Source organism: Dyella sp. CR10 (assembly GCF_055814425.1).
Window position 1 is genome coordinate 1,981,759 of record NZ_CP185986.1, and the last position, 115,343, is coordinate 2,097,101.

Annotated in this window: 98 protein-coding genes (2 of these 98 only partly in view); 38 read left to right on the forward strand and 60 right to left on the reverse strand. The window is 61.8% G+C overall.

Annotated elements, in window-relative coordinates:
• The 3 genes in view from ACNR9O_RS08855 to ACNR9O_RS08865 are tightly spaced (at most 39 nt apart) and all read right to left on the reverse strand, a layout consistent with a single transcriptional unit that may run on beyond the window.
• Positions 1–45 carry the 5' portion of a hypothetical protein gene (locus tag ACNR9O_RS08855; protein WP_473681425.1) on the reverse strand. 951 nt of this gene lie to the left of the window's left edge, so 45 of the gene's 996 nt are visible here — the first part of the coding sequence; it begins with the start codon at positions 43–45; the stop codon falls past the left edge of the window.
• Positions 46–84: 39 nt separating this feature from the next.
• Entirely contained in the window at positions 85–1,662 is a 1,578-nt protein-coding gene (locus ACNR9O_RS08860; RefSeq protein WP_473681423.1) for a hypothetical protein, read from the reverse strand.
• A 12-nt stretch (positions 1,663–1,674) separates the two neighbouring features.
• Positions 1,675–2,187 (reverse strand): phage tail protein, encoded by a 513-nt coding sequence (locus ACNR9O_RS08865; RefSeq protein WP_473681422.1) that lies wholly within the window; start codon positions 2,185–2,187, stop codon positions 1,675–1,677.
• Between the two features lie 573 nt (positions 2,188–2,760).
• Between ACNR9O_RS08865 and ACNR9O_RS08870 the strand changes: the two genes are divergently transcribed.
• Both ACNR9O_RS08870 and ACNR9O_RS08875 read left to right on the forward strand, forming a co-directional pair.
• Positions 2,761–2,883 (forward strand): hypothetical protein, encoded by a 123-nt coding sequence (locus tag ACNR9O_RS08870; RefSeq protein WP_473681420.1) that lies wholly within the window; start codon positions 2,761–2,763, stop codon positions 2,881–2,883.
• Between the two features lie 61 nt (positions 2,884–2,944).
• Entirely contained in the window at positions 2,945–3,229 is a 285-nt protein-coding gene (locus tag ACNR9O_RS08875) for a hypothetical protein (protein ID WP_473681418.1), read from the forward strand.
• A gap of 377 nt (positions 3,230–3,606) precedes the next feature.
• On the opposite strand, the gene ACNR9O_RS08880 is transcribed toward ACNR9O_RS08875, so the two are convergent.
• The 4 genes from ACNR9O_RS08880 to ACNR9O_RS08895 all read right to left on the reverse strand — a co-directional run bounded on the left by ACNR9O_RS08880 (position 3,607) and on the right by ACNR9O_RS08895 (position 11,443).
• Positions 3,607–6,777 (reverse strand): efflux RND transporter permease subunit, encoded by a 3,171-nt coding sequence (locus tag ACNR9O_RS08880; protein WP_473681416.1) that lies wholly within the window; start codon positions 6,775–6,777, stop codon positions 3,607–3,609.
• Positions 6,774–8,072, reverse strand: a complete 1,299-nt coding sequence (locus ACNR9O_RS08885) for an efflux RND transporter periplasmic adaptor subunit (protein ID WP_473681415.1) — start codon at positions 8,070–8,072, stop codon at positions 6,774–6,776. Before ACNR9O_RS08885 ends, ACNR9O_RS08880 begins: the two co-directional genes overlap by 4 nt.
• The gene (locus ACNR9O_RS08890; RefSeq protein ID WP_473681414.1) at positions 8,069–9,361 is read right to left on the reverse strand and encodes a TolC family protein; all 1,293 of its coding nucleotides are present in this window, start codon (positions 9,359–9,361) and stop codon (positions 8,069–8,071) included. Before ACNR9O_RS08890 ends, ACNR9O_RS08885 begins: the two co-directional genes overlap by 4 nt.
• Positions 9,362–9,985: 624 nt before the next feature.
• Positions 9,986–11,443, reverse strand: coding sequence for a catalase (locus ACNR9O_RS08895; RefSeq protein WP_473681413.1), 1,458 nt, complete (start codon positions 11,441–11,443; stop codon positions 9,986–9,988).
• Positions 11,444–11,623: 180 nt separating this feature from the next.
• On the opposite strand from ACNR9O_RS08895, the gene ACNR9O_RS08900 reads away from it, so the two are divergent.
• Both ACNR9O_RS08900 and ACNR9O_RS08905 read left to right on the forward strand, forming a co-directional pair.
• Entirely contained in the window at positions 11,624–12,205 is a 582-nt protein-coding gene (locus tag ACNR9O_RS08900; protein ID WP_473681412.1) for a TetR/AcrR family transcriptional regulator, read from the forward strand.
• A gap of 84 nt (positions 12,206–12,289) precedes the next feature.
• Positions 12,290–13,030 (forward strand): SDR family NAD(P)-dependent oxidoreductase, encoded by a 741-nt coding sequence (locus tag ACNR9O_RS08905; RefSeq protein ID WP_473681411.1) that lies wholly within the window; start codon positions 12,290–12,292, stop codon positions 13,028–13,030.
• A 269-nt stretch (positions 13,031–13,299) separates the two neighbouring features.
• Here ACNR9O_RS08905 and ACNR9O_RS08910 read toward each other — a convergent pair whose 3' ends face one another.
• Positions 13,300–16,311 carry a sensor histidine kinase gene (locus ACNR9O_RS08910; RefSeq protein WP_473688389.1) on the reverse strand — a complete coding sequence of 1,004 codons (3,012 nt, stop codon included), beginning with the start codon at positions 16,309–16,311 and terminating at the stop codon, positions 13,300–13,302.
• A 204-nt stretch (positions 16,312–16,515) separates the two neighbouring features.
• Here ACNR9O_RS08910 and ACNR9O_RS08915 point away from each other — a divergent pair, with 204 nt between their 5' ends.
• Both ACNR9O_RS08915 and ACNR9O_RS08920 read left to right on the forward strand, forming a co-directional pair.
• On the forward strand, positions 16,516–17,178 hold the full coding sequence (locus ACNR9O_RS08915) for a response regulator (RefSeq protein WP_473681410.1): 663 nt from the start codon (positions 16,516–16,518) through the stop codon (positions 17,176–17,178).
• A gap of 93 nt (positions 17,179–17,271) precedes the next feature.
• A complete protein-coding gene (locus tag ACNR9O_RS08920) occupies positions 17,272–20,169 on the forward strand; it encodes an ATP-binding protein (protein WP_473681409.1) in 2,898 nt (965 codons plus the stop codon).
• Between the two features lie 25 nt (positions 20,170–20,194).
• Here the strand turns inward: ACNR9O_RS08920 and ACNR9O_RS08925 are convergent, their stop codons facing one another.
• From ACNR9O_RS08925 to ACNR9O_RS09000, 16 genes are all read right to left on the reverse strand, one after another.
• Entirely contained in the window at positions 20,195–20,872 is a 678-nt protein-coding gene (locus ACNR9O_RS08925; protein WP_473681408.1) for a class I SAM-dependent methyltransferase, read from the reverse strand.
• Between the two features lie 41 nt (positions 20,873–20,913).
• Positions 20,914–21,423 carry a cytochrome P460 family protein gene (locus ACNR9O_RS08930; RefSeq protein WP_473681407.1) on the reverse strand — a complete coding sequence of 170 codons (510 nt, stop codon included), beginning with the start codon at positions 21,421–21,423 and terminating at the stop codon, positions 20,914–20,916.
• A gap of 16 nt (positions 21,424–21,439) precedes the next feature.
• Positions 21,440–22,495 (reverse strand): alpha/beta fold hydrolase, encoded by a 1,056-nt coding sequence (locus tag ACNR9O_RS08935; protein ID WP_473681406.1) that lies wholly within the window; start codon positions 22,493–22,495, stop codon positions 21,440–21,442.
• 40 nt (positions 22,496–22,535) lie between these two features.
• Positions 22,536–23,282, reverse strand: coding sequence for an SDR family oxidoreductase (locus ACNR9O_RS08940; RefSeq protein WP_473681405.1), 747 nt, complete (start codon positions 23,280–23,282; stop codon positions 22,536–22,538).
• Positions 23,283–23,487: 205 nt separating this feature from the next.
• Positions 23,488–24,231: an HvfC/BufC family peptide modification chaperone gene (locus ACNR9O_RS08945; RefSeq protein WP_473681404.1), complete on the reverse strand. Its 744-nt coding sequence runs from the start codon at positions 24,229–24,231 to the stop codon at positions 23,488–23,490.
• Positions 24,228–25,073 (reverse strand): MNIO family bufferin maturase, encoded by an 846-nt coding sequence (gene bufB / locus ACNR9O_RS08950; protein WP_473681403.1) that lies wholly within the window; start codon positions 25,071–25,073, stop codon positions 24,228–24,230. The genes ACNR9O_RS08945 and bufB overlap by 4 nt, the downstream gene beginning before the upstream one ends.
• 57 nt (positions 25,074–25,130) lie before the next feature.
• Positions 25,131–25,397 carry a BufA2 family periplasmic bufferin-type metallophore gene (bufA2, locus tag ACNR9O_RS08955; RefSeq protein WP_473681401.1) on the reverse strand — a complete coding sequence of 89 codons (267 nt, stop codon included), beginning with the start codon at positions 25,395–25,397 and terminating at the stop codon, positions 25,131–25,133.
• 41 nt (positions 25,398–25,438) lie between these two features.
• Positions 25,439–26,197 (reverse strand): alpha/beta fold hydrolase, encoded by a 759-nt coding sequence (locus tag ACNR9O_RS08960; RefSeq protein WP_473681399.1) that lies wholly within the window; start codon positions 26,195–26,197, stop codon positions 25,439–25,441.
• 42 nt (positions 26,198–26,239) lie between these two features.
• Positions 26,240–26,710, reverse strand: a complete 471-nt coding sequence (locus ACNR9O_RS08965) for a DoxX family protein (RefSeq protein ID WP_473681397.1) — start codon at positions 26,708–26,710, stop codon at positions 26,240–26,242.
• Positions 26,707–26,979 carry a BufA1 family periplasmic bufferin-type metallophore gene (locus tag ACNR9O_RS08970; protein ID WP_473681395.1) on the reverse strand — a complete coding sequence of 91 codons (273 nt, stop codon included), beginning with the start codon at positions 26,977–26,979 and terminating at the stop codon, positions 26,707–26,709. Before ACNR9O_RS08970 ends, ACNR9O_RS08965 begins: the two co-directional genes overlap by 4 nt.
• Positions 26,980–27,200: 221 nt before the next feature.
• Positions 27,201–27,701 carry a RidA family protein gene (locus tag ACNR9O_RS08975; RefSeq protein ID WP_473700767.1) on the reverse strand — a complete coding sequence of 167 codons (501 nt, stop codon included), beginning with the start codon at positions 27,699–27,701 and terminating at the stop codon, positions 27,201–27,203.
• Between the two features lie 90 nt (positions 27,702–27,791).
• Positions 27,792–28,568 (reverse strand): alpha/beta fold hydrolase, encoded by a 777-nt coding sequence (locus tag ACNR9O_RS08980; protein WP_473681392.1) that lies wholly within the window; start codon positions 28,566–28,568, stop codon positions 27,792–27,794.
• A 481-nt stretch (positions 28,569–29,049) separates the two neighbouring features.
• A complete protein-coding gene (locus ACNR9O_RS08985; RefSeq protein WP_473681390.1) occupies positions 29,050–30,897 on the reverse strand; it encodes a P-loop NTPase fold protein in 1,848 nt (615 codons plus the stop codon).
• Positions 30,898–31,019: 122 nt separating this feature from the next.
• Positions 31,020–32,321, reverse strand: a complete 1,302-nt coding sequence (locus tag ACNR9O_RS08990; protein ID WP_473681388.1) for a hypothetical protein — start codon at positions 32,319–32,321, stop codon at positions 31,020–31,022.
• A gap of 2 nt (positions 32,322–32,323) precedes the next feature.
• Positions 32,324–33,313 (reverse strand): hypothetical protein, encoded by a 990-nt coding sequence (locus tag ACNR9O_RS08995; RefSeq protein ID WP_473681386.1) that lies wholly within the window; start codon positions 33,311–33,313, stop codon positions 32,324–32,326.
• 179 nt (positions 33,314–33,492) lie between these two features.
• A complete protein-coding gene (locus ACNR9O_RS09000; RefSeq protein WP_473681384.1) occupies positions 33,493–34,572 on the reverse strand; it encodes a site-specific integrase in 1,080 nt (359 codons plus the stop codon).
• 104 nt (positions 34,573–34,676) lie between these two features.
• Between ACNR9O_RS09000 and ACNR9O_RS09005 the strand changes: the two genes are divergently transcribed.
• The gene (locus ACNR9O_RS09005; RefSeq protein ID WP_473681382.1) at positions 34,677–35,609 is read left to right on the forward strand and encodes a DNA-binding protein; all 933 of its coding nucleotides are present in this window, start codon (positions 34,677–34,679) and stop codon (positions 35,607–35,609) included.
• 350 nt (positions 35,610–35,959) lie between these two features.
• On the opposite strand, the gene ACNR9O_RS09010 is transcribed toward ACNR9O_RS09005, so the two are convergent.
• Complete coding sequence (locus tag ACNR9O_RS09010) at positions 35,960–36,706, reverse strand: hypothetical protein (RefSeq protein WP_473681380.1); 747 nt, start codon at positions 36,704–36,706, stop codon at positions 35,960–35,962.
• 313 nt (positions 36,707–37,019) lie between these two features.
• Here ACNR9O_RS09010 and ACNR9O_RS09015 point away from each other — a divergent pair, with 313 nt between their 5' ends.
• Complete coding sequence (locus tag ACNR9O_RS09015) at positions 37,020–38,117, forward strand: tyrosine-type recombinase/integrase (protein WP_473681378.1); 1,098 nt, start codon at positions 37,020–37,022, stop codon at positions 38,115–38,117.
• A gap of 48 nt (positions 38,118–38,165) precedes the next feature.
• Here the strand turns inward: ACNR9O_RS09015 and ACNR9O_RS09020 are convergent, their stop codons facing one another.
• From ACNR9O_RS09020 to ACNR9O_RS09050, 7 genes are all read right to left on the reverse strand, one after another.
• A complete protein-coding gene (locus ACNR9O_RS09020; protein WP_473681376.1) occupies positions 38,166–38,744 on the reverse strand; it encodes a DUF4760 domain-containing protein in 579 nt (192 codons plus the stop codon).
• Positions 38,745–39,120: 376 nt separating this feature from the next.
• Positions 39,121–42,246, reverse strand: coding sequence for an SIR2 family protein (locus ACNR9O_RS09025; RefSeq protein WP_473681374.1), 3,126 nt, complete (start codon positions 42,244–42,246; stop codon positions 39,121–39,123).
• 81 nt (positions 42,247–42,327) lie between these two features.
• Complete coding sequence (locus tag ACNR9O_RS09030) at positions 42,328–43,179, reverse strand: HNH endonuclease (RefSeq protein WP_473681372.1); 852 nt, start codon at positions 43,177–43,179, stop codon at positions 42,328–42,330.
• 5 nt (positions 43,180–43,184) lie between these two features.
• On the reverse strand, positions 43,185–44,756 hold the full coding sequence (locus tag ACNR9O_RS09035) for an AAA family ATPase (RefSeq protein ID WP_473681370.1): 1,572 nt from the start codon (positions 44,754–44,756) through the stop codon (positions 43,185–43,187).
• Between the two features lie 272 nt (positions 44,757–45,028).
• On the reverse strand, positions 45,029–45,688 hold the full coding sequence (locus ACNR9O_RS09040) for a hypothetical protein (protein ID WP_473681368.1): 660 nt from the start codon (positions 45,686–45,688) through the stop codon (positions 45,029–45,031).
• Between the two features lie 69 nt (positions 45,689–45,757).
• Positions 45,758–45,898, reverse strand: a complete 141-nt coding sequence (locus ACNR9O_RS09045) for a hypothetical protein (protein WP_165488576.1) — start codon at positions 45,896–45,898, stop codon at positions 45,758–45,760.
• A 456-nt stretch (positions 45,899–46,354) separates the two neighbouring features.
• Entirely contained in the window at positions 46,355–47,224 is an 870-nt protein-coding gene (locus tag ACNR9O_RS09050) for a DNA-binding protein (protein ID WP_473681365.1), read from the reverse strand.
• Between the two features lie 88 nt (positions 47,225–47,312).
• On the opposite strand from ACNR9O_RS09050, the gene ACNR9O_RS09055 reads away from it, so the two are divergent.
• From ACNR9O_RS09055 to ACNR9O_RS09080, 6 genes are all read left to right on the forward strand, one after another.
• Entirely contained in the window at positions 47,313–48,425 is a 1,113-nt protein-coding gene (locus ACNR9O_RS09055) for a tyrosine-type recombinase/integrase (protein WP_473681363.1), read from the forward strand.
• Positions 48,426–48,879: 454 nt separating this feature from the next.
• Positions 48,880–50,511: a hypothetical protein gene (locus ACNR9O_RS09060; RefSeq protein WP_473681361.1), complete on the forward strand. Its 1,632-nt coding sequence runs from the start codon at positions 48,880–48,882 to the stop codon at positions 50,509–50,511.
• 231 nt (positions 50,512–50,742) lie between these two features.
• Positions 50,743–50,937 carry a hypothetical protein gene (locus ACNR9O_RS09065; protein WP_473681359.1) on the forward strand — a complete coding sequence of 65 codons (195 nt, stop codon included), beginning with the start codon at positions 50,743–50,745 and terminating at the stop codon, positions 50,935–50,937.
• Positions 50,934–51,179, forward strand: coding sequence for a hypothetical protein (locus ACNR9O_RS09070; protein WP_473681357.1), 246 nt, complete (start codon positions 50,934–50,936; stop codon positions 51,177–51,179). The genes ACNR9O_RS09065 and ACNR9O_RS09070 overlap by 4 nt, the downstream gene beginning before the upstream one ends.
• Positions 51,180–51,246: 67 nt before the next feature.
• Positions 51,247–51,738: a fumarylacetoacetate hydrolase family protein gene (locus ACNR9O_RS09075; RefSeq protein WP_473681355.1), complete on the forward strand. Its 492-nt coding sequence runs from the start codon at positions 51,247–51,249 to the stop codon at positions 51,736–51,738.
• An 86-nt stretch (positions 51,739–51,824) separates the two neighbouring features.
• Complete coding sequence (locus tag ACNR9O_RS09080) at positions 51,825–52,706, forward strand: pirin family protein (RefSeq protein WP_473681353.1); 882 nt, start codon at positions 51,825–51,827, stop codon at positions 52,704–52,706.
• A gap of 435 nt (positions 52,707–53,141) precedes the next feature.
• On the opposite strand, the gene ACNR9O_RS09085 is transcribed toward ACNR9O_RS09080, so the two are convergent.
• From ACNR9O_RS09085 to ACNR9O_RS09105, 5 genes are all read right to left on the reverse strand, one after another.
• Positions 53,142–53,534, reverse strand: coding sequence for a hypothetical protein (locus tag ACNR9O_RS09085; protein WP_473681351.1), 393 nt, complete (start codon positions 53,532–53,534; stop codon positions 53,142–53,144).
• Between the two features lie 156 nt (positions 53,535–53,690).
• Positions 53,691–54,278, reverse strand: coding sequence for a carbapenem self-resistance protein CarG family protein (locus ACNR9O_RS09090; protein ID WP_473681349.1), 588 nt, complete (start codon positions 54,276–54,278; stop codon positions 53,691–53,693).
• Between the two features lie 968 nt (positions 54,279–55,246).
• Positions 55,247–55,597 (reverse strand): hypothetical protein, encoded by a 351-nt coding sequence (locus tag ACNR9O_RS09095; protein ID WP_473681347.1) that lies wholly within the window; start codon positions 55,595–55,597, stop codon positions 55,247–55,249.
• Positions 55,598–55,877: 280 nt separating this feature from the next.
• A complete protein-coding gene (locus tag ACNR9O_RS09100) occupies positions 55,878–56,270 on the reverse strand; it encodes a DUF1398 domain-containing protein (RefSeq protein WP_473681344.1) in 393 nt (130 codons plus the stop codon).
• Positions 56,271–56,540: 270 nt separating this feature from the next.
• Positions 56,541–57,491, reverse strand: coding sequence for a patatin-like phospholipase family protein (locus ACNR9O_RS09105; RefSeq protein ID WP_473681342.1), 951 nt, complete (start codon positions 57,489–57,491; stop codon positions 56,541–56,543).
• A 714-nt stretch (positions 57,492–58,205) separates the two neighbouring features.
• Between ACNR9O_RS09105 and ACNR9O_RS09110 the strand changes: the two genes are divergently transcribed.
• The gene (locus tag ACNR9O_RS09110) at positions 58,206–58,439 is read left to right on the forward strand and encodes a hypothetical protein (RefSeq protein ID WP_473681340.1); all 234 of its coding nucleotides are present in this window, start codon (positions 58,206–58,208) and stop codon (positions 58,437–58,439) included.
• A 220-nt stretch (positions 58,440–58,659) separates the two neighbouring features.
• On the opposite strand, the gene ACNR9O_RS09115 is transcribed toward ACNR9O_RS09110, so the two are convergent.
• The 6 genes from ACNR9O_RS09115 to ACNR9O_RS09140 all read right to left on the reverse strand — a co-directional run bounded on the left by ACNR9O_RS09115 (position 58,660) and on the right by ACNR9O_RS09140 (position 66,096).
• Positions 58,660–60,174: a catalase gene (locus tag ACNR9O_RS09115; protein ID WP_473681338.1), complete on the reverse strand. Its 1,515-nt coding sequence runs from the start codon at positions 60,172–60,174 to the stop codon at positions 58,660–58,662.
• A 209-nt stretch (positions 60,175–60,383) separates the two neighbouring features.
• Positions 60,384–61,250: an alpha/beta fold hydrolase gene (locus tag ACNR9O_RS09120; RefSeq protein WP_473681336.1), complete on the reverse strand. Its 867-nt coding sequence runs from the start codon at positions 61,248–61,250 to the stop codon at positions 60,384–60,386.
• Between the two features lie 24 nt (positions 61,251–61,274).
• Positions 61,275–62,180, reverse strand: coding sequence for an alpha/beta hydrolase (locus ACNR9O_RS09125; protein WP_473681334.1), 906 nt, complete (start codon positions 62,178–62,180; stop codon positions 61,275–61,277).
• Positions 62,181–62,683: 503 nt separating this feature from the next.
• Positions 62,684–63,598: an MBL fold metallo-hydrolase gene (locus ACNR9O_RS09130; protein WP_473681332.1), complete on the reverse strand. Its 915-nt coding sequence runs from the start codon at positions 63,596–63,598 to the stop codon at positions 62,684–62,686.
• A gap of 382 nt (positions 63,599–63,980) precedes the next feature.
• Entirely contained in the window at positions 63,981–65,054 is a 1,074-nt protein-coding gene (locus ACNR9O_RS09135; protein ID WP_473681330.1) for an MBL fold metallo-hydrolase, read from the reverse strand.
• Between the two features lie 139 nt (positions 65,055–65,193).
• On the reverse strand, positions 65,194–66,096 hold the full coding sequence (locus ACNR9O_RS09140; protein ID WP_473681329.1) for a hypothetical protein: 903 nt from the start codon (positions 66,094–66,096) through the stop codon (positions 65,194–65,196).
• Between ACNR9O_RS09140 and ACNR9O_RS09145 the strand changes: the two genes are divergently transcribed.
• Together ACNR9O_RS09145 and ACNR9O_RS09150 are read left to right on the forward strand one after the other, a co-directional pair.
• On the forward strand, positions 66,095–67,168 hold the full coding sequence (locus ACNR9O_RS09145; RefSeq protein WP_473681327.1) for a sensor histidine kinase: 1,074 nt from the start codon (positions 66,095–66,097) through the stop codon (positions 67,166–67,168). The genes ACNR9O_RS09140 and ACNR9O_RS09145 overlap by 2 nt on opposite strands.
• A 204-nt stretch (positions 67,169–67,372) precedes the next feature.
• Positions 67,373–68,275 carry an RNA polymerase sigma-70 factor gene (locus ACNR9O_RS09150; protein WP_473681324.1) on the forward strand — a complete coding sequence of 301 codons (903 nt, stop codon included), beginning with the start codon at positions 67,373–67,375 and terminating at the stop codon, positions 68,273–68,275.
• A gap of 179 nt (positions 68,276–68,454) precedes the next feature.
• On the opposite strand, the gene ACNR9O_RS09155 is transcribed toward ACNR9O_RS09150, so the two are convergent.
• The 3 genes from ACNR9O_RS09155 to ACNR9O_RS09165 form a co-directional block, all read right to left on the reverse strand.
• Positions 68,455–68,886 carry a cupin domain-containing protein gene (locus ACNR9O_RS09155; RefSeq protein WP_473681322.1) on the reverse strand — a complete coding sequence of 144 codons (432 nt, stop codon included), beginning with the start codon at positions 68,884–68,886 and terminating at the stop codon, positions 68,455–68,457.
• A 31-nt stretch (positions 68,887–68,917) separates the two neighbouring features.
• A complete protein-coding gene (locus ACNR9O_RS09160; protein WP_473681320.1) occupies positions 68,918–69,397 on the reverse strand; it encodes a carboxymuconolactone decarboxylase family protein in 480 nt (159 codons plus the stop codon).
• 277 nt (positions 69,398–69,674) lie between these two features.
• Complete coding sequence (locus ACNR9O_RS09165; RefSeq protein ID WP_473681318.1) at positions 69,675–70,439, reverse strand: SDR family oxidoreductase; 765 nt, start codon at positions 70,437–70,439, stop codon at positions 69,675–69,677.
• 316 nt (positions 70,440–70,755) lie between these two features.
• Between ACNR9O_RS09165 and ACNR9O_RS09170 the strand changes: the two genes are divergently transcribed.
• The 5 genes from ACNR9O_RS09170 to ACNR9O_RS09190 all read left to right on the forward strand — a co-directional run bounded on the left by ACNR9O_RS09170 (position 70,756) and on the right by ACNR9O_RS09190 (position 75,342).
• On the forward strand, positions 70,756–71,343 hold the full coding sequence (locus ACNR9O_RS09170) for a TMEM175 family protein (protein ID WP_473681315.1): 588 nt from the start codon (positions 70,756–70,758) through the stop codon (positions 71,341–71,343).
• A gap of 148 nt (positions 71,344–71,491) precedes the next feature.
• Complete coding sequence (locus tag ACNR9O_RS09175) at positions 71,492–72,547, forward strand: LysR family transcriptional regulator (RefSeq protein ID WP_473681312.1); 1,056 nt, start codon at positions 71,492–71,494, stop codon at positions 72,545–72,547.
• 111 nt (positions 72,548–72,658) lie between these two features.
• Positions 72,659–73,420, forward strand: coding sequence for an SDR family oxidoreductase (locus ACNR9O_RS09180; protein WP_473681310.1), 762 nt, complete (start codon positions 72,659–72,661; stop codon positions 73,418–73,420).
• Between the two features lie 85 nt (positions 73,421–73,505).
• Positions 73,506–74,834: a cytochrome b gene (locus ACNR9O_RS09185; protein ID WP_473681308.1), complete on the forward strand. Its 1,329-nt coding sequence runs from the start codon at positions 73,506–73,508 to the stop codon at positions 74,832–74,834.
• Positions 74,835–74,850: 16 nt separating this feature from the next.
• The gene (locus ACNR9O_RS09190; protein ID WP_473681306.1) at positions 74,851–75,342 is read left to right on the forward strand and encodes an Ohr family peroxiredoxin; all 492 of its coding nucleotides are present in this window, start codon (positions 74,851–74,853) and stop codon (positions 75,340–75,342) included.
• A gap of 99 nt (positions 75,343–75,441) precedes the next feature.
• Here ACNR9O_RS09190 and ACNR9O_RS09195 read toward each other — a convergent pair whose 3' ends face one another.
• From ACNR9O_RS09195 to ACNR9O_RS09205, 3 genes are all read right to left on the reverse strand, one after another.
• Positions 75,442–76,191, reverse strand: coding sequence for an SDR family oxidoreductase (locus tag ACNR9O_RS09195; protein ID WP_473681304.1), 750 nt, complete (start codon positions 76,189–76,191; stop codon positions 75,442–75,444).
• Positions 76,192–76,382: 191 nt separating this feature from the next.
• On the reverse strand, positions 76,383–77,420 hold the full coding sequence (locus ACNR9O_RS09200) for a LysR family transcriptional regulator (RefSeq protein ID WP_473681303.1): 1,038 nt from the start codon (positions 77,418–77,420) through the stop codon (positions 76,383–76,385).
• A gap of 194 nt (positions 77,421–77,614) precedes the next feature.
• Positions 77,615–80,476: a winged helix-turn-helix domain-containing protein gene (locus ACNR9O_RS09205; protein ID WP_473681301.1), complete on the reverse strand. Its 2,862-nt coding sequence runs from the start codon at positions 80,474–80,476 to the stop codon at positions 77,615–77,617.
• 509 nt (positions 80,477–80,985) lie between these two features.
• Here ACNR9O_RS09205 and ACNR9O_RS09210 point away from each other — a divergent pair.
• From ACNR9O_RS09210 to ACNR9O_RS09230, 5 genes are all read left to right on the forward strand, one after another.
• The gene (locus ACNR9O_RS09210; protein WP_473681299.1) at positions 80,986–81,810 is read left to right on the forward strand and encodes an alpha/beta fold hydrolase; all 825 of its coding nucleotides are present in this window, start codon (positions 80,986–80,988) and stop codon (positions 81,808–81,810) included.
• A gap of 159 nt (positions 81,811–81,969) precedes the next feature.
• Positions 81,970–82,299, forward strand: coding sequence for a hypothetical protein (locus ACNR9O_RS09215; RefSeq protein ID WP_473681297.1), 330 nt, complete (start codon positions 81,970–81,972; stop codon positions 82,297–82,299).
• A gap of 310 nt (positions 82,300–82,609) precedes the next feature.
• Positions 82,610–83,623 (forward strand): acyltransferase family protein, encoded by a 1,014-nt coding sequence (locus ACNR9O_RS09220; protein ID WP_473681296.1) that lies wholly within the window; start codon positions 82,610–82,612, stop codon positions 83,621–83,623.
• Positions 83,624–83,670: 47 nt separating this feature from the next.
• Positions 83,671–85,227 (forward strand): tannase/feruloyl esterase family alpha/beta hydrolase, encoded by a 1,557-nt coding sequence (locus ACNR9O_RS09225; RefSeq protein ID WP_473681294.1) that lies wholly within the window; start codon positions 83,671–83,673, stop codon positions 85,225–85,227.
• Between the two features lie 275 nt (positions 85,228–85,502).
• Positions 85,503–86,507, forward strand: coding sequence for an MBL fold metallo-hydrolase (locus ACNR9O_RS09230; RefSeq protein ID WP_473681292.1), 1,005 nt, complete (start codon positions 85,503–85,505; stop codon positions 86,505–86,507).
• A 149-nt stretch (positions 86,508–86,656) separates the two neighbouring features.
• Here ACNR9O_RS09230 and ACNR9O_RS09235 read toward each other — a convergent pair whose 3' ends face one another.
• Entirely contained in the window at positions 86,657–87,136 is a 480-nt protein-coding gene (locus ACNR9O_RS09235; RefSeq protein WP_473681290.1) for a carboxymuconolactone decarboxylase family protein, read from the reverse strand.
• A 267-nt stretch (positions 87,137–87,403) separates the two neighbouring features.
• Here ACNR9O_RS09235 and ACNR9O_RS09240 point away from each other — a divergent pair, with 267 nt between their 5' ends.
• Positions 87,404–88,987 (forward strand): MFS transporter, encoded by a 1,584-nt coding sequence (locus ACNR9O_RS09240; RefSeq protein ID WP_473681288.1) that lies wholly within the window; start codon positions 87,404–87,406, stop codon positions 88,985–88,987.
• Between the two features lie 189 nt (positions 88,988–89,176).
• Here the strand turns inward: ACNR9O_RS09240 and ACNR9O_RS09245 are convergent, their stop codons facing one another.
• Together ACNR9O_RS09245 and ACNR9O_RS09250 are read right to left on the reverse strand one after the other, a co-directional pair.
• A complete protein-coding gene (locus ACNR9O_RS09245; protein WP_473681285.1) occupies positions 89,177–89,989 on the reverse strand; it encodes an SseB family protein in 813 nt (270 codons plus the stop codon).
• Entirely contained in the window at positions 89,986–90,342 is a 357-nt protein-coding gene (locus tag ACNR9O_RS09250) for a hypothetical protein (protein ID WP_473681282.1), read from the reverse strand. The genes ACNR9O_RS09245 and ACNR9O_RS09250 overlap by 4 nt, the downstream gene beginning before the upstream one ends.
• A gap of 123 nt (positions 90,343–90,465) precedes the next feature.
• Between ACNR9O_RS09250 and ACNR9O_RS09255 the strand changes: the two genes are divergently transcribed.
• Positions 90,466–90,783: a helix-turn-helix domain-containing protein gene (locus ACNR9O_RS09255; RefSeq protein ID WP_473681280.1), complete on the forward strand. Its 318-nt coding sequence runs from the start codon at positions 90,466–90,468 to the stop codon at positions 90,781–90,783.
• Positions 90,784–91,420: 637 nt separating this feature from the next.
• On the opposite strand, the gene ACNR9O_RS09260 is transcribed toward ACNR9O_RS09255, so the two are convergent.
• Complete coding sequence (locus ACNR9O_RS09260) at positions 91,421–92,296, reverse strand: hypothetical protein (RefSeq protein ID WP_473681278.1); 876 nt, start codon at positions 92,294–92,296, stop codon at positions 91,421–91,423.
• A 153-nt stretch (positions 92,297–92,449) separates the two neighbouring features.
• Here ACNR9O_RS09260 and ACNR9O_RS09265 point away from each other — a divergent pair, with 153 nt between their 5' ends.
• From ACNR9O_RS09265 to ACNR9O_RS09290, 6 genes are all read left to right on the forward strand, one after another.
• Complete coding sequence (locus tag ACNR9O_RS09265; RefSeq protein WP_473681276.1) at positions 92,450–92,701, forward strand: hypothetical protein; 252 nt, start codon at positions 92,450–92,452, stop codon at positions 92,699–92,701.
• Positions 92,702–93,258: 557 nt separating this feature from the next.
• Positions 93,259–93,819, forward strand: coding sequence for a hypothetical protein (locus tag ACNR9O_RS09270; RefSeq protein ID WP_473681274.1), 561 nt, complete (start codon positions 93,259–93,261; stop codon positions 93,817–93,819).
• The gene (locus ACNR9O_RS09275; protein WP_473681272.1) at positions 93,812–95,671 is read left to right on the forward strand and encodes a hypothetical protein; all 1,860 of its coding nucleotides are present in this window, start codon (positions 93,812–93,814) and stop codon (positions 95,669–95,671) included. The genes ACNR9O_RS09270 and ACNR9O_RS09275 overlap by 8 nt, the downstream gene beginning before the upstream one ends.
• Positions 95,672–95,673: 2 nt before the next feature.
• Positions 95,674–96,666: an AAA family ATPase gene (locus ACNR9O_RS09280; protein ID WP_473681270.1), complete on the forward strand. Its 993-nt coding sequence runs from the start codon at positions 95,674–95,676 to the stop codon at positions 96,664–96,666.
• Positions 96,666–98,000, forward strand: a complete 1,335-nt coding sequence (locus ACNR9O_RS09285) for a hypothetical protein (protein WP_473681268.1) — start codon at positions 96,666–96,668, stop codon at positions 97,998–98,000. Before ACNR9O_RS09280 ends, ACNR9O_RS09285 begins: the two co-directional genes overlap by 1 nt.
• Before the next feature lie 1,164 nt (positions 98,001–99,164).
• On the forward strand, positions 99,165–101,621 hold the full coding sequence (locus ACNR9O_RS09290) for an aminotransferase class V-fold PLP-dependent enzyme (RefSeq protein ID WP_473681266.1): 2,457 nt from the start codon (positions 99,165–99,167) through the stop codon (positions 101,619–101,621).
• 185 nt (positions 101,622–101,806) lie between these two features.
• Here the strand turns inward: ACNR9O_RS09290 and pcaD are convergent, their stop codons facing one another.
• Positions 101,807–102,655 carry a 3-oxoadipate enol-lactonase gene (pcaD, locus tag ACNR9O_RS09295; RefSeq protein WP_473681264.1) on the reverse strand — a complete coding sequence of 283 codons (849 nt, stop codon included), beginning with the start codon at positions 102,653–102,655 and terminating at the stop codon, positions 101,807–101,809.
• 24 nt (positions 102,656–102,679) lie between these two features.
• Between pcaD and ACNR9O_RS09300 the strand changes: the two genes are divergently transcribed.
• Positions 102,680–103,681, forward strand: a complete 1,002-nt coding sequence (locus ACNR9O_RS09300; RefSeq protein ID WP_473681262.1) for a LysR family transcriptional regulator — start codon at positions 102,680–102,682, stop codon at positions 103,679–103,681.
• A 37-nt stretch (positions 103,682–103,718) separates the two neighbouring features.
• Here ACNR9O_RS09300 and ACNR9O_RS09305 read toward each other — a convergent pair whose 3' ends face one another.
• Both ACNR9O_RS09305 and ACNR9O_RS09310 read right to left on the reverse strand, forming a co-directional pair.
• Positions 103,719–104,741 carry an alpha/beta fold hydrolase gene (locus tag ACNR9O_RS09305; RefSeq protein ID WP_473681260.1) on the reverse strand — a complete coding sequence of 341 codons (1,023 nt, stop codon included), beginning with the start codon at positions 104,739–104,741 and terminating at the stop codon, positions 103,719–103,721.
• A gap of 130 nt (positions 104,742–104,871) precedes the next feature.
• Positions 104,872–105,822 (reverse strand): GlxA family transcriptional regulator, encoded by a 951-nt coding sequence (locus ACNR9O_RS09310; RefSeq protein ID WP_473681258.1) that lies wholly within the window; start codon positions 105,820–105,822, stop codon positions 104,872–104,874.
• Between the two features lie 410 nt (positions 105,823–106,232).
• Between ACNR9O_RS09310 and ACNR9O_RS09315 the strand changes: the two genes are divergently transcribed.
• Positions 106,233–106,643, forward strand: coding sequence for a nuclear transport factor 2 family protein (locus ACNR9O_RS09315; RefSeq protein WP_473681256.1), 411 nt, complete (start codon positions 106,233–106,235; stop codon positions 106,641–106,643).
• Between the two features lie 436 nt (positions 106,644–107,079).
• Positions 107,080–108,993, forward strand: a complete 1,914-nt coding sequence (locus tag ACNR9O_RS09320) for a glycoside hydrolase family 76 protein (protein WP_473681254.1) — start codon at positions 107,080–107,082, stop codon at positions 108,991–108,993.
• A 59-nt stretch (positions 108,994–109,052) separates the two neighbouring features.
• On the opposite strand, the gene ACNR9O_RS09325 is transcribed toward ACNR9O_RS09320, so the two are convergent.
• From ACNR9O_RS09325 to ACNR9O_RS09340, 4 genes are all read right to left on the reverse strand, one after another.
• A complete protein-coding gene (locus ACNR9O_RS09325) occupies positions 109,053–111,080 on the reverse strand; it encodes a beta-L-arabinofuranosidase domain-containing protein (RefSeq protein ID WP_473681252.1) in 2,028 nt (675 codons plus the stop codon).
• 182 nt (positions 111,081–111,262) lie between these two features.
• Positions 111,263–113,605, reverse strand: coding sequence for a beta-L-arabinofuranosidase domain-containing protein (locus ACNR9O_RS09330; RefSeq protein ID WP_473700768.1), 2,343 nt, complete (start codon positions 113,603–113,605; stop codon positions 111,263–111,265).
• A gap of 125 nt (positions 113,606–113,730) precedes the next feature.
• Entirely contained in the window at positions 113,731–115,308 is a 1,578-nt protein-coding gene (locus ACNR9O_RS09335) for a family 43 glycosylhydrolase (RefSeq protein WP_473681248.1), read from the reverse strand.
• Positions 115,309–115,312: 4 nt separating this feature from the next.
• Positions 115,313–115,343, reverse strand: the final stretch of a protein-coding gene (locus ACNR9O_RS09340) for an Ig-like domain-containing protein (protein ID WP_473700769.1). Its footprint extends 4,217 nt past the window's final position; the window shows 31 of its 4,248 coding nt (coding positions 4,218–4,248); the start codon falls outside the window, past its right edge; its stop codon occupies positions 115,313–115,315.

Consider the following 115,343-nt stretch of genomic DNA (forward strand, 5'->3'; position numbering starts at 1 on the left):
AGACTTCGCGCTCCGAGGATCCTGACGGACGGAGAGCACGGCCACTCGCCCACCAGGTAGATGCAAGCCGCGTGAGCCTGGCACTTAGCCAATCCCGATTGCCCGGAGCGCATACCCACACACATTTTCCGGTGGCACGGACCCACTCGCGACATCACGCTCGACCTCTACGACGATTGTATTCAGCCCAAGGGACAGATAGTTGAAATATCCTTCGGTCGTGTAGCTTCTCTGAAGCAGCAGGACGGTAGTGATGTTGTCGGATCCGTCCCCGGCGTCGAGCGCGTCCACGACGCGTGTGATCTTGCCGAGCCCGTTGATGGTGATGCCAAGGCGGCAACCGCGCCTCGTTGTCTTCCAGTGCTTGATATAGAGAGCGAGCGGCCCATCCAGGTCAACAACCTTGAACTTGATCTCGAAACGCGCCCCTGTCTGACCGATGTCCGCCAGCATGGTGTCGTTGTTCGACGATGGCCGCGTGAAACCTTCCCCTGCGATATAGAGATTGTTTCCAGACGAGACAATACGGAAGGGCTCCCCAAGGCCACCGCCGGAAATGAACTCTTGTGGCGAGAAACCCACGGAAGCCGCGGGCGGGATGCCTCGTCCCAAGATGGGGTCAAGAGCGAGGATAGGGAGATTCAGTTCGCGTGAGGTGTGCTCGAAAATTCCCGGTTTCGTGCTAAGCGTGGCAATCAACGCACCCGTGCCGTCCTGGAAATAATGGCTTGCCGTGAAGTAGCGCAGTCCATGCCGGATGGTGATTACCTCATCAACAGAGCTCTTTTCATTCGCACGCACTAGCCAATCGGCGTTCGCGCAAAAATTGACGCCATAAAGCGAAAGTTGACTGGGTGGAACGAGATGATTGCCGTTCTTGGGGTCTTCTAGCCACATTCGTTCCTTCACGAAGGCCGGCAGGTTAACGTGGTTGCTGTCAATCGGTTTGTTAGGGTTCGGCTTGCGGTTATTCCAGGACGTGTCGAAGTAATCGAGCACGTTCCACGGAAATTCCTGACCCCACAACCACTTCGCACCAAGGCCATCCGGGGCGACTTGTCCGTAGACCGCCCAATCCTTCACGCTCATCGACATCGAGAGCGAGGATTGAGCATCCACGCTACGGGTAGTTCCTTGCGAAACATCATCACTTCGGGCATAGGTTGTTGAGCCGCCGCCACCGCCCGAGATGGAAGGCGTAAACAGCCACCCAAACATGCCTGCACCGACAGACACCTCCCAGGAATTGGTCTCGGACGTCGACGAGCCGGAACTGCGCTGAATGTTGCTGCCATCGGACGTTCCGGAAGAGGACGAGCGACTGGTGTTGATCTCGGAGTTGATCGTCTTCGGGGAGTAATCGACAAGGTAGGTGGTCACACCTCCGGCGCCGTCAGCGCCAGGCACCACCGACAGCGTGTTCGAGAACGCGGCGGGATAGTCGTAGAAGCCCTCCACCTTGCCGGGGGCGAACTCATACGGATTCGACAACAGCACGCGCATCCGCACGGACAGCGCGTATGCCCGATGTGCCTCGAGTCCGCGCAAGTCGGGGCGGGCGCGAACCTCGTACTCGGCGAGCAGCGTTCCTACGGCAACGTTGTTGACCTTGATAGGCAGGGATTCGGCGACCGAGTGCAGATCAGAGAGATTGACGAGCATGCGTGCAAGCCCTCACTCGGCCTTGATGATGAAATACAGATACGCGTTGATCGGTCGCGTCTCCTTGCCTCCCGCTTTCCCAGTCGCGTCTTCCCCGGGCCACCAATGCCTGCCTTCGTAGAGGCCACCGCCCTCGCGTTTGGCTGGATGTTGGTAGGTATGCACATGCTCGCGAAATTCATCGCTCTGGACTGAGCCAACGACCCCGCCGACCGTGCGATCGGATCGCATATCCTTGCGCTCCATGCTGTCGGGATCGCGGGCGGCGCCAGAGTCAACCCCGCGCACGAATCGCCCGCGCAAATCAGGCACGTAAAAGTCGCGATCAGGCGAACGTGGTTCTCCGAAGTGCGTTAGAACGACACTAGCGAGTTCTGGGTACTTCGCCTTGGGGTAACTCTTGCCGTCGCACAGCAACCACCCTCTTGGGAGCGCCCCGTCCAACCCGCCCCACATGACAATGGAGCCAATGGGAAGAAACGCGCCATGTCCGTCCTTGTCGGCCGCCAAAGATTTTTCGCTCATCATCTCGATCCTCACGAAAAAGCCGCCGCGAAACGGCTGGGTATAAACGCCAATGTCAGCGGGTCTCGTGCCGACCCAAGCTCGTGACAAGGCTGCAGCCCCCATTGCGACGACTCAAGCCAAACCAGTGAAGCGGCGCGCACGCGTCCTTGAGCCATGCGTGAGCTGAAGCAATGTCAATGAGGTCGCACCGTGTTGCATCTCGCAGAATTGGACAGTCCGCCGTGCTACCCAAAAATCGGGACTTCCCGTCGAGCAAAGAGGCTGGACAATGAGCCCACTGCGTGCGCAGTACGCGATCTGGGGGAGATGGTCATGGCACAGGGCGTGTTGACTAAGGGCGGCCCCGTGGAGTCCTCTTGGTGTTCCGGCGCTGAGCACGGCGAACGTTTGAGGTTGGCGATTCAACACCGCGGCATGGGAAAGCTGAGCGTGGTCGCGTGCGCCGTCGGGGTAACTGAGAGCGCGGTGTCTCGGTGGCGAAACGGAGGGGCGATGTCGCTTGGTAACGTCGCCATTGTCTGCCAACGGTTAGATATATCCGCAGACTGGCTCGTTCTTGGGCGAGGGCACATGGACATGCACCTGAGCGATCGCACGGTCGGGTTTCCCCAGATCGCGCAGAACCTGGCCAAGCTTTCACCGCATGCAAGGCTGGAACTGAATCACTTTCTCGCCGCCCTGGTGAATTCCTGAGAGGTTGCGTGCGCGACCGGCTGGCAACAGCCGCAGGTCAGGGCCAGGAATTCCATGTTTGGTGGACGCGCAATACGCCATCGTCCTCGGCGCGATGGCGATGGTCAACGGCATCAAAGAGGACATTCCTTACTGGCAAGCGATAGTTGCCCCGGTGTTCCACGGATGCTTCGTCATCGTCACACAGGAGTATTCCCTCTCGACGAACAGGGCATGGCGATACTCCCTCATGGTTTGGCGAGTTGCCATATCTCGTATTGAAAGCCTGGGGATGCTTGCTTTCGACCCAAGGCGGCCGCTGGCCAAGCTGGGGACGATCGGTGGTGGCTATTGGGACGGCGATTAGGACCAGTTATCGCGGGTAAGTTGAGTAGCGCGCCCTGACCGCCTCTCGTGCCAGCATCTTCCTTGAAGGAGTGCACCAAACGAGCGGCTTCACCAGTCGCTGGAGAGCCTGTGCGTATGCGGGGTCGCAGCTGGACCGTGGACCGCGCTGTGCCTGCTGCAGCGCTTCCGTCAGTGCAAAGTCCACCTGGGTCCCACCTGGCTGTCCACCCGGGCGGATGTCATTGCCAACGTCGCCGTGATCGCGGCAGGCGTTCTCGTACTGCTGACGCATCACGCCGCTCTCGTCTTGGCGATTGGGACCGCCATCGCGCTCTCGCCATCGCACGTTTCACCGTTCGTCGGGTTACGCCGACCGAAGTAACGATCCGCCGATTTTCAATGAAATGCATCTCCTGGGGTGTGGGAAGATGTGGTGGTCTGGCAGAGGCGGTGCCGAGTCATCAGCAGGAAGGCCGCGGGAATCACCAGCATCGACAACAAGGGGGCGGTCAGCATGCCGCCCACCATGGGCGCCGCGATGCGCTGCATGACTTCGGAGCCTGCGCCGTGGCCCCACAGAATCGGTAAGAGGCCGGCGAGGATGACCGCGACGGTCATCGCCTTGGGCCGCACCCGCTGCACGGCACCTTCGCGAATCGCATCCTCCAGCTCAGGAAGGCCTGCGCGGGGGTCCAGCGCGAGGTGATGCTCCCAGGCGTGACGCAAGTACAGCAGCATCACCACGCCGAACTCGGCAGCGACGCCCGCCAGCGCGATAAAGCCGATCATCGTCGCCACGGAGACCGCGTGGCCCAGCAGCCAGATCAACCATAGCCCGCCAACGAGTGCCAGCGGCACGCTGGCCATGATCAAGGCCGCTTCACTGGCACGACGAAACACGGCGTAGATGAGCGCGAAGATAATGACCAGCGCGATCGGTACGACGAGCTTGAGGCGCTCCATGGCACTGGCCAGATACTCGAACTGCCCCGACCAGGCCACCGTTATGCCGGGGGGCGACTTTATCTGTCGAGCCACCGCACGCTGCAGATCGTCCACGACCGCGCCGAGGTCACGGCCAGCGGTATCGACGTAGACGTACGTGGCTAACTGCCCGTTCTCGCTCTTCAGCATCGGCGGCCCCATGTCGAGCGTGATGTCTGCGACCTGTGCAAGCGTCAGCTGCGCCCCGCTGGCCGCGATGATGGGCAACTGCCGCAGGGCCGCGACGGAGTCACGCTCGATGTGTGGATAGCGCACCACGATGGGATAGCGCTCTCGTCCCTGCACGGTCTGGCCGATCGGATCGCCGCCTACCACAGTCGCGATCAGCGTCTGCACTTGCTGCTGGCTCAAGCCATAGCGGGCCGCATCATCGGGACGAACATGCACATCGACGTAACGACCGCCCTGAGCCCGCTCGGCTATGGCTGAGCTCACGCCAGGCACTTTCTTGGCTACGCTTTCGATCTGGTCGGCCACCGTTTGCAGGGTGGAGGGATCGGGCCCGAGCACCTTGATGCCGATCGGGCTCTTGATACCGGTCGCCAGCATGTCAATGCGATTGCGGATCGGCGGCACGAACAGATTCGTCAATCCCGGTACATGCACTGCCTTGTCCAGTTCGACCTTGAGCTTGTCCATGGTCATACCCGGCCGCCATTGATCCTTCGGCTTGAAGGTGATGGTGGTCTCGAACATCTCCAGCGGCGCCGGATCGGTGGCGGTCTCCGCACGCCCGGCCTTGCCGAACACGTGCTCGACCTCGGGCACGGTCTTGATCATGCGATCGGTAAGCTGCACCAGTTGTGCCGCCTTGCCGGCCGACAGACTCGGTAGCGCCGTGGGCATGTATAGCAGCGTGCCTTCGTCCATCGGCGGCATGAACTCGCTGCCCAGCCGACTGAAAGGCACGGCAGCACTAAGAAACAGAACGCCCGCAAGGACTAGCGTGGCCTTTGGGTAACGCAGCACCGCTTCCAGGATGGGCCGGTACAGTGCGATCAGGGCTCGGTTGAGCGGGTTGTCGCGCTCCGCCCGGATCCGTCCTCGTACCAGGTAGCCCATCAATACCGGCACGAGAGTGACGGCGAGACCCGCCGCGGCAGCCATCGCGTAGGTCTTGGTGAAGGCAAGCGGCTTGAACAACTTGCCTTCCTGGCCTTCCAGTGCGAAGACCGGGACAAACGACAGGGCAATGATCAGCAGGCTCACGAACAGCGCCGGACCCACCTCGGCAGCCGACTCCGCGACCAACGTCCAGCGCGCCGCACCCTGAGGTTCCTGTCCATCGTGCGCATCGCGCCAATGCTCCAGATGCTTGTGGGTGTTTTCGATCATCACCACCGCAGCATCGACCATCGCGCCGATGGCAATGGCGATACCGCCGAGTGACATCAAATTGGCTGACACGCCCTGTACATGCATCACGATGAAGGCAGTCAGCACCCCGAGCGGCAGCGTGATCACGGCCACCAGCGCCGAGCGCAAGTGACCGAGGAATAGCGCACAGATCAGCGCGACGACGATGAACTCCTCCAACAGCTTGCCCCACAGGTTCTCCACGGCCGCGTCGATCAGTTGCGACCGATCGTAGGTCGGCACAATCTCCACCCCGGCTGGCAAGCTGTGCTTCAGTTCTGCCAACTTGGCCTTGACGGCAGCAATCGCGGCCCTGGCGTTCTTGCCCGTGCGCAGCACGACGACACCGCCGGCGACTTCACCTTGGCCGTCCAGCTCGGTGATGCCGCGCCGGAAACTGGGGCCCCGCCGCACCGAGGCGACGTCGCGCAGCAGTACCGGTATACCGCCGGTGTTGGCCGTGATCGGTACGCGCTCGAAGTCCTCGCGGCTGCGCAGATAGCCCTCGCTGCGCACCATGAGTTCGGCTTCGCTTTGCTCGATCACCGAGCCGCCATTGGCACCGTTGGCCGCCCGGATCGCCTCGACCAACTGCGCCACGGTGAGATTACGCGCAGCCAACTGCTGCGGATCAGGCACGACTTGCCAGGCCCGCTCCATGCCGCCCAGATCGGCGACTTCGGCCACATCCGGCACGGTCTTGAGCTGGTAGCGCAGAAACCAATCCTGCAAGGCACGCAATTGGCCCAGGTCGTGCTGTCCCGTGCGATCGACCAAGGCGTACTCATAGATCCAGCCCAGACCGGTGGCATCTGGGCCCAACGAAGGGCTCACGCCGGATGGCAGGCGATCGCGAACCTGGCTCAGGTACTCCAGCACCCGCGAGCGTGCCCAGTAGAGATCCGTGTTGTCGTCGAACAGCACATAGACGTAGGAGTCGCCGAAGAACGAGTAGGCGCGGACCGTCTTGGCCCCAGGCACCGACAGCATGGTGGTGGCCAATGGATAGGTCACCTGATCTTCGACCACCTGGGGCGACTGGCCCGGCCAATTGGTGCGGATGATGACCTGGGTGTCGGACAGATCGGGCAGTGCATCGATCGGTGTGCGCGTCGCCGCGAACACGCCGGCCAGCGCCAATGCCAAGGCGGCCAACAGGACGACTGCGCGGTGCGCGATCGCGGTACGGATGAGCGCGGCGATCATGGCCGATCTCCCGGCATCGGCATGCCCAATATCGATGCACTGGTCGCAGGCGCGGAGGGCGCCGCAGGGTCGTTCAAGCGATCCAGCGCCCCGGATAGGCTGGCCTCCGAGTCGATCAGGAACTGTCCGGACACCACCACCTTCTCACCGCCCACGAGGCCGTCGAGAATTTCGGTATAGCCGCCGGATGCGCGGCCGGTGCGCACGGCGACGGCACGGAAGCGGCCGCCTTCTTCGGAGACGATCACGCGCGCATGCTCGCCGGTCGTGATCAGTGCATCGTCGGACACGACCGGCACTGCCTTGCCTGGCGCCGGATCGAGCTGCACGGTAGCGAACATGCCCGGACTTAAACTTCCGTCCGGGTTGGCGAGCACGATGCGCGCACGCTGGGTGCGCGTCGTCATGTCGATATCCGGGAGCAGCGCCTCCACGTGGCCATGGAAAGCCTGCCCTGGCAGTGCGTCGATGCGGACGGTCACTGGCGTATTCGCGTGCACCGTGCCCACTACGGCCTGCGGCAAGGCCGCTTCAACCCACACCGTTGACGTTCCGTTGATCGTCATCAGCGTTTGCCCAGCAACGACGCGCTGCCCCTCACGCACATCCAGCGTGCCGATGACGCCCGTTTGCGGCGCGTGCAGGGTGATCTGGCCACCGCCGCCTATCGCACGACCATCGGTGGGCGATAAACCGAGTACACGCAGGCGTTGTTGCGCCGCGCCGCGCAGGGCCTTGGCTTCAGCTGACTGGACGTGCTGTAGCGCCTGGGCTTCGGCCACGGCACTGCTCCACTGTGGCGCGAGCACCTCGGCTATCGGGGTGCCCGCCGTGACGTTCGTGTAGGGCGCGCGGACATATAGCTTGGTCACCACTGCGTCCACACGGGCGCTCACGACGACGGCTTGGCGCAGATCCCAGCTGATCGTTCCGGGCACCTGGATGGTTGCTGCCAGCACTCGACGCTCGACCAAGGCGGTGCGTACGCCCAGGTTCTGGATCGTCGCCGCATCGATGCGTACGGCGCTGGCGTCGGTGCCGGCATCTGCATACTTGGGGATCATCTGCATGCCCATCGACGACAAGCCGGGCTGGTCATGATGTTCGGTCGGAATCATCGGGTCGTACCAGTACAACGGCTTGACACCGGCGTCCGGCGCTGACGACCCGGTGGTGGCTAAGCGGTCGCCCGATACGGCGGCCGAGCCGCTCCCATGGCGACCAGCCCAATAGGCGACGAACGCCGTGGCCAGCAACACGGCCACCATAGAAAGGATCCAGCGTGCGCGCTTCATGGGGCATCCCCTTCGGGCAGCAGATAGGTCAACACTGCCCACGCTCGACCGTAATCCGTCAGCATGCGGGCGTAGTCGGTGTGGTGAGCGATTTCGTCGCGGCGAGCTTCCAGTAAGGGCTGGACGTCGCCACCACCGCGGTAGGCCGCCAAGGCCAGCGCGGCACGATCGTTGGCTTGCGGCAAGAGTTGGTCGAGATGCCGGCGCGCTTGCCGCCCCAGTGCGTCCCATTGCGCCCAGGCCACTTCCACGGCTTCCGCTTGCTGCCGCCGGGCATCGTCGTGCTCGGCATGGACCGCCTCAAGATCCGCGGCTCGTGCGCTGATGCCGCGATCCTGGCGATTGCGCGTGAACAGGGGCAGGCTCACGCCGACCTGCAGGGACACCATGTCGGACAACCCCCGGACACGGGAGCCATAGCTCAGCCCGACGCTCCATTCGGGATGCTTTTCAGCCTTGGCTTCGGCCAGGGCCGCTTCGGCGACGTGTTCACGTGCGGGCCAGTCCAGAAGATTACCTTGCTCATCCAGCTTGGACAGCAAAGTGGCCTTGTCGTGGGCGAGCACGGCAAAGTCCGGCGCATCGGCAAGCGGCTCGGTGACGGAGCCACCCAGCCATCGACCCAAGGTTGCCCGGGCCTGCGCTTCACGCGAGGCGGCATCGTCGATGCGATTCTCCAGGTCCAGCGCTTCCATGCGCGTCGCCAGCACGTCTGCCGCCGAGCCGGTGCCGCCCCGCAATCGTGCTTCGGCTACCACCACATCGACGGCCCGTTCGCTGCGCATGGCTTGCAGCATCTGCGCTTCATGATGTGCGCCCCAGGCAGTGATCCAGGCAGCCGCGACTTGTTGCTCGATGGCGAGCTGGGTCATGGTGATGTTTTTTGCGGCTTGCTCGACACGGGCGCCGGCGAGATCGCGCTGCGCCTGTCGTTTGGCGCGTGAGGGAAGCGCCTGAGTGAGCCCGACGGTGCGCATCGTCATGCTGTCACCCCCCGCCGTAAATGCCCCCGGTCCTTGAGTGGCCAGATTCTCGATGCCGACGGTCAGCTGGGGATCCGGCAAGGCGCCGGCACGGCCGGCTTCTTCGCGGGCGGCACGCTGAGAAGCTGTGCTCGCGTCCAGCAGGGGCGCTTGCGTCAGGGCCCTCCGCGTCGCAGCTTCCAACGTTAATGCCGTGGCGAGCTCACCCGCCCAAGCGGGCGGCATGGCGAGAAACATGGCGGCGCACAGGGGGCACACCCAGCGGCGCGCCGGGAAAGCGCGCATCCAGATTTGATGCAAGAACATGATTAGCTCCGATCACAAAACCGTATGGGCCATGCACATCGGCAGGGCCGCCAAGGGCTTAGCGATCGAGGGCTAAATGAGGAGAGAGCAGAACCGCAACGTGGGCGGTGGCTCCGCGCGACGCATCGTCGGATCCGGCAGTGCCGCCTGTTCCGGCACCGCGGCGACCGTCCCCAGCAGCGCCGGAGGTACCGGGGCTAGTAAAAGGGGCGGCACCCCAGGTAGACGGGCATCGGGAGTCGCCGTGGCATGGTCGGCGCAGTGCTCGGCACAGCGCGGATCCGAACGTTGATGCTCGGATGTTTGATGCCCCGAAGACATGCCCATGTCCGCGCAATCGCCCGTCATGAGCGTGGTGGCGGACGGCGCCGATAGGGCGCACACATACGAGGCCATCGCCAACTGCTGGAACAGCAGGCAAAAAACCACCGCCCCTATCCAAAGGGCCCGGTGACGTCGGCTGAGGCGGTAGCGCTTACGCATGGCGGAATAATCTTAACGCACCTGGATGCGAGTCCTGTCAAGCGAGGATACGGGCTCATGGTTCGTTCGCTCGTACCCCCTCCCGAGGTTACAGGGCGTGTGCAATGCCCGTGGATTTGTTCTCTTTTGAGCCGGGCCGCCTCACGGGAGGGCCAATTTTGCGAGTGCCGCAGCGACCCCCGCTCCGTATTCAGGGTCTGCTTTGGTGCAGTTGTCGATATGGCGCTGCCTCACCTCGTCCCTTGCATCACGCATGGACCGTGCGGTGTTGTCGAATAATGCTTGCCTCTGCGAGTTGCTCATCTTTCGGAATAGCTCGCCAGGTTGCTGGTAGTGGTCGTCATCGACGCGATGGTCCCAATGCATCGCGGCACCATCGCATTCAAGTGGCGGCTCGTTGAGCCACGACTGATCGGGCCATGCGCCCTTACTGTTCGGCCAATACGACGGCGCGCTACCGAGATTGCCATCCGTCCGCATTGCGCCGTCGCGGTGATAGCTGTGAAATGGGCATTGGGGTGCATTGACTGGAATGTGGTTGAAATTCACCCCGAGCCGATAGCGCTGCGCGTCACCGTACGAGAATAGCCGGGCCTGCAGCATCTTGTCGGGCGAGTAACCAATGCCAGGAACGACGTTCGCCGGCGAGAATGCGGCCTGCTCTGTTTCCGCGAAAAAATTGTCCGGATTTCGGCTCAGCTCAAAGTAGCCAACCTCAATTAACGGGTAGTCCGCCTTGGGCCAGACCTTTGTGAGATCGAAGGGATTGAACGGCAATGCCTTGGCCTGCGCATCGGTCATTACCTGGATGAACAGTGTCCATCGCGGGAAATTGCCGCACTCAATGCTGTCGTAAAGATCTCGCTGGTGTGTTTCACGGTCCTTCCCAATAAATTCTTCGGCCTCCGCATCCGTCAGGTTACGTATGCCCTGCTGCGTGCGGAAGTGGAATTTCACCCAAGTGCGCTCGTTAGCCTCGTTGACGAGGCTATACGTATGACTCCCGAAGCCATGCATATGGCGGAACGAATAAGGTATGCCGCGCTCGCTCATGACGATCGTGACCTGGTGCAGAGCTTCTGGAAGAAGGCTCCAGAAGTCCCAGTTATTGTCGGCACTCCGCAGTCCCGTGCGCGGGTCGCGCTTGACTGCATGATTCAGATCGGGGAAGCGCAGCGGATCACGGAAGAAGAACACCGGGGTGTTGTTGCCGACGAGATCCCAATTACCTTCCTCAGTGTAGAACTTGATCGCGAAGCCGCGGATGTCGCGCTCGGCGTCGGCAGCACCACGCTCGCCAGCCACGGTTGAGAAGCGGACGAATATCGGGGTCTTCTTTCCAATCGCAGAGAAGATCTTGGCCCTGGAATAGCGGGTGATGTCGTGCGTTACGGTGAACATGCCGTGGGCACCCGCGCCCTTGGCGTGCATGCGGCGCTCAGGAATCACTTCACGATCGAAGTGAGCCAGCTTCTCGAGTAGCCACACGTCTTGCAGGAGGGCCGGCCCACGCGGCCCAGCCGTCTGGATGTTTACGTTGTCGCTAACCGGCGCACCTGTTGCGTGCGTCAGGCGCGGTGGCTTGGCCGCATCATTCATTATGTCGTCCTCAAAATAAAAGTTAACGCCAAGAAGCGAGCGCCATAGCAGGATGGGCAGGGGTAGGGCGCGAGGCCAGTTATGGGCTGTTAGTCCTTGTTAGCGTCTGCACGAATCGCCTCCGACAGATGATCAACCGAAGTTATGGACTAATTAGTCCATAACTGACAGAATGCATCCATGGCCAGACCCCGTGAATTTGATCGCGATACAGCCCTGGAACAGGCTCGCCAGATTTTCTGGACGAAGGGCTATGCCGGCACGTCCACCGACGACCTGGTGAAAGCCATGGGCATCGGTCGCCAGAGCCTGTACAACACGTTCGGTGACAAGTGGCAGCTGTACCTGGAGGCACTGTCGGACTACCAGCAGCGATCCACGTCGGGGCACATTCGCCGCCTACAGACCCCTGACTCCGTTATCGCAGGCCTGCAAGCCATGCTGGCGGGCCTGGTGGTCGATGACGATGCGTTGCGCACGCTGGGCTGCATGGGCGTGGCGTCGGCTTGCGAATTTGGCGTGAGCGAACCGGAACTGTCGGAGTTACGAAGCAGAAGCGCGGCCTATCTGCGGCACCGTGTACTCAAACGCATCCGCGAAGGGCAGGCGTCAGGCGAGATAGACGCTTCGCTCGATGCAGGCGAGGCCACGAGCTACGTATTGATGTGCATGACAGGCATCCAGCTTGCCGCACGCAGCGGCGCGAAGGCCAGCGAGCTGCGCCGCCTGGCACGATTCACCCTGGACCGCTTGCGGGCGTAATTCCTGGTTGTGCGACGGCGCCGTTTGGGCCGTCGCATTTTTTTACCCTTGTTTTGGAACGATCAGTCAATAAAGAGGAAGGTCATGAGCAATCAATCAAAGCAGAACCAGAAAGTAGCGCTTGTTTTTGGCGGTTCACGCGGCATCGGCGCAGCGGCCGCGCGACGCCTGGCCAAAGACGGCTTCGCCATCGGCCTGACCTATGTGTCGCGGCCCGACAGTGCACAGCAAGTCGTCAATGACATCATCGCCGCGAACGGCAACGCGTTCGCAGTCCAGGCCGACAGCGCGGATGCCGACGCGATCCGTGCAGCCGTCGAACAAATTGTTGCGCGTTTTGGCCGACTGGACGTTGTCGTGGTCAACGCCGGCGTGCTGCGACTTGGCCGAGTCGATTCGTTCACGCTGGAGGCCCTGGATGAGATCCTGAATGTGAATATCCGCGGCGTGTACGTGGCGGTGCAGGCTGCCGTGTCGCATATGGGCGAAGGCGGTCGCGTGATCACGATCGGCAGCAATTCCGCGGTACGCCCGCTGACGCCGATCGGCAGCGTCTACGGCATGAGCAAGGCGGCCGTGGCGGCTCTGGTGAAAGGATTGGCGCTGGATTTGGCTCCGCGAGGCATTCGCGTCAACAACATTCAGCCAGGCCCCATCGAGACGGATATGACGGCCGGGCACATCGAGGACATCAAGCCGATGGTCCCTCTGGGGCAGGTGGGCCGGCCAGACGATGTGGCCGAGCTGGTGTCCTACCTTTCTGGCGCGGCCTCCGGATATATGACCGGCTCCAGCCTGACCATCGACGGCGGGATGACGTTGTAAGCGCCACTCAATATGACGGCGACGGGATCCACTCCCGCCGCCGCATTCGTTTGCACGTCGTTCGGGCGGAATGTCGGCGGTCGGCACGTTGCCGTCGTGCGGTCGACGCACAGAGACGCACCTGACCACCGCCGGCAGTCACGGACACTCGCGCTTGCGCGACTGGGTTGCCGAAGGCTTGACCGGCAGCCCGCTCCGGCCTTGGAAGCGAGGCCTGTCAGTCGCCTGATTCAGCGCGGGGAACCAGTGGTTTCGCTGAGTCGGCGGGTTTAGTGGCGCGGCCTCTTGCTGAACTCATAGATGGTCCGCGCAGGAACCTTGAGATGGACTTCAGTACCCTCTTGCGGGCTGGACTCGATCTGGACCGCCCCCTTCAAGCTAGCGATGCGCTCGCGCATGCCGAGCAGACCGTAGTGGCCAGTGCGGCCCGCCTGTTCCGCGGCCTGGCGATCGAAACCGCGCCCGTCGTCCGTGACAACGATCCAGAACGCGCGCTCCTCGTACGTCAGCGTGACCTGGATAATAGAAGCGCCCGAGTGCGCAAACGCGTTGCGCATGGCTTCCAGCGCAGCGTCGCGCAGTTCTGTGGCAGGCGCGTTCTGCAGGGGGCGCGGCGCACCGCGGACTTCCAGCGCGAAGTGAATGTCCACTTGCTCGCGAAGGCGCCGCCCCTCTGCCATGAGTTCGTCGTAAAGCGCCAGCCCTGAATCCTGGTTTCGCCTGAGCATGCTTATCTGTTCACGGCCTTCGGCGATAGCCTCTCTCGTATCGTCGCGGATGCGCGCCAGAGCGCCGCGGGAGGTGGCCGGCATCGCATCGTCCGCGGCCAAGCGCTGCAGCGACAGTGTGACGGCGTGCAGGCGCTGCAACAGGGTGTCGTGAATGTCGCGCGCGATCGCCTCGCGCTCGTCCGCGCGGATTTTCAGACGGCGCGCGAGGGCGCGCGATCGCATCTCGTGCGCCAGCCATAGGATCAGCGCCACAGGCAGTCCCCATATGGCGCGGAACCACCAGGTCTCGTAGTACGCCGGCAGGCGTTCGAAGCTGATCGTGCCGGGGCGTTCGCTGGCCAGGCCTGCACCGTTGATGGCGTCCACCTCGAAGCGGTAAGCGCCGGGCGCGAGGTTGGTAAAGGCCGCATCCCGCCGGTCTTCGGCATCGGTCCATTCGTCGCTCATGCCGACCAGCCGGTAGCGGAAGCGGAGCTTGTCGGGCCGGCCCAGCGCAGCTGCCGTAAAGGCGATACGCACCGCCTTCTCGCCGGGACCGAGTCGCAGATGCTGTTGCGGCGATGGAACGGCGCGCCGGGATGTCTCCAGATAGTCGATCACCACGCGGGGGCGCTCGCGCTCGACCGGGATGCGATCCGGGTCGACCCATGCCAGCGCGGTCGATGTCTGCGCCCAGATCCTGCCGTCGGGCCCCATCCTCAGGTTGGGGTTGGTCCAGGTGGTATCCGGCGAGCCGGCGATATTGTCTTCATCATTGAACACGTCCGGATGCAGTTGCCGCGGTTCGCCGGCCTTGACCGGCGCGATGTCCGCCGCGCGGAAGCGCAGCACGCCATCCAGCGTCTGTGCCCACAGGTCGCCATGGCGATCGACGGCCAGTCCGACGACCGGGCGACCGAGCTCCGGGTCGTCGGTGGCGAGCGTGGTGCAATGCTTGCCATCGAAGTACTGCACACCGTCGTCGCCGCCCAGCCATAGGCCATCGCCATCGGGATAGATGGATTTGACTACGCCGGTGGCGAGCCCTTCGCGTTCACCGATGGACGATTCGGCACCGTTGGAGAGTCGATACAGTCGGTTCTTCTCCCGGCTGCCGGCCCAGACATCGCCTTTCGCGTCGAGTGCGATGGTTTGCGGAAACACCGGGTGGTTGAACGCCTCCTTCCATTGGCCGCCCTCCAGCTTCAGCAGGCCATGGCCCGTGGCGCTGTAGGGCGTGCAGACGTAGAGCTTCCCGGCGAGGTCGCTGAGCATGCAGGGCAGGGAGCCAATGGGGCCGGTGTCCTCGCGGGTGAGTGCCTTTTCGAGCTGAGCGCCCGCGGGGGTCAAGCGCCAGATGCCCTGAGCGTTGGCGGCCCAGACATGTTCCGCGCCCCGGTCGGCGTAGAGCGCCAGGGTCAGCGGCGGCAGCTCGGTTTCGGTCAATTCGCCGGTTTTTTTACGCAGGAGCAACGGCTGGGTTTCGCTGCCGATCCATACGTTGCCGTCCTTGTCCGCGGCGGCGCTGATCGTATGGATGGCCAGCGGCAGATCGATGCGAGTGAATGCGGCGCGCCGGAACCGGTCCAGGCCATTGGGCGTATTGACCCACAGGTCGCCTTCGCGGTCTTCCAGCAGGTGCGGCGCATAGTTGCTGGTGAGGCCTTCGAGCTGGCTCATGTTCTGCACGCGCGGCGCGTCGTGCTGTGCTTCGGCCGTCGTCAGGTCTTCGCCGGCGACGAAGTAAATGCCTTGCCGCGTGCTGCCCAGCCACAGTGAATGTTCCTGTCCCTCGATGAGTCTGAAAACGCGTGCCGCCACCGGCTTGGCCAGTTCGGTCAGTTCGGTGCCGCGTCGCCGGTAGAAATGCACTTCCGTCGGCGTCGTCACATAGAGGTGGCCGGATGCGCCGGCAAGGACATGCCTGGCGTTGTCGACGACGCCGGGCACTTCGGCAAAGCCCGTCCCGTTCTTGGGCCACACGTTGAGCTTGCGATTGATGAGCGCCCACATGTTGCCGTCGCCATCCAGCGTGACTTCACCGAGTGTGCGATCGGGGCTGGTCCATATGCTGTGCCATGCGCCATGTTCGAACCGCATCAGCGCCAGACTCGTGCGCGACCAGACGTGGCCTGCGGCATCGGTCAGGAAGAAGCCGCGCGCCCCGATATAACCCTCGGCGCTGCCGAAGTGCCTGAGATGGCCGTCGCGCAGGAGCGTGACGCCGAAGCTGGTGGCAATCCAAAGGCCACCACCCTCCGCCGGGTGCAGCTGAGCGAGATCCGCTTCGGGAAAGGCCTCGCCGGAGACGGGCGTGAAGCGGGTGAAGCGGCGCCCGTCGAAACGCGTCAACCCCTTGTTGCCGGCGATCCATAGAAAGCCATCGGGCGTCTGCGCCATGGCGCCCGCGCCCGGCGCGCCTTCCTGCGTGGGGATGACGGTGTGATGGAAGCTGCCAAGGGTCAGGGCGTCGGCGCGGGCAAGGCCGGCCAGGACGAGGAGGATGGCGAAGGCGACGCACCGGCGCAGCCAGCAGGGGCGCGCGCGTGCCGTCGGCGTGGGTTGTCGCATGGCGACCACGTCACCTCGTTCGAGAAAGGATAGGCGGCGTACGCCGCCGGCCCGGCAAGGTTGCCGATGGGCGCGGGGCTGCGCAAGATGTCATCGTGCAAGTGGTTGCGAGGGATGTCCACGCCGAATGGTATGACTGGCGAATCACACTTTTGAGCGTTTTCGTCCTGGTCGTATCTCCATCATAGTTGGTGCATCTCGTCCATGAGTTCACGCAGCGGCCCAAGCATGCACAGTCCGACTCGCCAGGCAGACAGGATTCGCGTCCTCGTCGCGGACGACCATCCGGCGATGCGCCGCGGACTGGCCGGCGCCATCGCCGCCGAGGCGGATATGGAGGTGGCCGGCGAGGCCGAGGACGGCGAGCAGGCGGTCGCACAGTTCGGTCGGCTCGCGCCGGATGTCCTGTTGATCGATCTGCAGATGCCGCGCCTCGATGGGCTGGAAGCCATCGGGGCCATTCGGGCCGAGCATCCGACGGCGCGGATCATCGTGCTGACCACTTATGCCGGCGATGCGCGCGTCATGCGCGCGCTCACGCTGGGAGCATCGGCCTATCTGCTCAAGTCGGCCGATCTGGCCGAGATCGTCCAGGCCATCCGCGATGCCATCCGCGGCAAGCGCGTGGTCGATGCCGGCGTGGCGCAGGAGCTGGCGCGGCATGCCGGCTCGGAGCGGCTGACGCCGCGGGAGCTGAGCGTGCTGCGCCTGGCCGCAAAAGGGCAGGGCAATCGGGCGATCGCCGATGCCTTGAGCATCTCCGAGGACACGGTCAAGTCGCGCATGCGCAACATCATGGGGAAGCTGGGTGCCGAGGATCGGACGCATGCCGTCACGATCGCTTTGGACCGAGGGTTCCTCGACTAGCCATCCGCGTGCTCGCGGCACCCGCGGCGAGGTGACGCAAGCTGGGGGCGGCTCGTCGCGGGCGGCACTTATTCACGGAACAGGAAAGTCGTCGTGGAGAACGCGTCCAACGATCCGCAAGACATTCATGCCGTGCGTTTCGCTTTCGGCGCTTTCTGCGTCGTTCCCGGCAAGCGCCTGCTGCTGCGCGACGGCGTACCGGTGGAGATCGGCGGGCGCGCACTGGATCTGTTGATTGCGCTGGTGGAACGCCCCGGCCGCGTGTTGTCCAAGCGCGAGCTGCTCAAGCGCGTGTGGCCGGACATCATCGTCGAGGAGGGCAGCCTGCGTTTCCACATGGCGGGGCTGCGCAAGATCCTGGGCGATGGCGAGGGTGGTGATCGCTACATCTCTACGCAGGTCGGCGTCGGTTACGCCTTCGTCGCGCCGGTGGAGCCGCGGCCCGCCCAAGACGATGCGCAAGCGGCGCCTCCCGCGGCGGCCGCCCCTCCAGCGCGCCACGATGTCGGCGCCGGCCGCCTGCCGGCCAGGCTGCGCCTGGTCGGCCGCGATGAGGATGCGCGGCTGATCGCCGAACGTCTGGTGGAACCGAAGCTCTTCACCATCGTCGGCACGGGAGGCGTGGGCAAGACCAGTCTGGCCGTGGAGGTGGCGCACCGCATCGCCGGGATGCAGCAGGCGCCGGTGCGCTTCGTGGACCTGGCCCAGGTCGAGGATGCCGCACTCGTGCCTTATGCGCTGGCCGGTGCGCTGGGCATTCCGGTGCAGGCCGACGATCCGATGTTCGTGCTGCTGGCTCATATCGCGGGACGAGCCATGCTGCTGGTCATCGACAACTGCGAACACCTGGTCGATGCCGTCTCGGGCGTGGTCGAGCAGATCCGGGAAAGCGCGCCGCAAGTCGGCGTGCTGGCGACTAGCCGCGAACCGCTGCGCGCGCGCGACGAGCATGTGCACTGGCTGGGTGCGCTGGACTTTCCGGCCGAGCCGGACGCGCTGCCGGCCGAGCAGCTGCTCGGCTTCGCGGCCATCGAACTGTTCGTCGAGCGGGCCTCGGCCGGCAATGCGTCACTGCGCCTGGAGGACAAGGATCTGTGGCTGGTGGCCGATATGTGCCGGCGGCTCGACGGCATCGCGCTGCCGATCGAGCTGGCCGCGGTGCGTGTGGCGACGCACGGCGTGGCGGCCACGCACCTGCTGCTGGGCGAGCGCTTCAGTCTCGGCTGGTCGGGGCGCCGTACGGCGCTGCCGCGCCAGCAGACCCTGCGCGCCACGCTGGATTGGAGCTATGGACTGCTGTCCGCGGCGGAGCGGCTGACCTTCGACCGCTTGTCGGTCTTTGTCGGCCCGTTTTCTCTGGAGGCGGCCTGCGCCGTGGTCGCCGACACCAGGATAGACGCGTTCACCGCCATGGCGATGCTGGATGGCCTGGTCGCCAAGGGGCTGGTTTCGCTCGATCGCGCGGAGCCGGCCGGTTCGTGCCGCCTGCTGGAAATGACGCGCGCCTACGCCAAGGAGAAATTGCTGGAGCGCGGCGGCGACGAGATGCGTCAGACAGCCTTTCGCCACGCGGCCTTTCATCTACGACTGCTGTCGCAGCTGGGCGATTCGCCAGAGGACGTTTTTGAGCAGGCTGGCCGCCTGACCCGGCAGCTTGGCAATGTGCGCGCCGCGCTGGAGTGGAGCTTCGGCCCCGATGGCGATACGGCGCTGGCCTTACCACTGGCCGCCGCCAGCGCGCAGCTCTATCTGCAATATTCGCTGATGGTGGAATGCCGCACCTGGTGCGAGCGCGCGACCGCGCGACTGGACGAGCGTCACGCGGGTACGGCCGTGGAGATGGAGCTGCAGGCGGCGCTGGGCCTGGTGCTGATGTTCACGCGCGGCAATACCGAGGCTGCGGGGATCGCACTGAAGCGCGCACTGGATATCGCCGTGGCGCTGGGCGATCTCTGGAATCAGCTGCGCATTCTGGGTCGTCTGCAGATCTTCGACGAACGTATCGGCGACTACGCGACTTCCACCGTCTGGGCCGAGCAAGCGCGCGAAGTCGGCCGGGCGATCGCCCAGCCCGAGGCGGTTGCGGTGGCCGCCTCGCTGGTTGGCGTCACGGCACTGTTGGTCGGCCAACAGGCTCGGGCTTGCGAAGAGCTGGAAACCTCGTTGCGCAACAGCCTGCCGTCCGAGCGCAGCCGCACGATCTACTACGGCTTCGATCACCGCAATCGTTCCTTCATTGCCTTGGCGCGAGCGCTGTGGCTGCGCGGCTACCCGGATCAGGCGCGGCGCTGGGCCGAGCAGGCGCACAAGGAGGCGCGAGCGCTCGACCATCCGGTGACGCGTTGCATCGCGCTGATCTGGGCGCTCAGTGTGTATACCTGGAGCGGCGATCTGGATCAGGCGCGCGCCAGCGTCGCGCTGCTTGCTCAGCTGGCGGAGGCCAATCTGTTCCGGCCATACATGGCGGCCGTCAAGGGCTTCCGAGGTGTCATCGCACTCGAGGAGGGGCGGCCGGCCGAAGCGGTCGAGGCCTTGAGCGAGAGCTTGTCCAGCCTCAAGGCGATGCGCTACGAGCTGCTCACCACGTCGTTCGAGGTTTCGCTGGCTGAAGGGCTGGCCATGAGTGGACGCCATGCCGAGGCGCTGGCGCTGGTCGGCTCCACCATCGAGCACTGCCAGCGCTGCGGCGACATTTTTGCGCTGCCGGAACTGCTGCGCATCAAGGCCGGCGTGGTCGCAAGCCTGGGCTACGACGAGGCGATGGTCGAGGGCCTGCTGCTGGAGTCGCTCGCCTTGAGCGAGCGTCAGGATTCGCGTGCATGGAGCCTGCGCGCGGCGATCGACCTGGCGCGGCTGCGGCACGCCCAGGGGCGCACCGCCGATGCCGCGGCCACCTTGCGGGTCTGTCGCGAGACGGTGACCGAGGGCTTCGATACGAAAGACGTCCGCTTGCTCGAACGCCTGTGGGGCGAGCTCGCCGTGCCGGCGTGAGCCGGCAAAAAAGCGGCGGACAGGCTCAGGCCAGCGGCTTCTCCGCAGTGAACAGCGCGACCCGTCCCTGCCGCAGCACCCGGACCTGCGCGAAGTGCTGCCTGAGCACCGATTCCAGGCTCGCCTGCGTATCCTGGGCATTGCAGAAGATGCCTTTGCGGTTGTAGAGCTTCATCAGCCGGCGGCCGATCCAGTTGTGGCGGGCTTCGTCGCCGAGGATGGTGGCGCCATACAGCACGCCGTCCGCGTCCAGATGCCGGCGCAGCAGGCCAAACACCGCCGGCGCTTTTTCGCTCATCGAGCCGGGCAGGCAGTGCAGCAGGTAGAACAGCGAGATCGATCCGAACGTGCGTCGGCCCAGCGCGCCTCGCGGTTGCAACACGTCTTCGCGCACCCATGCCGGCCGTAGCGGTGCGATGCGCGCGGCGGCGGCCTGCAGACTGTTCTCGTTGAGATCCAGCAATGTTACTTGCTGGCCGGGCAGGGCCGGGCTGTTGGCGAGATAGAAGCCCGAGCCCACGCCGACGTCGAGGTGGTTCGCGCTCAGATGCTGGCGGAAGAACGGCAACAACACGGTCGCCGTCGGGCAAGCCCAGGCGCAGGAGTTGGAGAAGCCCAGGACCCAGCGGTCGTAGATCTTCAGTACGCGGGGCGAATAGACGGCGGCACCGTCTTCGGTGCGGGGAGTACGGGTCGATGGCATGTGGCGGCTATCTGTAGGAAAGAGAGAGGCGGGACGCGGCATCACGGCGCGTAATGGGTAAACACATCATCGTGATTCTTGGCGCGCGCCTCGTGACAGGCGTAGCAGGTCCGGTGCTGCGCCTCGTCCACGGGTTTGCCGTCGACGAAGCGCCCATAGCCCCAGCCGCCGGAGGTGGCGTACCTTGCCGAGTCCTTGACCATCACTTGTACCGTGGTTGGTGCGCCGGGCAGTGTGGCGGCAGCCAGTGCGCTGGAACGTTCGCGTTTCCATGCCAGCTTTACCAGCACCGTGCCGTCGGGGAAGGGCAGCTTGCCGTTGCGGTAAGCCTCGATGGCGATCTTGTTGCCGAGCACCGCGCGCAATTCGTCCAGCGGCGCATCTTCCAGCGCCGGTGCGATGAACTCCCATTGGCGGTAGCCGGCCGGGATGCCGACGCCGTAGATCGGCGAGACGGCGCCGGCTGGCGTGCGCTCGCCGCTCCAGGCGGCGGCCAGGGCGCCCGAAAGCAGCAGTGCGAGTGCACAGAGGGCGAAGCGTGTCGTTTTCATCGGCATCTCCTGGTGCTCAGAAATGATCGACGTCGATCACGGCCTGCGCGAAAGCCTTGGGCGCTTCCTGCGGCAAGTTGTGGCCGATGCCGCCGTTGATCTGGCGGTGCTCGTAGCGGCCGGTGAACTTGCCGGCGTAAGACGACGGTTCGGGATGCGGCGCGCCGTTGGCGTCGCCTTCCATCGTGATGGTGGGGATAGCGATGTTCGGCAGTGCGGCCAGGCGCGCTTCCAGGGCGTCGTACTTCGTCTCGCCATCGGCCAATCCGAGTCGCCAGCGGTAATTGTGGATCGCGATGGCGACCTGGTCGGTGTTGTCCAGCGCGGCGGCCGAGCGTTCGAAGGTCGCGTCGTCGACATGCCAGCGCGGCGACGCGAGCTGCCAGATCAACCGGGCGAACTCATGCGTGTACTGCGCGTAGCCGGCCCTGCCGCGCGCAGTCGCGAAATAGAACTGGTACCACCATTGCAGTTCGGCCTTGGGCGGCAGCGGCGTACGGCCAGCCTCCCGATTGCCGATCAGGTAGCCGCTGACGGACACCATGGCCTTGCAGCGCTGCGGCCACAGCGCCGCCATCACGTTGGCGGTGCGCGCACCCCAGTCGAAGCCGGCGACGATGGCGCGGTCGATGCGCAGCGCATCGAGCAGCGCCACCGCATCGACACCCAGGGCAGCCTGCTGGCCGTTGCGCGGCGTCGCGGCCGATAGGAAGTGCGTGCCGCCGTAACCGCGCAGGTAGGGCACGATGACGCGATAACCGGCCTCCGCCAGCAGCGGGGCAACCTCGACGAAACTGTGGATGTCGTAGGGCCAGCCGTGCAGCAGCAGGACAGGCTGACCATCGACGGGCCCCGCTTCGGCATAGGCCACGTTCAACACGCCGGCGCTGATCTGCCGGATCGATGCGAAGCTGCTGGCACCGGATGCGGCGGTGTTGCCGGCCGCGGCTTCGGCGCGGGCCGGATTTGCTTGCGTCCGCGATAGCCAGCCCAGCTGAGTCGCGGCCAGCCCCATGGCGGTGGTGCCGAGGAAACGGCGGCGCGGTTGGTTGATCGGGTTCGACATGGTCATCGACCTCTCTGCGGGTGGTGGGTGAGGACAAGGCGGCGGTTTACAGTGCAAAACCGCCGTCGAGGGTGATCGTGGCGCCGGTCATCGGCCCGCTGGCGCCGGATGCGAGGTAGGCCACCAGTGCGGCGGTCTCGTGGGGTTTGCCGATCCAGCCGAGCGGGGCGCGGCCGTCCGACAGCGAGGCGTAGGTCGTAGCGAGGTTAGTGTCGGCCGGGCCGGACTGGATGTGATTGATCGCGATGCGCCGGCCGGCGAGATCGAGCGCCAGCCCCTTGACCAGCGAAGCGATCGCCGCGTGCAGCATCGCCATGACGGCGGCATTCGCGCCGCTCCATTCCATGGCGCCGCCGCACACGGTGACGATGCGGCCGCCGTCGCGCAGATGCGCGACCGTGCCGTGGATGGCGTCGTACACGCCGCGCACGTCCAGGCCCAACTGCAATTCGAGATCGCCCAGCGTCAGTGGCGTACCGGGCGGCAGGCATAGCGGATCGACATGCACGACCACGACGTCAAGCACGCCGAGATGCGCGACGGCGCGTTCGATCGCCTGGCGGATCCGGCCGGCGTGCCGGCCTTCCACGTCGATCGGGATGATGGCGCGGTGCCGCGTATCGGCACTCGCGGCCTCGCGCATCGTCGGGCGGCCGATGCCGGCGACCACCACGCGAAAATCATCGTCAGCGAGGCGGTGGCCAATCGTGGCCCCGGCGGCGTTCGCATCGCCGAGCACAAGGGCTGCGCGGCGCTCCGCGGTACACGCAGTTTCGTTCGCTGTACGGTTCATGGCGTGCTCTTCGCGAGAAGGGAGCGGCGGCGTGCCGTCATGCACCGGTCCGCGGCAGTGAGATATGGCGTGTGATGGATGCCAGGGGCACCGCAGGGATCCGCCCTGGGGGGAGGGGAAGGCGGGAGTCGTCCCTGCGGTGCGCCCGGCATGGACCGTGCAACAGTTGCGGTTCGCATGGCGTGGCGGCGGCGCATGTGCCGCATCAGCTGGCGCAGCGCACGATGCGCGCATCCAGCCAGTCGGCAAGCAGTTCGCCGGCGCGCCGCACGCCGGCTTCCTCGCCGTAGTGCTCCACCAGCGCATCGCACATGCCGGCGAAGCGGTTGTCATCGTGCAGCAGTTGCAGCGCGGCGTACTCGATCGCATCCAGCTGCTTCAGGCGGCATGTCAGATCTTTGCGCCAGGTAATCAGGCCGCCGGGTGCGGGGAGCATCGCGGCCTCCGGCAACGGCTCGCCGCCGAACCAGGCCTGCCATAGCGCCGCAGCATTGGTCGTGGCACGGCACTGCCGCAGGCTCGGCGCCAGCTGCAATCGCATGGCGTCCCAGTCGCGCGCGTTCAGTGTGTGTAGCGACGCGCCGGCGCTCATATCGCTGGCTACGAAAGACTCGGCCAGTGACCATTCGATCCAGGCCAGCTCGTGCGCATCCGGGTTATGCGGGTGCAGCGCCTGCAAAGTCGCCTGGAAATCCGCGCCGTAGGCGTCGAGGGTCCATCCGTGTGGCGGATGATGGTCGATATGATGGATGGCCGCCTGCAAGAAGGTGTCGGTGCCAAGCCAGTCGCGCAACATCGGGTAGCTGGTCTCCAGGCAGCCCAGCAACTGCACGCGATAGTTGTTGCGGTACACCTCGAAGCCCGGCCCCTGAGACGTATCCGGGATCTGCGCGGCGTCAGGCTCGCTCAGCCAGGCGCGCATGCGGTGTTGCAGGGCGAGCAGGCTCATGCGGCCTCCGTGGCGCGACGGCGCGGACGGGCCATGTCGCGAGCGATGTCCAGTTCCCGCAACAAGCTGGCCAGCGGAGGGATGTCGCCGTCGCGCTCGATCATGGTGGCGACCGGCCCCAGCAGAGACATCGCGTCGAGATAGAGCGCCCACACGTCGCCGCATACGGGCTGGTCATGAGTGTCGATCAGCAGTTTGTCGGTGCGCGTGTGGCCCGCGAGATGGATCTGGCGGACGCGCTCGGCGGGAAGTCCGCGCAGATAGGTGCCCGCATCCCAGCCGATGTTGCGCGAGCTGACGTAGACGTTATTGATGTCCAGCAGCAGGCCGCAGCCGGTGCGGCGAGTCATCTGGGTCAGGAATTCCCATTCGGCCATGTCCTGCTCGTCGTGGCGCAGGTAGACGGACGGGTTCTCGAAAAGCATCGCGCGCCCCAGCGCTTCCTGCGCCATGTCGATGTGGCGGCAGACGATGTCCAGTGCTTCGCCGGTGTAAGGCAGCGGCAGCAGGTCATGCGAATGGAAGCGGCCGATGCGCGACCAGCTCAGGTGGTCGGATACGAACAGTGGCTCGATCTCGTTCGCCAGCGCGCGCAAGCGGCGCAGGTAGTCGTGGTCCAGGCCGTCGGCCGAGCCAATCGACATGGACACGCCGTGCAGCGCAACCGGATGGCGTTCGCGCACCTGGCGCAGCACGTGACGCGGCTGTCCGCCGTCGACCATGAAGTTCTCCGAGATGACTTCCACGAAATCGACGGGCACGTGCGTGTCGAGGAAGTCCCGGTAGTGTTCCTTGCGCAGGCCCAGGCCGAAGCCGGCGAATGTCGTGGGAGGCGCGAACATGGCAATGCTCCGGACGATGGAGATGGCGGGCCCCATCTGGCGGGGCCCGCGGCGGGATCACTTCGGCTCGGTCAGGGTGCCGCCTTCCTTGAGGCAGGCGCTCTTGGCCTTGACCAGCACGCCTTCGCCCTTGCAGGTGTTGAGACCCTTGCAATCGTGCTTGGCCGTGGCGCACAGGCTGGTGCCTTTGCAGGTGTTGATGCCGTAGCAGCGGACCAGTTCCTCCTTGCTGGCGGAGGCGTCTTCGGCGTGGACCGGTGCGGTCGAGGCGATGGCCAGCGCGACGAGCGCGGCGGCGGATGCGAGGCTGGTGCGAGTCTTCATGGGAGGCTCCTGGTAGTGTCCGCGCGGGACGGTGGGTGAAATCAATGCACGCCGGTGGCGGCTTCCTCGATCACCTTCGCGACCGCTTCGGGTTGCGAGATGTAGGCGACGTGGCTCGCCTTGACCTCGGTGACTTTCGAGTGGGCGCGCTGGTACATCCAGCGCTGCAGGTCGGGACTGAGCGCGCGGTCTTCGGTGCTGACCACCGCCCAGGTCGGCTTATGGCGCCACGCGGCCACGGCCGCGGTGGCATTGAATGCGGCCGTGGCCGCCGGCACTTGCGATACCGCCATGAAGTCGGCGCGCGCCGCGTTGAGGTCGCCGGCGAAGTCGGCGTCGAACTTGGCCGGGTCGAAGTACAGGTGGCCGTCGTTGGTCGGCACTACGTCGTTGCTCGGCGCCGGCATGGAGCCGAGCAGCTGGGCCAGGCTCTCGCCGACATCCGGCTGCACCGCCGAGACGTAGACCAGCGCCTTCACCTTGTCGCGGTTGCCGGCCTGGGTGATGACGGCGCCGCCGTAGCTGTGCCCGACCAGCACGACCGGGCCCGGCTGCTGCCGGATCAATTCGCGAGCCTGCTCGACGTCGTCCGCGAGCGTTTCGATTCGCGGTTGCGCCACGACGACGCGATAACCCTTATGGGCAAGAATGTCGTGCACGACGCGCCAGCCCGAGCCATCCACGAATGCGCCAGGGATGATCACGATGTTCTTGATGCCGGGTGCGGGCGTAGCACCTTCGGCGGTGGCGATGCCAGCGAATGCGATCAACGCGACGGCGGTACTCAGCAAGGTGCGCATGAAAGTTCCTTTGATCGAAGAAAACAGTGGAGAACGAGCCGCTCAGCGGCGACGCAGCAGCCAGTCGAGCGACCATCGGCCGCCACCGCGCGCCGCCAGTGGCAGCAGCAGTCCTGCCCAGCCCAGATGCGTGGGCCACGCGTCGGGATAGACGAACACTTCGATGACCGTCGTCATGGCCAGCAGCGCGAGCGCGGCCGGGCGCGTGCCAAGGCCGAGCACCAGCAGCAGCGGCCCCAGATGCTCCGCGCCGGTGGCCAGCCGCGCCGCCCACTCGGGCGGGATGAGCGGCAAGGCGTATTCGTTGGCGAACAGTTCGTAGGTCGAGGGCTTGATGGTGAGGAATCCTTCGACCTTGGTCCGTCCGGACTGGAAGAAGATCGCCGCGATGCCCAGACGCGCGACCAGCAAAAGCAGCGCATCCGGAATCGCCTCCAGCCAGCGCGACACGGCGAGCGGCCCGAATGCCGGCTGCTCCTCGCGGGGCAGCGCGAACAGCTCGTCGCCGATCACGATTTCGCCTCGAGCGTGCCGTAGCCCTTGGGCGTCCTCAGCTTGGTGCAGGTGCCCTTTTCGACCAGCACCCAGGCATTGCCCTGGTAGTCGGCTTTAGCGGTACCCGCGCAGGTGGTGCCGGGCCCGGCGGCGCAATCGTTCTTGCCTGCGAGGGCGACGCCGTAGCACTTCTCCATCGGCTTCTTGGCGGCATCGGCCGGCGGTGCGGCATGGGCGGCCATGCTGAGCGCGAGTGCGGCGGCCATGGTGGCGTACGAATATTTCATGAAGGCTCCTTGAACCTGGGTGGAAGCGGGGCGCCGCGGGGCGCAGACACAGATTGCGCAGCGATACGCGGACAGGCCAGTTATGCGCTGTTAGTTGCCGCCAGTTCCTCGAAGGATCGAGCGAGAATTGCGCACCCCGGAAACGAACAAAGCGACAGGACGTTGGTCCTGTCGCTTCGGACGGCCGAGGCGCATGCGCCTCGGTATCGATGCGCGCCGGGTCAGGGGCGCGCGGCGGTCACTTCGATCTCAAGCAAGTAGCCGGGATTGCTGAGCCCGGCTACCTGGAAGGTCGAACGCGCTGGCAGATTCGGCTGCGCGGCGGTGCCGAAGAACTCCTTGTAGCCAGCGGTGAAGCCCGCGTAATCCATGCGCCCGCCGTGCGCACTGTCGCCGACCAGAAAGACCTGCATCTTCACGACGTCGGCCATGCTCAGGTGCACGGCTTGCAGTTGTTCTTCGATCGCGCGGAGGATGCCGATGGTCTGAGTTCGCGTGTCGCCGTAGGCGGCGAGGGAATCCTTCGGTGCCGTCGGATCGATCACCGGCGGAATGGTGCCGCTGACGTAGACGATGGCGGTGCCTGCGGGCACCTCGACACTGGCGGCAATGGGGAAGTGACTGTCGGGAAACGGGTGACGCACGATCGTTTTCGCGTTGGCACCGATGGAAAGGCCGAGCAGGCCGGCAGCAAGAATCCATGGGTTTGGCTTTCGCAGCATGAGATGTCTCCAGAATGCGCGGCCCGACCAGGCGTCCACGGCGGGCACCTGGCCGGGCATTGTTCGCGCCGGATGTCGTGGGATGGGCGGTTACTTGCCGCTTGCGGCGTCTTCGATCATCCGCGCGACGACGTTCGGGTGGGACACCATCACGACGTGCGAGCCGCCCTTGATCACTTCGCGCTCCTTTGCGTGTGCACGCTCGGCCATATAGGCCAGCGCGGCAGGCGGGATGTTCTTGTCCTTGTCGCCATACACGAACCACGACGGGATGGTCTTCCAGATCGCCGCGCCGGACTTTTCGTTCAATGCCAGCTCCGTGATCGGGCGCTGGCCGGCCGCCATCAGTGCGGCTTCGCCCGGCGCCACATCGGCCGCGAACTGATCGCGGAAGCGCTCTTGCTGGATATAAAGGTCGCGATTGCCGTCGGCCAGGCTTACCGGCGCCGCCAGCGCGGAACCCAGCGTGCTGCCCGGAAACTTGCCGGCCAGGTCGGCTGCCGATTCACCCACTTCCGGTGCGAAGGCGCTCACATACACCAGAGCCGTGACGTTGGCGTGCCCGGTCGCCGCACTGGAGATGATCATGCCGCCGTAGGAATGTCCGACGAGCACGACCGACGAAGCAATACTGGAGAGGATGTCAGAGACGTACTGCGTATCGCCCCGAACGCTGCGCAACGGATTGGCGGCGGCGACCACGTGATAGCCATCGCGCTCGAGAATGCGCACCACGCCGTCCCAGCTGGACGAGTCGGCGAAGGCGCCATGCACAAGCACGATTGTGGGCTTGGAGGTCTGGGCGGCGGCGGTAGCGCCGAACAGCGCGACCGCGGCAAGTCCGAGGGCGGCGAATAGTTTTTTCATGGGGAGTTCCTAGGCGTAGTAAATGGGTGAGGTGGACGATGGAGGACAGGCGACAAATCAGGCGCAGCCGCTCCACCCGCCAGTGGCCGGCGGGTGTCGTGGCCAGGTGCTGGTATGCGCCGTCCAGGCGCGGGACCTGGGCCGCGTGCGGTCCAGCAAGCCGGCGCAGCCCGAGGGGCGCCGCGAGGAGGTTGGCAGGGTCTACGAAGGGGGCGCCAGTTATCTACCGTTAGCTCGCGCTAGCTCATGGCTGTGGCGCCACCCAGTTCGCTCGCACGAGATGCAATCTCTCGACTGAACCGTGCCGGGCGCGTTGATTAGCCCGTGTTATCGGGGGTGCGCAGACGAGCCGCCGCACCGACCAATTTTGGCCCATGATGCCGGATCCATGGGCAGACCTATGCCCCAGGGGTTCCATGCGTCATGACGCAAGCGCGTGCTGTTGCGGTGTTGCTGCCTTGCAGAAATTAGTCGAGCCACGCTAAACAAGCTTATTGCGACCCTGTCCACCGGTTGAAGGCTTGACCTTCGGGCGCGTAGTTGCCGATGCGCCACGGGGCGGTGGGGCGAGGCGGCTCACGAATTGGCTGAGTTTGTCGGCCAGCTCTAACCACTCTGCATCATCAAGCGAGAGGGGCGCCGAGCTCGGTGTTCGCGTGGTTATGATCTTTTTTAAGGACCTGGCGAAGGGTAGCTCACCCAAGGCAAAGTCTTGCAGGTTCGAAATACTCAGGCGCTGGAGATAGAACTTAGTCAACCGGCTCACGCTAGAGCGCCCAGCTTTTTGCATGCGAGCGTATATGTCTTCAGGCACGGCATGAACGAAAGGCGTGCGAAACGCCTCAACGACAGGACCCTCAATGCCGTCGATAAGCACTTCTTGGGCTTTGGCACTTTCTTTTTTGACGCGCTCGTCATCCATGCGTCGCTCTAAAGCCTTGACGGCAGCCAGTACGGCCTTCTGATTCTTGCTGTATTGCTCATCTGGCCAAACGTACAGCGACGAAGGATCACCTTGTGTCGGGTCAAAGTCTCGAACGACCCTGATGAAATGGTTCCGCCAAAACGCTGGCGTACGCTTGATAAGCCGTTTGTGGGCAAAATGATCCAGCGCCACGTACGACTGCCAGATCTCGTGCACGCCATCAAATGTACAATCCATCGCCTTCTGCTCCAGTGCCGCAACACTGGTGCGGAAGTCTTCTTCTGTCATGGTCCGGTACTTGCCGAGTCGCTCTAGCGGGGTGCCCTCAGCCTGTTTGACTTGGGCGAAAACCTGAAAGTCATCGGCGATCTGGTCAGCGTCGAAGCCGTCCGCCACGACAAAGTCCGCAAATGCCCGTGATCCATGCCAACCATAAGCATCGCTTTCAAAGCCTAGGTTTGACACGAGCTCACTGAGAGGCTCAGGGGCTATCGCACTATCATCCTCACTCCCGCGAGCCGTCTTCTTTCGATCGGCGCGCTCCATCATAACCATGGTTCCGATGTCGCCATGGAGAAAGATGTCCCTGATTAGGGGCTCGTTGGTCGCATCCCTTGTTACAGCCATGACATGGAAAGTCACAGCTGAAAGCAAGTTGGCGGGGGATGCATCCTGATTTCTAGGCCACTCCATGTCGGCCATGATTACGTTCATTTCTTCGACAATGCCGCGGAGAGTTCGGAGGTTCTTAAGTTGCTTTTCTCTAAAGAAGGCAACGGCATAATCTTTGATGCCTAGGAGCGCGTTGCGCGTGCCTAGATGCTCCAGACCCTGGACCGTGTCAACGTAAAATGCCTCGATGTCCGGTTTTACCTCGACCGTTAACGAGATAATTTTTTCCTTGTAGTCCCCATAGCCTGTCAGGTCCTGGATAGCGCGCACTTCGTCGGATATCAGTACAACGTGGAGTTTGGCGGCGTCCAGCAATGACACGATGAAGCCAAACAACACTTTGAAGTCGCCATGGAACCGCTCCAGGTCGTCGATGCACACAACTGTTTTGCCGGGGCGCACATCCGCTTTGAGCTTGATGTCCTTGGGGTCAACCTTGACCATTCGAAGGATCGCCTTGCCGACCACGGCACCGGTTTCCCGCAAGGTATCCGTCCCTAAATCTTTCACTGAGGCCAAAAACAAAGCATCTTCTAGCTCTTCAAGCGTGGATAGACCGGCCACCGAAAACGTGATGTCCCTCTTCTTGAGATCTTGGAGATGTTTCTCTTTGAACGAGCCCCAGAAAAAGGATTTTCCAGCTCCCCAAGGCCCCCGCAGCAGAATCGCAGAATTGGGTGCAGCGGCCCTCAAGTACTGCGTAACCTTCTGCTGAGCGCCTTTGTTAATCATGTCGCCTCCCATTGCCGAATCGGACCACTCGAAGCTGCGCTTGAGTGTGACTCAAGCGATGCCTAAGAGTTTGCATGGGTTCGCACGACGTCTTCGCTTTCGGTTGCGTCGTTCATTTCCTCTCAGGGAAAGCTTGCGATCGCCCAAACCACAACTATCAACATGAAAAAGCTCAGCCAGCCCCCAATGCGTGCAATGGTCCGATAGGCGTCCGCAGCTTTTCTGGCGGGATCCTCGACGAGAGATTCGTAACTGTCAGCCGCTATGAAACCATAGGTTCGCGGCTTCCACTGCTCACGAATTTCCTCTTGCAGCTTGAGGAATCGATTGCCCGACCACACAATGGCGATCACGTAAGCAACGGAAATGACTGAGATTGCCCCGACGATGCGCCCATCTGCATGAGCGCCAATTTTTGCCGCAATCATGCCGATACCTAGCGAAAGCGTTGTGGCAACCGCCGCAACAAGTTGCCTTGTTCCGTCGGAGACTTTCGTCGCCTCATCGAGAACACTTTTTCGTAGGTCCGTAAGCATCTTTAACGTATCGCTGCTGAGCTTGGACATGCCGAGTTGATATGCGAGGCGGGCACCATCGAGTGCGGCCGATAGCGCCGTGGCGTCAAGTGCAATCGTTCCGTCTGCCGCGGCAAATCTTGCGATCTCCGCCGTCAACAACGGATGCCGCATTTCAGTCTCCTGCGATGCTTCATAGACCCATTGCGCGCACGCCTGTACGGCAAGGAAAAAGTCCCCGTCATCGCCCAGTGCACACGCGGAAATGGGAAGGGATCCGCGAGGCGGACCTTTGAAAATTACCGACTTAGGAATTGACTGAATTTCGTCGCCGAGTGCTAGTAGGCATTGCTCTTGCGCCAAGGTAGCCCAACGAACAAACGCAGGCTCAAGCCCAAGCCATACTGGGGTACGCATAAGCCATGGACCAACCGACTGCGGCACGATGCGTTTATCGCCGAACTCCCGAACAAATGATCGAGGACTCTTCAACGATATAGGCTCACCAGCAGCCGAGGTGGCCGCCCCCCAAGGAATGAAGGCCACCTCCAAAGATTCGAATCGACGATCAAGCCCGGCAATACAAATGGTTCGGCGCGCTCCAGTATCAAAAAGCAACGCGTCCATAGCAACGATGGTGAGCAAGTGCCCGGTCGTTATATCAGCGGGCTTATCTAAGATGATGCGATAAGGAGCTTGCACATCATCTACGTCGTTTAACGCGATGTCCCGGGATGCCTCATCCATAATGGCGCAGGCAAGACCAGCAGTCGCCGCGGCCTCCGCGACCGCGCGCGTGAGGCCGGGTGAAAGTCGAGACAGAATGACCGTGTCCCAGGTTTCACGGACGAGGCAATCTCCGCGCTCATGAGCATCGTTCACCAGAACAGCAAGTTGATCAACTGCCATCGCTACCCCACCTTCGTGATGGTTTCCTTCACAGCCCCATCCGTTTCGATGGTAATCACCTCACCACCGTTGTCCTTCTTCTTGCGATTGACGAGCGCTTCGCCAGAACGTTGGCTGTATTTGATGACAACACCTTCTTCGGTCTCGAGCTTTACTGATTTTGGACTCGTCAGAGCAGCAGGATCTGGCTTAAAGGCGATGCCGTGCAACCTTGCAGATTCAAACTTGCGGTCGATCGATCGCTCAATTGACGAGTGAACCTTTTCGTCCTCGGGTTGCCCGGGTACACCAAGAAGAATTTCGCCCATTGCGTCCACGTCGATCGCCTGGCGCAAGCGAAGCGCTCCTTCGACTTCGGTCATGGCAATGGCGACAGAACGATCGCCCAAATGGGTCTTAAATTCGTGCAAAACCCGTCTAGCGACGTCTAGAACCGCCGTCGTCAACTGTGCGTCACTTCGCTCTCGTACGACGCCAAGGAATCTGTAGAAGTAGTCGCTCAGCTCAGGCGCCGCCTTCATACGATCTCTGGCGGCAACATCCGAAATGACCACGCCATCCTTGATCCTTATTAAGCAGATTTTTTGGACCGCCTTTTTCTCAGTAACGAAAGCCTGAATGATCTTTCGTAGCGAGCTTTTTCCATTGACGTCGTGCCGCTCTACTGCCTCGCTATAGTCATACTTGATAAGACAAAAGAAGCGCGAACCATCGTCAGCGTCTAGATCAATGACAAAGAATGCGCCTTCCTTGCTCGTAGCGACGTGAGCCTTGGCAAAGTCATGCGCGAGCTTTTGTGCGCCAATCTCAAAGGTGAGGTCACCGGCGACAATTTGCTCAACCACTAACTTGACGTCACTGAGCTCCGCGAAGGAAAAAATCGCATCAGCGTCGTTCTCAACAATTCGCTCGAGGAAGAACTCCTCGTGCGCAATCTCTTCGAGCTCGGGTTCTGGCACAAATTCTTCTGTGCCAACAACATGGAGGCTCATGGCCCTGATGCGCAACGCGTCCGTACCTTGCTCTAAAAAACCCATTGTCCTTCCCCCTGAATCTTCCTTCCGCCTAACCGTCCCGCTAGACAGGCACCCCGCAATGTAATACAGCCAGTTCTCAAGGCGTGAGCATGCTGGCGCCGACTGCAGAATGGGCTGCCCAACACCGAGCTGCCCTATTTAAGTAACCGTGCTGCGGGATTGTCCTCCGCGGCACCAGATTGAAAATAGCCGATCACGCTGGCCACCGAGCGATGCTCGGTCATGGCCATCACCGCCGGCAGCGGCACGCCTTGCCGCCCCGCCTCGGTCACGAAGCCCGAGCGCAGACTGTGCGCCCCAAAGTTTCCTTCCAGTCCGGCCATGGAGGCCCGCCGCTTGACGATCGTCGCCACCGAACCAGGCAACAGGGCAGGGCCAACCCTGTCCCGCCAGATACGGCGAAAGATCGCGCCTTCCCGAATCCCCGCCGCCTCGAGCCAGGCCGAGAGCGCCTGGGCGCTACGCCCTAGTATCGGCTTGTCCGGCGTCGAATCCACTTTGACCCCAGTCTGCTGTGTCTTCGAAAACTCCAAACGGTAAATGTAGGCCTCGTCGCCCGTCTTGCGCAGGTCGCGCAGGTCGGCCGCCGCGATTTCGCTGCGTCGACGCCCGCCGCTGGCGAACCCGAAGCAGAGCAGGGCGCGATCACGCAGGCCTTCCAGCGAGTCGTCGCAGGTAGCCAGCATGCCTTCGAGCTCGGACCGGGTGATGGCGGTCTTCTTGGTCGGCCGCTCACCGCGTTTCACTGCCGAACGCCGGGCTCGACTCAGTAACGTGCGCACGCTGGCCAGTTCACACGGGTTGGTCAGTCGCTTGAGCTTGTGGGCGGTCGACAACACCGCGACGCGCTGGGTAACCGTCGAGAGCTTCAATGGCCCAAGCTTGGCCTTGAGCCCCGCGGCCACCAATGCCTGGTCGGCCGCCGCCGGCAGCTCGGTGACCAAGCCCGCTTTGTTTTTTCGCTGAATGTGATCGACCAGAAACTGGATCACCACAGCCTCGGCAACCGGCAGTGTCAACTCGATGCCAAACCGAGCTTGATGCCAACCAGCCCAGTAGCGCAGGGCGGCAGCGTAGCTGCGTGTGGTGTTGGCGGCCGCGGCCTCAGCCAGCAGTTCGCGCACGGCGTTGGCGGCTTGCTGGGCCAGCTGTTCCGGTAACACCAGGCTGGAAGCAGGGGCTGCGAGGTCGGTTGAAGTGCTTTTATGCTTCATAATATGTAATGTATATTACGAAATAGGGCATGTACTAGCGATAATCATCACTTATCGCGAGTACGTCAAGGCAAGGGCAGGGCACTGATCGAGGAGACCATTTCATGGCCCGTGGCATCACCCAAGAGCAGGTCAACGCGGCCGCCGACACCATCCTGAGCGCCGGCGAAAACCCGACGGTCGAAAAGGTGCGCACCGCGCTGGGCACGGGCTCCCCGAACACCATCACACGCATGCTCGACACCTGGCGCAGCCAGCTGGGAGAGCGCTTGCGGCAATTGAGCGCCCTGCCGGAATTACCGGGCCCAGTGGGGCAGGCGATGATCGAGCTATGGCGGCTGGCCAGCGAGCAGGCCGAGCACACCCTCACCAACCGATTTGCGGATCAGCAGGCCGCCTTAGAGGCCGCGCGAGCCGATTTGATCCGCGAGCGGGAGGGCTGGGAAGCCCGTCTACAAGCCGCGGAAACTCGTATCGCTCAGGCACAGGTGGCACGAGACCTGGCCGAGCACGCCTGCGCCACCATCGATAGCCAGCTGCAGGATAGCCACGCTCTGCGCGGTGATCTCGTACAACAGCGCGATCGCCTGCAGGAGTCCCACGACCGCCAGCTGGCGGAGATCCAGGCCCTCCAAACGCGTCACCATGAAAGCCAGGTCGCGCTACACATAGAGCGTGAGCGACTGGAAGCGCACATGCGTGCTGTCGAAGACCGCGCACATCAAGAGATTGATCGCGCCCGACAAGATGCCAAGCAATGGCAGCAACGACACGAGGTTGCCGAACGATCACGTCGAGAAGCTATCGACATGGCGCAGAAGCGATACGACGCAACCAGCAGCGAGGCACGCCATCTTGAACAGGAAGTTGCACGCCAAGCGGGCCAGATAACCGCTTTGGAAAAGGCGCTTTCAGAGGCGTACGCCGCGGCACCGCCTAAACGGATCTCACGAGCGACGTCCAAGGCATCCGAGCCCAGCAAAAGGAAAAGAACCACAGCGCGCCCCAACGACAAGCAATCGCGTGTCAAAAGATGACCGAATAAGCGGGCATGACACGATTAACGGGACAGGCGACCGAATTAAGAGGACTGCGACAACAGGGAACGCAAGAAAGCACGGAGCATGCCGGCCACCCGGCGCAGCCTGCGCAATTGCGCATAATGTATATTATGTCAAATCACAGAAACGGCCGCCGCATCGGCACATGGCGGTCTGCCGGTGCTCTTCATAGATGGCTGTCTTCCGTGGTGGTCTCTGCTTTGTAAGCGCGGAGTTGGTGCTGTTTAGGCGCGGACATCTTTGCCTCTTAGGAAGCGACAGCAGACAACTATGCTTCAGGGTCGCCATGAGCGCGAACAAGTCTGCCTATGCTCGGCGACGTCTCGTCATCGCGGGGCGAAGCCATCAGTCAAGTCTGGGCTGTCGTTGTCCAATGCTTCGTACCCAGGAGGCGTTGGCACGGGAGCCAGATCGAGCGCTAATGGCGCGGCCTGGGCCTCCAGCACAAAGCTGGGCATGGCCTCCATGATCCTATATGTTCGGGTGAAGGCATCCACTTGGTTGGGCTCGAAGTTCAGCCCCCTCCCGACCAGTGCTTGGCCAAAAACATCGACAAAACTATGGGCGGCGGGATGAAGGTTTCTTCCGCCAAATTCGTGAAGCAACAACGCAATGGGCGTGGGTAGACAGAGGGCCTCGCCAGTAATAGCGCCGTATCGATTCATCATATAGGAATACAGCAGCACCTCATGCCCTGGGATATGCTGCATTCGTGCGAGCTGGGCCGGATCGATAGCGTCGTAACGTCCAGTGGAGATGCCACGCTTCTTAGCCTCGAAGTATTTGGTGCCTGCAACAATTGCTCCTGAATCAGTGTGCAGGGTGATTTTTATCGCGATGTCTCCGTTGGCCGTTTCGAACGCGCCAGATGCCTTGAATGCCCTCCATTGGCATTGAAAGGGGCGTTCTTTCCAGCGAATCGCTCGGGAAGTGCCCAGGGCTTGGAGGACCTGATGTGTAATCGTGTTTTCCTGCCAACCGCCGGAGAGCCGGGTCGCCAGACAGCTGGTGATGGCGTCGCGGACGGCGTCATGCGCGCGGCGATTCCACTCATATTGGCTAAGTTCGTCCATGAGTCATTCCCTGATGCCTGAATAGGATGGAGGCGCCTCTGCCGAATTCTGCAGCAGGCTGCTGCGAAATTCAGCGGCCAAGCTCGGCGAGCTCGGCATTTGTGCAACAACCTGCCGCCCAATCGGTCAACAGCCTGTTGACCGATTGTCCAACGGCCTGTTAGACAATTTGATCGCCGATCTCTGTCTCGAGGTTGGTGCCACAACTCACTGAAAAATAGCCGTTTCCTACTATTATATAGATAGCGAATAATGGCACTTATTCGCTATCATGGGTTATCGGCGTCACATCAAGCGCCCCGAGAGGCCCCTCATGACCGAGCCAGCCACCCTTCCCCTTCGTGTCGTCGATAGCCTCCAAGACCTGACGACCGTGCCGGCGATTGCGCCGAACATCCACGCACCACGGCCGGCGCTCGCCGCCTCCGTCGAAGCGGTACTCGAGCGGCTCGCCACTTGGTCTGCGGACTTCGCGGAAGGCAGCGCGCCGGCGACGGTGAAAGCCGTGCGCTCGGACTGGACGCAGTACCTCGCCTGGTGTGAAGCCACCGGTGCCACGCCCCTGCCCGCTTCCGTCGCGCAGCTGGAAACGTTCTTGTCCGCCGCGATCGACAAAGGCCGCAAGCGCGCCACGGTCGATCGCTATTTGTATACGGTTGGGCTGGTGCACACCGCGGCGGGCTTGCCGAGTCCATCGAAGGATCCGGATTGGCCGGTCAAATGGAAGAAGCTGATTCGGCGCCTGAAGAGCACCGGTGGACACGCGCGCAAGCAAGCGGGCGAGCTCGACATGGCTGGCATCGAGGTCATTCTGGCCACGCTCGGTGACAGTCCGCGGGATTTGCGCGACGCCGCATTGCTGTCGATGGCTTCGGATACGTTGTGTCGCGAATCGGAGCTGGTGGCGATTCGCGTTGAGCATCTGCATCACAATCGTCGGCGCAGCACCTGGTCGCTGCATGTGCCCTTCTCCAAGACTAACCAAGACGGAGCGGCGCCGGACTATCGCTTCGTGAGCCTGGAAACGATCGCGCGAGTGCGGGCGTGGCAAGCGGCCGCCAATATCACGGAAGGCCCCCTCTTCCGTCCGACCGGTGGTCGGCCGAAGGCGAGTGGCGGCATTGCTGATGCGCTGTTGCCGCAGGAGGTGGCGCGGATTTTTCGGCGGCGCGCGAAAGCGGCAGGGCTGGAGAACGCAGGAAGCATCAGTGGACATTCGGCACGGATTGGGTCCGCTAACGATTTGTCAGAGCACGGTGCGACGGGAGTGCAGATTCAGCAGGCCGGCGGTTGGAAGACCGATCGCATGGTGACGTACTACACGCGACGATCACAAGCAGGCGTTAACGCTATGGAGCGTGTGCGAGCCGCTTGTTCTGCAGGTCCTAAAGACCAGCAAGGCGATGATTGAGGGATAAGCCCTAACGGGTGCCTCTTTTGCGGGCGGGGCGTTATATCCTTACAGGTCGTCTAAGGCCTGGGCTAGAGCAATCTCTGCCGCTTTGGCTCGTTTCAAGCTGCCGGGGTCGATGCGATCTTCATGGGCGCGCCAGCGAACCCAGAGCCAATACAAATTCGAATAGGCTCTATCGTGCTTTAAACGCCTCAACTGAATGAACTCATGGGAGATGAAGAACAACCTCAAGAACATAGTGAAGAGGGTTGTTCTAAGCACCTTTTCGTCGAACATGCCTAAGCGGATGCCGACCGCGACGTCTTCAAAGTTATTCAGTAGCGTGGTGATTGCCAGAAACTCTTTGCTCGCACCATCTGCTGCAACTTCGGCCCAGCTTAAGAATGGAGTTCCGGATTCCTTGGCGCGCTGGCGAGACACCAAAACAGCAAACGCGTCTTTGATGTCCTTGTCGCTGAGAATCCTGCGCTGACAATCCAACGCATTCTTCTGAAGATAGGATCTCCGCGCGTGCCGATAGCTAACGACAGCCACTACAAAAGCGATAACGGCCATCATTGTCTGGCCGTTGGCAAACGATCCAGGCTGAGGCGTTAGCGCCTTTGAAAGTACGGTGAGATCCATCTCTTTTGCTCGGTTAGATCGTTAGAATCCGAAATCTTTGTCGTTCACAACAGACTCCCTCAACAAGTTGCCGCGTCCGGCAGGATTAAAAAGGATTGCTTTTCAACAAGTTGCACCCGATGGCCGGGGCGCCTGGATACAATACTAATGTAAGGGGCGACCACAGCAAATACCATGCCCCATCGATGCATGCCGTTCAGGCGGCAGCGCCTGCCCATTTGGCCCCCGGTGCGCCGCGCTTCCGTCGCATCAACTCTAATCGCCAAAACGGGCTCACGGGCGTCTGGCAGGCCTTCTCTCCAAGTATGACGAAGACTCTATTCCAGTGACTTCTGAGCGGTGAGCCTCAAGGTGTTTGCACAGCCGGATAGGAATCTTAGATGAGGAGTCGGTAGTCATACGGGGCGGGCCCGAAAGCGTCGAGGTAGTGCCCAACGCGCGCGATCGCGCTCGCAGAATCGAGCGTAGCTGGAAGCCGCGAATAGTAATCAAAGGTATTCCAGTTCATTTTTGACAGGCCGAGGATTTCGCTGGCGATTTGGGTGAGATCAGACTGTCCAAGGTACCTTTTGATGGAAAGCGGCGTAGGAATTCGACGCTTCCCTTGATAGTACTTCCAGCGTGGGTTCTGCGAGCTTGGAGCGGATCCGTGAACCCACAAAAGTGCAGTGTTGGCATCTTGAATTACCACGGCGCCGCGAGGCACAGGAAAGCGGTCCAACTGAGGGCGCCCATCGCGGACCTGCGACGCCAGGTAACGAAGAGATTCCTCCATGTTCACTTCAATAAGCTCTATGTTTTTTACGCCTTCCAGCCCCTGAACGAAGCCTTTTTGCTCTTCGTGAGTGAATGGTGTGCGCTTATGCACGACAACCCGGCGGGGCAATTCGAGTCTTGACTCATAAAATAGTTGCCGAATGGTCTCGCCCGTTCGGCGAGCATCCTCTTCCGACATGAAAGGATTTCGGCCGCGCATGATTGGGTCCTGAATTCGCCCTAAGCGAAATTGCAGACCCTCGCCTCGACCACTGTAGAGGTGGCTACACCCTAAGAGAACGTGATTTCCACTTTGCGCAGTCGCATCTGTGCTATATCCGATCCCGACAAATGCGGTCTCGTTGTTGAGACTGTCGAGACGCCAGGGTGTGCGCAGGGCCTTTGCGTAGAGCGCCAGTGACAACCACCAGCGAACGCGACAGGGCTGAGTCGATGATGTCGTCTCTTCTCTGAGGAACTGCGTGCTTTGACCATGACGCGCAGCATATGCCTTGATGTAGTCGTGTAAGTTGAACCTTTCGGTTCCTGTGTTAACGACTTTAAACGGCATCCATCGGGCCGGGACATAAACAGCTGCAATTGCCCCCGGTTTAGTCATGCGAATTGCATCTAGACATCGACAGATTCGTTGTGCGAGCTCTTTTGCAGCAGACAGGTCATCCCCATGCACTACGTCGTCCAAGTCCTTCCAGAGAACGTCACCGGGTAGCGGGAGTGCGATCGGCAATCCAAAAGCATTCGTAAAGCCCGGAAAATCTTCGAGATAGTCTCTCTCTGTCGACTCTGGCCTGGCTTGTACTTGCAGTGTCCCTAGGAATCGTCTCAGTGCAGGCGCGTCGGTGCGTGGACACACGGCCGCCACGTCCAATCCCGCAGAAAGTCCCGACGCAGTCAGTGGGTAATCCCACGGGCGATTCATGACTAAGCCCTTAAGGGGGCTGAGATTGGGTACCTCGAGTTGTCCGGTACGCGCGCAGAAGATGAGGTTGGCGTCCTTGGCTATAGCGCCAGCTTGCTTTGCGTGCCGAGCAACCGCGGGATCGAGGGCCCGCGAAGACCTTTGGTGCAGGCCAGCAAAAATCGGAACCCGCCCGAGCTGAAAGCTAGCGCCGCAAGCTTTTAACTCGATTTTGGCAAGACGGTTCACCCATCGGTCGACATCTTCGCTAAATTTATCGTTGTGCTGGTAGCCGTATGCGGCGCTGGCCAGCGATTTGCCGATTTCACGGTCTGCGGGCTGCCCAGTTGAATCCATGGCGACAACATCAGGCATGAGCGTGACGTGCGGCTTGCTAGCGAGCCATCGAAGTCGTACAGATAGCGCTCGATGGAGCTTATACGCTTGATCCGCATGTCGAACCGTTTTGTATTCACGTGCCTCCCAGACCTTTCGTGAGCCGTCGCAAGGCAACTGAAGAAACGTTGCCACTGAGCGTGTGAATGCCATGCGCAGCAATGCTTGAATTCGACCGTCACTCTCAATGTCCCGATCGGACAGCTGTACGGCCACTGGGTCGGTACGCAAATATTCGCCGAAGACGTCTTTAAGAAGACGTGCTTCGCCAAGCGCCAAGGCGCCTCCACCCGCGAGCACCGCAACGGCATCACGATCAGACAACATTGACCCTAGCCAAGACCGCCGATCTACATCACTAGGAAAGTCGACGTCTAGCTTGAGTACCTGGGCTGGGCACTTTATCGGGTAAGCGTTGCTCTTTATCAGCGATGTGACCGGAAGATCTTCCAAGGAGAACGGAGTTCGACCTGGGCTCTCTTTTACATTGGCCTCGATTGCAGTCTTTGCCTCCCCAAGAAGACTCCCGTCAAGAGTCCTAAGGCCAATATGAGACAGCAACTCATCAAAACCTGCCGAATGCACGTAGAACGCATGACGTCCATGCGCGCTCGCTTCATCCAACAGCTGACTGGTTGACGCCGGAGCCTCGGCGTCTATTCCACACCAATAGAGGCGGCCTGAGCCCGCCGCACACAATCCGTCTCGAAGTGCGGCCATAAGGGACTCGTCCCGACCACTGTAACCGACGACCACCAGGTCGCGGTCAGCTAGCTCTTGAACCAGTCCGTGCCTCAGAGACAAATCCTTCTTTTTAAGCTCTTCGGTGGTGTTCTTCAGTTCGTCGTAGCGAAAATCGCCGTGTAGCGATACGACGCGAACCTCACCAGGTGCCTGCGGACGAAGCGTTCTGTGCGCGGAATCAATACCGATCTCAATGCACACGTTGTTGGCAGCCAGCATGGCGCGAGCGGCCAGGCCGTCAAAGTTCGTTGTCCAAACGGTGCCAATCAGACCTTGTTTGGCCAAAAGAGCGAGGAGCTTGTATCCAATGTGGGGTTTCGCTTGCTCGACGTATCGCTGGAAGAATTTCTGCCGATCCTGTGCGGTTGGATAGCACGCTTCCGCGTAAAAACTGTACTCGTCGGAGTTTCCTTCGGGAGGAAAGCTGCCCCGCTGATCGAGCCAATTCTGAATGCGCTTGCGGGTTCCTGGTAACGACAACTCGCCTACCACGTCACGAAGCTTGGGGTTGTTCGAAACAAAAATGTCCTGCTTCCATTCCCAGATGCAACGCTGGGCGGAAGGCATGCCGGAGCTAATCGATGCGCCCGCACCGAGCAGAATGCTAAGCGGTCGCGACTGATTCACCGCAATGGAGCGAACTAGCGCATCTGCAGTGAGATGATGTTCTCTTGAGCGCGTAACCATGTTGTTTCTCAGATCTCCATTCATTGAAACACCGCTTTGGGCCTTGCCTTCAAAACTCAAATGGCACGCGGACGATGCCCGTCAAACACGAAACCCTCCGCTGCAATACCAATCATTCACGCTAAGTGCCTCATACAGCGCCGTCTTCCAGGAGTTAGGAAACAGCGATTGCTCTACGAGGGCTTGAGCGTGGAGCTCCGCTTTGATCGATGCCACATCCTTTTGGGTGTGGACGGAAAGCATCGCGCCGATATTGGTGAGCTCCTCCCCTGCCTCGATCGCGTACCTACTTCCGAGCTCATAGGCATCAAAATGGTTCTGCACTCGTGATATCGCGTCAGCCGCCCATCCTTCCGGGCAGGCTACGAAAAACTCGATAGATGGCTCAGCCTCCGCCACCACCCTGGCATGTAGCCAGCGCTCCGTGAAGAAGAAGTTTGGATCGAAGTAAGGATGTAAGGTTTGCTCCCCTGCCGCGACGGCAACCTTTGCTGACTTGCAGGACTGACAGTCTCTGCAGGCGGGGACCAGGTTCTCTGGCAGCACGGAATAGGATGGAAATTTTGCCTTGGGAAGATAGTGATCGAGCGTTCGTGCCTGACCAAATCCGCAGTATGGACACTTCTTTGCAGGAGCCCGCGCGATCAACTCGTCGTAGTACCGCCGAGACGGTTTTGACTTCACCACCATCTGAAGTTCGTAGAGGTCGTTAAAATCCTTGCGGGTCACTGCCCCAGTAACAACATCGTGCGGCTGGTATGCTTGATGAGGGATGCAGTACAGGCCTTGGTTTACTGCGAGTTGCTCGTAGTGCGCAGCCGCCCGCGTTGTCGTGGGGGCAATCGCCTGTAGGCGAGTGCGCGAGGCGGCGTCGCCAACCGTGGCAACACAGCTGTCAAACACATCCGATGCAACTAGGGGTGGCTTACTCATGCGCCTCATGGCGAGCCAACTCCCGAGTGATCTTTTTGGGCCATGAGGGCGCGAAGGATCAGTCGCCCCTCTAGTCCGATCTGATTGCCGAATTCGCCAGCCGCCTCCTCAAGGGTTTGTGCATTCTTCGACGCATGCTCCAAAAGTGCATGAAAGCCAGACTTCGCCACCTCTAGGCCGAAGACTTCGCGGGTTAGTACGCCGACGTTCTCGCCGAAAGTCTCCGCCTCGGGGCGAGTTACGCTAGTTGTTCGCCGCATGCGCCATAGCTTCCATACGCAAGAGCGAGGCACTTCTTGGAGAACAACTGGCGAATGACTGGCCACGATGGCAACTCCATTGCGTTCGGTCAGTAGCTCCGAAAGCGCCCTAATGAATGCAGAGAGTAGTGGTGGGTGTAAGTGGCTCTCTGGCTCATCGATAATGACAAGAGTCTTCTCTTCAACGGCTTCCACCAGGCGAGAAATTGAAAGCAAGACGATGGCGTGCCCTGAACTCATCTTTTCAGCCGCGCGCCACGCTGCCTGTTGAACGTGCGACGGCTCCAACGAACCGAGTTCCGATAGGTTCATTTCCTCAAAATTTGGGTCTGATTCCAGCATCTGTATGGCGGAGAGCCATCGTCTCTTCCGAGCGGACTGCCCCAGGCAGATTGCGACACTCGCGGAGAGTTCCTGACGAAGATCTGTCAAGGATTTCAATGTGTCGCCGCTATCGGTTTTCAGGCCAATGTAGAGATAGCTGGGTCCCCTTGCTCGATCATTCGCCACTCGGGGCGGAACGAATGGATCAAACGCGCTGAAAGAGATCGATACGACACTGCTGAAATAAGTGTCATCGATCTCAAAAAGTTGAAATGCTGAGCGAGTGAGGAAGTGCTCTGTGGATGTGCTTTCAGCGCCGTCAGTGGCTTGTACGGATGCTCTTATCATGCCGTTAAGAAGCGTGGTCTTCCCCACCCCGTTACGCCCGATCAATACATGAATGTTGGTTGGCGGCTGCGACAGCGGGTCAACTTTGAAGCTGAGCTCAACTCCGGCGCTTTCCGGTGATTCGTCGCGCTTAAACACGAAATCGAATTCAGTGAGCATGACGCCACCACTAAGAATTCGGCGATACTGCGCCTCGATCACAGAGAGGCTTACATATCGCATGAGCGATGTGCTTAGTGACTTTTCGTTCGCGACTTGCCGAAAAAGCGATGCGTCTGCAGCCACATCCCTCATCAGCGCGAGGAGCGAGCGAGCGCCTTCGACCCCTAACAGCTCCACGGTCTTAGAGTAGTACTCAGGGTCCTGGCCCAATGAAAAACAGTCGTCGGGAATCCGCGTGGCGTCGACTTGGAGAATGGGCGAAAGCACCTGAGATACCCATCCGCCGGTCAGGCCTGCGCGCCCAATCTTGACGTCACCAAGCTCGTGCAGCTCGCCCTGGTCGTCAACGATCGTTACGGCAAACGTGGTCTTGAAACCGAAATCATCCCAATTGTTCTCTTTGAGGATCACCGAGTTGCGATAGACGCTGAATACGGACGTCTGGGCAATATGGATGCTTAAGGATCCAAGATGTATGGGCATGGCAAATCCGTTGCGTTAAGAGTAGTAAAAGGGGCTGCGGACTTTCGCGAGCGCTAACCACAGGGCAATGTTTCGATCTGTATCGGCACGCAGGTAAAAAAATGAACAGGTGTGTTTTATTGGAAATGAGGCCCGTTTGTCGTGCCCGCTAACGGAGCTGATGGAGTGCTCTTGGGGCGGCAACGCAAAACGGGTGTCCGCGCCCCTGCGAATGCAATACCAAAGCGATCGCTGCGCCAGCGACATGGGGATGGCGCAGCGATCCTTACCGCTTAAGGGTCAATGGACGGCCACAGGCTTTGAATAAGCCTCGCATTCTCATCCAGGAGCTTAATGGTCTTTTCCCTGCGCCGCTTGATCGTGTAGAGCTTCCCCGAGAAAAGATCGATGAACTCGATCTGACGGGGCGCGATATCGATCCCGTTCTGCTCCAGCAGCCAGTGGGCGATCTCCAGCGTCATCTTCGCGGCTTCGGGATCCTGCTCGGCGGCGTTGGCATTGAAGTAGATGATGCGCTCCTCTTGCCCGTCCATCGCACACAGGTCCGGCGATAGCCGCAATTCCAGGTCACTCAGGTTTGCATAGCAACGAAGCATGGTCGTTGGCCGGAGCCCTCTATGCGCGTGCTCCGATTCAATGAACTGATTGAGCACCCGATTACAGTGGTCGCGGCGGCTTGGGATCTTCAGGCTCTGAATCTTTGCGCGAGCGTCCACGAGCCCAGGGAGTCCGCGATCGAGGAAATCGCGAATGCCATTGATCGGTGGCGCGTAGTACGGCTGCTTAAAGACCTGCGGAGTTTGCTTCGGGTACTTCTGGTCATGCAGCAACCGCATCTGTTCGACTGCAGGCAGGCGGACGAACTTCGCGGCACTACGCGCTGAGAGACGTGGCTTACTGATCGTGAGAGGGGATTTCGGGAGAGCACTCATGGGTTTCAACTTCCTTCTGCAATCTACGAACGAAAAAGGGGCAGCCAAAACGGCTACCCCTTGCGTGACTCATTTGCCGCGCGGCTTCGACGGCTTGCGAACGACATGTTCGGTGACCGTGGTTGACTTGTGCGTCTTCACGTACGCCGGCGTGACATAGCGTCCGGTGATCGCACTGCGGTTTTGAGTGATGGTCTTCTTACCAGTCATAGCTACTGCCTTTTCAGTCGTTGAAAAATCAGCTAACCAAGGCTGCTCAACAACACACCACCAGGACCCGAGAACGAATCAGAGGGGCGTGAGGCCGGACTGCGGAAGACCCACGTAGATGCTTTACGAAAGTAGGTTTTTCAGCCTATACTTTCCCGTCTGCCAAGACGCATCGCGGTAGGTCACCGCAGACCAGATTTTGTGAGCAGTCCTACTTGGACTTCTTCAGATTTTGGGTCGCAGCACCTCCCGTGTTCGCCGCTTCACTAAACGCCTCGCCCAGTGCGAGGCGTTTTTTATGCGCACTAGTTCACAGTTTAATGACGTGTTAATACTTTGGCAATCCCCTCGGGGGACCGCTAGCCACAATATATTGTCTCAAAACATGAGACTGACCCCATATCTTGAGGTTTCACTCTAATTCTACCTCGCCCGATGGTCGCGAGGCGCCTCCGCTCAGGACGAAATCTTCTTCTGTGAGCGTCGTGACTTGGCGGGCGCTTTGCGCGCCGCTCGCTTTGGGCCCGCGGCTTGTGCACGCCGCCATTGCTTGGCAGTCGCCTCCAAGGCCGCGACACGTCCGGCTTGATGGGCGGCGGCCTGCTCGGCCGACCGCGCGGCAGCCTGCCAGGCGTCCCGCTCCGCTGTCAGCGCGGCAACCTGTTTGGTGTGCTCGCGGCGCGTCCGCTCCTGCTGCTGTCCTAGCACTTTGATTTCCTGGCGCGCCTGATCGACCTGTTGATGTGCGCGGTCTTCCGCCGTGCGGATGTGCGCCTGCAGTGCCACGTGCTCCGCCCGCAACGCATCGAGCTCCGATTGTCGGTGGGCGAGCTGCCCCTGCAGCTGATCGCGCTGTTGCCGCATATCGGTGATCTGGGTCGTGAGTTGGTCGACCAGGCTTTGGCGTGCCGTGAGTTGCAGTTCGGTCTGAGTGAGCTTGCTTGCGCCCTCAGCAATATCGACTCGGGCTTCGGCGAGCGCGATCTCCCAGAGCTTGCGCTCCTGGGTTAGCGAAGCCTGCTCTGCAAACAACGCGTTCTGTCGTTCGGTGAGCGCCGCTTGGACGGCCGTACTGGCGTGGGTGAGTGCCACACGCCAGGCCTCGGCGAAGGTCTGTGCCACCTCACCCGGCAGCTCTGGCAACAAGGCATGACCCTTCAGGCGCTGCGCGAGCTGTTCCCACCACTGCTCGAGTAACTGCCCCACCCGTGCCGGACTGCCACGACCGAGCTCGACGCGCACACGCTCCACGGTGGGGCGTTCACCCCGCGCCAGGACCGCGTCCGCAGCCTGGAAGACGTCAGTTTCCGGCACTCCGCTAGCCATGCCCTGCCCCTTGCGTCGATTAGGTCTGATAATGGCAGTTTATCCGACCTTAGTTCGAACAAACGGTCTTTTTATTACGGTGTACGGAATGAATCATACGCCCCTAGCGCGCCATGCGATGGCCGAGCCTCTGGATCTGGCGACGCTGGATGCGGCCAGTCAGGCGGCGGCCGCGGCGTTCGTCGCCGCCGGCACCGCGGCCAACACCGTGCGCAGTTACCGCAGCGCCCTCGCGTACTGGGCCGGCTGGCTGCAGGGCCGTTACGGTCACGCGTTCGGCCACGCTCCGCTGCCCCCAGCGGTGGTCGTGCAGTTCATCCTCGATCACGTGGCCCGCCCGACGGACGACGGCGACTGGGTGCATACGTTGCCACTGGCCTTGGATGCCGCCCTGGTTACGGCCAGCGTCAAGCATCGTCCGGGCCCATTGGCCTTCAATACGGTCACGCATCGCCTGGCGGTGTTGGCTAGCTGGCATCGCGTACGCGACTGGGAGGCGCCGACCGACACGGCGGCGGTGAAGCGCCTATTGCAGCAGGCGCGCAAAGCGCAGGTCCGCCACGGGGTGCGGGTGCATTCCAAAACGGCGATGACCGTCGAGCCGCTGCAGGCCTTGCTCGCCACGTGCACCGACGGGTTGCGCGGCGTGCGTGACCGCGCCTTGCTGCTGGTGGCGTGGAGCAGTGGCGGCCGGCGACGTTCAGAAGTGACAGGACTGGCGGTCACGGACATCCGCCCGCTCGATGCCGATACCTGGCTGGTGACGGTGGGCGCCACCAAGACCAACACGACCGGCGTTCGCCGGGAAAAGCCGTTGCGCGGCGAAGCGGCGCACGCACTGGCGGCCTGGCTCGCGGCAGCGCCGGCGACGACCGGTCCGTTGTTCCGCCGCCTGCATCGCGGCGGCACCGTCGGCACCACCGCGCTCACCGGCGATGCTGTCGCGCGCATGGTGCAGCGGCGCGCCCGGCTCGCCGGCCTTCATGGCGATTGGGCCGCGCACAGCCTGCGCTCGGGCTTCGTCACCGAGGCGGGCCGACACGGCGTGCCGCTCGGCGAGGTGATGGCAATGACCGAACACCGCGGTGTCAGCACGGTACTGGGTTACTTCCAGGCCGGCCACCCGCTTAACAGTCGAGCCAGCCGGTTGCTGGAGGCGTCAGCCGAGCCAATCGACCCCGCGGCCGATGGACCGACGTGATCGTTCTCTGGATCATGGCGAGCACAGCGGCATCGCGCTCACCAAGAAACGGTCGTGAGGCCTAAACGCGCGCGTCACCGAATTGAGGCGACAGCGCCCCTTTCCTTGCCCCGATAACACGGGCTAATTGCGATGCCTCAGCATCTGCTTCCGCTTGAGCGAACTCTTCAGTTAGCGCGATCGGGGCGCAACTTCGTCGACAAAGATGCGAGGTGGAATGTGCCCCGATTTGATTGAGTCGGAGTGATCGAGTTGGACATCGATCTGGTCGCCATATTCAACGCCCGGATGGCCGTGTCTTCGAATTTCTCCTGACTTTCACAGGATCAGTGATAACACGCCACGAAGGGGCAGCCCCATCGTCCACTCAACAGGGATTCCCTATGCGGAACCCGTCCGCTCGTGGTGGGTGCCTTTTCGCTTTGCCAACGCGTCACCGCAAAGGAGTGTGCTTATGCCCGCGCGAATGGCTTTATCCCTTTCTATCGCCCTACTCTGGCTGCTGTTATCGACATCGGCCTGGGCAGATGGCGTTGTCACGAATGGGAGTTTTGAACAGCCCGCATTGTCGGCAGGGAGCTTTGCCTACTCTCCCGCCGGCTCCTCTTGGGTCTTTGGATCCAATGGGAGTGGTGGTGCTGGCATCTCATCGACCAATAGCGGCTTTACCAGTGGGGCTCCTGAGGTCCCTTTAGGTCAGCAAGTGGCTTTCCTGCAGAATCAGGGGCTGATTTCACAGCAAGTCCCCTACTCCAGCAATGCAATCCTCACCTTCAACGCCACGCAACGAGTGAACTTCGGTTCTGCTCAGTCTATCCAAGTACTCGTCAATGGCATCGTGCAACCCATTGTTCTCGGCGGCCGGAATGGAGCGATCACTGCCAATGCGATCACTCCGCCGAGCGACCGCTACAACACGTATGCGGTAAAACTTTCGGCGCCTTGCGGTACGGGAGGCTGTCCAAGCTCAATGACCGTGACGATCCAAGGCACCGTTTCGTCTGGTGATGCCACAGCCTTTATCGATACGGTCGACATTACCACGCCGTCCAATCACGGCTATGGTCTTTGGGACCCCTATGCCGGTGTGGCCACTTGGCGCAGCGACTATGCAACCAATACGAATGCCCCGACATACGGGCCATGCCTGTTTGCGAATGCTACGGACCAAACGCAGCGGCCATGCAAGTCACCCAACATCAGTTATCCCAGTTCCAACTGGTACAGCTCGCCTGGATACATAGCGGGTGGACACTTCTGGCAACTGGCGTGGAATGACGAGCCTTATAACGTGTCGAACAACCCAAGTTGCGCGTCCGGTCCGCCAGATCAGAGTCTGCCAATGGTGCCAACGTTCCGGGCGCCCGGGGCCTACATGGGCATTCAGCCCGTCAGCGATCCCTTTGGTAATACGTACAACAGTATCGGCTTGACGTATGCGACGCGAGGAGGCATTGCGGGCGGCTGTCTCCCCTATCAATCCTTTGGGGCCAATTCGCGGCATGGCAATGGCAAGCCGATCGCCTTGATGGACAAGGCGGGGACGTATCGACCCCAACTTTCGTTCTACGCGAACGCGGCCGCCAACAACAATGCGGCCGCCGTAGGTTGCGCGCGGTTGCTGCTGACGCTTGGAGGCTTTCAAGACAACATTGATCGCTTCCTTTTTGTCGATCTTGATTGCCTAAACATCTCTCCAGAGCCTGCTGTGTTCTATCCCGGCATCTCGTGGAACTGGCCGATAAAGGATTCCTCATACTATCCCGGCGCCATGTCTGCCTTCATTGGCACCACAGTGGCCAATAGTCGTTGCGGTCTGAGTCTGCCGACCATGTCGCTGACAAGCGTAGGATCCGGGGGTTACTACAGCTTTGACCTTTACAAGCTCGTGTCATGCGTTGCCGCCCAAGCCCCGGTGGATTATGGCGATGGTAAGGGCCCTATCTATCCATGGTTCGGCCCTGCGCAACTCAGTCAATTGCCCGATCCAATCATCGTAACTCGGGTGGAGTGGGCACTGGAATCGCAAGATGACGGTGTGCATGCCAATCTTGGGATTGCCTATAGTCGTCCCCAGGTGCAGTAGCGGATCGGTACCCAAAGGGTACTTGGCTGCGCGGTGTCACCGAAGCATTCGATGACACTACGCATCAGATAACTTAAGTGGAGCACTTAATGCAATATCGGGCAGGCCGCTGAGAATCGACCATTACCTCGAGGTTGCAGACGGGCCAGGAATTGCCGCCCAGGGCTGACGATAGCCCTCGTCGATATCCAGCACCATCAAAGGGGTGCCTTTGACGTGCACCTTGAGAGCATGATCGAGGATTCCAAGCAACATCGCGAATGGCTGGCCTATCGTGATCGCTGGGCGTCCAAAGGCTATCCAAACTACCTGCGTGTCTCCGGCGGCATGGTTGATTTGCGTGCCGGTGAGCGCATCCCTACCCTTTGGCAGGTCGTCTACGAGCGCGGCTCGCTCATCCTCACGAAAAAACCGGAACACCAATGAACGCACAAACCGAACAGGGAGATTGGATGATGGGCGGCAGCAGTGATGAGAAGGCACATGCTGTGCTTGGCATCTCCGAGATGGAGGTTGCGCAGATGGTCGTCGAGGCCTACGCCTATGCGTGGGACAAGTGCCGTGGCGACAAGTTAAGCAGTGGCGGGAAATCGCGATGGGTACACGAGCTGATCCAGGAGCTTGAGTACAACCTGCGCGAACGGCTGGATGTGCTTGATCCCGAGTGATGTCAGATAAAGCGCCCCTCCTTCCGCATGCCGCTTCTTCTCGACCAAGGATGCGTGCCGCATCGCGTTGCAGGCCTATTTCACTGCTACCAAGCACATCGAGGAGTCGCATGAGCTCAAAGACGCTATTAGTGGAGTTTCAGAACCTAGTCAGGCGACGCAGGACGCGACCCTCGCTTCAGTATCGCAATGCGTCGCTGGTCTTCGCCGAGGCAAGCGTCCGAGAGTGGCCGGGGTCTTCGGGCCGGAGCTCGTCACCCCAGATGAGCTGTCGCCGGGCGCGAAGGGCTTGCGGGTAACCACCCGACTAAACGGCAAACTGGTGCAGGACGCCAACACGAGCGACATGATCTTCGATGTCGCGACGACGATTGAAATCCTTTCGGAGGTAATGACACTCGACGTTGGCGATGTCGTGGTGATGGGGACACCGTCCGGCGTAGGGTTTGCGCGCGATCCCAAGCTCTGGATGCGGCCTGGCGACATCTGCGAATGCGCCATCGAAGAGGTCGGAGGACTGCGGAACCGGATCGTCGCGCCGGAGGCTCACCACCCATAGAGTCTCTGGCCTGCCCCAACGTTCGTCGCGCTGAGCGCATGCGGGCCGGACAGGCCCAAGCGCAACTGCCCCAAGAGGATCTGCACATGACCAACAGTCGCACGATCGCCGCGACACACGCTGCCAAGCGCCAGGACATAGGCGACCTCATCACTCGAGTACCTCTCCCGAGCGCCACGCTGAGGCAACTCGATCCGTACCTGGTGCTGGCCCACCACGGACCGCAGACCTATCCGCCGGGCAACAGCGGTCTGCCCTTTGGGCCACATCCGCATCGGGGTTTCGAGACGGTTACCTTCATCCGGAAAGGCAGCCTTGCGCACGGCGACACCGGCGGGCACCTCAGCGTTATCAACGAAGGCGGTGTTCAGTGGATGACGGCGGGCTCGGGCCTGGTCCACGTCGAGCAGGCACCTGCCGAGCTGAAGCGCGACGGGGGACCTCTTGAGCTCCTGCAGATGTGGCTCAACCTACCGTCGGGGCTAAAGATGACTCAGCCGCGTTACAGCGGCCTCCAGGCCGCGCAGATTCCGACCGTTTCGCTGGCCGACGGGATGGGCGAGCTGCATCTCGTCGCGGGCGAATTCGGCGGTGTGGCCGGACCGATTCATCCGCCGACCGATGTCTTCATGACCAGCGTGGACCTGAAGGCAGGAGCCAAGGTGAGCCTACCTGCGCCGGCCAGCCGTAGCGTCTTCCTGTACATCGTCGAAGGGTCAGGCGTGATCGGTGACACGCCGTTCGAGCGTTGGCAATTGCTTGAGCTTAATGGGGACGGCGACGTCATGGATATCGAAGCCATGACTGACACATCGCTGATCTTCAGTCACGCCGACCCGCTGAATGAGCCGGTTGTATCCCAAGGGCCGTTCGTGATGAACACCGAGGAGGAAATCCAACAGGCTATTCGTGACTATCAGTCAGGACAGTTCGGCTCTGCTAGCGAAATGCAAGAGGTGGGGCGATAGGCCCAGTCAGCCTGAATTCCCATCGCGCCATAGGAAAGGGATTGAGTGGGGGCAAGCCCCCTCCTCTTTCCTGCTATAGCACGCGGGATGATCGTTAAGCGTTGACGCGCCCCGCTGCTATACCGTCAACGCCCCCTGTGTCGGTTCCTGCCGAGGCTTGAGCTGAGCCAGCATCGTCTCGATTGCACCTGACGAAGTTCGATCTGGAGGGCGCTGATCTGATGCTCGTGCCGCTGCAGTTCCTGATATCGACATGGTTTGCGAAGCTTTGGCAACCACGCTTAGCTCACGCCATTCCGACCGAAATCTCTAGCTGGTAATCGCAGGGTCGCAAGGCGCTCGAGCGACTATCGTCGTGTGCATACTTGAGTGAGCTCAAACGCTTGATCCGGCCTTAGCGGCCAGGGCTAGCCACGCCCTGAGCCCAACTCTCGATCAATCAGTAATCTTCATCGCAATTTCGAAAGGGAAACCATTGGCGTCGGCATGGGGCGGCGAAGCCGGGAAAGGCGCGTCCGCGAACTTGTTCCCGACGCATGCAGTCATTTTGGTATCCGGACGGGCCTCGATCCGGGTTGCCGTGCCATCGGCCTGGATGTCCGCCACAAGCACGAAGTTGTTGGTGTCCCGAGACACGCCTTTTGGAAAGCATTCGGCCATTGCTTTTTGCACGAAACCGCCAATAGCGCTGTAGACGGCGCTGCTGTAGGCCTGGCCTTCCTGTGTATCCAACATCCTCTTGGCTGCGGCCACGCGGCTATCAAACGAGTCGGTCGCGAAAGCATTGGCTGCTACCAGGATCCATGCTACGAAAATGAACTTTTTCATATGCACTCCTCTTTGGTTTCGTGAATTGCATGTCTTCGGACGGTTTGAACGCAGAAACTCCAGAGAGGGATGCGTGAGGCTCCGAGTCCGCTTCGGGCAATGTCTGGTTCGGGTCGAAAGCGGACCCGTTAATTCCCGGGACTCTCGATCAAGGTTTCACTCGCTGGAACGTTCGCCCGTTCCTAGATGCAGTTCCTTATCAAATGCCTCATTGACATCGCAATAATTAGCCTTGGCGACTATCGACCGCTTCTTCTTGAAAAACAGCCCTGGTCGCCCCGGGACGGCAGCGTCGTTCCTCGCCAGTTCGTAGTAGGTAAAGTGAACGACGCTGCTGTCTGCGTAGCCTTGCCCGATCTCACGATCGCCGACCACCATTTGGGTTGGCTGGCCCGCCGTTCCGCGGAGCAGGCGAAAATCGTGCAGCACGCAATCGGCGCCGCCGCTTATCAATATGACGTCGTGCTCGCTTTCTTTCTCGTTCGCATAGTCGCCGAACAATGGAACAAGCTTCCATGTGCCCGCGTCGTGCACATAAAAAGTTACGACATCGAAGTCATGGGCATTGAAGTTCTCGCGCAAGGCCCTGACGGACATGAACTCCCTGCCGTCAAGCGCGAACTGGCTGGCTCCATTGCCAATGGATACGCTATTGCCCTCTCGCTGTTCGGCGGCCGAAGCCATCCCGACATTGAGAGTCAATGCGACATAAAGAGCGGCTATCGCGCAAGTACGCCTTGGCATTTTGACTCCTGATTAGTCTATTGACTGATCTGGCGAGGCCATGTCCGTCATGGATCGAAGGCGGACGTGCCGCTGTTTGAAGCTACTCCGACACGCAATGGTATTTCGACACGACTCCATCCTTCTTTGAATAGCCAGCGGCCCGGGCGCTCAAGAGGTGCTCGTGCCGAACTTCGGTTGCGCGCGAATCGTCATTCTTGCCTCGGTGATGGGCATCGCTTCCCCACCAAAGGTTCTCGCCGCAGCGCCGCACAGTGTCCGGGCTCCCCATCCGGTTCATGACTGAGGCCTCGGACTCACCTCGCTGAATTTGTTCGAACTCGGGCGCCATCCCAGGCATCTTGCGGCCACCCGCGACCGCACGATGAACGCAATTCTGTTCAAGCCGTAGGGCATGAAGGGGTTGGAAATATGTCCACTACGGGCCGATCGCGGGCGTTAGCCTGAGGGCAGACCATCTCTGCTTGGCGCCCCCTCCCTTTAGTGCTCCACCATGTCATGGCTGAATCAAACATCCTTGTCGCCCTCGAGAGCTTCAATCATTGGTCGAAGCTTTGGACGTTCCTCGAAACGGTGCTCACCGATACGAGTCTTTCTTCTTCCGAGCGCCTAGAGGTTCGCCGACTATGTACCGCCGCCTGCAGCGCGGCACATTGGCAGGCTCAAGACCGATCCACGGGGACTGAGGTGGCAAGCCGCGTGCTGCATGAAACCTTCCCTTGGCTTAGCGTGCCGGCGTGCACTCAGCTGGTTCGAGCCGTCGCTTACGAATGGAGGTAAGTCAACGCGCAACGCCACTCCAGGGGCGCGCAGCCGCCGGCCCTGGGTCAAACGGCCGGATTCTCTATCGGTGGTTGGCCAAGAAAACGGGGGGCATCGGCTGATTGAACTCCAAATCGCTGTGCTGCTCAAAAGCGGGGGCGTCGGACGTACCGGATTTGCCAAAAGCGTCAACGACGCAGGCCCCATCAAGGAAACTTAGAGCGATCGAGGCACTTCACTGGCTCAGGGCCACTAAGTTCGTGTATCACATCAAAATTGTGGCGCACGCGAACCGTCTCGCCATTTACACAAACTTCGTCGACTCCAAGAGCCACGCCACGTTGAGGCGAAGCGTCCGGTGACAACGATGACGATGCCTTTGCCTCTGCCTGGACGGATTGAGCAGAGGCAGGTACCACAATGAACGTCGTCTTCGGTCCCGTCTCCTTAGCGAGCTCTACCGCACGTGAGACATCCTCGATGATGCGCTTACGGGAATATTCCTGATAGCCGACGAAGGCACCCGCGATGATTGCGGCGCCGATCAGTTTCGCCATTAAAACCTTCATTGGCCCGCCCGTGGTCCTGCCAAAAAACCGGAGCCTAAGGGAACCTATCCCCCTCCGAATAGCCGGCAGATTGCCTAATGAAGCACGTTGGCGGGATAGCCATCGAACTTGGCGAAATCGCAGATTCGGGCTTTGGCGGCTATGAATCGAGAGCCGTAAAGGTGAGGCTCATGTCAATGTGCAGGGGCTACAGAGCGCCAGGGTTGCTCCAGCGCCAGGCGCGCCTGGAGTGTCCGCTATGGCTGCGGCTTCAGTTGATCATTAGCGCTCACATGACCTGAATCTGTTTTATCAATAGCGGCGTACCTGCCTTGTCGTAGAACGTCATGGTCAGATTGCCGGTATGGATGGTCCACTTCTCCACGCCGGCCTCGGCCAGCCCCTGGGACATTTCCAAGTACTTGGTCCGGCCGAGTTCATGTTGCCGCAGGTGGCGTAGAAATGCCTCTTGTTCGACAACATCTGCGATGATCAACGGATCATGTACCGGCGGGGACGCCAGCTTGTAGCCGTCCCGGCCGAAATATTCCGAATGACCATCGACCAGGTAGGAATCGTAGTACTCGACGCCAAGTACCTGCAGCGCTCGCACATACTCCACGAGCGTCTTCGCGCTACCGAGTTGCGTGTGGATATCGTCGATTTGCTGGATGGTGAACATCGATCTTTCTCTCGTGGGAACGTCCAGCCTTAGTAAAAAATATAGACCATTAGACCTCCTGGCATTTGGAATGGCCTGGGACCATGCAGCTGGGGCGTATAGACATCTGCCACCATCAGGGCAATCGACACGAGAACTACGACAACGAAGATGTTGTCTGCATGCCCCATCACAGCAGAGGTCTCACCATTCGAGTCACCATTGCGGCCATGATCGACCATGGCGCTCCCCTTTAATGGTCCGCCCCGGATCGGAAGCGGACTTCAAGTGCTACCGCCAGAACTCCATAAGCTCATTTGCTAGCGCTTTGCCGTGGTTGTAACCGGCAAGAGCGGCAGGTTTTCGCGCCGACAGATCCATCATGTTGGCACCGAAGGCACTGAGCGCGTCGCCGTCCGGGAAGATCGTCTCGACTCTGCTTCCACTTGCGCGGAGTTCATCAATCTGTGTGGCAAGTTGCATGCCCCACTCCAGTGGATGCCGTGTCCTTCCGCCAAAGGGAGACAGTACTAGCACCCGGGCGTAACCGGCGGCTAGGTCCGCATTCTCGTTTCGCCGATAGCCGCCGTCGATGTATCGCTTATCGCCAATGCGGTAGGGAGGGAAGCCAAAACCGTTCGAAGTGCTGGCGGCGATCGCGTCTACGAGCTCGACCCCGCTACGACGGTCGAACACGGCCGGCTCTCCGGTATGGGCATCGACCGCCGTGATGAGCAACGATTGTTCCGGCCAGTGCTGACTGGGCAATCGAGCGGCGACGACCTCGCGCCAGCGGGTTCGCTCAATGTCATCTGACGCCGCATGTACTTCAAGCGCAGCAGCACCCATTTTGCGGCGCATTTCGGCCGCACTTTCCGCCGAGGCGATGATTCCGTTCGTTATCTCCCAATAGCTTGGCACCAACCCGATGGGAGCGCGCCGACTCTCGGGACTATCCGGACTTGTCCGCTGCAAGGGTGTTTCGGTTCGTTGCAGGGGCGCGTCGGATTGTATGGCGAAAAACAATTCGGTCGGGCTCATACTGATGATCTGTGCAGCCGTGGTTGCTCCAGCTGAAGTCCCGACGATCAATTCAGCCTTAGTCGCATCCAATCCACCATTGAGAAGGCCAGCGACGATACCAATCTCCCACGCATTGCCGGCCGCCCCGCCCCCATGGAGGACCAAGGCGCGTTTACCTATTTCTTCCATGCCACCTCTTCTACGGATTGAATTGATCAAGCCAAGGACTTTCCGTTGCTGGTCAAGCGCCGGAGCACTTTTGCCAAAAGCGCCAACGCCTCAGGCCCGCTCAAGGAAGCTTGGAGCGCTCGAAACACTTCACTGGCTTACTGTCATGATACTCGTGCGCAACGTCGAAATTATGGTTTATGCGCACTGTCTCGCCATTTACACAAACTTCGTCGGCCCCAAGAGCCATCGCGCGTTGAAGCGTAGTGTCCGACGATGGCAGTGACTTCATCTCTATCTCGAGAGGCTGACCAGGGGTCGAAGGCACCGTAAAGAACATCGTCTCGGAATCCTCCTTAGCGATCCTCACCGCACGCGGGACATCCTCGATAATGCGCTTAACGTCGTATTCCTGATAACAGACGAAGGCGCCCCCAATGATTGTGGCGCTGATCACTTTCGCTACGAGAGCCTTCATTGGTTCGCTAGTGGCCCCAGCCAAAAAAAGGAGCGTACGGTAAGCCATTCCCCTACGAATAGCCGGCGGATTGCCTGATGAGGCACGTTGGCGGGATAGCCATCGAACTTGGCGAGATCGCAGATTCGAGCTTTAGCGGCTAGCCCACGTACCCCAAAATGAAGCGGCGCCTAACCTTAGTCCTTCGCTTTGCGTCATTCGACTATCCAGCGTGGGTATGAGCCTTCACGAACGGATATCAATAAGCGTTTCGCGCTCGCCGTAAGCACTAGATATATGGGCCGACCATGCGCCTGAGTACTCGTATGGGCGATATGCATCAGGCCTACATCCACTGGAGCGAGGTAGCCAAGCATTACCAGCCTTCCGGCAATCTTGGCCTCGACCCTCTTGAGTCGGCCGCATTCAATGTCGAGCAAGGCGTCAACATCTGCCTGGCTCAGTTCGATAGGCATGTCGCCCCCAACCTCTGCGCTGCCGTTTTCAGCGAGCATCCTCGTGTCTACTGCGATACGTTTTGAGCTGGATCAATAAAATTCCCTGCTGCGGCCAGCTATGGCCATTAACGTGCGCTTGTCATTGGCTGCCGAGGTGAGGCAGATACCTGCCTTGTCGTAGAACGTCATGGTCAGCGATGCACATCTTCGTCTACCCGTCACGCGGCGGCGACGGCAGCTCAAGTCAAGCAAAAGCAGGAGAAAACCCAAGTCACGCCGTGCGCTAATGATGGCGATTTCTACCTCAAATGTTCTCCGCAAGCTCTGGGGATTCCGGTACCTTGGTCGACACCGACATGTTGAGTGCTTTGGCAACGCCTGCACCATAGGCAGGATCACAGCGGAAACAGTTGTCGACATGGCGCTGCTTGATGAAATCTGGAGCATCACCAAGCGCACGCGCCGTGTTATCAAACAACACCTGCTGCTGGCCGACAGTCATCAGCTGGAACAGCTTGCGAGGCTGCGTAAAGTAGTCACTGTCATCCTCTCGATAGTTCCAAAAGTCCGCATACCCGTGAATCTTCAAAGGCGGCTCTCTAAACTCGGGTTGCTCAACCCATTGGCCGAAGCTGTTTGGCTGGTAATGAGGAAGCCCGCCGTAATTTCCATCAATGCGGCCGTAGCCGTCTCGATGGTTGCTGAATACTGGACACCGCGCGGCATTGACTGGAATCTGGTTGTAGTTGACGCCTAACCGATAGCGTTGTGCATCGGCATAATTGAACAGCCGAGCCTGAAGCATCTTGTCTGGCGAAAATCCGATGCCTGGTACCACATTGGATGGCGAGAAGGCCGATTGCTCAACATCCTGAAAGAAGTTCTCAGGGTTTCGGTTCAGCTCAAACTCGCCCACTTCGACAAGGGGATAGTCTTCTTTGTACCAGACCTTGGTGAGATCAAAAGGATGGAACCGATACTTCTCGGCATCGGCCTCGGGCATGATTTGCACGTAAAGCGTCCACTTCGGGAAGTCGCCGCGCTCGATCGCATCGTACAGATCGCGCTGATGACTCTCCCTGTCCCCACCGACGAGCGCACTCGCTTCTGCGTCGGTAAGATTTTCGATGCCTTGTTGGGTCTTGAAGTGAAATTTCACCCAGAAGCGCTCGCCAGACTCATTGTAGAAACTATAGGCGTGGCTTCCGAAGCCATGCATGTGCCGATAGCTTTTGGGGATTCCCCGGTCCGACATGACGATGGTGACTTGATGAAACGCCTCAGGCAAAAGGGTCCAGAAGTCCCAATTGTTGGTGGCGCTCCGCATATTAGTTCTCGGGTCCCTTTTCACTGCCTTGTTGAGATCGGGGAATTTTCTCGGGTCGCGCAGAAAGAAGACCGGCGTGTTATTGCCGACCAGGTCCCAGTTGCCTTGCTCGGTATAAAATTTCAATGCGAAGCCACGAATGTCGCGTTCTGCATCTGCTGCGCCACGCTCGCCCGCAACCGTCGTGAAGCGGGCAAACATCTCAGTCTTCTTGCCGATTTCCGAGAATATTTTCGCGCGCGTGTATCGAGAGATGTCTTTGGTCACGGTGAAGACGCCAAATGCGCCGGATCCCTTGGCATGCATGCGCCGCTCAGGAATGACCTCTCGAACGAAGTTCGCCAGCTTCTCGTTGAGCCAGACATCTTGAGCTAGCAGCGGCCCGCGAGGGCCAGCGGTCAGCGAGTTCTGGTTGTCAGCGACCGGCGCTCCAAAATCCGTAGTGAGATGTGTGACGGGACATTTGTCTCTAGCGGGGATCTTGCCAGACATAGCACAACGCTCCTTCTCAGTGGTAGGCAAGACGGCCTCTTGTCGCGAAGCGCCGCCTAGGCCTGTATCGCCGCACCCTAAACCGCCCCACCATTCAAGGCGGGGTGTCGATGGTGCATTTGCCGTGGCATAGGGCGTTTGTTCACGGTGCCGATGAACCGCCGCATCGGTCAGCCCGTCAGCATCGTCTAGCCGCGAAAGCCAACGCCCTATTTCGCCGCCGCCTCGATCAAGCGCGCAACTTCTTCGGCATGCGACACCATGACGACGTGAGACGCGCCTTTGACCACCTTGACGTCCCTTGCGTTGGCGCGTTTCGCCATGAAAGCCATGGCCTCCGGAGGAATGTTCTTATCTGCGGAGCCGTAGATATGCCAGGAGGGAACGGACTGCCACGCGGCCTTGCCGCTCTTCTCATTGAGCGCGGCTTCCGCGATCGGACGCTGAGTGGCCGCCATAAAGGCCGCCTGGGCAGCCGGCACATCGGCCGCAAACTGCGCGTGGAACTTTTCCTGCCGGATGTAGAGATCCTTGCCCCCATCCGCAAGCGTCACCGGCGGCGCAAGCGTCGTCCCCAGCGTACTGCCTGGGAACCGGTTGGCCAGATCCCCAGCACTTTCGCCCGTCGTCGGCGCAAAAGCGGAGACGTACACCAGCGCCTTAACGTTCGGGTGATCGTTAGCCGCTTCGGTAATGACGCTACCACCGTAAGAGTGCCCAACCAGTACCACCGACTCCTTGAGGCTACCCACCAGGCTGCCAACGTATTGGCCGTCGCTTTTCACGCCACGCAACGGATTGGCCGCAGCAATGACGGAATAGCCGTCCCTGTGAAGAATTCTGATCACATCTGCCCAGCTCGATGCATCAGCGAACGCTCCATGCACCAGCACGATACAGGGCTTTTTCGCCTGCGCAAGAGCGCTTGTTCCGGCGAGCATGGCCGCAACCATGACCAAGCTGGCGAATAGTTTCTTCATATAACTCTCCTCAAAAATTGACAATGAGTCCCGGCCGACACTGATCGTCGTGGCGATGCAGCCGGCGAGCACCAGGATTGGGTTATCTGACTGCATGGGATTGCCTCCCTTACGCTGACGTCAGAGATGATCCGCATCGATAATGGCCTGAACGAACGCCTGCGGCGCCTCCTGTGGCAAGTTGTGACCGACGCCGCCGGTGATCAGGCGATACTCGTATTTCCCGGTGAAGAACTTGCGATATGCGTCGGCTTCGGGATGCGGTGCGCCGTTAGCATCGCCCTCCATGGTGATGGCTGGCACGGCGATCGAGGGGAATCCAGCCAGACGATCTTCCAGGGCGGCGTACTCCGGCTCGCCCTCAGCCAAGCCCAGTCGCCAGCGATAGTTGTGAACCGCAATGGGGACCTGATCCGGGTTATCCAGCGCAGCAGCGCTGCGATCAAAAGTCGCGTCGTTGAAGTGCCACTGCGGCGAAGCGAGCTGCCAGATCAGCCTCGCGAACTCATGTGTGTACTTCTCATATCCCTGACGCCCACGCTCGGTGGCGAAATAGAACTGATACCACCATAGGTATTCCTTCTTCGGTGGCAACGACTGCCTGCCAGCTTCCTGACTCCCAATAAGGTAGCCGCTGACTGATACCAACGCCTTCACCCGCTGGGGCCACAAGGCAGCGACGATGTCGGCCGAGCGTGCACCCCAGTCGAACCCGCCAAGCACAGCGCGATGAATCTCGAGCGCATCCATGAAATCAATGACGTCCCTGGCGAGTGCAGCAGGCTCCGCGTTTCGCAGCGTCGAGGCGGAAAGGAAGCGAGTCGCCCCGAAGCCTCGTGCGTATGGGAGAAGCACCCGATAGCCTTTGGCGGCAAGCGCTGGTGCGACCTCGGCATAGGCATGGATGTCGTAAGGCCAGCCGTGTAGAAGCAGGACCACCGGGCCATCAGCGGGGCCAAACTCTGCGTAGGCCACGTCCAGTGCTCCGGCGTGAATGCGCTTCAACGCGTTGAGCGGTTCTGGCATACCTGCAGTAAACCTGGACGTAGGCGTCATAACGAGCGGGGCCGACTCCGTTTGGGCCGGGACCGTCATACCGAAAAGAGCGATGGCGGCAGCAAAAGCCACTGCGGCCAACTTATGGTGACGGCCGGAATTATTGTTCTGGCACATCGATTGGCTCCCATAAACGAACGATTCGCCGAGCAGAACAGGGCCACTCTCTTTGGACGCTTGCACAGTATCGTCTGGCCTGATCGCCGGCCAACGACATGCGATAGGTCAACTTCGTAGGGGCAGCCTTTCAGGCCCCTACTTCCCAGACTGCCGACTTCCAAACGTAGACCTTCGGTAATCATGGGCAAGCTCCTGTGTGTGGCATGAACTCGCTAGCCCCTTGACTCTTCGCACGAGAAGGTGCCCTCATCCGGGACCACAGGGCGCGCGTGCCATGGTGCCGGGTTGGCTCCTTAGACAGAATGTGGCGCCATTGACGCCACATTCTGATTAGGCCTTAGCCTGAGAAACGTTCAGTAATCCCAGTAAGCCGGCACCCAGCGGTAGGCGTTTCCATTGACCGCCACGCGGCCGACCGACGGGAACGACAGGTGCGTGGCCACGAGCAATTCGCCGCTAGCAGCCAGCTCGCGGAACAGTCGAAGACGGACGTTGACTGCCTCTTCGGGGTCATGCTCGAAACCGTTCTGCCAGTCGGGATGATCGAATCCGACGGGAAACAGGGCGTCACCGGCGAACGTCAACCGATCACCGCCTGATGCGAGGCGGACGATGCTATGCCCCGGCGTGTGGCCGCCTGTGCGACGCGCAATGACTCCCGGTGCCACCTCCCGTTCTTCCTCGAAGGTTTGCAATTGGTCGTGGTACAAGCTCAAGAACCGCTTGGCCGTTACACGAAGTACGTCCGGAATCGGCGGCGGCATGGAGGTCCGGGAGAAGTCAGGCGCCTCCCAGAACTTGGCTTCGGTCGCGGATACGTGGATGCGCACGTCCGGGCGCAGGCGTTCTTTCACGCCATCGCCGAGCAGCCCGCCGACGTGGTCCATATGCAGGTGGGTAAGCACGATATCGGTCAGGGATCCCAGATCGATGCCGGCAGCCCCAAGGCGCTGAACCAGCTGGCCTGCGCGTGGGAAGCCTGCGAATTCGCCGCCCAGTCCGGAATCGACGAGGATGGTCTGGTTGCCGCTGCGAACCACGAGCACGTTTACCGCCCAGTCGAACGACTCCGGCAGGAGCATGTCGTCCAGCCAGGCCGCCCGCACGGCCGGATCGACATTCGTGGACATGGTCGAGAATGGAAGTGGCAGCACGCCATCGCTGATCACCAATACGTCAATATCCCCAATGCGCAGCGCGTAGCGCGACGGAACCAGCTCTTTGGATGCCGCTTCAATGGGGTGCGGAATACTGTGTACTGCGTTCATGTTGTTCTCCTGCTGACCACGGTTACGGAACCGGGCATGCCCGGCTCCACGACTGATACGAGTTTCGGTGGAAGCGCTTGCTTGCTGCCGCTGACGTCGATGAGTCGTGCGTCATTGACTGCGTGCCAACGGCTCACCAGGACCAGATTTCATCGATGCCCTCGGTATTCATGCACCCGCCGTTGAGTAGGTGCGAATAGCATCTGATGGCTTCATGCTAGGTCTCGGCAGAAGGCGTCGGTAGGCATCGCTGGCGGATCACGATGTTGTGCCCTGCGCATCAATCGCCGGCCCGGCGGGCGCCAAGTACTCTCGAGCAACGCCCCGTCAGCATCAGCAATGAAGGCTCGGCCTTTCCTGTCATCGCCATGGGCTACGCCCTTCAATCCACGCGAAGGCTTTGCTCCATGGCGTAGCATTGATCCCAGACGAATGCGTCAAAGGCAGCCAGTCTTGCACTCCACTTGGGTGTCAGCGCATTCACGCATCGCACCGCGACACGCGCCGTGTAGTCATCCGTAAGCGCCCAGGGATTGTCGGCATCGGCGGGATTAATGCCATCCACGAATGGCGTTTGCTTCAGCGCTTCTGCGACGGCCGTTTTTACATCGTTGTCAAACTCGATCTGCGTCTGTACGTCAGCGTGTGTTCCGAGGCGAGCGACGTGGCCGGCAACGAGCTTGTCAAAGGGAAGCTTGGCGAGCAACTCCACCTGTGCCATCCAGCCAGGCAGGTCGTGTGCGACCGCAAAGCGGCGGAAAGGCATCCACCCCGGGAACACGAGGTCGACGGCCATGAGCGTCTTCTGCTCGGGCGCGTAGATGAAAATGTTGCCCGGCTCGTGACCGTCTCCATGGTAGGACAGCTCAAGGCGCTGGCTGCCGAGCTTCAGCTCATACGTCCTGTCGAATGTGATGGTTGGGACAGGTCGCTTCGGATCTGCGCTGCGAACGAGAAGCCGCTTGGTTTCGTTCTGCGCCACGATGACGGGGTGGCCGCCGATAAGGCTGGCTCCACCAATGTGGTCGGTGTGCGAATGGCTGTAGATGATGTGCGTGATCGGGAGATTCGTGACCTCGGAGATCGCCTGCTTTAACGTGGCGGCATACGAAGGCGGCGCATCGACAACGACGACACCGGACTCGTAGACCATGAACATCGATTGATAAGCGTTATCCGTGACCATGTAGAGCCCACGGCCAAGCTGCTCCAGTCGGTAGCCCTTCCGTGGGTCGATGGGAGTGCCCTTGGCCGACTCCGGTATGTCGAGATATTTGCCGATCCTCACGCCGATCCCGGCAATCTCCGGCACGTTCGGGAAGGGGCTCCCCGCGTGGCCTGGTGACACGGGATTCGACGGGCTTCGCTCGGCCTGCAGAGGAGTTGCCGTCACCGGTGCTGAAAGGACCGGGCACGCGGCGAAAGCGACCAGTAGGGACAGCTTGAAGTGACTCATGACGTTCTCCACGGCATTGGGTTGTTAGGTAGGCAGCGCGTACTACGGCCCACAGAGAGAGCCGTCTTTGGAAGATCGACCACCCATCCCTGCCCTGCGGACGACGCCCCCACCGGCGCCTCGATCCATCACCGGATCGTCAGGTCGAGCGGTGAACCGCATCCAAGGGAAGGCCGGCAAGCCATAACGCCAGATTCGTTACATAGAGACGAATCGATCGCTGCGCCTCGGGCGAATGCGCGATTTCGTGGCCAGGCATTTCGCTGACGAAGCTTGGCGACCCACGGGAAGGATCCCAGTTGTAATCGGCGAAGTGATGGAAAGTGGACTCGGCGATCGCCGGTCCCACATCGGCCGTGGGTTCGAACGCCACGGCGAGATTGAAGGGTCGTCCGCTCAGCTTGCTGATACCCGTCGCGATCACGCGTGCCGTCGGATCGTTATGCGGTTTTCCGACGGCCCCTTCGTGGGGATGCGATGGCAGAAAACGAATCGCGCCGCCATTCGTATCGGGGTCGGTCAATACTGGATGCAGAGGAAGGCAAGGTTCGATGCGTTGAAAGTCGCCGTTGGCACCGGAGTGATAGTTGGGCCAAAGGATGTTCGTAGTGATCGTGTCGTCGATCTTGCGCCGCGACAGATCGGGATCGGGGTTCTTGGTATGGAAAAAGTGAGCGGCGCCGACGCCGCCCAGCGTGCATACCGAGCTACCGAGGTCCATATGATCGCGGGCGACGAGCAGGCCGCCACCGCGCCGGCGAAATCGTCCGATGGCCTGGCAGTCCGCGGCGGTCAGGCCTTCGCCCGTATCCACCGCAAACAACCAAAGCTCGTCGAAGGGCGACCTGTCCAGTTTCGACAATACGCTGTCCGGCGCGCCAGATGGATCGCGGTCCCGCGCCGTCACTTCAAACAAGGGCAACCCATCGTGGCCGCGCAAGGCAGCCAAGTGATCCCGCAACAGCCCGAAACGGCCGATGTGCCAGTCGTCCTTGTCGTGAGGAATGGTGGTCTGCAACAAGATGCGATGGATTTGCCGCATGATCACCCTCCTTCCTGCCACCGGAGAATTCCGCGGCATCAATGACGCGCATGGTGAGCCTGCGCCATCGACATCTGTAGGTACGCGCAGGACGCCACGGTGTTTCCATGCGGGAACCAGTGCGCGCGACCATGCAATGTATGGTCGGCTAGAGCATGGACGCGGCTATTGTCGCTTCCCGATCAACGTGGTGATCAATGGTCGATCGCTACCTGCATCGAGGAAGTCCGATCTAGCATCGATCAGGACACATCCATGCGCGATTCGCGCTTCAGGCGGCGAAATGACATCCCTATGCAACCAAATGCTCCATCTGGAGGAGACACTGGCCGAAGAACGCGAGCAACAAGAGATCGCTTTGCGCGCGGACGTATCGAAGGACTTCTGCCTGGCGTTGATATCTCATGAACTCAAGCAGCCTCTGACCACGATGCTGCTGGGCATTGATCGAATGCTTGAGTCAACGTGCGTAAGGCAAGTGCCGCAACTCGCGGACGACTTGCGCGTCGTGCGAGGAGCCGCCCGGCGCCAGGCCAGGATCGTGGCCGACCTGCTTGAGCTTTCGCGGGCAAGGACCGGCAAGATCCGGCTGGCCGTTGAACTCGTCGACGTGGGCGAACTCATGGAAGGACTGACTGCTGCCATTGCCGTCAGCGCGCCTGACAAAGACATCCGCATGATTCGCGATGGATCGGTCAGGCTGTTCTGCGAGGTCGATCCGGTCAGGATCGAACAGATTTTTTCCAATCTCCTGGACAACGCCATCAAGTTCAGCGAGCGCGGAGGCCGCATTGACATCCGCGCCGATGCCTGCAACAGGTTTGCGAAGGTTTCCGTCTCTGATCACGGTGCCGGCATTTCGCCCGAATTCCTGCCGAAAGTGTTCAGCGTATTTGGCCAGGAACCTCGTTCTGCGCCCTTCGCCGCTGGTGGCCTGGGTATCGGCCTGGCTCTTGCTCAAGAGCTTGCCGGGCTCCACAACGGAAAGATCATCGCGGCATCCGAGGGGGCCGGGCTGGGGTCTCAGTTCACGGTCTGGCTCCCCTTGGCCTATGCCACGGAAGATCGATGAAGGATACGTTCCAAGCGGCCCTGAAGCGCGCCGCTCGAGCAAGGGGTCACACATGCCGCGCGTGGGTAATCGCTATGGCATCGGGAAAATTTATCGCTAAGATCGCTCACGGCGGCCGCAGCATGCATCACATCCCGGCGTCCTTCCCTTCCCGCCCGGAGTGGCGAGGGTCGCTTATAAACCTTTGAGATGGGCTGAGATCTTATGGCGGCAAACGATGCGACGGCCGACTTTCATCGACTAAGGGCCAGGCTGCAGAGCGTCGCCTACAGCATGCTCGGCTCCCTGGCGGACGCCGAAGATGTCGTGCAGGATGTCTGGCTGCGATGGCATGCTGCCGAGCCATCGAAGATCTACAACGTCGAGGCATGGCTAGTGACCGCGACGACGCGCACGGCGATAGACCGCCTCCGTTCGCTCAAGGCGCGCCGCGAGCACTATGTCGGGATGTGGCTGCCCGAACCCATCCTTGCCGATACCCCCGAAACGCCGGAGCAGATCAACGAGCGGGCGAGCGACGTGTCGATCGCCCTGCTCACGCTGCTGGAGCGACTGTCGCCTGAAGCTCGCGCCGCCTTCGTTCTGCGCGAAGTATTCGACGTGGAATACCCGGAGATCGCCGAGGTCATCGAAAAGAAGGAGGCCGCCGTCCGCCAGATCGTGCATCGGGCCAAGTCGCAGCTGCGCCATGGCGAGCCGCGCTACATCGTTCCGCCCGAATCCCACGTGCGCCTGGTGAAGCGCCTGGCCGAGGCGATGGCCAAGGGTGAGTTCAAGATCCTGAGGTCCCTGCTGGCGGATGATGCACAACTCATCGGTGACGGCGGCGGCCACGTACTGAGCTTCGCCCATCCGCTCGTTGGCGGCCAGCGCATTGCGCAGTTGTTCTACGCGTCAAACCTGCGCTTCAAGAGCGACCTGCGTATCCAGCTGGCGACGATCAATGGGGAGCTCGCCATACTTCGATATATCGGTCCGCTGCTGGAGTCTGTCCAGTCATTCCAGACGGACGGTGAGCATGTCCTGTCTTGCCTCGTCCAGCGCAACCCGGAAAAGCTGCAGCGAGTTGCCTCCAGACTGGGAGTGCGGCTGCTCACCACGATGTGACGATGCCGGATCCGCCGCCTACCGCCATCTTGTTTTGGCGGCAGCTCGCCATGGGGCCCTGATGACGAGAGCAAGCGCGTACATGGAACACCACAAATGCCGGTACCGCACGCCCCGCTCCATGGCGGCAGTCGAACGCGCGGCACCGGCAGACATGGGCCGATGGAGGCCGAACGGGCTCAGTTCACCGGCGTCAGCACCGGGGCGCCCCGGTCCTTGAGCAAGAAGACGATGAACTTCGCCGGCTCCGTCTTGCTCGCATTCCGGCCGACGGTGTGCACATCGTTGGGTCCCTCATAGAACGTCTGGCCCGCCGTGAGCGTGACCGTCTTGCCGCCCTGGACACCCATCACAATCGTGCCCTCGAGTACATAGACAAAGGCATGCGCATCATGGCGATGCACAGGATCCGCGGAACCCGGCGGATATTCGACAGCTATCATTTCCACTTCCTTGCCCGGGTAATCGCTGAGCGCCTTGGTCACGAGCGGAATGACCTTTGCATCGATTCCGGACCGTCCAGCCGCTTGTGCCTCGGCGTGAGGCTGCTCCGCATGGGCCATACTGCACACGAGCAACAACGCCACGGCGAGCATCTTTGACTTAATCATGACCTGCAACCTCCTTGATGTGCCGTAGGCATTAACCCAGGCCAGCCTTGTCCAGGCCGAGCGCCTTGTCGAATGCGCCGGGCTGCGGGCGGAATGCCACGTTGATGCGATTCCAGGCGTTGATCGCCATGATCAGATAGGTCAGGTCGGTCAGTTCTTTCTCCGAGAGTTGCGTACGCACCCGCTCGTAGACATCGTCCGGAACGCCCTGCTGCGGGATCTGCGTCAGCGCTTCGGTCCATGCCAGTGCGGCCCGCTCGCGCGGAGAGAACAGCGTGGATTCGCGCCATGCGGCGACGTGATGCAGGCGCAATGGGCGCTCGCTGCGCAGCGTGGCCTCCTTCACGTGCATGTCCAGGCAGAAGGTGCAGCCATTGATCTGCGATGCGCGGATATTCACCAGGTCATGGATCGATTCCTCGATCGAGGAATGCTTGAGTGAATTGCTGAAGTCGGCAAACTTCTTGAAGAAGTCGGGCGACTGCTTCTGATAGTCGATGCGCTGGGTCATAAGTAGTCCTTGTGCTGGGATTCTGCTGAGGTACCCGTGCCCGATGAGTCACGGCGGCAGCGAAGACTAGATTCGTCGATGGAGTCCCGGTAGCGCCGTCGGGTGGCGCATGGTGTTGCCCTCAGGGCATCAATGCCCGGCGCGGTAGCGCGGGCATGCGTGACATGCCCGGCGCCGATGACGCGGTGAGGTCATCGACGCATGTGTATGGGCCATGGCGATCGACAAAGCGGTGCGCCTTCCGCTTGCCCAGTCGCTTTCGTGTCCGAATGGTCCATCACCAGCCGGCACCCCAGTATTCGGACTGGCCAATCCACGCCTGAAAATCCGTGCAGCAGATGCGCGCTCCTTCACCCGGAAGAAGCGAATCGTCGTCCAGCCTCGCGCCATAGTACGGAGCGTGGACGTCGGTCACCACATCGTAGGGCGCCTCAATCTCGGTGAGAAAGCGCTGGATGATCTCGGAGAGTCGCTGCCGTTCCGGCCCGGCAATTTCGACGATCGCATTCTTCGCCGGCCGGACGGCCAGCTCGGCCAGCGAGGCAGCGACGTCAGCGGACGCTACCGGCTGGATATAGGCCGGCGACAGGCGGAGCGATTGTTTGTAAACGCTCAATTCGACGATTTCGAGGAGAAACTCGAAGAATTGGGTGGCGTGGAGAATAGTGAAAGGAATGCCTGATTCCCGGATCAGCCGCTCCTGCACCGCCTTGCCCTTGAAGTACGGGCTGTCGTCCAGCCGGCCGGTACCCACGACCGAAAGCGATACGTGATGCGAAACCCCTGCCTCGACTTCGGCCTGGATGAGGTTGGCGCCGCCGACCTTGAAGAACTCGTAGGGTGCCGTGCCATCGCGCACGGGTGAATTGGTCACATCGATGACCACCTCCGCGCCCGCAAGCGCCTCGCGAAGGCCTTTCCCGGAGATGATATCGACGCCGGATGCACGCGACGCAGCCGATGCGTCGTACCCACTGGCCTGTAGCCGGCGGATGACATTCCTGCCGACGAGCCCACTGCCCCCCAACACAACGATTTTCATGACCACCTCGAAGGCGATGCCGGGTGTCCGCACGGGTGACGACACGCCAGACAACGATCAGCGAAACAACCTTCAGCAGTCGCCGATGCTAGGCGAGGACATTGGCCGTCAATAGTCGCGTCGAGGGACATGGCGAGTTGTTTTCAACGCACCAATGTCTTGCTCGCAGGAGATGGTTTTGGGCTCGCACCCCGTATAACGTGCACAGCCTCCGGGATGACAGGCATGCACTGATGCCGGCGCATTGCGTGCCGCCCTGCCCGGTACGCCGCGCACGATGCGATCCGGTATCGCACACGGCCCATGAGGCATCGATATGGAAAAGGGACGATTGGAAGCCTTTACCGACGGCGTCATCGCCGTAGTCATTACGGTCATGGTGCTGGAATTGCACGTGCCGTCCGACGGGACATGGATGGCCCTGCTGAATGACGCCACGGTCTTCCTCAGCTACATCCTCAGCTTCGTGTACGTCGGAATCTATTGGAACAACCATCACCACATGCTGCAGCTGGTCCGCCGCATCAACGGCAACGCGATGTGGCTGAACCTGCTCTTTCTGTTTTGCCTGTCCCTGTTTCCATTTTCCACCGCCTGGCTCAACAAGGTCCATCCGCGCCCTTCGGCGGTACCGACGGTGTTTTACGGCATCACCTTGCTCCTCACCGCCATTTCCTGGGAGCTGCTTGCCCGCTCACTGGTCAAGGTGAACGGCGGCACCAGCTCCGAACTGGGCAAGGCGCTCGGTGCCGACCGCAAGACGAAGGCATCGATCGTGATCCAGATCGTCGCCATTGCCTTCACCTACGCCAGTCCGGTGGCCGCCTGCCTCATCTATGCCACCGTCGCCGCCATCTGGTTCATTCCGGATCCGCGGATCGAGCGTCAACTGGGCGACCGCTGATTCCACACGCCCGCCCTCTGACCACCCCTCTCGGGCGGCCATGTCACAAACGCCCCGCCTGAAACGACTGGGAGGTGTCAGCGCCGGACGCACCCGCTTCCAGGGTTCGTGCGCGCCCCGAATCGCAGCTATCACGAGGCTTCCACTCATGACCCTCACGCCGCAGGACAAACCCCAGGGCGACGCCGGGGATGCTCTCGCCTCCAGCTTCACGGCCAGCTATGCCGGCGTGGTCGCCTTCATCGCCGTGGCCGTCGAGGGGAGCTTCGCCCGCGCCGCGGACCGGCTTGGCGTAGGCAGGTCCGCGGTGAGCCGCAGCGTGCAGAAGCTGGAGGCACAGCTGGACGCGCGCCTTTTCCTGCGGACCACGCGCAGCACTTCGCTCACGCGCGAAGGTGAGCTGTTCTATCGCAACTGCCACCCCGGGGTGCAGCGGATCGTCCAGGCCCTGGAGGATATGCGCGAGCTTCGTGCGGGCCCGCCGCGCGGCCATCTGCGCATCAGCGCGACCATGGGCTTCGGACGAAAGATCGTCGCTCCCTTGCTCGCCGGCTTCCGCTCCCGCTACCCGGATATCGCCATCGACCTCCTGCTTGACGAGCGGTCCGCCGATTTCACGTCGGACCGGGTGGACGTGGCCATTCGCGACGGGCAACTGGAAGATAGCCAGATCATCGCCAGGCGCCTCGTGCCCATGCAGATGCTGGCGTGCGCCTCGCCCACCTATGCCCTGAAGCATGGCCTTCCCAAGCTCATCGACGACCTCCCGTCACACGCTTGCATCAACTACCGCACGACGTCGGGACGGATAGCGGAGTGGGAATTCAAGATCGATGGTCGCAAGCACAAACTGACGCCGCGCTCGGTCTACACCTTCAATGATGCCGACCTGGTCATGCAGAGTGTGCTTGCCGGCGAGGGTATCGCACAGCTGGCGGGCTACCAGGCGGCCGAGCATCTGCGAGCGGGTCGCCTGGTGGCCTGCCTGACGCCGTACGCTCCGGACGATCGCGGACATTACCTCTGTTACTTGAGCCGGCAGCACCTGCCTGCGCGCATCCGAGTGTTCATCGACTACATGACCGAAGCCGTGCGCTCCATGGATCTGCAGTACGTCGCCGGCCTCGGCCCGTCGGAGTATGCGGCACCCGCCGAAGTGCACGAGGCGGATCTGTTGCAGTTCCCCCTCAAGCAGGCCAATTGATGCCTCCGACGCAACATGGTGAGCCCCTCACAGCGCCTACCGACCTTCGCTAGTGACATCTAGCATGGAATACGACGCGCCATCGGCGCCCTTTTTGGATAGAGGTTTCCCATGAAGATCGTTGTCATCGGCGGATCGGGATTGATCGGCAGCAAGGTGGTCTCCCGGTTGCGTGCACGAGGCCACGAGGTCGTGGCCGGCTCACCATCGTCTGGCGTGAACACCATCACCGGCGAAGGCCTCGACGAAGCCATGGCGGGCGCCAGCGTCGTCATTGACCTGGCCAACTCGCCCTCCTTCGAGGATCAGGCGGTTCTCGACTTCTTCCAGACCGCGGGGCGCCACATCGCCGATGCCGAAAAGAAGGCGGGGGTGAAGCACCATGTCGCTCTTTCCGTGGTGGGTACCGACCGCCTGACGGCCAGCGGATACTTTCGCGGCAAGGCCGCGCAGGAAAAGATCATCCGCGAGTCAGGCGTCCCCTATACGATCATCCATTCCACGCAGTTCTTCGAGTTCCTCGGCAGCATCATCAAGTCGGCATCCAAAGGGGTGGCGGTGCACGTCTCGCCGGCCCTCATGCAGCCCATCGCGTCGTATGACGTGGCCGACGCAGTGACTACCTATGCGTTGCGCCCGCCGGAGAACGGCGTGGTCGAAATCGCCGGCCCGGACAAGGTCAGCCTCTCGACGTTGGTACGGCAGTTTCTTTCCCTCACCAACGACCCTCAGGAAGTCGTCGTGGACGGCAATGCGCCCTATTTCGGCGCGATCCTGGAGAAGGAAACGTTGCTTCCAGCGAGCGGCGCTCGAATCGCACCGACCGACTTCAAGACCTGGTTCGAGCGGTCGGAATACGCGCAAGCAGCGTGAGGCCGTAGCGCGACGTGGTCGGCATGGCCATGCCACCCGCCCCTCTCAAGCGTGCCTCCGGTACTGGAGGCACGCGCTTTCGTTCATGCAAATCCAGACCGGAAGATTGCCCTCAATGACTATGGAGACGCGTATCCGCCAATGGCTGGATGAACGAGCGCCCGGGCTGGGTGTCCTGGTCCGCAAGCACTACACGCAATACTACGCTCCGAAGAACCTCAACTTCTGGTACTTCTTCGGCGGCCTCAACCTCGTCGTGCTGGCGAACCAGGTCATGACCGGCCTATTCCTGGCGATGAACTATAAGACGAGCGCCAAAGAGGCTTTCGGCTCGGTCGAATACATCATGCGGGACGTGCCCTGGGGGTGGCTGATCCGATACATGCATTCCACCGGCGCGTCGTTGTTCTTCTGCACGGTGTTCCTGCATATGTTCCGTGGCGTCATGTACGGCTCGTACAAGCGTCCGCGAGAGCTTGTGTGGGTCATCGGGATGCTGATCTTCCTTTTGCTAATGGCCGAGGCGTTCATGGGCTACGTGTTGCCGTGGGGCAACATGTCCTTCTGGGGCGCCAAGGTGATCATCTCGCTGTTTGGCACCGTGCCATTCGTTGGCCACAACCTCGTTGAATGGGTCATGGGTGACTATCTGCCCGCGGATGCCACGCTCAATCGTTTCTTCGCGCTGCACGTCGTTGCGCTTCCGCTGGCGCTGCTTCTGCTGGTGATCCTGCATATCTTCGCGTTGCACGAGATGGGTTCGAACAACCCCGATGGCGTCGACGTCAAGCATGGACCGAAGGGTAATCGGTGGGATCCGGCCAAGCCGATCGACGCCATACCCTTTCACCCCTATTACACGGCTCACGACGTCTTTGCCGCACTGTTTTTCCTCACCGTCGCAGCCTTCATCGTGTTCTACGCCCCCACGCTCGGCGGATGGTTTCTCGAGCGCGACAACTTCCTGCCGGCCAACAACCTGGTGACCCCCAGCCATATCCGGCCGCAGTGGTACTTCACGCCGTTCTACGCCATTCTGCGCATGGTCCCGTCTTACTTCGGCACGCCGGTCTGGGGTGTCGCCGCGATGTTCGGATCCATCCTTCTTCTCGTGCTTTTGCCATGGATAGATCGCGGGAAGGTGCGCTCGGTGCGCTGCAGAGGCACGGGGTTCAAGGTCGCGCTGGCCGTACTCGTCACCAGTTTCGTTGGCCTTGGCGCCGTGGGGGCGGGCTTCGTCGAAGAGGTCATCTCTCTTTGGTTTCCGCACGCGGATGTAACGTATTGGGAAAACGCCTTTGGCCGCCTGATGACGGCAGGCTACTTCGGCTTCTTCGCATTCCTTTGGATATATACGCGTTTCGATCTGGAGAAGACTCGCCCAGTACCCGAGCGCCTGAACTCCGAAACATGATCTCCAGGGTCTACCCATGAGCAAACTGCAACGGCCGCCCACCTCGCTGCTCGATAAATACGCCGGCGCAGAGTTTCAACCGCTTTACACCGCCACCGTGCGAGTCACGGGCGGCGAATGCAAGCACGCGCGAGCTTCCGGTGTCGCACGCTCCGACGACGGCATGCTGGACGTAAGGTTGCGGCTTCCCACTGAGCTGGGTGGGCAAGGCGAAGGAACCAATCCCGAGCAACTCTTTGCCGCGGGCTACGCCGCGTGCTTCCAGGGAGCACTCAGCTTGCTGGCCGCCCGCGCGAAGGTCGAGATCCCCGACGCCGCCGTCATCGCCTCGGTAACGTTCGGCAGGGATCCGGTGGACGGCTTGTTCACGCTCGCCGCCCAGGTCCGAATCAGCTTGCCGGGCGTGGATCGTGCGTTGGCCGCGGAACTGGTGCGCAATACGGAGCGGATCTGTCCATACGCAAAAATGGCCAGGGAAGGCATCGAGTGCATCGTCTCGCTCGCCTGAGCGCGGCATGCCCTCGTCCTTTCCTGGCCATCGCCGGACTATTGACCTGCAGCGGGACCGATCATCCGCCACCTGGTACGGAGCCCCGCCGCCGGGAGTTCACGCCAGGGACATGCCGCCGTCCACCAACAGCTCGGCACCGTTGACGTACCGGCTTTCGTCGGACGCAAGGTACAGCGCCGCGTGAGCCAGCTCGTCCGCGCCACCCAAACGGCCGGCGGGGATACGTTCGGTCATGGAGTGGAGAAAGGCGGGGCGCTCTGCCTCGGGCACGCCCAGCTTTTCGATGATCGACGTGTCTACCGGGCCCGGACTCAACACATTGACGCGCACCCGCCGCTGCCTGAACTCCAAGGCCCAGCTGCGGGCGAATGCCTCGATGGCGGCCTTCGATCCGGCATACACGGCATGCCCGTCCAGAACCTTGGAGGATGCGAGCGAGCTAGTGAGAATGATGCTGGCTCCGTCGCGCAGAATCGGCGATACCGCCTGCACGCCAAAGAATACACCCCGGGTATTGACGCCGAACTGCGCATCGAATTCGTCCGGACTCACCTGCGCGGAATGCGCGACCGTCAGAATCCCGGCATTGGCCATGTAGATGTCCAATCCACCATAACGCTTGCGAATCTCGTCGGCCACGGACGCATGATGGGCAAGATCGGCCACGTCACCTTGAATGCCCAAAGCATCGTGACCGATCAGCCTTACGGCTTCGTCGAGCGTATCCCGCCGTCGCGCGGTCACGATGACTTTGGCGCCGTGCGCGGCAAAAAGACGTGCCGTTGCGAGACCTATCCCGCTGTTTCCACCCGTAATCAGAGCAATTTTCTTGTCAAGCCGCTTCATCGTCACTCCTCTGCGCCAAGGCACTTCGATGCAACGAAGTCTCCGGCATGGCATGTGTATTCAGTAGGCCCACGCAGCGACTCACTGTGTTGTCGCTTGCGCATCAGTCGGCCGTATCGAGGTGGTTGCACGGCTCTTAAAGCAGACTATGCCGCCCCGCACCGGCAAGCGGCGGGAGCGCGACCCCACGGCTACTTGATCGAAAGGAACGCCACATTTCCAAGGCGGGGGCGTTCTCCACGCGCATGGTCAGGCATCTCGCCCAAGGCGGAGCGCTGAGGGTCGGCGTTCCGGATGGCTTGCGTCATGTAGTCGATGAAGGCCCGCATGCGCATGGGCATATGCTGCCTGCTCTGGTAGCAGATGTAGTGGCCGCTGTCATCCGGCGCGTACTGCGCCAGGCACGTCACCAGCGCGCCGGACGCCATGGCATCGCAAGCGAGATAACCCGGGACCTGTGCGATCCCCATGCCGTCGACGACCGCCTGCAGCACCAGTTCCGGATCGTTGTAGGTCAGCCTGGCCTGGGGCAGGAACCTTTGCGCCTTGCCGCCGACCTTGAACTCCCATTCGAGGATGCGCCCCATGCCGGTGCGTAGATTGACGCACTCGTGGGACGACAGTTCGTCAATCGTCGCAGGTAGCCCATGCGCTTCGCGATACCCCGGGGATGCGCATACCATCAGTTGCATGGGGATGATCTGCCTGGCAATGATCTGGGCGTCCTCGAGGTGTCCATGGCGGAACGCGATGTCCACCCTGTCCGATGTGAAATCGACGGGCTTGTCGGTCAACAACAGATCGACGGATACCTCGGGGCAGGCCAATTGAAATCCGCCGAGCAACGGCGCCACCAGCCTCCGGCCAAAGCCCACGGGCGAACTCACGCGCACCTGCCCCCGGGGTGGCCCGTTCCGCAGGTCCCGCATCTCCTCGACGGCCTGGACGATTCGATCGACGCCCGGATGACAGCTCATGTAGAACATGGTGCCTTCGCTGGTGAGGGTCGTGCTGCGCGTGGTCCGGTGAAAGAGGCGCACATTCAGCTGCCCCTCGAGCTTCTGGACGTTTCGGCTCACCGCGGAGCGCCCGATTCCGAGGCGATCCGCCGCGCGGGCAAAGCTGCCCTCCGCTACCACGGCAATGAAAGCAACGACACCGGCGTAGGTGGTGGCAAAACTAGCGGACAAGGGGTCGGCAGGTGGACTCATGGGCGTCGATGAGGTCATGGCGGCGTTTCCCGGCTCGGATAAGGCAAGGCGTTTGCATCAAGGCGCGGAATACCTTGCCACCCTGCTCGTCCAGGGCGACCGGAGCCAGTTATTGCATGTGAAAGCTTGTTAGCGGGCGACTGGGAGCGGTCGGCGTCCACGCCCTGGCCCCTGCAAGGAGATAAGGACGGCCTGGCGAGCGTTTGCGCGACTCAGCCCTGCTCTTGAATGATCTTCTCGCGCAGATTCCGCGCCCTTGCGGCGGCCTGATCCTGTCCCTCGGTAACAGACTTGGCGAGCGTCTCATCCAGCAGCTGGATGGCCTGCCTCTCTCGACCCGTGCCGGTCCAGAGTTCCGCCACGCTCGATACGGCGCGCAGCTCCCAGCCGACTGCGCCCTGCCGCCTGGAAGTCTCGAGTGCGCGGAGATAATGACTCTCCGCTTCCGTCGCCAGGCCACGCCGTTCGCTGCGAACGCCAAGGGCTCGCCAGACCTCCGCCGCGCACCAGAGGCCCTCCCCCCTTTCGAGCCGGGAGACCATGTCGTCGTCGACCCAGTCGACGCAAAAGGTCACCAGCATCTCCTTGCGCGACGAATCGTAACCCGCGAACCGTTCCAACACTTTGCGGACATGCGGCCTGGCGTCAGGCTCGATCGCAAGCTGGAGACCCTGCAGAAACGATTCGGCATACCGCAACCACGTCACCAGTCCTTTGCGCTGGGCCTCGCCGATCATTTTGAGAATCCACCGCTCGGCGAGTTCGAGCTCTCCCGACCACAGGGCAACGGGACAGGCACCGTACAAAGCGGAACACAAGGATGCGGCATGGCCTGCCGCCTCCGCCCGCTCCACTGCCTCGGCAGCGGTCTGCAAAGCCCTGGCCGTTTCACCCCGGATCCACAACGTTCGGGAAAGCACGGCCTTGGCGGCTACGATGGGGTCCACTCCAACCATGTTAGTGCGCGTCCGCCCGGTACCGCTCAAGCGTAGCGACGCCTCGCAGTGCAGTGCCGACGCGTCGAACCTGCCGCAGAAATGGTTGGCCATGCCGCTCACGCGGTGAGCCAGATTGAGCGCAGCGGGATCGGCACACGACTCCGCCACGGCGAGCAAGGTCTCGGAATGCGGCAGAGCAGCCGAGTACTCCCCACTGAACATGTCATGCGTGCACCTGCCCCAGCGAGCCTGAAGTTCAAGTGTGCGCACGCCAGTCGCCAATGCTCCCGCCAGAGCCCGGTCGCACACGGCATCGAGCTGGTCGCGGGATCCTGCCGTATGAAGCAGCGCGATCATCAGCTGCGTCGTCAGCCAGGTCGCCGTTTCCATGTCCGGCTCGGCCTGCTGGTCGACCAGCTTGAGCGCGGCGGTGATCCAGTCGCGATATTCGGCGACCAGGGACAAATGAAACCAAAGGGGCGCGGATGCTATGACCAGGGCGGCGGCATTCTTCGCGTCGAGCTGCTCCTTCAGATAGGTCTCCAGCGCAAAGCGAACATCGTCTACGACGTGACCATACCGGTCTCCCCAGTCCCGCTCCGTCAGCTGGGGCAGCTCCGCGGCTGCCGCATGCATGACGGCGAGCATCAGGTTCCCATGACGTTTGAGCAATTCCGGCCGCTCGCCGCTCTGCGCAAGCAGATGGCCGGCGTAGCTCCTCGTGGTATCGAGGAGGCGGTAAGGCGCGGCGGAATCGCTCCGTTCGAACAGCACCAGAGACTTGTCCACCAGCGAGATGAGCGCATCGAACGCCACCTCGGGGTCCATCTCGCCGGAGACGACCTGAAGCGCGGGCTCGGCAGCAAAATGCCCTCGAAAGACAGAGAGCCTGCGGAACACGCGTAGTTCGGCATCGCCCAAAAGACCAACGCTCCAGTCCAGCGCGGCCGCCAATGACTGGTGGCGCGCCGAAGCGGAGCGATTGTCGATGGAAAGCAGTCGCATGCGGCTGTCCAACCTGGATGCGAGGTCGTTGACGGACTGCCCTCCCAGACGCGCGGCCACCAGCTCGATCGCCAGCGGTATGCCATCGAGTTGACGTGCGATCTTTGCAAGCGCCGGACCATCTGACTCGTCGAAAGTACCGGCTCCGGCGGCCCGCGCACGCTCGACCAGCAACTCCACCGACGGCCACTGCATGGCCTGGGCAAGCAAGAAGTGATCCGCGCTCGGAATAGCCAAGGGAGGCAGGCGGTAGACATGCTCGCCGAATATGCGGAGCGTCTCGCGGCTTGTCGCGAGGATGCGCAGGCCAGGCAGTGCGGACAGCAGCCGCGTGATGGGCAGCGCGAGAGAATCGATCACCTGCTCGCAATTGTCGATCAACACAAGCACATTCCGCCCCGTGAGGCATTGCGTCATGGCATGCAATGGATCGGGCAGATCGGCGGAGCCACCGAGCGCGCGCGCCATCGTGCCGAGCACGTGCTCCGAAGAAATCAGTGGAGCAAGGTCAACAAAGGCGACCTCGGTGGCTGCCCTCGCCTGGCGGCGCTCCGCAGCCACCAGGGCGACACTGGTCTTGCCGATGCCACCCGGCCCGACGATCGAGACAAGTCGATGGTTGTCGATGGACTGAAGAACATGATCGACCTCGGACTCGCGACCCACCAGTTCGGTCAGGCGCGATGGAGGCCGGTTGAGCAAAGCCGCCGCCCTTGCCTGGGCCTCGGCCAGTGGGTCGATGAGTTCGCGCAAAACCCGGCCATTGAAGCGATAGCCTCGTAGCGGGATATTGGAGATCCACTCCTTGCAGCCCTCCCCGCTTCCAGGCATCCCCAACGCCTTGCGAAGTTGGGACATGTGGACGCGCACGCTGCCTTCGTCGACGACGACAGGGCCCCAGACGGCGGACAACAGCTCGTCCTTGCTGACGATTTCGCCTGCGCACTTGAGCAACTGCAGAAGCAAGTCAAAAGAACGCGAGCCGAGCTTTATCTCTCGCCCGGACGACTCGATCCTTCGTTGACCTTCCCAGACCATGAAAGAACCGAAGCCCCAGCGTGTCTCGGGAGGAGACTGGGATATCTCATGGGGATTCGGCGAGAGATCGAGAGGTTCGCGAGGCTTTTTCATGATGGCAATCTTCGGCTTGCTCAGTCGCCTCCATCCCGAATTCGCCCCCGTTCGTCGTGAGCCCCGCTGCGACCAAGTGTCGGGACGTGAGCAGCAGGCATCCCGGTTTCATGCAGGCTTCGAGCGCTGGCGAGCATGCCATTCTCATATTAAGCATTGGTGTGCGCTCAACAACACCATGCTTACCCTCGCATCTCTACTGCGGTCAGGTTTCGAGGCTTAGGCTTGTCCATGCGCCCGGCACACGTGTTTCCGCATGTGGCATCCGTGGCCTGATCGTGGCGTCCGTGGCCTCAATCGCCATGACCCGCGACGGACAGACACTCCCTCGATATCCAGCGAAAGCGAGCAGCCGAATGCACTATCCAAACGACCTAGCACCTGCCGACCCCGTCCGCCGGCAACTGATGGCGGCGGGACTGATCGCCGCCGCGGCGGTTTCACTGCCGCTATCTGCTGCTCAGACCGCAGCAAACCGACTCCCTGCCACGAGACAAAGAAACGCTAACATGAACTCGATAACCACAAAAGACGGTACAGAAATCTTCTACAAGGATTGGGGCTCGGGCCAGCCCATCGTTTTCCATCATGGCTGGCCGCTTTCCAGCGACGATTGGGATGCCCAGATGCTGTTCTTCCTGCATCAGGGATATCGCGTCATTGCCCACGATCGCCGTGGCCACGGCCGCTCATCGCAGGGCAACACGGGACACGACATGGACCACTACGCTGCAGATGCCGCCGCTGTGGTCGAGCACCTTGACCTGAGAGATGCCATCCATGTGGGGCACTCGACCGGCGGCGGTGAAGCGGCGCGATACGTAGCTCGCCATGGTGCTGGCCGCGCCGCCAAGCTGGTGCTCATGAACGCCGTGCCTCCGCTCATGCTCCAGACGGCCGCCAATCCGGGCGGCTTGCCCATCAAGGTTTTCGATGAGCTCCGCGCCGCACTGGCCAGCAATCGCTCCCAGTTCTACCGCGACTTGGCGTCCGGTCCGTTCTATGGCTTCAACCGTCCTGGCGCGAAGACCATCCAGGGTTGCGTGGACAACTGGTGGCGCCAGGGCATGATGGGCGGTGCCAACGCGCACTACGACGGCATCAAGGCTTTTTCGGAAACCGACTTTACCGATGACCTCAAAGCCATCGACGTCCCCACGCTAGTGATGCATGGCGACGACGACCAGATTGTTCCGCTCGCCGATTCGGCACCTCTTTCGGCGAAGCTCCTCAAGCACGCGACGCTGAAGGTCTACCCGGGCTATCCCCACGGCATGTTCGCCGTCCATCCCGACGTCATCAACCGCGATCTGCTGGCGTTCTTTCGCAGCTGAGTACGGGCTGCCCGCTTCCCTTACGCGAAGCGGGCAGCCTCCCGTTCGACCGCTTCTTCAAGGATACGGGCTGCCGCGGAATGGTGCCCCCCCTTTCGCTCCGACGGCTGCCGTCCCAGCGCGCATTCCATCCGTCATCGCATGAAGGAGGTCCGAGCCATGATCGAAGCCACGTCGGCCAGCGCACTGGCCCGCCCGGCGCTGAGTTCCCTGGTGACCGCCGCCTATCTTGCGGACCCTTCGGATCGGCTGATCTCGCCGGTTGGCGAACATAGCTACAGCACCTTGTTCGGTCTGATACCGGCCACGCTGGCGGTGCTGCGAGTGGCTGCCGCGGTAGAGCCGGACCCCTCGGCCCTACAAGCCTGGTATCTGCACACGCCTATTGCCGAGCTGGGCTACCTCACGGCGGCACAATTGATCGAGCTGGGGCGGGCGGAGGCGGTCATCACCTTTCTTCGCTCCGTGCTTGATGGCTGCCGGGACTGAGATCGACTGGTCTACGACGCCAGGTCGTCACGCGTCGCACCGATTGTTGCGTAGACAGAAACACCCCCATGCCTTTCGTGAGCGTACCGCTCAATACAAGTTGCGCCTACCATGCAGCCGGACCGACGCCGGCCTGCTTCAACTGACCCGTACCTTGGCTGCGGCAGCCATGCGCCCGCTTTGCGACCCGTCGGATCGAACTGTCTTTATTACGTGCGCAAAGGCCCGCCCGAAGGGCCAGCCCGAGCCGAGATCCGCCATTGCATTGCAGTGCCGCTCATTTCCCCGGCAGGGCTGCATCGGAGCGACCATGTCATACAACCCTGCGCTCGATGGCGTCCGCGGATTGGCGATCCTGGCCGTCGTCGCATTTCATTGCGGCGTACCCGGAAGCGGCGGTGGATATCTCAGCGTAGACGTCTTCTTCGTTCTTTCCGGCTACCTCATTACGTCGCTTCTTATGGCGGAACACCGCGGCGGCGGCATCCGAATCGGCTCGTTCTATATTCGGCGCGCCCTGAGGCTCTACCCAACGCTTCTGCTCCTGGTGGCCGCGTACCTTTTGATGGCTCCCGCGCTCTGGCCTGCCGACCAGCCATGGCTTAACGCGGCATTCGCCAGCTTCTATGCCATGGACTACGCCATGGCTTTCAGGTACGCATCCAAGACCATCGGCCATACCTGGTCACTGGGAGTCGAGGAAAAGTTCTATCTGCTCTGGCCACTGCTTCTGCCATTGACCCTGCGGACACGACGACCAATCGCGTGGCTGCTCGCGGCATTCGCATGCTTCAGTGCCTGGCGATGCTTCGTGACTATCTTCTGGGGCTGGGCCCAGGCGTACTTTTCCTTCGATACGCGGATGAGCGGCATTTTGATCGGGGCGATCGCTGCCGTAACCCCCTTGCAAGTGTCCAGGCAGGCAGCGCTGATCGCCGGCGGCGCCCTCGTTATCTGCATCGCCTGCCCATGGATGCCATCGCTACCGGCTCAGCTTGCGGTAGAGGCCGTAACGCTGGAGGTCACTCTCGCCGAACTTTCGGCCTTCCTGATCATCGGCTACCTGGCGGAGCATCGCCATTGTCCAATCCTGGCCTCCCCGGCCATGGCCTACATTGGGCGCCTCTCTTACGGCGTTTATCTATGGCACTTTCCCTTGGTGGTCTTGCTCAGGGATAGCTACTTCGCCCCCTGGTGGATGGCTCTGCCGGCAGCACTCGTCTTTTCGTTCGTGCTGGCGGCCATCTGCCTGCACATGGTGGACACTCCGATCAAGCGCTGGCGCGTAGAGCGCCCTCTGGCTCGCGGCACCGTCATCACGTGACCAGGACTATCCCGTTCCCCTCCCTTGCCGCGCGAAGGACATCGATCGTGAAACGATACCGCATGGTGTTCGGCTTTTTGATTTTCCTCGCGCTGGCACCGCCTGATGTCACGCATGCGAGTGCGACCGGGTGCGAGAACATCAGGAGCCTCGAACTCGACGACACTGAGATTACGTCTGCCGCAGTCGTCGCGTCTGGCGCCTTCATACCGCCCGGCCAAAGTGCGGTCGGAACAGCAACCAACCCTTACGCACCGCTGCCCTCCTTCTGCCGCGTCACGGGTATCCGCCACCCGGGCCCCGAGTCCAGCATCGGCTTTGAAATCTGGATGCCGGCATCCGGCTGGAACGGCAAGCTCGTCGGAGTTGGTAATGGAGCATGGGCAGGCTCCATCGCGTATCCGGCGATGATCACCCCGCTTTCAAAGGGCTATGCGACAGTGGCGGGCGACGGCGGACATCAGGGGAGCCCCGTTGACGCGGGCTTTGCGGCAGGTCATCCGGAAAGGCTCGTCGATTTCGGCTACCGTGCAGTTCACGAGATGACGGTGGCGGCGAAGGCGATCATCGAAGCTTTCTACGGGAGGAAAGCGGAGCGTTCGCTATTCGCCAGCTGCTCCACCGGTGGCCGCCAAGCACTGATGGAGGCATCCCGCTACCCGGACGACTACGACGGCATCTCATCCATGGCGCCGGCGAATCCTACAGTTGCGCTCATGGTGGGTTCGTTATGGACCAGCTCGGCCACTTCGAAGAACCCAGCCAGCAAGATCCCGCCTGCCGCACTCGAATGGGTGCGCAAGGCGGCGGTAGCGAGCTGCGATGCCGACGACGGTGTGAAAGATGGCATCATATCGGCACCCAACCGTTGTCACTTCGATGTCGGCTCGCTTCAATGCAAGCGTGCGAGCCACGGGACGCAGGGCGCCTCCTCCCAGTGCCTGACCGAGCCGCAGATCGCCGCGCTCCGCGCGATCTATCAGGGGCCACGCAATCCTCGCACAGGGGAAACCATCATTCCCGGCTTCGAGCCGGGCAGCGAGGCAGGGCTTTCGATACAAGTGTCCGGCGCCGGACCGATCGCGCCCGTGCTTAGCTACTTTCGGGACGTCGTTTTCAGCGATCCCGAATGGAACTTCCGTACTTTCGATTACGACAAGGACGCCAGTCGCGCGCTTTCCCTGCATGGCGGATGGGTGGACGTCCAGCCCGCCAGTGTCGTGGGCTATCTCGCCAGCGGGCGCAAGCTCCTCATTTCGCATGGCTGGTCGGACCCCCTAGTGCCACCGCTGGCCAGCGTCGACTTCTACGAGGCATTGACGGCAGCCCAGGGGGCTGACGGCAGAGATAATGCGCGTCTCTTCATGATTCCGGCCATGGGGCATTGCACAGGAGGCGACGGTCCCTTTGTGTTCGATCCCATCAGCACCATCGACACATGGGTGGCGACCGGCCAGCCACCCGAGCGTATCGTGGTGAGCAATCCGCCAGGCGCAGCCGCACGGACGCGCCTCATATGCCCGTATCCGCAGGAGCCCGTTTATTCGGGGACTGGAAGTGCCGGCGACGAAAAGAACTTCCGCTGCGAAGCCGTGAAGCATTGATACGGGACCCGCCAGCGACACCGTAGCCTCCAGGTACGTACTGCCACCACGCTCAAACCCGCCCATGGCGACGTGGAATATTGGTGCGCGGCCAGCACGACGATGATTCTCTTCGCGAGGCTAGCGGGCTTTTCGGATCTCGCAGACTCTATCCGCCCAAGGTCAAAGAAGCCTTGCAGGTCGGATGGATGGTGCGCGTAAACGCTCATCCTCACACCACGGCTCACTCGCATTCACCCGTAAGGCAAGCGCCATCTCGTCGGAGAGACTTCATCATGCGCAATACACATGGTTTCGCTAGAAAACTTCTTGTCAGTGCCCTCGCCATCGCCACGGGATCGACATTCATTGCGGATAACGCGAACGCTGAAGCACCGATGGCCCTAACTCAGGCGCCGGGCTATTACCGCCTGATGCTAGGAGCCTTCGAGGTAACGGCGCTGAGCGACGGCACGATCGATTTCGCCATGGACAAGCTGTTGATCGGAAAATCGCCCGGCGAGATTGCAGCTGATTACCGGAAGGTCTTTCAGACGCTCCCGGCCGAGTCGTCGATGAACCAGTTCCTCATCAACACCGGCAACCGGTTGATATTGGTCGACACGGGCGCGGGTGCTTTCTACGGTCCCACGCTAGGAAACACCCTCAAACATCTGAGGGCCGCAGGTTACGCGCCCGAGCAGATCGACGATGTGGTGATCACCCACATGCACGTTGACCACATCGGCGGCCTGGCCAAGGACGGGCAGCGAATCTTCCCAAACGCCGTCGTTCACGTCGACAAGGCCGAGTACGACTACTGGATGAACCACGCGAACGCCGCACGCGCCTCGGAGGCGGTGCAGATCAATTTTGACGTCGCCCCGAAGATGTTCGGACCCTACCTCGATGCCGGCAAGCTGCGGCTCTACCAGGGCGACACGCAGATCGCGCCTGGTATTCGTGCCGTTCCCACGGCGGGCCATACGCCTGGCCACAGCTTCTTCGTTGTGGAGAGCAAGGGCACCAAGCTGGTTCTATGGGGTGACGTGGTGCACTCGGCTCCCGTGCAGTTCCATGACCCGTCCGTCCGAATCGTATGGGACAGCGACGACAGGAAGGCCGAGCATGTGCGCGAGGCTGCGTTTGCCGACGCGGCGGAGCACGGCTATCTCATCGGCGCGGCTCATTTGCCGTTCCCGTCGTTCGGGCACATCGCGAAAGCCGATGCCGGCAGAGGCTATCTCTATGTGCCGTTGAACTATACGCAGAACCGTCGCACGGAGAGTCACGGGCACTGAACTCCGTCATGTCCGCAACCGGGCTCAGGAATGTCGCTCGACAACATGCTTCGGCCACCTGCAGCGTGGTCGATCATGCTGGAACGGCCATCTTCACGGATGGAGATGGCCGAGCGAGATGGCGAGAACGCTGCCGTCGAAAGAGCTATTCAGGCCAATCCGGTCTTGTCGATGCCAAAAGCCTTATCCAACGAGCCAGGGGCGGCCCTGAAGCCCACATTGATGCGATTCCAGGCATTGATCGCCGCAATGACATAGCTGAGGTCGGTGATTTCCTTCTCCGACAACTGGGTGCGCACACGCTCGTAGACATCGTCGGACACACCCTGGGACTGAAGCGTGGTGAGTGCTTCGGTCCATGCCAGCGCAGCTCGTTCCCGCGGCGAGAACAGCGTGGATTCCTTCCAGATCGGCAGGTGATACAACCGAAGCGCCCGCTCGTCATGCATCACGGCCTGCTTGACATGCAGGTCAAGGCAAAAGCCGCAGCCATTGATCTGCGATGCGCGGATATCGACCAGATTGCAGATGGACTCCTCGATAGTGAATCGCCTTGCCAGACTGCTGAGAGCGGCAAGTCCATGAAAAAGTTCAGGGGAGTGTTTTTGATAATCGATGCGTTGGGTCACGGCTCTATCCTTGTTGAAATGGTCGGCGGTCCGCAGGTCGATCGCGACGATGGCTTGCGCGCAGATGTGTCATGGCCATGAGCCTAGACATCGACCTTGGCAATCGGTAGGCACAGCAACAGGCGCGCTGTGTTGTTTTACAAGCACCAATGAATTGATCAAAAAGACGGCGAATTGACGGCTCATCGCCATCGATCGAGTCGTCACGAACCTCTCGCCAGGAGCGGAGTAATCTCCGTCGCTCCGAGACCGATGGAACAACGAGCCATGATCGGAAAGCCTTCCTGCGAAGAAGCGATCATTCTCAGCGGCGCGCCTACGGAGCCATGTTCGGTCACATCGCGGAGATGGACGCTGGCGGTGGCGATTCTTGGATCCAGTCTGGCCTTCATCGACGGGACCGTGGTCAATGTCGCCCTTCCGGCCATTCAGCGGGCTTTCGGATCCACCACGTCCGAAGCGCAGTGGGTGATGGAGTCCTACGCCCTTTTTCTGGCGTCGCTGCTGCTGGTCGGCGGCGTCCTTGGCGACCGCTTCGGCCGCAAGCGCATCTTCATGCTGGGCACGATGGTCTTCACTCTCGCCTCCATCGGCTGCTCGCTGTCGATGACCGTAGGGGTATTGATCGCCGCGCGGGCGATCCAGGGGATCGGCGCGGCACTCTTGGTTCCAGGCGCCCTTGCCTTGATCAGTGCCACTTACCCCGCATCGGAGCGCGGTGCTGCCATCGGCATTTGGTCCGGTTTCACCGGCATCACCGCTGCCGTCGGACCCGTCATCGGGGGCTTTCTCGTCGATCATTACGCCTGGACCTGGGCTTTTCTGGTCAACCTGCCTCTTGGCCTTCTGGTGCTGGCGATATGCGCCGCGAAGGTGCCCGAGAGCAAAGCCGGGACGAGCGACGGGCGGATTGACTACCCGGGAGCCTGTCTGGTCACGATCGGATTGGCCGGGGTGGTCTATGCTTTCATCGAAGCCCCGAACCACGGCTGGAGCGTCCTGCCCGTATGGGGAAGTCTTGTCGCTGGCATCTCCTCGATGCTGCTTTTCATTCGGGTCGAAGCGAGCGCCACTTCCCCCATGCTTCCTTTGCCGCTCTTCCGCGATCACGGCTTTACAGGGGCGAATCTGCTGACCTTGATGCTCTACGCCGCGCTGGGCGGAGCCCTGTTCTTTCTGCCGCTGAATCTGATTCAGGTGCAGGGCTATAGCGCCACGGAGGCAGGGGCGGCGCTACTACCCTTCATTGCCATCATGTTCATGCTGTCGCGCTGGTCGGGCGGCCTGGTTGATCGATTCGGCGCTCGACTGCCACTGGTGGCGGGCCCGCTCGTCGCCGCGGCGGGGTTTGCCCTCTTTGCACCCATTTCCGTCGACGGCCACTACTGGACCACGTTTTTCCCGGCCATCTGCGTGCTTGGGCTAGGCATGAGCATCACGGTCGCGCCTTTGACGACGACCGTGATGAATGCGGCGGGCGTCGAATGGGCCGGCACTGCCTCTGGCATCAACAACGCCATATCGCGTGCCGCAGCGCTGCTGGCCATTGCCCTGCTCGGCTTCGCGATGACCTTGGCGTTCAATGCGCGACTGGACGCCGAGCTGGGGAAACTGGATCTCCCCGCCGAATGGATCTCTGCCGTTGTGGCGCAACGCCAGAAACTGGCTGGCATCGGCATTCCCGACAGCGCAAACCAAGCCGCCGCGGCGGCCCTGAAGCATGCCATCGACGTGTCCTTCGTATCAGGCTTCCGCCGGGTCATGCTGATTTCCACCGCACTATCGTTGCTCAGCGCGTGTGCTGCCTGGCTTTTGATTCCCGGAAAAGCAGGTGATGCGTCGCCCGGATGAGGCTGGGCTTGCCGATATCCGTGGGGCACCGCCAGTGGTTACTAGGCCCGCCCTTAAGTGCCAAAAACTACCTGTGATAACGAACACTAATCGCCATACTACGTGTCCCTGCCCTTTGGCCAATTCGCCAGTGGCCGACCAGGGCCCAGACACGCGTAGGCCCTGGTCGAATAGCTACCTCGCCGCGCGTCAGGACAGTCGTGTAGGAGGGGTGTCGATCGCGGCCACCAAGCGAGCACCCCAGCTCTTCGCGTAGGTCGGCAGCAGTGCAAAGGCGTCGATCCAGGCCGGGCGGCTGTCGGGCTCGACGAAATGCATCACATCCAACGGAAACCGATGCTGGATGCAGGCGGGCTGTGTGGCCGTGACCACGGCATGGACTGCACGATCCCCCTGCCCGGCCGCCGTCCCCAGGGCCAGCAGAAGACTCGGATGGCCGAGGCCCGGCGGCGCACAAAGGCTCGCCAAGTAGGCAACCTCCACGATCGGTAGGCCGGCAAGCGTGAGCGTGATCAGATCGATCAGCCATGCGGGTGTGATGCCGGGAGGCCCTACCTGTGGCTCCTTGCCCGCCTGAATCGTCACTTTGTCGATGCGCGCTACCCGCCCCGTACGCAAGAGCGTGTCAATCTCCTCGGGATAGAGCAGCCCCCGCTCGTCGTTGGGGTTTAGGACGAGCGTCGCGCCACGCGTGGCCTCTAGGAAGGAGCGCCCCGGCAGCGCCACAACGCGGGCGGCCTGCCCCGCCGCGATACGCGCCCTGACATGGTCTGTGAAGAAGGGCAGCAGCAATTGCCCGGTCTCCGGGTGCGGAAACTGGATGAAACGCAGGCGCAGGCCTTGCGGATCAGCGATTGGAACATGCGCATACACGGTCGCCTGGAGTAACGCGCGAAAGAACGCCGGTTCCTGGTGCGGATCCATGGTCGCGCGTGCCAACAGACGGGTCAGGTGCTCAGCGCGGGGCGCCGTCTGCTCCCGAGTTCGCGGTCGGCGGCTCATCCAGAGGTCGACCCTTCATCCAACTGCTGACGGCGTCGCTGACGAAAGATCGCCGAGAAGCGATCAATGAACTCGCCCATCGGGCCTCGGAAGCGCAGCGCCTCGGCAGGCAGCGCTATCCCCAACTGGCGGGCGATATCGGTCGCGTACTGCAGCTGTGCGGGCGTCGGCGGCTTAAGGTCCGGGTCCAGGCACTCCGCCAGTGTCTCTGCGAAGCATTGGGCCAGCCGGATCCGGAAGCTTTCGACGGCCCCCGCGTGCAACGCCCGGTCGTATTGGAGCAGCCAGGCCTCCTGCACGGAGGCATCCAGCGGGATGGAGACGGCATCGTCATCATGAAGTACCAGCTGCATGGCCTGGGGACCCCATGGCCCCTGCGGGGGGCCGCTTGCGGCCCATATTACGAAACTCGTAATATCGCGAGCAAGGCAAAGTTACGAATCTCGTAGGGGGTTACCTCGACGAAGGTTCGACACATGCCGCGGCGGACGGACATCCGGCTGATTTTCCAGCGACGCCTCAAGCAGGCGCGACTGGTACGCCAATTGTCGCAGCGAGAGCTCGGAGTCAAGGCAGGACTGGACACGTTCGTGGCCGCTACCCGCATCAACCGCTACGAGAAGGGCGTGCATGAGCCAGACATGGCCACGATCGCCCGCCTGGCTGCCGCGCTTCATGTCCCAGCGGCCTACCTGCTGGCGGAGGACGAGCGCCTGGCCCGGCTGATCCTTGCCTTTGAACAACTGTCCTCAGCCGAAAAGGATCAACTCCTCAAATCGGTCGAAAAGCCGTAAGGCACGCCGGCGACGCCAGAATGCCCCGCCGGCCAGGACCATACGACATCGCATCTTGCCGATCATCAGTGCTGGCACTGAGCTGCAGCTCTTCGCACTGGCTCGCCCCCCTGCCGGACCTTGAGCGCGCACTGACGGCGGTGTTTCGAGAAGCCTTGGTCGTGGACTGCGAACACCTGTCGCCGCCCAACACCCTTGAAAGCTTGATGCTCATTCTCCAGGCACCCCGGACCGGCAGCTTGCGGCGTGGACCAACCCCAGCCACTGAGAAAAAGCAGCTTCTAAAACCCATGGACTCGCCTAGCGGTGCATGGTCAAAACTCCACGCTCTCTTTTTAGCCGCGCACCACATGCCGCTATCGACTCACCGAAGGCCGTCGCCCGATAGGCCATCAGGCGCTTCGCGACCCAGCCGCTCTCAGGCCGTGAGAGGAAGGCAAGGCAACACGCGTGGCCTCAAAGTTCCTGCATGAGCGCGCGAAGGCAAAAGCCACAGAGATAAAGGCGCAAGCCGTGCCGTCTACATGTCGAATCCGGACAGTGGCTGCCGCCATCGAAGACACGGCGGGTCACTAAGGAAAGCGGCATTCACTTCTAGGAAGGGCGAACAAAACCGTGAGACGCCACCCCCTTGTGGTTATGGGCCGCAACGCTCAATCGACGCTGGTCGTATGGCGGAACGAGGGACAGACTCTGAACGGGAAGGGTGAACCCAAGGCCGAAGCGGCACCACCCCCTCCAGCAGGGGCAAGGGACGCGGCAGATATCGCGGTAGCGCCTTCGCCGACAGGGAGGACTCGTCAAAAATCCAAGGAGGCCTGCCTTCCCAAGGCTTCGGCTCCCTTATCTGCGCGCGAAACGCTTCCCAATCGACCATCACGCGGGCAAAAAGCCAACGAATTCCAACCATCATATCCTCCACACACTGCAGCAGCAGATCGACGTCAGGTCGCACCCAAGAAAAACGAGAGACCGATGGCAGCACCGCATATAGGTGCTGCGCGTAATGACCGATTTGCTCGAGCTCGGAGCGCGCCACGGACATCCGGAGCAAGGCAAGAATCGCCAATAAACCGGAAAAATCACCGCGCAAAACGAGCGACGCGGCGTCCTCCCAGACGCAGGGCGTTGTGCGGTCATCAGACGCCCCGCTCGCACCGATCGACGGCAGCATCCAATAGCGTCCACCGTCGGGCTCTATGACGTAGAGATGGCGCACGACCCGTTCGACAGCCGGCGCACTCAGCGCCTTGGGCATTAACAGTGACGCGATGGCAAAGACATCTTTCGTGCCCGGGACCTCACTCTCGACCCGCTGCACCATGCCCTTGGATACCGGCTGTCGCCCGACTGCCCAGTCGCACACACGTCGTGGATCGAGACCGTATCCGGATCGGGACGAGGCAAATCGCTCGAATCGATCGATAAAACCGCGCTGGCAACCCGCCCCCGACTTCAAAAGCGCGTACCTATACCAGAGCCGGGTCCCGAGGATTCTCTCGACGGTCCGCATGAGGCCGCCCTCCTACCACGACAAGAGCTCACAGCCTAGACCCATCTTTTGATGGACAGGATGTATCGCAAAACTGCCCCCTTGGATCGCCCCTGAGCCGCGTTAGCGTTCTCGCCTCAGTGACAACACCGGACAATGGAGGACATTCACGTCATGCTGACGAAATCGGAGCGCGAAGCGGCCCTGCGTGAACGGTTTGGCGACGTCCTGACGCTGGCCGACCTGGCCGTCATTTTGAGATACCCCTCGGTCGGCGCCATTCGAAAAGCGCGATCCCGCGGCCAGCTGCCATTGGCGCTGGCACGGATGCGCCCACGGCGCGGATGGTTTGCGACGGCCGAAGCGGTGGCAGATTTGCTGTGCTCGCTCGACGGCGAACGGCACTCCGCTTCGGACACCGAGTAACGACCGGGAGCTCTTTCGAGCCACATGATTCTCGCTCGCAGCTTGAGCGCGTGCCGGAACCAGGACCCGACAGAGGCAGCAGATTGCCCATCAGTGCGGCAACACCTATGCCGTGCGCGCGGATCGCGTGCGCGTGAAGCGTCCCATCCCATACCCCGCCCAAGGAGGTACCCCACCCTGCGACTTCACTGAGCCACCACCGCCCCTCGCCGCAATAAAAAAGCCCCTCGGCGCCAACCGAAAGGGCTTTGGACTTACAGGAACAGGATCGACGCCTGGACTGTAGCTCTGCTGCGGATGCGATGCAAGCATCCCAACCGGGATGAGGGGCGGCCTTTACCCCGGAGAAAGCCAACATGCCGTCCATGACTCGCACCCGCCCCATCACTGAGGCGGAGACACTCTCCCATGGCCCGACGAGCGCCATTCCGCCGAGCGCAAGAAAACCAGCCCCGCCCTTCTCACCTCGCCCTCTTACGCGTCCCGAGCGACGCCGTGGCGACCTCTACCTGTACCGGTCGCCCAAGCTGTCTCGAACGGTCGAACTGATTGGCTGCGTGAATACGGCCCTTGCCCTCACCCTGGAATTTGACCCAAGCGTGGCGGCCTATGTGGAGCGCCCGCGCAAGCTCACTCTGGCCTCTGGCACGACCATGGAACTCGCCTTTTGGACGCAGGAACGCAAAGGGCGAGAGCGCTTCTGGCTACCCGTGGCGTCCAGCGACACGCTCCACACGTCGACACCTCGACGCGAACATCGCCATGCACGCGACATCATCGAAGCGGCCCAGGTAGCGCATATCGCCCTGGAGTTTTTCTTCGAAGACGATCTTAGGCGGCAATCAGCCGTACTGAGCACCTGGTACCGACTGCTGCCCTACGTGCAGACCGCACGTACCCTGCCTCACCGCGAATCGCTGAGCCAGCAGATCATGGCCATGTTCCAGATTATGGAGCAGGCCACTGTCGAGCAGATCGAACTGCAACTTCAGGCCTTTCATGCTGCCGACGTCCGCGCAGTGCTGTTCGATCTCATGCATCGCGGTGAGCTTGCGATGGCCGACCCCACTCGCCTGGGGCGCTTCAGTCTCTTGACGAAGAGGGGTAGCCATGACTGACCCCATCCTCCCCATTGTCGGCATAGATTTGCGCGAGCTCGTACGCCCTAGCACCGATGACATTCCCGAGGAACGCCGCCCCGACTACCTTCGTCGATCTGGCGCCGTGATCGATGTCGCCGGTGGCACGCCCGTCACCGTCGCCGCTCGCCTCCACGGTGTCGATCCACGCACCGTGACCAGGGATTGCGAGATCGCCATGGAACTGGCGATTGACGGATTGCGCATAGGTTTCCGCGCCTGCATTCCCTTCAAGCATCGACGCGCCAAGCCCCGTCCTGCCGATATGTATGTCGAGGCTCCACCCACCAAGGGGCCCTATGCCTTTCAACGATTGCTACAAGGATGCGAAAAGGCCAGAAAGATCATCGAGGCCTACAAAGGAGCACTCCCAGATGGCAAGCGTAAGGCTCGGGCCTTCGACCGATTGTTCGATCAGTTCAAAGCAATCATTCGAGCCACCCTAGGCAAGGAAGGCTATCCATTCACCGCCAAGGACGAGGGGCGCCGAGCGCTATTGCTGCACATCAAGCGTATTCGACAAGCCCGACAGGAGGCCGGCGCAGCGGAGACCGAGGACACCGAACCCAACGTGACGCGGTTCAACCAGATCTTCCATCTGGCACCACTGGACCGGATCGAATTCGACGCGCACAAGATCGATATCGATTGGGTCCTGAACTTGACCGATCCGCAGGGAAGGCTCGTCCAACGGCACATCGAATGCATCACCGTCCTAGTGGCGATCTGCGTTGTGTCGCGATACGTACTCGCCCACCTATTAGTGCTGGGCGCTTACAACCATCTAGATGTGCTTCGCCTGTTTCATAAGGCGCTCTCGCCCTGGCAACGTCGAACCTTGATTGTGCCTGGCATGCAATACCCCGAGGGGGCGCAACTGGGCCTTCCCATCAACGAGCAGGGAGCCGGCCCACGGGGCATCCTGATCGCTGGCGATAACGCCCTGGCGCATCACGCGCACCACTGCGTCAGCAATCTTCTGGATCATCACCGCGGCTTTCTTAACTTCGGGCCGTCACACGTACCCGAAGTGCGCCCGATCGTCGAAGCATTCTTCCGCCTCCTGGAGGAAGGCGCCTTGCGCAAGCTCGCCGGCGCATTCCAGCCAGAAAGCCGCACACGAGGCAAGACACGCACGTCGTATGTGCGCGCCGAAGACCATCCCTTCCACTACGAAGGCATGGAAGACCTCATGGACGTCCTCATGGCGGGATACAACATCACGCCGCATTCCGGGCTGGGAGGCCGTACTCCTGCTAGTGCGGTGAATACTCATCTGGCATCGGGCTGGAGTTGGTACAGCAGCGACGCCGCCAGCGACGCCTCACGCCTGACGACCATTCGGTTCGCCCCAACAATCCGGGGCGGTGCATCCGGTGGCCGCCCGCCCTTCGTGCAGTACTACGGCGTCCACTATCGCAGCTCGAAACTGATGGGACGGCGCGACATGGTCGGGAAACGCCTCTTCGCCGAAGCCAATCTCCAGGATCTTCGCCAGATCGTGCTGTTGAGTCCGGACGACGGCGCTCCCTGGTCACGCCTGACGGCCCGCTCTCCCTGGGATCGCACGCCGCATGACCTGCATCTACGTCAACAAATCATTCGCGCCCGCAATCGAGGCCTGCTGGACCTCAAGGGGAGCAGCGACGCAGTTGAGAGCTACCACGCCTTTACGCACGAACTGGCGCTGCAAGACAAGGCAGCCCCCGACCTGTACGCCCGCGTCGACGCGCACTTTCAGCCCACTCCAAGTCCGGCGCTCGCCGCCAGCACGCCCCCAGTTGTGCTCCCACGGCGTGGGCGCACCACCTTTGCACATCGCAAGGACTAATCATGAATACCATCAACATTGCTCCCTCCTATGTTCAGCACCCGCTGGAGCAGCTGTTTCGCCCCACGGTGGCCACCCATCCCATCGAGCGCCTCGCCGACGGCATCAATTCGGCGCTCGACGTAGGCTACCGCGGCATCGGCATCTACGGCTTCGCACGTTTTGGTAAATCCGAGGCAGTCAACTACTTGATCCATCACCCCGAATGGCTAGGTGATCGCAAGGCGGCCTTCGTTCGCATGGATGCTCCCGATGGACACAAGCGGTCCGACACCACGTTCTTCAAAATGTGCATGGCGCTTCTTGGCTTGCGCATTCCCGCGCGCGGCACCCAGGTCGAATTGGGCTCAATGGTCGCTGGCCGAATGATCGAAATGTGCCAGAACGCCGACACTCGCCTCATCATCGTCTTCATCGATGAAGCTCAGCGCCTGGTGCCCAGCGACTACGAGCATCTCGTCACGCTCGACAATCGCATGACGCAGGCCGGCTACTACCTGTTTGTGGTGTTCGTGCACCAACGGGACATCACTGGCTTCTCCAATGAAACGATCGGCAGCAACGATCACCCACCCCATGTGACCGGCCGCTTCCTGATTAGGAAGCATGAGTTCACCGGACTCATGGATGCTGAAGAGGCAGCTTACGTCTTGTCGCGCTACGACGATGGCACAGAGTGGCCACCCGGCTCAGGGATCAGCTTTACGTGCCACTTCGCCAAACAGGCCGTCGCCAATGGGTTTCTTCTCTCCCAGTACGCCACTCGGCTGTGGACAATGGCATCGAATCTTCGGGCCCAAGCGCGCCTGCCCGAAGGCTGGACTTGGCCCATGAAGACCCTTGAGGCGACGGTCGTGTATCTCTTGACGATCATTGCGCCACGTACGCCGCAATTCGAGTCCTTCACCGATACCGACCTTGCCGAGGCACTTCACGCCTCCGGATTCATCGAACTCGAACTCAGCCGCCACACTTACCAGGTGAAGGGGGACTAATGAACGCTCTTCCGACCTACCAACCCGCAGACAAATACCTGACGCAGCGCCTGCTTGGCGAAGATTGGACTGCCTACCATGGATGCTCACGCTTTAGTGTCTTCTGGCGTGCCTCTCGCCTCAATCACCTGACCAAAAGTGACCTTCGCTCCGCGCTAGGTATCTCGCTCCGTATGCACGAGAACCCGTTCGAGAAGCTCACGCACACACAGGCATCACCCAGCAAACTGCTTGAGCTGTCACCCGCCCAGGCCATCAATCCGGAACATTGGCCTCTGGAATTCTGGTGGCCCTTTGGCGGACCGATCCCCTGGGAGGCGATGCCGTGGCGACTGCGCATTTGCCCTGCCTGCGCCCGGCATTGCTATCACTCCATGCTGTTTCAGACGCCCGGCGTCCATCATTGTCCGTGGCATCACGTGGCACTCACGGAATGCTGCCCGCGCTGCGATCGACCGCTGCTGGCCGGAACACGCAGCGACCTCCCTATCGGCGCCTGTCCATGCGGCCATGACCTGGTGGATTACGTCGAAACCATCGAGGGCGATCGCGCGATGCTGGAGGCCAAGCAGAATGTCGTCGCAGGCCACGGCATTTGGGTTGCGGCTAGCCGACGCGTCAATTATCTGATTCCGCCCACTCAGTACGATGCGCGCGCTTGGCAGGCCCTCGATGGGCTTGCCGTCCCCGAGCCGAACGCACTCCTGCCGGGACAACATGGGCGAGCAGCCGTCGACCATCTGATGCTCGAGCGCGTTTCGATGGCACGATCGATCACGCACCGCACACACCCGCTCAGCCCTAAGAGCGGCCTGGAGTCCGCGAGGCCCTCCGTGATCGCCCTGCCTTCCCCCTGGAAGGATCCGCTGACGCACATTGGCGCCGAACTCACCCACATGCTCCCTCCGTCGACGTTAAGGCGGCTATCCTCCAACCCGCATTTCCGCAACGCGACGCATCATCTCTCGATTTTCCCGGGCATCAACGGCGTATATCTCCACGCGGAGTCCCTGGAGCCGACAACGCTTCACATGCTCAGCAGCCTGGCTTCGGCCATACAGCCTGATAGGCGCAACCTCAATGAAGACACGCTGTCAGCTCGGATCCAATCGCACCCATTGGCTATGCCGCTCATCCAACGCACCATTCTTCGCGTACTTTCGCGTGGGTATGCGGACGGCGCCAGGGTGACGCTTGGGCAGCATGCCCCTGAACTGTACGACAGCGCTCGGACGAGGCCGAAGAAGCGACTTCCCTGGGTGGTGATTTGCCTGCCTCCCAAACTGTTGCCTTCCGCGAGGGTCGCCTGGACGCCGCAGCTCGGCACGGCCTGACAGAAGCCGCAAAACCATCAAAGTCGAGGCAGTAATGCCTCGGCTTTGTTTTTTACTATGTAAAAAATCCTTTGTGATTTAAGCGAAGCATAGTTGTCCACGCCGCGCGCCCAGAGCCGCATAGTTCTCCGCTTTCGATCGAATGACAGCACAGTTTTCAGCGGACGATGGCGCGGTTACGGAGATTAGGCTGCCGAACACATCAATATAAATCAACGGCTTACATATTCATGCTTTTCGATGGCAGACAGATGGCACTCACTCCCTATTGGCGTCATTTGCTTCATTGACGTCACTGCGGCGTCTAAGCGCCAGAAGCATAAAGGCCGCATTTCCACCTCACATGGCATCAAAAACCACCGAGTAAAGCTGAGCCCAACACCGTGGCCAGATTCGAAACCGACGCTGTGGCTGTGCCGGCCGCCGTCGCCTGCGCGGCAAACATCAGAATAAGGCCTGCCCCGCACCCTAAGTAAAGGAACGCCGGCATAGCCAAGCATGGCAAAGCCCACACGCAAGAGCATCCGTAGCTTGCTTATGCTCTTGGCCGATTTCGCGTGCAGATACTGGCGCAGCGTTTCGCTAAACAGCCTTCACCTGAAGACCACTCGCTAGCGACGAATGGATCACTTCGCGTCGACAGATGGCATGCAGATCCATTGCTTATAGTCTCCCGGATATATAAACCAAACGTTTGGTTATGAATCTTTTCAAGGAAGGGCGCCTTTGAATGAGCAGACCATGCGAGGGATCGCACCCGCTGCGGGCTGGCCGAGGCCAGGGACGACGTCTCAGCTCAATAACCGAAGTGGGGGCACGGATTGATCGAAGGGCTGGGGCAAGCCAAGCCGCAAATCCACGCAGCGGCATAGCCCTCCCCTCACGGGCGACCACCGGCAACTCGGTCTTGGGCGGCACATCAGGCGCAGGCTCACCCAAACGGTGTACGGGCACTGGTGCCGGGATGGCTCGCACGCCTCTGCTGATCGGAGCGACTCAATTGCGCTCGCCAGATGAGCTGTCGCATTGAAGGCGCGGTAAGACAGGGGCGAAATCAACGCACTAATTAAGCAGGTATCCGTCAGCAATCTTGGCGCCATACCTGTGCGGCTGCTGATGTCAGTGAACAGAACAGGATGATCAGACCAACTTGAGGAGCCGGCAATGGAAACTGCAATGGAGCACCACTGCAAGACGGTATCGGAACAGAAATGGTCGCTCAGCACGTTCATGGAATTCTACGAGCGAGTTTTAGGTCCCCGCATCTTCAAGCCTTATGGGCAGCTGCTGGCGCAGGAGATCCGCAAGGATATCCAGGTGGACGCGCCCCCTACGGACATCCTGGAGGTCGCCTGCGGTACAGGGCTTATTACCAAGCATCTCTATGAGGATCTGGCTAAGCCACTGGGCCTGAAGCTAGTCGCCAGCGACCTGTCGAAAATCGCTATCGACCTGGCCAAAAGGGTGCTCAGTGAAGAGCTGCAACGAGACGTGCCATTTCATTCCGATGTGGACATGGCGGACTTGCCATTCGCTGACAACAGCTTCGACATCATCGTCTGTGGCTTCGGATTGATGTTCCCACCGGACAAGGTCCAGGTCGCCAGGGAGTTCAAGCGGGTGCTGCGTCCTGGAGGAAAGATCTACGGCACGGTCTTTCACTACAACCAGCTTTTCGAGCTCGCCCGCAGGAACTCCCAGGTTCACTTCGGGATGCCTTCCGCCATTATGGACGCGGCCTTGAGCCTGAGCGACCCGTCACCCATTACCGAGGCCTTTTCCATTGAAGGCCTGTCCCGGACCGTTGATGGCGTTGCGACCGCCTGCCCGCTGTCCTTCTTCCTTGACGAACACGATACCCGCGAGTTCCTCTTCAACGCTTGCATTCTTCTGGAAGAATTCAACCAGTGCGACACCTCTACCCGCGAAGCCTACCTGGACGCGATGATCCAGGAGTTCCACGCAGAGGTCCCGGATCGAAACTATCAAGTCGTGGCCTGGCTGCTGCGCGGAGAGGTTGATCAAGCGTGCAAGGAGTCCGTTGCGCCCGGCCTCTCTCCAGAATTCTCAGAGCTGAGCGCTTTTCGCCAATTGACGCCGGCACTTGCCGACTTGCGCGCGGAAAGCCTTCTGCCGCCGCGTGATGCGCAGCTCTTACGCCCCTATCAGGCAATGAAAGCAGCCTTCCTGGCCGAGTACCCTAGCTATCCCGAGGCCGACGTGAAGGCCATGCGCGAGCGGGAATTTTCGCGCCTGGATGATCATCGGATCACTTATCTTGACCATGTAGGCGGCACGATTCCTCCGGAAAGCCTCCTTGAGCAGGACTTGCAGGCGCTCAAGAGCAGCGTTCTCGGCAACCCACACAGCGGCTCAAAGACCTCCGAGGCCGCTTATGCGAGAGCGCGGGAGGAGATTTACAAGTTCTTCCACTGCAGGCCGGACGACTACGAGATCATCTTCACGCCAAATGCGAGCGGCGCTATCCGACTGGTGGCAGAGTCCTTCCCCTTTCAGGCCGGCTCGCAGGTCTTGCTGACCAAGGACAACCACACTTCGGTCCACGGATTGCGCGAGTACGCCAAGGCCAGAGGCGCGTCCGTGAAGTACATCCCCTTGGATGGGGAGCTGCTGATCCACGATGAGTTGATGCGTCGTTCGCTGGACAGACTGCCACCAGGGCATCCGCACCTGCTGGCATTCCCCGCGCAGTCCAATGCCACGGGCGCCCGGCATGACCTGAAATGGATTGAGATTGCACAGGAGCGAGGTGCCGCGGTGCTATGTGATGCGGCCGCGTTCGTACCCCAATCCAGACTGGACTGCACGGCGCTTCAGCCGGACTTCGTCGCGATTTCCTTCTACAAGATATTCGGCTATCCCACCGGCGCCGGCTGCCTTATCGCCAGAAAATCTTCGCTGCGCCTGCTGACCCCGCCTTCTTTCGCGGGGGGAGGCGTGTGCTACTACTCTGGTCCATGGTCTCCCTCGGAGCGCTTGCTGTATCGCGACGATGGGCAACGCTTCGAAGTCGGCACACCCAACTACGCGGCTTTCCCCGCCATCGCGCAGGGATTCGAATTCATCTCCAGGGTGGGAGTTGAAGAGCTCGCCGCACGTTCTACTGCATTGGCCAGATGGCTTGAGACGCGTCTCTCCGAGCTACGCCACGACATCAAGACGCGCGCGCCTCTCTGCCGAATTTACGGGCCTCCGCCGCAGCTCAAGGGCGCCACTGTCATGCTCAATTTCTTCGACTGTTACAACGCCATCATTCCCCATGCGTTGATCAGGCGAGTGGCGGAATCCCATGGCATCACCGTACGCAACGGATGCTTCTGCAACCTCGGAGCGGTTCAGCAGGCCACCTATACCACCGCCGGCGCGGAGCATTGCGAGCTCGACAAGACCGAGAAGATCCTGGATTGCCATGCCTTCGACGAAAAAATCCTCGATAAGGGCAACTGCGGCGCCGTCAGGCTTTCGTTTGGCCTCGGCTCGAACTTCGCCGACGCTTACCGCTTCTACCTGTTCGCCAAGTGCCTGCTGAACACCGAAGGTGCACGATTGGAAGACGACAAGAAACTAGGGCCGCGTCGAACGGAAGTCGGTAGCTCCTAGCCGTCGAGCGAAGGCCGGAAGGTTGCCTGCCGAACCGCAGGTGGATGTGCTTGAGACGTGCCATTGGCGTCACGGCGCAAGTGTGCCCAGCCAAATGCCGGCCCTGCCCTCTATCTCCGCACAGACTCCAGGGCAGCAAGAACGGGGGTTCGATCCGCGATAAACCGAACCCCCTAACACCACCCTCAGGCAAGCACCCGCAACGAGTCCGCCTCAGCCGCGGCCGAATCCGCCAGCCCATCTTCCAGCAGAAAATCCAGCACCGTACGCACGTAGGTATCCGTCAGCTCGACATTAGGCAGATGCACCGCCGGCAGGATCACCAGTCGCGCACCCGGCACGGCGGCTGCGATGTATTCGCCGTGGCTGGCCAGCGTCACGGTGTCGTTGGCGCCGGCGATCACCAGCGTGGGAAGCTGGATGAGCGCGATCGTCCGACGCAAGTCGGCGTCGCGAACTGCGGCGTAGGAGCCAGCCAGGCCCTGCGGTGACGTGGAAAGCAGCATGTCGCGGAACGGCTCGACGACAGGGTCCTGGGCCTCGAGCATGCTCGCCGGGAACCAGTTGGCAAGGAATGCCTGCGCCACGGCGGTCATGTCTGGCGATACCTGCAAGGCGGCGATGCGTGCGTCGAATTCGCTGGGCGGGCCAAGGCGAGGCGAAGTGTTGCTCAGGATCAGCCGGTCGATGCGTTCCGGCGCATGGATGCCCAGCCACTGCCCCACGAAACCGCCGAGCGAGAGGCCGAGGAAATGGGCGCGCTCGATGCCCAGCGCATCGAGCAGCTCGATGACGTCGCATCCCAGCCGATCCATCGAGTAACTCCCCGCGGGAGCATCCGATTCGCCGTGCCCCCGAGCGTCGTAGCGCAGCACGCGGAAGTGCTCGGCCAGTGCACTCACCTGGCCATCCCACATGTGCAGCGTCGTCGCGATGGAATTGGACAGGACGAGCACGGGCTTGCTCGCGTCGCCGTCGAGGCGATAAGCCAGGCGGTATCCGTCGCCCGTCGTAATGAAAGTGGTGGTGTTCATGGCGCATCGCTCCTTGGGGTTGGTTTGGGCCGAAGCCCGGTACGAGGAGAGATGCTAGGCGCCCTTCTTTTCGATAAAAATTACAAACTTTGGAAAAACATTGTAGATAATACGGACATGAGCACCTTTACCCTGCACGACCTCCAATGCTTCGATGCCGTGGTCAAGGCAGGAGGCTTTCAAGCCGCCGCCCAGGTCATGAACCGCTCGCATCCCGCCGTATTTGCCGCGGTCGCCAAGCTGGAGCGGCAACTCGGGGTCGCGCTGCTGGAACGCGGCGGCTACCGCGCGCAGCTCACGGCGGCGGGCCACTCCTTTCATCGCCGCGCGCAACCCTTGCTGCACGAACTGGAAAGCCTGCATGCTCACGCGGCGCAACTGGCCATGGGCGCGGAAAGCGACCTGCGTATCGTCATCGGCGACATGTGTCCCGTGCCGCAGACGCTGCGCCTGCTCAGCAGCTTCTTCGCGGCGCATCCGAGCACGCGGCTGCACCTCCATTTCGAAGCGGTCACGGGACCATGGGAACGGCTCTTCAACGGCGACGCCGATCTGATCTTCCATCGCGTGGACAAGCACGATGCGCGCATCGAATGGATCGACCTGTGCCCGGTACCGTTCGTCCCGGTGGCGGCGCCGGGCTTCCTGCCGTTTCGCGCCGACCGCGCGGTACGGCAAGAACACCTGCGCAATCTCACGCAATGCATCATGCGCGACACGGCGCAAAACCCCGAAGCGCGAAGCCACTTCGTGGTGGATGGCGCACCGCAGTGCACCGTCGCCGATCAGCTCATGAAAAAGGAAGTCATCCTGCAAGGCATGGCCTGGGGACACCTGCCACGCTTCCTGATCGAACAGGAATTGCGCGATGGCCGCCTGATTTCTCTTGCCGGCCGCTATCTACCCGGCGGCGTGCAAGAACTCGTTGCCGCCCGCCGCCGTGACCGGCCGCATGGCCCCGTGGCCAATCAGCTGTGGCAGCTGATCGGCGAGCATACGGCGCAATGGCAAAGCTCCCCGGCGTAATGGGCGACGCTCGCCCCTGCCCTGCACACTGCCTCATTCATCGCCGCGCGAAGATAGCGGAGTCGCGTGTGACACAGGCCTCGTAGGCCTTGTCCAAGGCTCCGCGAGAGTCGCGCGGGAGATAATCGCGCGGTTTCTCGGTCGCCGCCAGCGGGCCGTTCGCAAGGAAACCGACCGCTGCTTCCACGACGGCAGGATCGCGCAACACGCGCCGGTGCCCCAGCCCTCGCGTCGACAGCCATTCCGAAGACGGCCACGAAGCCGTCAATGCGCGCGCATGCGCCAGCGGCACTTCCTTGTCGTCCTCGTCATGGATCACCAGCAGCCGCTGCCGCTTATGAGCCTCTTCCAGCGAGGTGATGTCCAGATAGGACCATGGATGCCCGAGCCAGCGCTCCACGCCCGCACCGAACCTGGCGACGACACGATCATTCGCCCCGATGGCGTGCGCAAAGCCCTCGATCGCGGCTGCGGGATGCACGAACGGCGCGACGAACACCAGGCTTGCCGGTGGCACCCATCCCTCACGCAATGCGAGCGATACGGCGGTGCAGCCGCCCGAATGCGCAATGACGCCGGCGACATGAGCTTCACCCGCCGCGATGACCTGCAACGCCGCGGCGAACTCGAAGAATGTCACCCGCCGCCCGCCATGCCGGCTCGCCGCGGATGCGCCATGCGACGGCGCATCGAATGCCACCACGCGGAAACCCGCCTCGCGCAATGGCAGCACGAAAGCCTGCAGTTGCCCGGCATGTCCGCCCCAGCCATGCACAAGCATGATCGTCGGGCCCGCATCGCCCCAGGCCCATGCGGCGACCTCCTGCCCATGGACCTGGAACGACAACCGGTCGCCACCATCGAGCACCGCCCGATCCGATGCGCGCGGCAGCGTTCTCGGCGCAGAGAACCACAGGCGATCCATCACCTTCGCCGCATACGACGGACTCACCGCGCCAAGCACCCGCACACCCGCCCGCAATAGCCGCTGTCCCGGCAGAATCCAGGTTGGCGTGGCGGGGCGTTGAGCTGGTTTGTACGACGGATGCTGCGATGTCATGGCGATCACGCTTTCCTCAAAAAAAGATCGGGAAGTTCATTGCGCGATCGACGTTAGCAGCGGCATGGCGACGGGTAACCGGGCAAACCGGCCAGATTGATGGGCGCGCCCGCCAACGCACCAAGGCGCGTCAGAACACCGCGACGTCAGCGGTATGGAAGCGCTTGCGGAACGCGGCCGGCGTGAGGTGCGTGCGCCGGGTGAACAGGCGCGAGAATGTCGCCACATCGAGATAACCCACTTCCGCGGCCACCTGCGCCACGCTGAGCGTGGTCGTTTCCAATAGCAGCTTGGCACGCTCCACGCGCAGATCGTGCAGGAGATCCAGCGGCGAGCGCCCCGTTTCGGCGCGAAACCTGCGCAGCAGCGTGCGACTGGAAAGATTGAAGGCATCCGCCAGGACATCCAGGCGATAGCGCTCCGCCAGGCGCTTTTCGAACCACATGCTCACTGCGCGCGCGAACGACTCGCGACGCTTATGGCTGAAGCGGTGATCGATATAGGTCGCCTGGCTACGCTGGCTGTGATCGATCAGGCTGAATCTGCCGACGGCGCGCGCAAGGCTGGTGCCGACGCAATCGCGGATCAGCTGCAAGGCGAGATCGCCATACGCCGTGAACGCACCGGAGGTAACGATTTCACCATCGCGCACCAGCACCGCATCGGGCACCACCTCCACCTTGGGATAGCGCCGCGCCATCTCCCCGGCAAGCGCCCACGCCGTGGTCGCCTGCCGCCCGTCCAGGATGCCGGCCTCGGCAAGCAGCAGGCTGCCGCCGCAGATCGAAGCTACCTTGCGCTGCTCCGCCGCGCGCCGGATGAGCGCCTTTTCCTCATCGAGACCGGCCAGTGCCGCACCGATCTCCTCGGCATTATTGAAGTCGAAGGCAGGCACCACGAGCAGGTCGAACGGCACCGGCGCAGCAACCGACAACCTGGCGCCACCCGCCAGGCGCACGACCCCGGCCTGCGTGCCGATGATGGACACGGAAAACGGCAGCGGCGCCTCAGGCGCGCGCATGCTGCTGATGCGATTGGCCACGAGCAGGACATCCGAGAGTCCGAGGACTTCGGCGCCCATGCATCCGTCGTAAGCAAGAATCGCGACCCGCACGGCAGCTCCCTTCGATCATGTCGTGCGCCTAGCGTGGCGATTTCCCCCTGCCCGTCAAGCGCTTCGTGACATCGGCCGCCACTTCAGTCATCGAACGACCACGCCGGAAGCGACCGCCCATTCAATCACTTAGGCGATGCGATGAACGTCCCGATCGCCGCAGCCGTGGCGACGCCGGCGGCAAGATTGGCGAGATCGCCCCTGCGCCTTTCGAATGCGCGACGGGATCGCCAATGGATCTGTCGCTGCGGCCAAGTGACGAGGGCATGCGGCCAACCTAAGCTGACCTCGATCGAACTCCCCCACCGATCCGGCGCGCCCACCGCTATCGATGAGCACGCCCTTCCCTGACAAGCCACCCTCCTCCGAGAGCAGCCATGCCCGATCGCCATGTCGTCAGTACGTTCGTGTCGCTGGTGGAAGACGGCCAATTCATCGAGGCCCTGCATCGCTTCTACCATCCCGCTGCCGTCGTCTGGGAAAACCAGCAGCTCTCGCGCACCGGTCTCGATGCGTTGATCGATAACGAGCGACTCGTACTGAGCCGCTTCACGACCGTGACGGCGCATGCCGCCCAGGTCATGGTCGACGGCGATCGCGTCGCTATCAACTGGCGCTTCGCGTTTGCCAGCGGCAACGCGCAGGTCGCGCTGGATGAAGTCGCCGTGCAGCAATGGGCCGACGGCAAGATCGTGCACGAGCGTTTCTATTACGACCCTGCGCAGCTACGGTCCGTGGCAGCTGCTCCCGCGTCCGATGAGGACACCCGAGAGATCGCCACCTCATGAGCGAAGCCGCCTTCCCCGAAGCATGTGGCGCGACGCAGGGCCATGTGCATGCGCCACGTCGCCTCCATCCCTGACTCGCTCACGAAAGAACCGGCCTCGCCCCGCACCGGGGGCGGGCCGTTCCTTTTTGCAATGCAACGAGCATTGCGCCACGGAAGCGGATTACAGTCCGCCGGTCGCCATGCATGCGATCACCCAGGGAGCCGTCGAGGCATGCCCTTTTTTTAGACGGCAAATTTAGATCGATCCAAGCACGGGTTGGGAGCGACATGTCCGGCAGCGCATGGCCGCGAGGCCATGCCTGCCGAGTTCGCAAGAAGCGATCTCACGCACGCGCTTTGCCAAGCCGGATCACCGCCCACGGTCCGGCAATGGACACATCGATGGGGCCCGCACCCATCGTCTTCGTGGGCATCCGAAAGGAGCGCTTCCGATCATGAATCTCGAAGCCGTACGCGCACGACTCCTGACATGGCTGGCCATCGTTGGCCTGACAGCCATGACGACCGCCTTCCCTTCCGTGGCCACCGAATCCGCCTACCCGGCCAGCCCACGCGCCGACGGTTCGACCGCCGTCGCCCGCGCCCGCGTGGCGGCGGATGTATTGATGAGCTCCTACGAGCCGGGCAAAGCCTGGTTTCCATCGAGCTGGTGGAACTCGGCGGTCTCCCTGCAGACCATCGGCGATTACATGCAACGCACCGGCGATCGCCGCTACCTCGGCCAGCTGGACAACACCTTCGAAAAAGACAAAGGCGTGTTCCCGCCCGGCGTGCTGTCGGGCGATCCGTTGCTGGGCAACTTCACCAGCCGCGCCATCGACGACTCCGAATGGTGGGGCCTGACCTGGCTGCAGGCGTACGACCTGACAAGGAATCCCAAGTACCTGGATATGGCGATCACCATCGCCGACTACGTCAACGGCTACTGGGACCCCGCCACCTGCGGCGGCGGCGTGTGGTGGAACGCCGAACGCACTTACAAGAACGCCGTCACCAACGGGCTGTGGATCCGGCTCACCGCCGAACTGCACAACCGGATTCCCGGCGACACGCTGTGGCTGTCCCGATCCCGCACCGCGTGGGCGTGGTTACAGCACAGCGGCATGATCAATGCGAACGGCCTGGTCAACGACGGCCTCACCGATGCCTGCACCAACAACGGCCAGAACGTATGGACCTATAACCAGGGCCTGGCGATCGGCGCTGGCCTGGAGCTATGGCGTGCGACTCGCGACCCGGCCATCCTGACGAGCGTGCGCCGCCTGGCCGATGCGGCGATCGGCCCGAACGCCCTGGTGACCGATGGCGTGCTGAGCGAATCCTGCGATGTCACGAGCCAGACCTGCGACGACAATGCCAAGCAGTTCAAAGGCATCTTCATGCGCTACTGGACCGACCTGGTCGACACCACCCGGGACCCCCGCTACGCCGCATTCCTCCAGCAGCAAGCCGACAACCTGTGGAGCCGCGACCGCGACGCCGCCGGCCGTCTGGGCACGCGCTGGTCGGGTGCCACCAGCGACGATCATCCCAATGTGTTCGACTGGCGCACCCAGGCTAGCGCGCTCAGCGCCCTGATCGGCGATGTGCCCGTTCCCGCGCCATGGGAATCGCTGGCCGCGACGATGTCCCCGGCGCAACCGGTGATCATGCCGGCCGCATCGGGCGTCACATCCATCCCCCTCGATCTGGGCCTCTCGGCCACCGGATTCGTCCCGCTGCAGACGCTCGCCTCGATCGATGCCCCATCCGGCTGGCATGTCTCTCCGCGAACCGCCCAGGTACGCCTGCAGCCGCACGGCAATGCAAACCCGGTCGACGCCACGCTTCCGCTGACGATCGCCTTGCCGAACACCGCCGCCGACGGGCATCACCTGGTGACCGCCAACCTGATGGCCGCCGGCCTGCGCTTCACCACCCAGGCCGACGTGCTGGTCGCGCGCAAGATCGATTTCGACACCGGCACGGTCGATGAGAATCCGTGGCTGTTCGATCCCGATGGCTCGCAAAGCAACGGCGTGCAGAATCGCTTCGCCGATGGCAACGCGCACTTCACCTATCGATTCCCCTTCCCTGCCGACACCATCTCGGCGCACGTCACCCTGACCATCGACGCCGAGTTCCTGGTGCAAGTCAGCGCCGACCAGGTGCACTGGACGACCGTGCTGCAAGAAGATCGACGGATCACCGACGGCTCCAACAAGGCCGACCGCCGCATCGACCTGACGCCGTACCTGGGTGCCGCCAGCGGCGGCTCCAAGCCGGTTTACCTGAAGGTGTCCGATGCCTTCCCCGACGATGGCTGGGGCGGACGCGTGTATCACGTCTCGGCGGATATCGTTCAGTAGCGACACCAGTGTCTTCGCCCTCGGTGACACGAGGGCGAAGACCTCCGTCCGACGCTCGCTCAGCCCAGTGCCGGAAATGCCGTGATGCGCAGCTTCGCCCCCGCATAAGGCACCAGGGTGATGGACTGCACGTCTTCGTCGCTGGATGGCTCGGGCTTGGCCGGCACCGGATCGGCACTGCCGTCCGAAGCTTTCCATGCCGGCACGTAGCGCCCTTGCATGGCCAGTTGCACGGCGGGCGTCGCGCCCGCGAATGGCCGCTCGCCAACTGGGTGTTCGCTTACCGCAACCTGGGCGTCCGGCTCGATGCCGATATTCCAGCGCGACCCGGGATACACCTGCCAATCGTGCGTCAAGCCGCGCTTGCGCCAGATGACCCAGTTCTCCTTGACCGGCAGCGCATACACCAGCGCGCCACGCGTGAACGTCAATGCATCGTTGTATCCGCGCTCGACCTTCACGGCAGCATCGAACATCACCTCCACCGTGTCGCCCGGCGCCCACGTGCGCTCGATCGTGGTGAAACCCGGCGTAGCCTCGACCGGCTTTCCGTTGACCACGATCCGCGTATCTTTCGACCAGGCGGGCATGCGCAACCGCAATGGAAACCCGATCGCGCGCTCCGGCCTCAGCGTGATACCCACGGACTGCCGGAACGGATAGTCACTGACTTGCTCGACGATCACCCGCACCTCACGCACCACCGTCGTCACCGTGCATGGCGCGTAGCTCATGGCCGCCAGGCCCTGGTCGGCCGTCGCCATCCACAGGCTATTGGCGAACTTCGGCCAGCCCTGATGGAAGTTTGCGGTGCAGCAGCGGAAATTCGGCTCGAGCCCGAACAGATTGGACTCCGGACCGTCGGTGGTCCACGGCTCGCGGTGCAGGCTGCACTCCACCTGATTGGCCTGCTGGTTGTACTGGTGCGCCCACATGTCGTCGGTCAGCGCGGCGGGCAACGCATTGAAGGCGATCCGCTCCAGGCGATCGCCCAGACCCGCATCGCCGGTAATCGCCAAGGCCGTTTCCAGCGAAAACATCGCCTCCACGACCGTACACAGCTCGGTGCCCTGCGATGGGCTGCGGCCGGCGAGGTGCTCATCCGCGGAAAACATGCCATTGGGCAGCCCGTGATACGTGTCGAGCATCGCCAGCTGATGATGGATGGCGTCACGATCGGACGCATCGCCCGACACGACCGACCACACCGCAGAAGTCTTCAGCGCCTGCGCGACATTGACGCCATGCACCTGCAGGCCGAGATCCTGCATGAACGCATCGGAATTGCCCGCCTGCTTGCGCAAGGCCTCGGCGTCCGTCTTCTGCGTGAACGGAAAACGGGCGAACATGCCTTGCCAGTCGTAACCCTGCTGCTTGAGCAATCGGGCCAGTTCGAGCAGCGCCGAATCCTGCGTGCGCTGATACAGCCACAGGACGGAAAGGAGTTCGTCATGCCAGCGCATGCGCCCCCAGTCGCGCAGCGGCCGCGCGGGCATGGCTGCGCGCTGATGATGGAAATAGCGCGTCATGAACGGCAGGACGCGCTCATCGCCGGTCAGCTCGTGGTACTGCGCGAGCACCTTGAGCATCACCATGCGCGGCCACCAGTCGTCATTCTCGCGCGGCCCGAACATGCCGTTTTCCCAGGGATGGTCGAGTGTCCAATCGATGAAGCGCATCGCCTTCGCCTTGAGCTTCGGCGAATCCAGCTGCCATGCCAGCGGAACCAGGCCATCGAGAAAGTACGGCCCGTCTTCCCATGATTCGCCCTTGCCGCCCAGCCATCCGCTATCCGGACCCACGATCGGCCAGAACTCGTCCAGGTGTCCGCCCAGGCCGTCCGCCTGGATCTGCAACTGCCGCCGCAGCCAGCCATCCGCCTGGATGGAACCGGTCGGAAGCAGCGCAAAGGACTGCCGCATCAATGGCGCTTCGGGGAACAAAGGCGCCTGCCGCGCGCATCCGGCCTTGCTCGTGGGCGACGGCTCGGCAGCGCGAAGCGGACGAAACGTCATCGCGCCCATCACGCCCGCCAAGGCGATGCCCTGAAGAAAGGCGCGGCGACTCATCGAAGACAGCGGAGGCATGCGTGGACTCTCGGCCTGCGGCGATCGACCGAGTGTTGCCCAATTGTCCGACAAACTCAAATAGCCCGAGGAATATGGCCCATCATCGAGCGTCCGGCCCATCGGTTCGACCCGGGACAATTCTCGAAAGCCGCATGCCGGCGGATCTCACCCACCGGCTCCCGTGCGTGCGCACCCGCTGCTCAGGCCGGAATCAACCAGCCACCGAACAGCGGCCCGGCGGTATCGCCATGCTGTGGCTCGATGCGAAACGTCAGGACCTCGCCGCGCGTCAGCGCAGGTGGCAGCGCATAGTCGCGATCCACGAAGTCGACCACGTTGCCGCGCTCGACTTTCACCTCCACCGCCAGCTTGCCGTCGACCAGAATATTGAAGCGCCCCTTGTCGCTGCCCCAGAAACGCAGGCGCAACGCCAGCGGGCGGCCGCTGCCTTTCATCCGGAACTCGACGAAGCCCTTGCCGCGCACATCACGGCACTCCCTGCGCCGGTAAGCCCCGCCGAACGACGTATCGCTGGTCAGCTCATGGGCCTTTTCGGACGCGTCGTTGCCGAACTGGATCATGTCCACCGCGCTGCTCTGCAGCGCATCCTGCTCCGCTTTCGCCCGCGCCCGACGTGCCGTTTCCTGCGCCCATTGCTGCGAATCCATGCGCTTGAAATACAGCGCGCTGCGCCGCTCGTATTGCGAAAAGAACGGCACGAAGGTGAGGCCCTGCGGACGCGTGGTGGCCGCGAGAAACCGGCCGGGCTGCGGCAACGCCGTGAAGCCCGACAGCGGCGACGCATCCGCCACCAGGGCCGGATCGGGCTGATCGTAAGGCTCGCCGACCGGCCCGAGATCGGCCGCCAGCGCCAACGGGCCTCGCATCACCACGATGCTGTCCTCGTCGCCCACCGCATGCTCCAGCCGCAACGGCATCTCGAACTCGACCTCCACCAGGTCACCAGCCTGCCATGCACGGGCGAGCACCAGATACCCCTCCTCCACCTCGGCGCGCTGCTCCCGGCCATTCACGCGCAGCGCGAAACGGCCCTCGCTCCAGGCCGGCACGCGCAACAGCCATCGCTTCGGCACCGCCCCCTCCGCCCGCTCCACCTGCAGGCGCACCTTGCCGTTATCCGGCACGCCGCTGTCCATCTGCAGCGCTAGGCCGCGCTCCTTCCAGTCGAGCCGGGAGGAGATATACAGATTCACGTAGAGCGACTGCTCGTCGTACCAATAGATCGAGTCGCCGAACTGCGCATGGGCTTCCAGACCCGTGCCAACGCAGCACCAGAACGAATCGAACTTGTCGGAGAACGCGCGTTCTCCGCCGGCGATCATCGGCATCATGTAGGCGAACATGCCGGTTTCGGCATGCTGTGCCGCCATCGTATGGTTGTGCAGCGTGCGCTCGTAGTAATCGAAATAGCGAGCCTGCGGCGTCCATTGATACAGATGCCGCGTGAGCTTGAGCATGTTGTAGCTGTTGCAGTGCTCGCAGGTCTGCTCGGTCAGGAAGGACGAGATCGTGTCCGGCTGCTGGAAGTACTCGCGATCGGCGTTGCCGCCGATCACATAGCTGTAGTGCGTGACCACGGTCTCCCAGAAGAAGCGCGCCGCGGCGGCCGCATCCGGATCGCCGGCCACCTCGAACTGGCGCGCCTCGCCGATGAACTTGGGCACCTGCGTATTGGCATGCCTGTGCGGCAGGTCGTCCTTGCCGGAGATCGCCGGATCGACGATCTTCTCGTGGCGCAGCCGCTTGCCGATCGCGATCCAGCGCGGGTTGCCGGTACGCGCACCCAGCTCGATGTACGACTCGTTGAGTCCGCCGAATTCGCTGTCCAGCAGCTTCTGCATCTGCTCGTGATCCAGCGCATCGAAGACGCCGGCGAAGTAACCGGCCACCTTCTCCAGCACCTCCAGCGCCTGCGTGCTCCCGGCCATCGCATGGGCATCCAGCAGGCCGGCGAACAGCTTGTGCTCGGTATACAGGGGCGACCAGCTGCCATTGAGATTGAAGGCACTGCCCTTGATGACGCCACGGCGCACTTCCTCGAGCACCACCTTGCCGCCCTGGATCTCGCCCTTGTCATCCTTGCGGGTGAATCCGCCGACATAACCATCCTTGTCGTTCGCCTGGGCCCGCGCCAGTTCCGACACGATGTAGTCGATGCGCTTCCTGGCCTCGGCATCGCCGGTCTGCGCATGGAGCTTCGCCAGCGCGCTCAGGTAATGACCCAGCGTATGACCGGCGATCGTGTCGCCCTCCCAGCCACCGTAGACCGCCCCCTTGGGCGTCAACCCGGCGTATTGCAGGAAGTTGTGCAGCAGGCGATCGGGCTCCAGCTCGAACAGATAGCGCCGGTTGGTGAGCAGCGAATCCAGGAACAGCGACGGCTTCAGCTGCACCGCCTGCAGAGGGACCGCCGTGACCCGCCCCGGCGTGGAGGCCGCCGCCTCGAGTGGAAATTTCAGGAACCCCGCAGCCACAGCCAAGGCGCTCCATTGCATGAAGCGGCGGCGCGACGGGTCCGCCATCGATGGTGTGGCCTGATGATGTTGGCCAGTGCAAGGCAGCTTCCTGGTCATGCGCAACTCCGAAGTGAAATCGACAGGGAACGAAGACACCTGATGCCGGGCGGGTCGCCACCGACGTCTTGACGTCAATGCGCATCGCAGCGCTCGTCGGCACCGGCTGGCGCGGACGGCAGGCGCTGCGGCGCGATGGCCAGCACCTCCCACTCCTGCACCGCCAGCGCGGCATGGCGCGCGCCATGGCCCGGCGCGTCGAGCACCGCGCGCAGGCAACGCGTCGTCACCGGCGCGAAGGCGACCTCCTCGAAAACGCCGGGCGTGCGCCCATACGAGCCCGCCTTCGGCACCGGCCGCCATACGCCGTCGGTACGATATTCCAGATGCCAGGATCTGGGCGGCGTTGTGCCGACATCCGCATCCGCGGCGTGATCGGCCCAGAACATGATGCGCGAACCATCGATCGTGACGGGCCGATCCCAGCTGTACTGGATCCACTGCCGCGGCGGATTGTGCGGCGTCCAGCTGCCCCACATGTCCGGCGGCAGCGGCGACGCCCTGACGACGCCATCGTTGAGCGCGTGAATCCAGTACTGAACCGGGATATCCGGCCCGTTCGACGCCGTCGCCAGCGCCGCCGGCGCGATGTTGCGCGTGGGCGGCGGCTCAGCCTCCGGCGCTCGCGTCTGCACCACGCGCCGCATGCGTGCGGGCGTCGCGCCGTCATCCCATTCGACTTTGTCGATCGCCACGCTGCGGCGAAAATGGCCGCCGCCCTTGGCATCGGCCGTGTGATAGGTGATGTACCACTGCCCCTTGTACTCGATGACGCCCGGGTGCGAGGTGGTGGACGAGACCGGCGCAAGGATGACGCCCTGGTAGGTCCACGGCCCCAGCGGGTTGGCCGCCGTGCCGTAGGCGATGCACGCGTGATAGAGCGTCGGCGTGCATTCGGAAGTGCGCCCGGCCTTGTTGCCCGCGTAGACCATGTAATAGGTGCCGTTGCGCTTGAACAGCCACGGCGCCTCGAAGTAGCCATCGAGCGTCGTCACGCTCACCGGCTCCCCCTTCGGCGTCACCATGTCGCGATCCAGTTCGATGCCGCGCAACTTGCCGAACGTACCCCAGTACAGATAGACGCGACCGTCGTCGTCCACCATCGCGGTCGGGTCGATGTTCTGTATGTCGTTCTTCTCCGGCACGGACTGCGACACGATCGGCCCTGTCGGATGCGCGTCGCGCCACGGCCCCAGCGGATGGTCGGCCACGGCGACGCCGATGGCGAATTTGTCCGGACTGGCCGAATCACGCTCCTCGACCGGCGCATACAGGTAATAGCGCCCATCCGGCCCACGCACGATCTGGCCGGCGTAGGCCCGCCCCGCGGCCGCCCAGGCGAAAACCTGCTCCGGACGAAGCAACGCGGGGTAGTGCAGCCACTCGCCGCTGGCGACATCGTCGGTGACCAGCAGTTGCCACTCTTTCATGATGAAGTCGTTGACGTCCGCGGGGGCCTCATCGCGTCCGGCGAGGATGTAGAGCTTGCCGTCGGCGACGAGTGGCGCCGGATCGGCGGAGTAATACTGGCCGTCAGCGAGAATGGGATTGCCGGGTGTATGGATGTGGCGTGGCGCGGACGTCTGCGCGGCGACGCCCGTGGCGGCGATCAGCACGCAGAAGCCGGCCACGGCCCATGGTATCGGCCCCATACGCTCACTCCCCCACGATCACGACGTTGACCTTG

Coding starts and splice junctions, on each gene's coding strand:
- ACNR9O_RS09060 (WP_473681361.1), top strand. CDS start 48,880: ATGCCCGCGCGAATGGCTTTATCCCTTTCTATCGCCCTACTCTGGCTG.
- ACNR9O_RS09220 (WP_473681296.1), top strand. CDS start 82,610: ATGTCATACAACCCTGCGCTCGATGGCGTCCGCGGATTGGCGATCCTG.
- ACNR9O_RS09010 (WP_473681380.1), bottom strand. CDS start 36,706: ATGGACGAACTTAGCCAATATGAGTGGAATCGCCGCGCGCATGACGCC.
- ACNR9O_RS09290 (WP_473681266.1), top strand. CDS start 99,165: ATGGAAACTGCAATGGAGCACCACTGCAAGACGGTATCGGAACAGAAA.
- bufA2 (WP_473681401.1), bottom strand. CDS start 25,397: ATGAAGACTCGCACCAGCCTCGCATCCGCCGCCGCGCTCGTCGCGCTG.
- bufB (WP_473681403.1), bottom strand. CDS start 25,073: ATGTTCGCGCCTCCCACGACATTCGCCGGCTTCGGCCTGGGCCTGCGC.
- ACNR9O_RS09030 (WP_473681372.1), bottom strand. CDS start 43,179: ATGAGTAAGCCACCCCTAGTTGCATCGGATGTGTTTGACAGCTGTGTT.
- ACNR9O_RS09065 (WP_473681359.1), top strand. CDS start 50,743: ATGATCGAGGATTCCAAGCAACATCGCGAATGGCTGGCCTATCGTGAT.
- ACNR9O_RS09320 (WP_473681254.1), top strand. CDS start 107,080: ATGAATCTCGAAGCCGTACGCGCACGACTCCTGACATGGCTGGCCATC.
- ACNR9O_RS08985 (WP_473681390.1), bottom strand. CDS start 30,897: ATGATTAACAAAGGCGCTCAGCAGAAGGTTACGCAGTACTTGAGGGCC.
- ACNR9O_RS08880 (WP_473681416.1), bottom strand. CDS start 6,777: ATGATCGCCGCGCTCATCCGTACCGCGATCGCGCACCGCGCAGTCGTC.
- ACNR9O_RS09265 (WP_473681276.1), top strand. CDS start 92,450: ATGCTGACGAAATCGGAGCGCGAAGCGGCCCTGCGTGAACGGTTTGGC.
- ACNR9O_RS08910 (WP_473688389.1), bottom strand. CDS start 16,311: ATGCGACAACCCACGCCGACGGCACGCGCGCGCCCCTGCTGGCTGCGC.
- ACNR9O_RS09130 (WP_473681332.1), bottom strand. CDS start 63,598: ATGAACGCAGTACACAGTATTCCGCACCCCATTGAAGCGGCATCCAAA.
- ACNR9O_RS09155 (WP_473681322.1), bottom strand. CDS start 68,886: ATGATTAAGTCAAAGATGCTCGCCGTGGCGTTGTTGCTCGTGTGCAGT.
- ACNR9O_RS08900 (WP_473681412.1), top strand. CDS start 11,624: ATGGCCAGACCCCGTGAATTTGATCGCGATACAGCCCTGGAACAGGCT.
- ACNR9O_RS09035 (WP_473681370.1), bottom strand. CDS start 44,756: ATGCCCATACATCTTGGATCCTTAAGCATCCATATTGCCCAGACGTCC.
- ACNR9O_RS09115 (WP_473681338.1), bottom strand. CDS start 60,174: ATGTCTGGCAAGATCCCCGCTAGAGACAAATGTCCCGTCACACATCTC.
- ACNR9O_RS09040 (WP_473681368.1), bottom strand. CDS start 45,688: ATGAGTGCTCTCCCGAAATCCCCTCTCACGATCAGTAAGCCACGTCTC.
- ACNR9O_RS09180 (WP_473681310.1), top strand. CDS start 72,659: ATGAAGATCGTTGTCATCGGCGGATCGGGATTGATCGGCAGCAAGGTG.
- ACNR9O_RS09285 (WP_473681268.1), top strand. CDS start 96,666: ATGAACGCTCTTCCGACCTACCAACCCGCAGACAAATACCTGACGCAG.
- ACNR9O_RS08975 (WP_473700767.1), bottom strand. CDS start 27,701: ATGCTGCGAAAGCCAAACCCATGGATTCTTGCTGCCGGCCTGCTCGGC.
- ACNR9O_RS08905 (WP_473681411.1), top strand. CDS start 12,290: ATGAGCAATCAATCAAAGCAGAACCAGAAAGTAGCGCTTGTTTTTGGC.
- ACNR9O_RS08935 (WP_473681406.1), bottom strand. CDS start 22,495: ATGACCATGTCGAACCCGATCAACCAACCGCGCCGCCGTTTCCTCGGC.
- ACNR9O_RS08885 (WP_473681415.1), bottom strand. CDS start 8,072: ATGAAGCGCGCACGCTGGATCCTTTCTATGGTGGCCGTGTTGCTGGCC.
- pcaD (WP_473681264.1), bottom strand. CDS start 102,655: ATGAACACCACCACTTTCATTACGACGGGCGACGGATACCGCCTGGCT.
- ACNR9O_RS09125 (WP_473681334.1), bottom strand. CDS start 62,180: ATGCCAGAACCGCTCAACGCGTTGAAGCGCATTCACGCCGGAGCACTG.
- ACNR9O_RS09215 (WP_473681297.1), top strand. CDS start 81,970: ATGATCGAAGCCACGTCGGCCAGCGCACTGGCCCGCCCGGCGCTGAGT.
- ACNR9O_RS09135 (WP_473681330.1), bottom strand. CDS start 65,054: ATGAGTCACTTCAAGCTGTCCCTACTGGTCGCTTTCGCCGCGTGCCCG.
- ACNR9O_RS08990 (WP_473681388.1), bottom strand. CDS start 32,321: ATGGCAGTTGATCAACTTGCTGTTCTGGTGAACGATGCTCATGAGCGC.
- ACNR9O_RS09150 (WP_473681324.1), top strand. CDS start 67,373: ATGGCGGCAAACGATGCGACGGCCGACTTTCATCGACTAAGGGCCAGG.
- ACNR9O_RS09170 (WP_473681315.1), top strand. CDS start 70,756: ATGGAAAAGGGACGATTGGAAGCCTTTACCGACGGCGTCATCGCCGTA.
- ACNR9O_RS09195 (WP_473681304.1), bottom strand. CDS start 76,191: ATGAAGCGGCTTGACAAGAAAATTGCTCTGATTACGGGTGGAAACAGC.
- ACNR9O_RS09165 (WP_473681318.1), bottom strand. CDS start 70,439: ATGAAAATCGTTGTGTTGGGGGGCAGTGGGCTCGTCGGCAGGAATGTC.
- ACNR9O_RS08890 (WP_473681414.1), bottom strand. CDS start 9,361: ATGTTCTTGCATCAAATCTGGATGCGCGCTTTCCCGGCGCGCCGCTGG.
- ACNR9O_RS09335 (WP_473681248.1), bottom strand. CDS start 115,308: ATGGGGCCGATACCATGGGCCGTGGCCGGCTTCTGCGTGCTGATCGCC.
- ACNR9O_RS09205 (WP_473681301.1), bottom strand. CDS start 80,476: ATGAAAAAGCCTCGCGAACCTCTCGATCTCTCGCCGAATCCCCATGAG.
- ACNR9O_RS09110 (WP_473681340.1), top strand. CDS start 58,206: ATGCGCCTGAGTACTCGTATGGGCGATATGCATCAGGCCTACATCCAC.
- ACNR9O_RS09185 (WP_473681308.1), top strand. CDS start 73,506: ATGCAAATCCAGACCGGAAGATTGCCCTCAATGACTATGGAGACGCGT.
- ACNR9O_RS08895 (WP_473681413.1), bottom strand. CDS start 11,443: ATGAATGATGCGGCCAAGCCACCGCGCCTGACGCACGCAACAGGTGCG.
- ACNR9O_RS09145 (WP_473681327.1), top strand. CDS start 66,095: ATGATCACCCTCCTTCCTGCCACCGGAGAATTCCGCGGCATCAATGAC.
- ACNR9O_RS08870 (WP_473681420.1), top strand. CDS start 2,761: ATGGACATGCACCTGAGCGATCGCACGGTCGGGTTTCCCCAGATCGCG.
- ACNR9O_RS09330 (WP_473700768.1), bottom strand. CDS start 113,605: ATGGCGGACCCGTCGCGCCGCCGCTTCATGCAATGGAGCGCCTTGGCT.
- ACNR9O_RS09230 (WP_473681292.1), top strand. CDS start 85,503: ATGCGCAATACACATGGTTTCGCTAGAAAACTTCTTGTCAGTGCCCTC.
- ACNR9O_RS09315 (WP_473681256.1), top strand. CDS start 106,233: ATGCCCGATCGCCATGTCGTCAGTACGTTCGTGTCGCTGGTGGAAGAC.
- ACNR9O_RS09090 (WP_473681349.1), bottom strand. CDS start 54,278: ATGCCAAGGCGTACTTGCGCGATAGCCGCTCTTTATGTCGCATTGACT.
- ACNR9O_RS09190 (WP_473681306.1), top strand. CDS start 74,851: ATGAGCAAACTGCAACGGCCGCCCACCTCGCTGCTCGATAAATACGCC.
- ACNR9O_RS09160 (WP_473681320.1), bottom strand. CDS start 69,397: ATGACCCAGCGCATCGACTATCAGAAGCAGTCGCCCGACTTCTTCAAG.
- ACNR9O_RS09280 (WP_473681270.1), top strand. CDS start 95,674: ATGAATACCATCAACATTGCTCCCTCCTATGTTCAGCACCCGCTGGAG.
- ACNR9O_RS08930 (WP_473681407.1), bottom strand. CDS start 21,423: ATGAAAACGACACGCTTCGCCCTCTGTGCACTCGCACTGCTGCTTTCG.
- ACNR9O_RS09045 (WP_165488576.1), bottom strand. CDS start 45,898: ATGACTGGTAAGAAGACCATCACTCAAAACCGCAGTGCGATCACCGGA.
- ACNR9O_RS08940 (WP_473681405.1), bottom strand. CDS start 23,282: ATGAACCGTACAGCGAACGAAACTGCGTGTACCGCGGAGCGCCGCGCA.
- ACNR9O_RS08915 (WP_473681410.1), top strand. CDS start 16,516: ATGAGTTCACGCAGCGGCCCAAGCATGCACAGTCCGACTCGCCAGGCA.
- ACNR9O_RS09085 (WP_473681351.1), bottom strand. CDS start 53,534: ATGAAAAAGTTCATTTTCGTAGCATGGATCCTGGTAGCAGCCAATGCT.
- ACNR9O_RS09210 (WP_473681299.1), top strand. CDS start 80,986: ATGAACTCGATAACCACAAAAGACGGTACAGAAATCTTCTACAAGGAT.
- ACNR9O_RS09310 (WP_473681258.1), bottom strand. CDS start 105,822: ATGGGCGCCGAAGTCCTCGGACTCTCGGATGTCCTGCTCGTGGCCAAT.
- ACNR9O_RS09175 (WP_473681312.1), top strand. CDS start 71,492: ATGACCCTCACGCCGCAGGACAAACCCCAGGGCGACGCCGGGGATGCT.
- ACNR9O_RS09000 (WP_473681384.1), bottom strand. CDS start 34,572: ATGAAGCATAAAAGCACTTCAACCGACCTCGCAGCCCCTGCTTCCAGC.
- ACNR9O_RS09095 (WP_473681347.1), bottom strand. CDS start 55,597: ATGGCGAAACTGATCGGCGCCGCAATCATCGCGGGTGCCTTCGTCGGC.
- ACNR9O_RS09250 (WP_473681282.1), bottom strand. CDS start 90,342: ATGCAGCTGGTACTTCATGATGACGATGCCGTCTCCATCCCGCTGGAT.
- ACNR9O_RS09140 (WP_473681329.1), bottom strand. CDS start 66,096: ATGCGGCAAATCCATCGCATCTTGTTGCAGACCACCATTCCTCACGAC.
- ACNR9O_RS09050 (WP_473681365.1), bottom strand. CDS start 47,224: ATGGCTAGCGGAGTGCCGGAAACTGACGTCTTCCAGGCTGCGGACGCG.
- ACNR9O_RS09275 (WP_473681272.1), top strand. CDS start 93,812: ATGACTGACCCCATCCTCCCCATTGTCGGCATAGATTTGCGCGAGCTC.
- ACNR9O_RS09080 (WP_473681353.1), top strand. CDS start 51,825: ATGACCAACAGTCGCACGATCGCCGCGACACACGCTGCCAAGCGCCAG.
- ACNR9O_RS08995 (WP_473681386.1), bottom strand. CDS start 33,313: ATGAGCCTCCATGTTGTTGGCACAGAAGAATTTGTGCCAGAACCCGAG.
- ACNR9O_RS09020 (WP_473681376.1), bottom strand. CDS start 38,744: ATGGATCTCACCGTACTTTCAAAGGCGCTAACGCCTCAGCCTGGATCG.
- ACNR9O_RS09120 (WP_473681336.1), bottom strand. CDS start 61,250: ATGCAGTCAGATAACCCAATCCTGGTGCTCGCCGGCTGCATCGCCACG.
- ACNR9O_RS08865 (WP_473681422.1), bottom strand. CDS start 2,187: ATGAGCGAAAAATCTTTGGCGGCCGACAAGGACGGACATGGCGCGTTT.
- ACNR9O_RS08980 (WP_473681392.1), bottom strand. CDS start 28,568: ATGAAAAAACTATTCGCCGCCCTCGGACTTGCCGCGGTCGCGCTGTTC.
- ACNR9O_RS09055 (WP_473681363.1), top strand. CDS start 47,313: ATGAATCATACGCCCCTAGCGCGCCATGCGATGGCCGAGCCTCTGGAT.
- ACNR9O_RS09260 (WP_473681278.1), bottom strand. CDS start 92,296: ATGCGGACCGTCGAGAGAATCCTCGGGACCCGGCTCTGGTATAGGTAC.
- ACNR9O_RS09240 (WP_473681288.1), top strand. CDS start 87,404: ATGATCGGAAAGCCTTCCTGCGAAGAAGCGATCATTCTCAGCGGCGCG.
- ACNR9O_RS09015 (WP_473681378.1), top strand. CDS start 37,020: ATGACCGAGCCAGCCACCCTTCCCCTTCGTGTCGTCGATAGCCTCCAA.
- ACNR9O_RS09100 (WP_473681344.1), bottom strand. CDS start 56,270: ATGTTCACCATCCAGCAAATCGACGATATCCACACGCAACTCGGTAGC.
- ACNR9O_RS08945 (WP_473681404.1), bottom strand. CDS start 24,231: ATGAGCCTGCTCGCCCTGCAACACCGCATGCGCGCCTGGCTGAGCGAG.
- ACNR9O_RS09200 (WP_473681303.1), bottom strand. CDS start 77,420: ATGACCTCATCGACGCCCATGAGTCCACCTGCCGACCCCTTGTCCGCT.
- ACNR9O_RS09005 (WP_473681382.1), top strand. CDS start 34,677: ATGGCCCGTGGCATCACCCAAGAGCAGGTCAACGCGGCCGCCGACACC.
- ACNR9O_RS08860 (WP_473681423.1), bottom strand. CDS start 1,662: ATGCTCGTCAATCTCTCTGATCTGCACTCGGTCGCCGAATCCCTGCCT.
- ACNR9O_RS09070 (WP_473681357.1), top strand. CDS start 50,934: ATGAACGCACAAACCGAACAGGGAGATTGGATGATGGGCGGCAGCAGT.
- ACNR9O_RS08970 (WP_473681395.1), bottom strand. CDS start 26,979: ATGAAATATTCGTACGCCACCATGGCCGCCGCACTCGCGCTCAGCATG.
- ACNR9O_RS09305 (WP_473681260.1), bottom strand. CDS start 104,741: ATGACATCGCAGCATCCGTCGTACAAACCAGCTCAACGCCCCGCCACG.
- ACNR9O_RS09245 (WP_473681285.1), bottom strand. CDS start 89,989: ATGAGCCGCCGACCGCGAACTCGGGAGCAGACGGCGCCCCGCGCTGAG.
- ACNR9O_RS08960 (WP_473681399.1), bottom strand. CDS start 26,197: ATGCGCACCTTGCTGAGTACCGCCGTCGCGTTGATCGCATTCGCTGGC.
- ACNR9O_RS09325 (WP_473681252.1), bottom strand. CDS start 111,080: ATGCCTCCGCTGTCTTCGATGAGTCGCCGCGCCTTTCTTCAGGGCATC.
- ACNR9O_RS08925 (WP_473681408.1), bottom strand. CDS start 20,872: ATGCCATCGACCCGTACTCCCCGCACCGAAGACGGTGCCGCCGTCTAT.
- ACNR9O_RS09025 (WP_473681374.1), bottom strand. CDS start 42,246: ATGGTTACGCGCTCAAGAGAACATCATCTCACTGCAGATGCGCTAGTT.
- ACNR9O_RS09255 (WP_473681280.1), top strand. CDS start 90,466: ATGCCGCGGCGGACGGACATCCGGCTGATTTTCCAGCGACGCCTCAAG.